The organism is Pseudomonas sp. LBUM1644 (assembly GCF_059716195.1).
The window spans coordinates 515920-631262 of record NZ_CP166812.1 but is presented as its reverse complement, the minus strand read 5'-3'; the positions used below and the strand labels follow the sequence as shown (position 1 = coordinate 631262).

Sequence of the window (115343 nt, the reverse complement as noted above, 5' to 3'; positions counted from 1 at the left end):
CACCAACAAGATCCTGCGTTCGTTCCTGCATTCCAAAGGCGTGGCCGACAAGGACATCGAAGAGGTCTACACCCCGTTCGGCCACAGCGACTATCAAACCATCGTGGCCAACATCAAAAAATTCTCGGCCGGTGGCAAGACGGCGGTCATTTCCACCGTCAACGGCGACTCCAACGTGCCGTTCTATAAAGAGCTGGCCAACCAGGGCCTGAAAGCCACTGACGTTCCGGTCGTGGCGTTCTCGGTGGGCGAAGAAGAGCTGCGCGGCATCGACACCAAGCCGCTGGTGGGCAACCTCGCGGCGTGGAACTACTTCGAATCGGTGGAGAACCCGGCGAACAAGAAATTCGTCGCCGACTGGAAAGCCTACGCGAAGAAACACAACCTGCCGGGCGCTGACAAAGCGGTGACCAACGATCCGATGGAAGCCACCTACGTCGGCATTCACATGTGGGCGCAAGCAGCGGAGAAAGCCAAGTCCACCGACGTCGACAAAGTCCGCGAAGCCCTCGCCGGCCAGACATTCGCCGCGCCGTCCGGTTACACCCTGACCATGGACAAGACCAACCACCACCTGCACAAGCCAGTAATGATCGGCGAGATCCAGGCGGACGGTCAGTTCAACGTGGTGTGGCAGACCGAAGGGCCGATCCGTGCCCAGCCGTGGAGCCCGTTCATCCCGGGCAACGACAAGAAGCCGGACTATGCGATGAAGAGCAACTAAGCCATTGGGTGTCGGACTCTGAACACTCTGCTCAGGTCCGACACAAATCCTGTGGGAGCTGGCTTTTGTGTGAGGGGACTTCTGTGGCGAGGGGATTTATCCCCGTTGGGCTGCGAAGCGGCCCCAGCACTTCAAAGTCCAACCGCCTGTAATGGGTTGACGACTGCTTCGCAGCCGAACGGGGATAAATCCCCTCGCCACAAAAGCCCGCTTCCACCATTAGTCCGCGCAAGGCCAATGACATGCCCACCGCCCTTTACCGCTTGATCCTCGCCATCGCATTTTTATTGCCGATGGCCGCGCATTCCGGCGACGCCGAAGACTTCGTCGCCGCCAATCCCGTGCAGCAAGCCAAGCTCCTGGAAGCCTGGGCCGCGCAGCCCGATCCGGCCCGCGTCGAATTGATCAACGCCCTGCAACAAGGTGAGTTGACGGTCGACGGCCAAGCCAAAACCCTGCGCCTGAACAACCGCCTGCGGGGTCTGATCGACACCGCGCTGGCCAGTCACCAATTGCTCGCCGTTGACGCCAAGATCCGTCTGGGCGCCGCGCAACAATTGCAGAAAAGCGCCAAGCCCGCGCAGCTGAAATTCCTCGACCGGCAGCTCGCCGGCGAAAAAGATGAAACCGTCCATGCAGCCCTGAGCCTGGCACTGGCCAACCTGCAATTGGTGGACACCGACCCGGCCGTGCGCCTCGCGGCTGTTCGCCTGCTGGGTGAGACCGGCGACCCACTCGCCCGCACGCGCCTCGAAAGCCTGCTGGAACCAGGAGTCGAAGCCGACGCCACGGTGCGCACCGCCGCTGAAACCAGCCTGGCCCAAGTCAAACGCAAACTGCTGATCGGCGAGGTCCTCGGCCAAGCCTTCAGCGGCATGTCCCTCGGTTCAATCCTGCTGCTCGCCGCCCTCGGCCTGGCGATCACGTTCGGCTTGCTCGGCGTCATCAACATGGCCCACGGCGAAATGCTGATGCTCGGTGCGTACTCGACGTACGTGGTGCAGTTGATGTTCCAGCGCTTCGCCCCGCAGGCCATCGAGTTCTACCCGCTGATCGCCTTGCCGGTGGCGTTTTTTGTCACCGCTGCCATCGGCATGGCCCTGGAACGCACGGTGATTCGTCATCTCTACGGCCGCCCGCTGGAAACCCTGCTCGCCACCTGGGGCATCAGCCTGATGCTGATTCAGCTGGTTCGGTTGCTGTTCGGCGCGCAGAACGTTGAAGTGGCCAACCCGGCGTGGTTGTCGGGCGGGATTCAAGTGCTGCCCAACCTCGTGTTGCCGTACAACCGCATCGTGATCATCGCCTTCGCCCTGTTTGTGGTGGTGCTGACCTGGCTGCTGCTGAACAAGACGCGCCTGGGCTTGAACGTGCGCGCCGTGACCCAGAACCGCAACATGGCCGCCTGCTGCGGCGTGCCGACCGGGCGCGTGGACATGCTCGCCTTCGGCCTCGGTTCGGGCATTGCCGGGCTCGGTGGCGTGGCGTTGAGCCAGATCGGCAACGTCGGCCCGGACCTCGGCCAGAGCTACATCATCGATTCGTTCCTGGTGGTGGTGCTCGGCGGTGTCGGCCAGTTGGCCGGCAGCGTACTGGCTGCCTTCGGCCTCGGCATTGCCAACAAAATCCTTGAACCGCAGATCGGCGCCGTGCTCGGCAAGATCCTGATCCTCGCGCTGATCATTCTGTTTATCCAGAAACGTCCGCAAGGCCTCTTCGCACTGAAAGGACGGGTGATCGACTGATGAACCAGCCCCTATTGCTCACGGCCACGCAAAAGGCCGGCCCCAAAGTCACGATCGCCGTCGGCGCTGTGATCCTCGTTTTGCTGCTGGCGTTGCCGTTGATGTCGCTGTTATCGCCCGTCAGCGTTTTCCACGTCTCGGCCTACACACTGACGCTGGTGGGCAAGATTCTTTGCTACGCCATCGTCGCCCTGGCGCTGGATCTGGTCTGGGGTTATGCCGGTTTACTGTCCTTGGGCCACGGCCTGTTCTTCGCCCTCGGCGGTTACGCAATGGGCATGTACCTCATGCGCCAGGCCTCGGGCGAGGGCTTGCCGGCGTTCATGACGTTCCTGTCGTGGACCGAACTGCCGTGGTACTGGACCGGCACCAGCAGCTTCCTCTGGTCGATGTGTCTGGTGGTGTTGGCGCCGGGGCTGCTGGCGTTGGTGTTTGGCTTCTTCGCGTTCCGTTCGCGGATCAAGGGCGTGTATTTCTCGATCATGACCCAGGCCCTGACCTTCGCCGGGATGCTCCTGTTTTTCCGCAACGAGACCGGGTTTGGCGGCAACAACGGTTTCACTAACTTCCGCACCATTCTCGGGTTTGGCATTACTGAACCGGGGACTCGCGCGGTGCTGTTTTTCGCGACGGTGCTGTTGCTGGTGGCGAGTCTGTTCATCGGCTGGCGATTGGCGCAAAGCAAGTTTGGTCGGGTGCTGACCGCATTGCGCGATGCGGAAAACCGTCTGATGTTCTGCGGTTACGATCCACGCGGTTTCAAATTGTTTGTCTGGGTGTTGAGCGCGGTGTTGTGCGGTCTGGCCGGTGCGTTGTATGTGCCGCAAGTCGGGATTATCAACCCGAGTGAAATGTCGCCGACCAACTCCATCGAGGCCGCCGTTTGGGTGGCTTTGGGTGGTCGCGGTACGTTGATCGGCCCGCTGCTCGGCGCTGGCGTGGTCAACGGCATGAAGAGCTGGTTCACCGTGGCGTTCCCGGAGTACTGGCTGTTCTTCCTCGGCGCGCTGTTCATCGTCGTGACCTTGTATCTGCCCAAAGGCGTGATCGGTTTGCTGAAAAAAAGAGGTGAACAATGAGAGTCACTGCAACGGCTGAATTCATGCTCGAACCGGCCTTTTTTCCAGTGGAGCCCAATAAAGACGCGGGCACCAGCCGCGATACGATCGGTCTTGGCCAACGCGCCGGTCCGGGTTTGAACACGCGCCACGGCACGATCCTGACCCTGGAAGACATCAGCGTCAGCTTCGATGGTTTCAAGGCACTGAACGCGCTGAACCTGTACATCGGCGTCGGTGAACTGCGCTGCATCATCGGCCCCAACGGTGCCGGCAAGACCACCCTGATGGACGTGATCACCGGCAAGACCCGGCCCAGTCACGGCAAGGCGTGGTTCGGCGAAACCCTCGATCTGACACAGATGAGTGAAGTGCAAATCGCCCAGGCCGGCATCGGCCGCAAGTTTCAGAAGCCGACGGTGTTCGAAGCCTTGAGTGTGTTCGAGAACCTGGAGCTGGCGCAGAAAACCGACAAGTCGGTGTGGGCCAGCCTGCGGGCTCGCTTGAGTGGCGAACAGAAAGATCGCATCACCGAAGTGCTGGAAACCATTCGCCTGACCACCTCGGTCAATCGCCCGGCGGGGTTGTTGTCTCACGGGCAGAAGCAGTTCCTGGAGATTGGCATGCTGTTGATGCAAGACCCGCAATTGCTGCTGCTCGACGAACCGGTGGCGGGCATGACCGACGCCGAAACCGAATTCACCGCCGAACTGTTCAAGAGCCTGGCGGGCAAGCATTCCTTGATGGTGGTGGAGCATGACATGGGATTCGTCGGCTCGATTGCCGATCACGTGACCGTGTTGCACCAGGGCAGCGTGCTGGCCGAAGGATCGCTGGAACAGGTGCAGGACAATGAGCGCGTAATCGAGGTTTATCTCGGCCGCTAGAACGTCGTTCACCTCCTGTAGGAGCTGCCGAAGGCTGCGATCTTTTGACGTTGTTTTTAAAATCAAAATCAAAAGATCGCAGCCTTCGGCAGCTCCTACGAAGAGCAGTCTGAAGGAATCTGAATATGCTGCAAGTCGACAAGCTGCATCAGTACTACGGCGGTAGCCACATCCTGCGCGGCCTGACATTTGAGGTGAAGGTCGGCGAGGTCACCTGCCTGCTCGGGCGTAACGGCGTGGGCAAGACCACCCTGCTCAAATGCCTGATGGGTTTGCTGCCGGCCAAGGAAGGCGCGGTGAACTGGGAAGGCAAGCCGATCACCACGTTCAAGCCGCACCAGCGTGTGCATGCCGGCATCGCGTATGTGCCGCAAGGCCGGGAAATCTTCGGACGCCTGACCGTGGAAGAAAACCTGCTGATGGGCCTGTCGCGGTTCCCCGGTTCCGAAGCCAAAGAAGTCCCGGCGTTCATCTACGAGCTGTTCCCGGTGCTGCTGCAAATGAAGCAACGGCGCGGTGGTGATTTGTCCGGCGGTCAGCAACAGCAGTTGGCCATCGGCCGAGCGCTGGCCAGCCGTCCGCGCTTGCTGATCCTCGATGAGCCGACCGAAGGCATCCAGCCGTCGGTGATCAAGGAAATCGGCGCTGTCATCAAGAAACTTGCGGCGCGCGGTGACATGGCGATTTTGCTGGTGGAGCAGTTCTACGATTTCGCCGCCGAACTGGCTGACCAGTACCTGGTGATGTCCCGGGGCGAGATCCTGCAGCAGGGTCGCGGCGAAAATATGGAAGCCGAGGGTGTGCGCGGGCTTGTTACGATCTGAGCCGTTGACTGTCTGCGTTCATTCGGTAGCCGCAGTCGTGCGGCTTGGCACCGCGTAGGGAATCCAATCCGCCGTGATCGGACCTCGATGTCCACCCCAGATTGTGCCTGGATCGAGGACACGCAACTGGCCGATGGTCACTATCCTCCTGATCCGACTCTCGGGCGTCGAGCCCATTCGGTATTTAGGATTGCCCGATGCGTTCTGCGGGTTGATGGAATAGGCCACCAGAGATCCATAGGGACTTGAAATAAAACAATGTTGAAAGAAATCCACATGCCTGAAGGTCAAAGCGAGATCGTTTATCGAAGGGAGCGCGATGTACAACTTGACCTGATCCTCGCTGTAGGAAGGGTATGTCCTGGCAATTTGCTCGGCATATTCCGGGTGGCTGTGATAATTGCCCACGCAACGGTACCCGGCTGGGTGACTGATCGTCTGCGTCTGTCGGTCGAAAGGCAGCAAACGCTCAAAATCAATTGAAGTCGTTTCACCCTGCAGAGGTGTTGTCGCGACAAACTTACCGTCAGGGCGCTGCAATATGAGCGCACCGTATTCTCTGTCGTTCTGGCGTTGATGCTGGTGCAGCCAATACGCCGCATCGTCCACGCAAAAGAAGGGCTGACTGACGGGGGGCAAGACCGGCGCAGTCGAAGGCGCTGGTGGTACAAGGTCAGAAGTGTTGGTCATCAAGAGACTCCAAAAAGTTTGGTCGCCCCACAGGAGAAGGGGGCGTACGTTGGCATTTTGGGTATGCCGCGACCACGCATGGCGGTATATATGTCTCGAATGGCACCAATTTGTCGCGCCGCGCCCCATGCAATGCCTCCTGTTGGTGCGCAGCAAACATGGGTAGCCGTTCTCTGCGCGCCATGCCGTCCGGCACAGCCTTTGCACAGTTCCAGATGACTTCACGATAAGCACAGACCTATGACGCTTCCCGCTTCTGGCGCCTTGTTTGCACCCCATTGGCACGCCGAGCTGGAGTTGGGCTACGCCCGCTTCGGTGACAGCACGCGCCCGGTTCAACGCCGGCACCTGGGCCCGTTGCGCGTGCAAAAGCACCTGTATGCCGAAGGGCCCCAGGTGTGCCAGCACATTATCGTGCATCCGCCGGGCGGGATTGCCGGCGGGGATCGGCTGGACATTTCGGCCAGTGTCGGCACTGACGCCTGGGCGCAAATCACCAGCCCGGGTGCCGCCAAGTGGTATCGCGCGGCAGGGCCTGCCTATCAGAAGCTCGAGTTGAGCGTGGCGACTGGCGCGACACTGGAATGGCTGCCGCAAGAAACGATTATCTTCAGCGCCGCCCAGGCTGAACTCAGCACCGCCATCGAGCTTGAAGGCGACGCCCGGCTGTTCTATTGGGACGTCGTGGCGCTGGGTCGCCCGGCCAGCGGTGAGCGCTTCGACCTCGGGCATTTTCAGGCGCAACTGGATATCCGCCGCGACGGCCAGTTGCTCTGGCATGAACGCCAGCGCATTGTCGGGAATGACGGTTTGCTTGATTCGCCGATCGGGATGGATGGGCAACCGGTGTTTGCCACCCTGTTGGTGACTGGGGAAATCGATAGCGATTTGTTGGAGCGTTGCCGTTCGCTGCCCAACGATGTGCGCGGGGATCTCACGCAATTGCCAGGGCTGTTGGTTGCTCGGTGCCTGGCCAGTGAAGCGCTGTTGGCACGCGGTTGGTTGATTGAATTGTGGCGGTTGCTCAGGCCTGCGTTGTTCGGCCGGGAAGCAGTTCCACCCAGAATATGGAACACCTGAACACCGATCCCCTGTAGGAGCTGCCGAAGGCTGCGATCTTTTGATCCTGGCCTCGTGAAGATCAAGATTAAAAGATCGCAGCCTTCGGCAGCTCCTACAGGGTGCAAGACGCAAGAATTTCAATCTGCCCACAATGGATTCCAAACGATGGACCTGACCCCACGCGAAAAAGACAAGCTGCTGATCTTCACCGCCGGCCTTGTGGCCGAGCGGCGTTTGGCGCGCGGCGTGAAACTCAATTACCCGGAAGCCATGGCCTACATCTCCGCGGCGCTGCTCGAAGGCGCCCGTGACGGCCAGACCGTGGCCAACCTGATGCATTACGGCACCACCCTGCTCAGCCGCGAACAAGTGATGGAAGGCATTCCGGAAATGATCCCGGAGATCCAGGTCGAAGCAACCTTCCCCGACGGCACCAAACTGGTCACCGTCCATCAACCTATCGCCTGAGGCTGCGCCATGACTTACGACATCCGCGATGCCGTGCACGCCGATCTGCCGGCGATCCGCGACATCTACAACGACGCCGTGCTCAACACCACGGCGATCTGGAACGAACAAGCCGTGGACCTCGGCAATCGCCAAGCCTGGTTCAGCGCCCGGCAATCCCAGGCTTATCCGGTTCTGGTCATCGTCGACGGCGATAACACGGTGCTGGGCTACGCTTCATTTGGTGACTGGCGGCCGTTCGACGGGTTCCGCCACACCGTCGAACACTCGGTTTACGTGCGCAGCGACCAGCGCGGCAACGGTCTCGGCCCACAACTGATGAATGTGCTGATCGAGCGCGCCAAAGGCTGTGACAAACATGTCATGGTCGCGGCCATCGAAAGCGGCAATGCCGCGTCCATTCGCCTGCATGAACGGATCGGGTTCATCACCACCGGCCAGATGCCTCAGGTGGGCACCAAGTTCGGTCGCTGGCTCGATTTGACCTTCATGCAACTGACCCTCAATCCTGGCGCCGAACCGCCGCCCGCCAGCAAGGAGTAACGCCAGATGAACGCAGCCCAATTGCGCCGCGTCAATGTTGAAAGCTTTGCGCACTATCGTCAGGGTTTGATTGATTTGCTGCTCGACGCCGTCGGCTATGGCGCCAGTGTCGGGTTCATGGCCAATCTGGATGCGACGCAGGCCCGAGCCTATTTCGATGACGTCCAGGACAACCTGATCAAGGGCAACGTGCTGCTGTGGGTGGTGGTCAAGGACGAGCAGGTACAAGCCAGCGTGCAAATGACCTTGTGCCAGAAAGCCAACGGGCTGAACCGTGCCGAAGTGCAGAAGCTGCTGGTGCGCGAACACGCGCGTCGCCGGGGGCTGGGCCAACAGTTGATGAATGCTCTGGAACAGGCCGCGCTCCAGCACAAACGCGGCATGCTTTATCTCGACACCGAAGCCGGCTCCCCCGCCGAGGATTTCTACCAGGCGTTGGGTTACACCCGCGCGGGCGAAATCCCCGACTACGCTTGCGACCCGAGGGGCCAGTACAAACCGACCGCCCTTTACTACAAGATTCTCCAAGGAGCCCATTGATGATTCCCGGTGAATATCAGATCCAGCCGGGCGACATCGAGCTCAACGTGGGCCGCCGCACGGTCAGTTTGAAGGTGGCCAACAGTGGCGACCGGCCGATCCAGGTCGGCTCGCACTATCATTTTTTCGAAACCAACGACGCCCTGGCCTTCGACCGCGCCGCCAGTCGCGGCATGCGCCTGAACATCCCGGCCGGGACTGCCGTGCGCTTCGAACCGGGGCAGAGCCGAGAGGTCGAGTTGGTGGACCTGGCCGGGCATCGCCGGGTGTTCGGGTTTGCCGGGCGGATCATGGGCGACCTCGACTGATATCCGCGGCGTCCCCAAAAGATCGCAGCCTGCGGCAGCTCCTACAGAGGAATGCGATCCCCTGTAGGAGCTGCCGAAGGCTGCGATAGCGAGCTATGCGAGCGGTCTCAAATTCAATTGAATCTCAAGGCGAACGAATGAAGATTTCCCGTCAGGCCTACGCCGACATGTTCGGCCCCACCGTCGGTGACAAGGTCCGCCTGGCCGATACCGAGCTGTGGATCGAGGTCGAAAAAGACTTCACCACCTACGGCGAAGAAGTGAAATTCGGTGGCGGCAAAGTCATCCGCGATGGCCAGGGCCAGAGCCAATTGCTCGCCGCCGAAGTGGTCGACACAGTCATCACCAACGCACTGATCATCGACCATTGGGGGGTGGTCAAAGCCGACGTCGGCCTCAAGGACGGACGCATTGCCGGCATCGGCAAGGCCGGCAACCCGGACGTGCAGCCGAACGTCACCATTGCCATCGGCGCCAGCACCGAAGTGATTGCCGGCGAAGGCATGATCCTCACCGCCGGCGGCATCGACACCCACATCCACTTCATCTGCCCGCAGCAGATCGAAGAGGCACTGATGAGCGGCGTCACCACCATGATCGGCGGCGGCACCGGCCCAGCCACCGGCACCAACGCCACCACCTGCACCTCCGGGCCGTGGCACCTGGCGCGCATGCTCCAGGCCGCCGACGCATTCCCGATGAACATCGGCCTCACCGGCAAGGGCAATGCCAGCCTGCCGGAACCGCTGATCGAGCAGGTCAAGGCCGGCGCCATCGGCCTCAAACTGCACGAAGACTGGGGCACCACGCCCGCCAGCATCGACAACTGCCTGAACGTCGCCGATCAATACGATGTGCAAGTGGCGATCCACACCGACACCCTCAACGAGTCCGGCTTCGTCGAAACCACCCTCGCCGCGTTCAAGGGCCGCACCATCCACACCTATCACACCGAAGGCGCGGGCGGCGGTCATGCCCCGGACATCATCAAGGCCTGCGGCTTTGCCAACGTGCTGCCGAGCTCGACCAACCCGACGCGGCCGTTCACCCGCAATACCATCGACGAACACCTCGACATGCTGATGGTCTGCCATCACCTGGACCCGAGCATTGCCGAAGATGTGGCCTTCGCCGAAAGCCGCATCCGCCGCGAGACCATTGCCGCCGAAGACATCCTGCATGACCTCGGCGCGTTCTCGATGATCAGCTCCGACAGCCAGGCCATGGGTCGCGTCGGCGAAGTCATCACACGCACCTGGCAGACCGCCGACAAGATGAAAAAGCAACGCGGCGCACTGCCCGGTGACGGCGCAGGCAACGACAACTTCCGCGCTAAACGCTACATCGCCAAGTACACGATCAACCCGGCGATCACCCATGGCATCAGCCATGAAGTGGGCTCGGTCGAAGTGGGTAAGTGGGCGGATCTGGTGCTCTGGCGCCCGGCGTTCTTTGGTGTGAAGCCGACGCTGATTCTCAAGGGCGGCGCCATCGCAGCCAGCCTGATGGGCGACGCCAACGCCTCGATCCCGACGCCACAACCGGTGCATTACCGCCCGATGTTCGCCAGTTACGGCGGCTCGCTGCACGCCACCAGCCTGACCTTTATCAGCCAGGCTGCGCAGGAAGCGGGACTTCCCCAGGCCTTGGGGTTGAAGAAGAAAATTGCTGTGGTCAAAGGCTGCCGGGAAGTGCAGAAAACCGACTTGATCCACAACGATTACCTGCCGAACATCGATGTCGATCCGCAGACTTATCAGGTCAAGGCTGACGGTGTGTTGCTCTGGTGTGAACCGGCGGATGTGTTGCCAATGGCGCAGCGTTATTTCCTGTTTTGATATTCAATCGAGCATAAAAACCCAGGCCGAAAATATGACTGTAACTGTAGGAGCGAGCTTGCTCGCGATGGACTAAAGATCTCCGCGTATAACCAGGAAAAAACGCGTTTTCGTTAACGACCATCGCGAGCAAGCTCGCTCCTACAGTGCACGGTGTTGGTCGTGCGGGGGTAGTGTTTTTCAGGTCAATCAGTTGCTCTGTTCAACGGTGAAAGGAGTCTCCACGCTTTGCAACTTTGCCCGATCCATTGCCTGCTGGGTGAGGGTCTTGAGTAGCGTCTTCGCCTCCTCGTCGATCATTGTCAGCTCAACGCCGTATTGCTCATCGGTCATGACATACCCTGGCGCAATCTCGCTTTCCGGCTTGCCCAACTCGGCGGCAAGCACCCTGATCTCCTCTTTTAACCGGGCTTTTTCCGCTACTGAAAAACTGGTCTCGGTGGCACGCTCATCCAGTGCGAAATAGAACTCCGTCGTCGCATCCATCCGCCGCCTGAAAGCCTTGAATGCCTGCTGATTGGAACCCTGGAGGTAGGACGCCCAGAACGGCTGTTCACTGATCGAATCGCGCAACAGATCACCCTCTTCGAGTTTCAGCACGAGCCTTCCGGCATCGTCGATCATTTCCTGCGTAACACCTGTCATGTTGCGAAATTGCAGATCGCGGGACTGCCAAGGCAGGTCCAGCCGCTCAGCCAAATCCGTCATATAGCCCAGATGAACCTCGACTTCGTCGATGGTGCCCGTGATGTCGCCATTGGCATCGACGCGTCTGAATTGTTCGCCTTTCGCCAGACGCTCAGCGATGCGTTGGTGGGCAATTCTGGTCAATTGATCCAGTCGGGATTTGCCTTTGGCCAACGTCACCAGTTCCGCTTCCGCCAGACTCGGACTGGCCAGTTCATAGGCCTCGTGGATCAACACCTCTACGCCCATCGAATTGAACAGCTGCGCCCCGCCATCGACGCAGTCGGTCGTGGCTCTGGCCATGGTGAAGAGTTTTTCGCGCAATTCGCTGTTTTTCGCCATGGCTTCGAGCATGCGCCAGAGCTTGGCGGTCATATCGGCCTTGAAGGCCTTGTTGATCCTGAAGTGATCCGACGTGGTGAGCTGCCTGATCTCGTTGAAAAATGGCGTGGAGCCGATCTCGCCTTCAACGGCGTTCCAGGTTTCCACCAGGCCTTGCCATTGCACCCCGTGTACTCCCTCGGACCAAAACGATCTGTCGAGCGTACTTCTCGGTGGGTACGGACGCTCAGGATCCAGCCCTACCGATTCGATGTACTGTTCGAGTCGGCTTTGCACCACTTCAGGCAAGCGCTCCCGACTCAACAACGTGCGCGCAAGCAACTCGGCGCGATAGGAACCCGGCGCGATGTCCGGAATCTGCCGGAGGGCATTGTTACGAAGATCCAGGACGAAATTGCGTGGGCGTGACTGGGTGAACAGTCCAGTAGGCCAACGGTCAATTTCCGTGTTGTCCAGCAACACAAGAACCAAACCTCGCATGCGGCTGATATCGGGTGCCAGGTGCAGCGGGTTGTTGCTCAAGCCCAACAACTCCAGCCTGCTCATGGTCCGCAAACGCGCGGCGCCCTCCGGTGTCAGCTCAATAGAGTTGTTGTGTAGCTCCAGGGACCGAAGAAACTTCATCTCACTGATCGCTTGGGGGAAACTCCTCAACTGGTTTCCCGACAGGTCGAGCGCTCGCAAGCGTGGAAAGTTTCTAAGAAAGTGCCCCTGGAAAGTGCCCAACCCGGCATTGCGCGCGGTCAACGAGGTGACGTGGTCGAAATTGGCCTTCAGTTGGGGCATGGTCCCCAAGTGCTGGCCTATCGGCAAATTATCCAGATCAAGCGCCTGCGCATGGGCAATATCCGCCACCGTGAGCCCCTCTGGGCCGGTGCGTTGCCAGCACTGTCTGATTGCCTTGTAAACCTGGTCCCGGGAGTTGACCTCCCTGACCCCTTCCGGGCTGAAACGAAATCGCTCCGTGGGAGAGTTCACCCAGCGTTGAAACGTGCGATTGAGCTCATCGAACTCGGCCTCAAGCTGACCCAGACGCTCACCGGCCTGATGGCCGAACCCGCCCAGAAGCTCGTCGACCTGCTCTTCGGACATGGCTCTATAGAGTGAGCTGGCGCGCCGATGCAGGGCGTCCCAGTCAGGCAATAGCTGCGGATAGCCCTGCATGCCGCCACGCAGGCGCATGGTGGCCGGATCATAGGCGGGCTTGCGCACCGGCTCCGCTGCCAGGAGCGGCCGCAGCCGGTCGCGCACTGCTGGCGCCCGCTGAAAGGCCCGCACCAGCGTTGCTCCCTGAGCGACGTTCGAAGTCAACGACGCTCGCTCAAGGTCTGGCAGGATTTGCAGCAGGCACGACAGCAGTTTCTCAGTGTCAGGATCGTCCAGTTCACCCCGAAACAGCTTCTCGAACGCCAGGTTCAAACGCACCTCCAGCTCGGCCGCCCGGGCGTATTCCTTGAGCGTCAAAGCGATGGTTTTTTTCTCGGTCAGTTTCAACAGGTCCGCGGGTGTCGCATGGGCGAGCAATTCCTCGACCACAGCGGTGGGGAGCAGCTTGAAAGCCTCCTGAAGCTTGAGCACTTGAGTGCTGCCGGGGCGTTGCCGTCCCTTGTAGAGCACATCGCACAATCGTTTCTGTTGTTTTTGCGCAAGCATGGCCAGCCGGCCCTGCAGTGCTTCGATCCGCGCGTGTTCATCATCGGCGATGCCTTGGCCCAGCAGTTCACGGATCTCGGTTTCGTCGAGGGACTTCAACACCATCCCCGGCAGTTTCCCGGCCTTGACCTCGGCGCGAGTCAACTTGATGGCGTCGCCCGCCGAGGGCTCCAGGGCGCCGTAGGTCATCGAACTGCCCCACGGTTCCGACCCTTGGAACACTTCGATGCCCTTGTGCTCCGGCCATCGTGGCAACTCCGTCAGCAACGGCGGCAGAAAATCCACCAGCTCATCCGGAACTTCGTTGGCCAGTATTTGCTCGGACAATTTCCCGGCATCGGCCCACGCCCTGAAGCGCTGGATCGTATCAAGCAACAGCGCCGGTGGCCGCTCGTGCTCGACCTGCAACCGACGCAACAGATCTTCATCGACGCCGCTGGTGATGCGGATCTGCTCCAGCGTGATCTCATCAAAACCGTCAACCGTGTGCCCCAGGCGTTTCATCAGAAGGGTCTTGTCCCACTCGATCGGACGATCAAGTTCGGTGAGCCAGGCACCCGCGCCGTTGTGCTCCAGTTTCGGCTGGTAAGCCCCCGCGCGACCGGGATGGCGGAGTCGCGGCTGGCCGGTCTGCGGATCGTTTTTCACCTCGAAATGTTTGCCGTCCAGTGGCAAGAAATCCTGCCCATTGCGCTGATGGAGCCCCCACTCGTTGGGTGTCGAACCCTTGGGTAGCTCAACCTTGTGCGCGTAAGGGCGCAGATCCGGATTCCACAGGCGGGTCTTGCCGTTGGGCAGTTCGACCTGTTTCATCTGGTCGATAAAGGCTGAAGGCTTGATTGACGCAGCCGCACCTGCGGGAATGACGTGCCCTGCGGCCATGATCGCCAGTTGGGCGAAATTGATCAGCACGCCGGTAAGATGGGCAGAGGCTTCTTCCTTGTCACCCTTGCTCCAGTCCTCCAGGCCCTCCATGGTTTCGAACAGCATTTGCCCGACCATGATCCCCAGCATGGCTTCGCCCAGGCCGGGCACCAGCATTGCGCCGAAATTGAAGACGTTCCAGCCGATGTCCAGATAGCTGGTGAGGCGGTTCCAGCGGGTGCTGGCATCTTCATCCCCGGTGGGCACGGCGATGTGTCGTGCATCGGCAATGGCCTTGGCTCGCCGCCAGCGACATTGCTGCCCCCAGAGATCGTCGGCAATCAGGTTGGTGATCGGTTGCGCATCCGGATTCTCGATGGCCGTTTCCCGCCACCACGGCCCCATGTCCAGCGGCTCTCGCTGCTGCCAGGTGAAGGTGGTGAAGCGCTCGTTGACCCGAGCAAAAAAGCGTCCCTGGTCCTTTTGCGCCACGAACCGGCTGAAGAATTTTTGATAATCCACAGAGCGCAACTGCCTCGTCAGCGCCTTCATGAAGTCAGTGAACGAGTCATATTCTTTCAGAGGATGATCGGGGTCGTCCGGGACGTAGGCAATCAATTTCCCTTCGAGACGACTTTGTTGCTGAATGTCTTCCCTACCGAGGATTTCTTCAGCCATAGCGGTGGGGCCATTGGCAAAAAAAGCCTTGAGCAACTTGAATTGTTCAAACTCCTTCCCAGGTACAACAGGCAGGCGCTGTGACCACTCCAACATCGCTCGCTGATGCTCCGGCACCAAACCGTCATATATTTTTTTGATTTGCGAGGGGTCCGCCACACCACTAAATAAAATGATGCCGGTCAACTTGAAGCCCATCAGCGACAAACGATGACTGTGCAGGGGACGATTATTAAACCGAATGTCTGCCTCGTTATCCCGCACCTGCTGCAACTTGCTGTATCCGTAAGACGTAATGTCTTTTTTCAGATACGCAATCATCGCGCTTTCACTGAATACCGCCCTTTCACTGTCCGTAGCCTGCTGCTCAAGTTGTTTCCTTTTAGCGGCATCCGCAGGATCCAGCAGGGTCTTGATGTGTTGTTGATAGTGCTTGCCGATATCCAGGGTCCGGCACAGCGACGCAAACTGCTCAACCGTCAGTGCATGGCGCTGCAGCTCTCCTTCGGCATCCTTGGTAAAGACGCCAGAACCCTCGCGGAACGTGCCTTGTAGGGTTTCAGGCTGTTCAAAGTTATGCGGCGCTGCTTCCAGCAGCGTGGATTGCCTGAGTCGACTGGCATTCGTATCGATGCCGAAACCCAGTTTGGCGGGAACGTACAACCGCACTGTCGTTTGGTTGACGTCCAGTTCCAGCTTCAAGGTTTCTTTCAGGGCCTTGACCAACAAGGGCTCGGCGAAGGCGTTGATGTCCTTTTGCAAATCGCCCAAGGTCTTGTCCAGGGTATCCTGCAATCGCAAGCGTTCACTGATAAGGTCGTTCAAATACTGGCGATCGATCGCCGAAGCATTGAGGTACCACTCAGGAAGAACTGGCTCTAAATCGATCATTGCCCCAAGTCTTGAAACGGGTGCAGTTTTAATCGGGGCGGGGACTTTATCCTGGAGATAGCTCAGGTAGATGTTTTGATGACTGTCTTCTGCCGGAGGGCTCTCCGACGCAATAATTGGCTGAATTCCATTCATTTTCGCAAGTATCCATACGTGCTGATCTGAACACCCAGCCTATGCAAATGCAGCAAAAACAAAAGATCAAAAAACTGCTAACCCCCACCCGAGAAAACGCAAAACAGGATCCAACTTTAGAACCTGAAAAATAACTAAATACCACCCTGATTCCGCCAACCGCTGATCCTGTCCGTCAATGGTAGTTTTTAGCCGGCCATGAAAGAGACTAAGCTGCCAAAACCCTCCAGCCAGGAAACCTGTCATGCGCCTACCCGAATTCATCAGGCAACACGTGGACGATATCGTCGATGAATGGGAACAGTTCGCACGAACCATTACCCCGGCCGCCGATAACATGGATGGCGCCGCACTGCGCGACCACGCCAAGGCGATTCTGTTAGCGGCCGCCAAAGACATGACCACCCCACAGACCGGCAGCGAACAACTCGCCAAGGCCAAGGGTGAAGGCCCGGAGAAGAGCTCGACGCTGGATGAGGCCGGCGCCAGTCATGGCGAGCTGCGGCACACCGTGGGTTTTGACCTGGTGCAGATGACCAGCGAATTCCGCCACCTGCGCGCGTGTGTGATTCGCCTGTGGGTCAACAGCCTGGCATCGCCAGACCTGGACTACTTCCAGGACATGATCCGCTTCAATGAAGCCATCGATGAAGCCCTCGCCGAATCCACGGCGGCCTACGCCGAGCAGGTCAATCATTCGCGGGACATCTTTTTGGCAATTCTCGGGCACGACCTGCGGGCACCGCTGCAGGCAGTGAGCATGTCCACCGAATTGCTGCTGCGAAAAATCACGCTGGAAGGCGATGCGCTGGCCTGTGCGAATAACATCAAGCGTGGCGCGCGGCACATGGCGGTGATGGTCAGTGACTTGTTGGAGTTGGTTCGCAGCCGGTTGGGCAAGAGTCTGCCGATCGAACCCGAACCGATGGACCTGGCCGAAGCGGCGCATGCGGCGATTGCCCAGGCCTGTGCGGGTAACCCGGAGTGCGATCCGACGGTTAAGGTGGAAGGCGATACGCGAGGTGTCTGGGATGCCGGTCGTCTGGGTCAACTGCTGCAAAATCTGATTGGCAATGCGTTGCAGCACGGTTTGAACAAACGGGATGTGACGGTCACCCTCACCGGCGAGCCGGACGCTGTTCGCCTGACGGTGCATAACTACGGGCCTCCGATACCCGAGGATGCCATCGGCACAATCTTCGACCCACTGGTGCGCAGGGCCGATGAAGATCTGGGCCAGCCATCGACCAGTCTTGGTCTGGGGTTGTTTATCGTCAAGGAAGTGGTCAATGCCCACGCAGGAACAATCGAAGTCAGTTCCAACGAAGCCGACGGCACATTGTTTACAGTGGTGCTACCACGCCGCTCCTTGTAGGAGCTGCCGCAGGCTGCGATCTTTTGATCTGGATCTTCATCAACTCGTCCGCCGCCAAACCTCAACGGCAAGATCCAAAGATCGCAGCCTGCGGCAGCTCCTACAGGTGACGATTCCCTATCAGATCTGCTAGTTCCCGGCGAGGAACATTGCGTGTAAAAAATGGAGACCTGCTTACAAGGAAGGACTCTTCATGACCCGCACAGGTGGCGATGCCCCCAGCAATTCACGCCAGCAACGCACCGTTCTGTTGGCCGCTGATCACAAAAACTCGGTATTCGCCGAAATCGTTGCCGGCAACAGCAATCGCCTGGCTTATTCAGCCTACGGCCATCAGACCGCTCAACAGGATGTGATGACGCGCATTGGATTCAATGGCGAATTACGTGAAGCGAAAGAGGGTTGGTATTTTTTGGGCAACGGATACCGCGTCTACAACCCGGTATTGATGCGTTTTCATAGCCCGGACAGTTGGAGTCCGTTTGGGGCGGGCGGGTTAAATGCGTATGTGTATTGTGGTGGGGAACCGGTGAATGCTTCAGATTCGACGGGCCATATTAAATTTCCGACTTTTTCTTTCTCCCGAAGGTCACCCTCTCCACCTCCACTCGAACTTCCTCGAACAGCCGCGACACCTAATATCTATGTAACAGCTCCTGTGGCTTCGTCATCTCAAACGCCATTAGCAAATATTCAGCAAAGACCCTTGCCAGCAATACCAAATGAACGGTCTCCTTCTCACCGACCTTCGAACAGCACCACAACAGGATCAGTGAACCTGCCGCCACCGCCACCCGGCCAATTTATGCCTCGGCCATCAGCGCTCTCGGGAAGGGGGGCAAACGTAAGCACGTTTAACCCGCTGCCCGTCCAACCCCAAACTTCAACACCTGAAATTGCACCCGTCCCGCATACAAGAACGCTACGAAATGGAACCACCCGTCACTACTTCGTGCGCTACGACAATGATGGCAACCCCACACAAAGCAGTGTTGAACGAATGACCATGTCTCAAATACGAAATGCTCTCACACCGCCAAACCCATAAGCACTAGAACATTGGCTCATTAAGGAAACGGCCCACAAAGCCATGCTCCTGCAAGAAGGTTGGTTACTCCACCACCAACCGCCCCAACCGCTGCTTCAACATCCGATTCTCCGCCCGCAGATGCTGGACCTCTTCCAACAGGTCCAGCGCCAGGGCGACGCCTTCCCATTCCAGCTCCAGGTCGCGCCGCAACTTGGCGGCGCGCTTGGCCAGCGCCAGCTCATAGTCGTTGAAGCGCCAATCCTTGGGCACGGAGCCCTGAGGTTCGAGGATGCCGTGTTCGACGATTTCGATCACGTAGACGTCCGACAGGTCGGTCGCCTCACAGAATTCTGCCAGGTCCAGTTGAACGATCAGGGGGTTGCTCATGGTGGGCTACTCCGTCTCTGGGATCAGAAATTTTCTCGCGGGTTGAACGCGGCTTTGTCGGCCAATTCCTGCCACAACGCCTTCACTTCATCGCTTGAGGCCTTGGGCATGACAGCCTTGAGCTGCACGAACAGGTAGCCACGCTCGCCAGCCTTGTTCAACAGGCCGTGGCCCTTGGCGCGCATGCGCTGGCCGTTCTGGCTGCCGGCCGGCACCTTGAGGTTGATCTTGCCTGTCAGTGTCGGCACGGCCACTTCGGTGCCCAGCGCCAATTCCCACGGAGCCAGTGGCAACGTGATGATCAGGTTCTCGCCTTCGACGTCGAACTTGGGGTGCGGCGCAAAGCGAATGATCAGGAACAAGTCGCCATTGGCCCCGCCACCGACACCCGGTGCGCCCTGGCCCTTGAGGCGGATGCGCTCGCCGTCAGCCACACCGGCCGGGATCTTCACGTTCAGGCTTTTGCTGGTGTTGCTGACATGCTGACCGGCCGCGTTGTACTGCGGCACCTGGAAGGTGACCTTCTTCGATTCGTTCGAGAGGGTTTCTTCCAGAAAAATCCCTAATTCCATTTCCACGTCTTGCCCTCGTCGTCCGGCACTGCGACGCGACTCTCCACCACCAAAACCAGGACCACGGTTGCCGAAGATCGAACTGAAGAAGTCCGAAAAATCGCCCGTGTCCTGACCACCGCCAAAACCACCGGCACCACGCCCCTGCCAACCCGGCGGGCCCTGGAACGGCTGGCCGTGCTGGCCGTATTTGCGCAAGTCGTCGTACTCGGCGCGCTTGTCGGCGCTTTTCAGCGCTTCATAGGCTTCCGAGGCGTCCTTGAATTTGGACTCGGCGTCCTTTTCCTTGCTGACGTCTGGGTGGTACTTACGCGCGAGTTTGCGATAAGCGGCCTTGATCGTCTTATCGTCTGCGGTCGGTTCCACACCGAGAATCTTGTAATAGTCTTTGAAGTCCATCTAAGGATCACCATCCGTTATCAAATCGCGCCACTACCGGCAGCATGCGCTCATTGGCAGCCGCGAGGTTGACCGATCTCAAGGTTGTGACCGGGTAGCGCATCAGAAGTTTATCGGCAGCGAGTGGCGGTTCTTGCGACCGTCCAATGGCTGCCAGGCCCAATGCAGACAAGTTTGGGGCATCAGGCTTGCTTATCAAGGCGCTATTGGCTGAGATTTAGCGGATAGTCGGCCTTCGAATCTGCGCCGCACTGACATACACTGCGCGGCCGTTTTTTAACCGGAACTTGAAAGACATGAAAAACGCATCTCCAGCCCGTGCCTGTGGTATCGACTTCGGCACGTCCAACTCCACCGTCGGCTGGCTGCGCCCCGGCATGGAAACGCTGATCGCGCTGGAGGACGACAAGATCACCCTGCCGTCGGTGGTCTTCTTCAATATGGAAGAACGCCGCCCGGTGTACGGCCGGCTGGCGCTGCACGAGTACCTGGAAGGCTACGAAGGCCGGCTGATGCGCTCGCTCAAGAGCCTGCTGGGCTCCAAGCTGATCAAGCACGACACCAGCGTTTTGGGCACCGCGATGCCGTTCAAGGACCTGCTCGGGCTGTTTATCGGCCAGCTGAAAAAGCGCGCCGAGACGGCCGCCGGTCGAGAGTTCGAGGAAGTGGTGCTGGGCCGTCCGGTGTTCTTCGTCGACGACGATGAAATGGCCGACCAGGAAGCCGAAAATACCCTGGTGGACGTGGCCCGCGCCATCGGCTTCAAGGATGTGTCGTTCCAGTACGAGCCGATTGCGGCGGCATTCGACTATGAGTCGACCATCGAAAAAGAAGAGCTGGTGCTGATCGTCGACATCGGCGGTGGTACGTCCGATTTCTCGCTGGTGCGCCTGTCGCCTGAGCGCCGCATGCACGACAACCGTCACGACGACATCCTCGCCACCGGCGGCGTGCATATCGGCGGGACCGATTTCGACAAACAGCTGAGCCTGCAAGGCGTGATGCCGCTGTTCGGCTACGGCAGCCGCATGAAGAGCGGGGCCTACATGCCCACCAGCCACCACATGAACCTGGCGACCTGGCACACCATCAACTCGGTGTACTCGCAGAAGTCGACCCTGGCGCTGGGCAGCATGCGCTACGACATCGAAGACACCGGCGGCATCGATCGCCTGTTCAAGCTGATCGACCAGCGCGCCGGGCACTGGCTGGCCATGGAAGTGGAAGAAACCAAGATCCAGCTGACCCACGCCGACAGCCGCCACGTGCCGCTGGACCGCATCGAGCCGGGCTTGAGCGTGGAACTGAGCCGTGCGCTGTTCGAATCGGCCATCGACAACCTGCTGGAGCGCGTGCGTAACAGCGTGACCCAGATGCTGAACGACGCCAATGTACGGGTCGATCAGGTGGATACGGTGTTCTTCACCGGTGGTTCGAGCGGCATTCCGGCGTTGCGCAACAGTGTGTCGGCGATGTTGCCGAATGCGCGGCATGTGGAGGGGAATATTTTTGGCAGCATCGGCAGCGGGTTGGCAATCGAAGCAATGAAGCGTTACGGCACGATGGATTGATCCGGAACATTGTGGTGAGGGGATTTATCCCCGTTGGGCTGCGAAGCAGCCCCTGCCGGCGAATACGGTGTTCCTGAAGTACTGTGATGGCAGGTTTCAGGGCTGCTGCGCAGCCCAACGGGGATAAATCCCCTCGCCACAATAAATCCCCTCACCACAATAAATCTTCACACCACAATGAAATGGGGTGGTGTTTAGACCATCCCCACCAGCTTCAACTCACTCTTCAGGTACGCGTAATAAATCGGCCCCGCCACCACCCCCGGCAGGCCGAACGCGGCCTCGAACACCAGCATCGCCAGCAGCAACTCCCACGACTTGGCACTGATCTGCCCGCCGACGATGCGCGCGTTGAGGAAGTATTCAAGCTTGTGGATAAAAATCAGATAACCCAGCGCCGCCACCGCGACCCAGATCGACAGCGACAAACCGACGATGGTGATCAGCGTGTTCGACATCAGGTTGCCGATCACCGGTAACAAGCCGAGCAGGAAGGTCAGCACGATCAGGGTTTTGGTCAGTGGCAGCTTGATGCCGAACATCGGCAGGATCAGCGCGAGGAAGATCGCGGTGAAGAAGGTGTTGAGCAGGGAAATCTTGATCTGCGCAAACACGATGTTGCGAAACGCCTGGACCAGCAGGTGCAGACGATCAAACAGCGCGGCAGCCAGAGGCTTGCGCTTGGTCACGTCCGGCACGCGCTGCAAGGCAATGATCGCTCCCAGCACCATGCCGATCAGCAGCGTCACGAACATATGCGCCGCATCCTTGCCGACGAGCTGCAAGTCGCTGAGGTGTTTGCTCATCCATTCGCCGATCGCTACACGGAATTCAGCGGCACTGGCCGGTAGATAGGCGTCGATGAACGGCGGCAGCTGTCCTCGGGCGCGGTCGACCACGTGCATGAATTTGTCGAGGGAAGCGCCGGGGTTTTCCGCTTCGTGCAGCAAAAAGCTGATCGCACCGGCAAAGATCAGCGTCAGCACGCTGACCACCAATGTGCCCAATAGCGCCACCGCCAGCCAACGCGCGCGGCGGCCTTCGATCAACCGCTGCAATTGCGGGGTGAGCATGTTGACCAGTTCGAACACCAACAACCCGGCCAGCAGGCTAGGCAGCAAACGCAGCGGGATCACCAGCAGCAAACCACCAAAAATGATGACCCAGCTGATCAGCAGCAAAACATGGCGTTGAGAAAACGTTGGCATACAGCCTCAAAACGAACGGCGTAAAAGGATTGGCAGTCTGCCAGCGTTCCGATGTCAGCACTAGGGATTGTGTGGGGCGACCTTAGTCTGGGCTCTGGCCAGTTTTTGCAGCGTCCTTGCGGGCCTCTTCGCGAGCAAGCCCGCTCCCACATTTGACTGCATTCCATCTGGAGAAACTCGATCTAATGTGGGAGCGGGCTAGCTTGCGAAGAGGCCCTGACAGCCCCCACATATTCGGGCCGATGTTTACTTAGTCTTCAGGCAATCACTCATGAACGTCTTGCGCGCATCGCCCTTGAGGGCTTTGGTGGCGGCGTCGGCATTGCAGGTTTTCATTTTTTCCTGCTGTGGAGTCAAGGCTTTACCAGCATCGTTAGCGGCCGGCGCCGCTTTGAGGCAGGTACTCATGAATGTCTTGCGCTCGTCGCCCTTGAGGCTTTTCGCGGTAGCGTCGGCATTGCAGGTGGTCATCTTGTTCTGTTGGGCAGTGGCGGCGAAGCCCTGGGCGCAGAGCAGCAAACCGATCATCAACAAAGGGACACGCAACATCTTCATGGAGTTTTCTCCTTGTTGCCGCACCGAGGGGCACGGCCTCGTTCTGCAGTGTAGACAAAGCCTGTTACACCTTCCTGCTCTCGAGATGGCTGCGTCGATACTGCTCCGGCGTACACCCGGCCTGGCGCTGGAACATGGCGATAAACGCCGAGCCCGTGCTGTAGCCCATATCGAAGGCGATGTCCTGAATGCTGCGGTGGCTGTCCAGCGCCTCGATTGCCGCCAGGAAGCGCAAGCGCTGGCGCCACTCGCCGAAACTCATGCCCAGTTCGCGCACGAACTGCCGCGCCAGGGTCCGTTCGCTGACATGGATCTGTTCGGCCCACTCCGCCAGAGGCCGGTTATCCCCGGGCTCGGCTTGCAAGGCTTCGAGAATCCCGAGCAGGCCGGGGCTGCTGGCGTAAGGCAGGTAGCATTCATGCACCGGCGCCTGTTGCAGCTGATCCACCAACACCTGGGCCAGGCGCCTGTCGGCCTCGTGCTCGGGAATCTTTACGTCGCGGGCGGCGAAGTCCTTGAGGATCGCCTTGAGAATGTCACTGATCGCCAGGGTGCAGGCCTGCGGCGGCAAGTCGCGACACAGTGACGGTGCGAGGCAGACCGCGCGGTAGTTGATGGGCTGATTGCTGTAGAAACTGTGCTCGATCTGCGGCGGTACCCACACGGCGTACTGGGGTGGCGACATGAATCGACTGTCGCCAATTTCCATGTGCAAGACGCCGTTGGCCGAGTACTCGAGGGTGCCCCATGGATGACGGTGGGCCGAGGCGTATTCGTGGGTGTCAAAGTCGGCATAGCGGAAATACACCGGCGCCGGCAGTTCGCTGAAATCCAGCAGGTCGATGTGTTTACTGGTCATGCTGTCCGTCATCAGAGGTAGATTGTCTGGATCGAAGTATAGGCTTTGAGACAGACAAGCGGATAATTGCCCCTCATTAACGTTCTGGTTTTTCCGATGCAATACGCTTATCCCTTGCTGGCCATTTTTATCTGGGCCGGCAATACCGTGATCACCAAAATGGCGGCCGGGGCGATTTTTCCCGCCGAGATCGGTTTTTACCGCTGGCTACTGGCCGGTTTGCTGTTCACGCCCTTCATGCTCAAACCGGTGATTGCCCACTGGGCGCTGATCCGTCCGAACCTGGGCAAGATCTTCGTGCTTGGCGTGCTCGGTATGGCGGTCTACCAAAGCCTGGCGTATTTCGCTGCGGCCCTGACCACGGCGACCAACATGGGGATCATCCTCTCGTTGATGCCGTTGATGTCACTGGCCATGGCGATTGTCAGTCTCGGCCAGCGCTTGACCGCGGGTGCGTTGGCCGGTGCGGTGCTGTCTTTTGCAGGCGTATTGGTGGTGGTTTCATCCGGCAGCTTGGGCGTTTTGCTGGAGCACGGGGTGAACCTGGGCGATGCGATGATGCTGATTGCCACGCTGGCTTACGCGATTTACAGCACGCTGCTGAAAAAGTGGCAGCTACGTTTGCCGCCGTTGGTGTTGCTGTATTTGCAGGTACTGGTGGCGGTGGTGGTGCTGTTTCCACTGTTTGTCCTGTCACCGAAAACCGGCCTGACGCTGCAGAACATTCCATTGGTGCTGTATGCCTGCCTGTTGGCCTCGATGCTTGCGCCGCTGGCGTGGATGCAGGCTGTGGTGCGCCTGGGGCCGAGCCGGACGGTATTGTTTTTTAACCTGCTACCGTTGATTACCGCGGTGATTGCGGCGGCGGTGCTGCATGAGCAGTTGGCGATGTATCACCTGGTCGGCGGAATGCTGACATTGGGTGGGGTGATTCTTTCAGAGCGTTGGACCACGGTGCTGGGCCGTAAGGTTAGCGTCGCCTGATTGAAAAAGATTGCAGCCTGCGGCAGCTCCTACATCTGGAACGCATTCCTCTGTAGGAGCTGCCGCAGGCTGCGATCTTTTGGTCTTATACACCCGCCGCTTTCAGCCGCGCCGCATGCTCGACAAACAATCGGATCGGCTCCGCCCCCTTCCCCACCAACCCCAGCGACTGGTTGACGATGTCGAAGTGATCCAGCGGATACTCATCGCCAATGACCGTTCCCAGGTGCGAACTGTAACGCCCGACCATCCCGTCGCAATGCCCCACTTCACGCACGAAGGTTTTGGCAAACAACCGGCAACTGCGATTCGTCCCGTCGAACAGGTTGCGCCCGCGATCCGTCTTGCCCGGCTGCAACGTCCCGGACCACGAGTAATAGCGCACGCCATTAACCTCTTCTGGCCCATGCCCGCCCCAGGTGTGCGGCAGGCCCTGTGGATAACGCTGGTTGAACAACGCGACACCCGCCGTCGTCAGCGATTCATGGGAGGCGTGGATATCCACTGGCAGTTTCGGTCCGCGATAGCCGGTTTCCAGCAGGCTCATCAACGCGCCAATCACCCGCAGTAAAAACGCCAGCAACCGGCCTTTCGCGCTGTGCGCCGGATAATGCTTGTGCAGGTAATCCGCCAGTTCAGAACCGTGATTGGGCCCGGCCACCGACGTCACCGAGGCCACTCGGTCCGGGCGCTTGGCGGCGGCATAGCGCGCCGTCAGCGCGCCCTGGCTGTGGCCGATCAGATTGACCTTTTCGGCGCCGGTTTCCCGCAGGATTTCCTCGATCCGCGCCAGCAGCTGCTCGCCGCGCACTTCACAGGAGTTGAGCGGCGAGACCTGCACCGCAATCACCGTCGCACCACCTCGGCGCAACGCCGCAACGATCCCGTACCAGTACGGATAGAGCACCAGACGAATAAACCCGAGCATTCCCGGGACCAGCACCAGGGGGTAACGCGTGGCGGAACCTTGCAACATGGGCGAACATCCTTGTGATCGATGAGGTGAAGCAAGGCGCAAGGCAAGACATCAGCCAAGCATCCCCAGCAAAGATGACAACTCCACGACCAGTCTATGACAACCGCCCTACTTCAACCCCACCACCCCCGCCACGATCAGCCCGACCGACACCAGTTTAATGGCCGTCAGGCTCTCCCCCAGCAGCGCAAACCCGAGAAACACCGTGCCCAGCGAGCCGATCGCCGTCCAGATCGGATAGGCGATGCTGACTGGCAATTCGCGCATGGCCAGGGTCAGGAAATAGATTCCGCCTACAGCCGCCACGATGGTGATCAGCGAGGGCCAGAGCCGTGTGAAGCCTTCGGCGTACTTCATGCCCATGGCGAACGTGACTTCGAACGCGGCGGCGATCAGCAAAAACAGCCAGGCCATCTAGAACTCCTTGGCCAGCGTCAACAAACGCTGCTCGGCCTCGGCGGCGGAGACCTCAAAGGTGCGGTCGGTAGACTCTTCGCCCTCGGCGGCCACCACAGTGACGTCGGTGATGCCGATGAAGCCCAACGCCGTTCGCAGCAACGGATCAGCATGGTTCAAGGCCTCCAGCTCACCACCCGGTCCGAAACCGAAACCGCCGCGACTGGTGACGATCAACGCCTTTTTGCCGCGCACCAGCGGCTCGTACTGGGCTACACCGTTATCCAGCGTGTGATTGAACGTCATCCCAACGCGCACAATCTGATCGATCCAGGCCTTGAGCCCGCTGGGCACGCTGAAGTTATGCATCGGCGTGGAAATCACCAGCAACTCGTGGCCGAGCAATTCGCCGACCAGTTCATCGCTGAAGGCCAGGTCGGCCTGCATCGACAGCGGCCGCGCTTCGGGCTCAGGGTAAAACGCTGCAGCAACGAACGCCTCGTTGACCGGCGGGATCAGCGCCCGCCCGACTTCACGGCGGGTCAGCTGCGACTGTGGATGACGGGCCTGCCAGGCCGATAAAAACACCTCTGCCAGACGCCGGGAGTGCGAACGCTCGCCCCGTGGACTGGCATGAACTGCAAGAATTCTACTCATCTGATTCTCCTCAAGGACTAAACTCAACCTGCTTGCAGATTGAAGCCCACATGTGCCTCCCTTCAAATGAGCAAAAATCAGTCAGGATGAATCCATTTCATCCATGGAGTTTCAATGTTTGCCTCGCTACCGCTGACGGCCTTGCGCGCATTCGAATCCGCCTCGCGCCTGCTGAGTTTCAAGGCTGCCGCCGAGGAACTGTCGGTGACGCCGACGGCGGTGTCCCATCAGATTCGCTCACTGGAAAGCTGGCTGGGTGTGCCGCTGTTCGAGCGGTTGCCACGGCGGGTGCGCCTTACCGAGTGTGGCGAACGGTTGTTCCACAGCCTGCATGGCGCCTTGCTCGACGTGGCGCAAAGCGTCGATACCTTGCGCCCGCAACGCAGTGGCTCAAGCCTGACGATTTCCACCACCGCGGCGTTCGCCGCCCTCTGGCTGGTCCCTCGGCTGGGGCGTTTCTACGCCCGGCACCCAAACATCAGCCTGCGACTGGATACCCACTGCGAAGTGATCGATTTGCTTCAGGACGCCAGTGTTGACCTGGTGGTGCGCTACAGCCTCGATGACTATCCACACCTTTATGGACGGTGCCTGTTTGATGAATCGTTTGGCGTTTATGGCTCGCCCGCGCAAGTTGCCCAGGCGACCCGTCATCCGCCGACGCTGATTAGCGTGAACTGGCACAACTCCAAGTTGTACGCCCACGGCTGGGAATCTTGGTGTGCGCAGTCCGGTGAGCCCTGGCTGGCGGGACAACCTTTGGTTCGTGAATACGACGAAGAGCATTACGCCCTGCAAGCGGCCATCGCCGGACAAGGGCTGGTGCTGGCGAGCAATATCCTGGTGTCCGAGAGCGTGGCCAGTGGTTTGCTCGTGGCTTACCGGAGCGATGTCCAGGTCGATGGGGCCGGGTACGCAGCCCTTTGCGTGCCAGGACGCGAGCGACATCCACCCGTGCGGGCGTTTTTTGCGTGGTTGCAGGAGGAAGCGGCGTTGTCGGGGCTATTGCCAAGATCGCAGCCTGCGGCAGCTCCTACAGGGGAACGGCAAATTACTTAAACTTTTCGTCGTACTCATCACTCACAACTTACGTAGCGATCACTTCTACAGAGGGTGACGCCAACCGGATTAGCCTCCAGGAGAACGAGATGAGCGACATGCATTTGTCTGATGTAACGACCCTTCGCGCACGTGCCCGCCAGAACGTCGAGAATGGCGCGGTGACCGAAAGCTACAGCGCCGACCTCGACGAAGTGCTGCGTCTGCTCAACGAATCGCTGGCCACCGAACTGGTCTGCGTGTTGCGCTATAAACGCCACTACTTCATGGCCAACGGCCTGAAAGCCCACGTCGCCGCCGACGAATTCCTCGAACATGCTAACCAGGAGGCCGAGCATGCCGACCGACTGGCCGAGCGCATCGTGCAGTTGGGCGGTGAGCCGGAATTCAACCCTGACCTGCTGTCGAAAAACTCCCACGCCCAATACGTGGCCGGCAAAGACCTCAAGGAAATGGTCTATGAGGACCTGGTCGCTGAGCGCATCGCCATCGACAGTTACCGCGAGATCATTCAGTACATCGGCGAGAAAGACCCGACCACCCGCCGCATCTTCGAAGACATCCTGGCCCAGGAAGAAGAGCATGCGGATGACATGGCCGATATTCTGAAAGACCTTTAAAAGATCGCAGCCTGCGGCAGCTCCTACAGGGAACGCATATCCCTGTAGGAGCTGCCGCAGGCTGCGATCTTTTGATCTACCGGGTGGGCTTGACGGTCACCGGTGCCTTCCCCGCCTTCATCTGCTCCAGCAACGGCGCACACTGATTCGGCTCGCCCCCACTCGGCGCCACCAGCGCCAGCAACCCGGCCGCCGGCGCCGCAATCACGCCCAATGCGACCATCCCCGCTCCACGCAAGATCAATGGCACAGTTTTCACCCCGGCATCGGGCTTGATGAATTTGCCCCGCACATACAACGGCGAACGCAACGAGATCAGCCGCCAGCCTTTGGACTCCGGCGTAACCGTCAGGTCCAGCTGCTCGGTGGCCATGTTCGCGGTGCCATCGATATAGATGATTGCGTTCTCGGTATCGAAGACGAACAGGCGTGTGGTCGCCAGCCCCGACTTGATGTCGAAGTCGGCGGCCGCACAATTGATCTTCACTTCCTTGTCGCCAAAGATCCTGCCGACCACATAGTTACCGACGTTAAGCCCGGCCAGCTCCATCAACTCGCGGCTGATGGCACCGTCGTTGATCAGCATCTTCAGATTGCCATTGGCACTGCCCAGCAACTTGGCCACCGAATTGCCGCGACCGCTGATGTCAGCATCGCCATTGAGCTCACCGAAACTGGTTTTCATCGGCTCAAAGGTCGGGAACAACTGCTTGAGCTTGAAGCCGCGTGCGGTGAGCCTGGCTTTGCCTTCCAACGGATCGGTGTGACCGTTCAGGCGAATCTGCGCATCCAGCTTGCCCCCGGCCACGCCAAAACGCAGGGGTTCGAGGCTGAGTACGCCATCGGTAAGCACCACATGGGTATAAAGGTCGGTAAAGGGCAGTTTTTCGCTGTGGACGATGCGCTTGCCGGTGAACTCGATGTCGGCGTCCATATCGCGCCAGCGCTCGGTTTTAAATTCCTCGACCGGCAACACCTTGTCTGCCGGCTGTTTGCTTTCGCCGCCACGGGCCTTTTGCTTGGCGTTCGAGTCGGCACCGATCAGCGGCGCCAGGTCGGCAAACAGCAATTGATTGGAAACCAGCGCACCGCTGAGTTTCGGCCGAGGCTGGCTGGCGACGTAGGCCAGGCTGCCATGGATGTCACTCTGGCCGATCTTGCCGTTGAACTCTTCATAACGGAACACCGCGCCATCCGCCTCGTGCAGCTTGGCCACCAAGTGACCGTCCGTGGCGTAAGGCGGGGAATCCGGCAGGGTTACGCCGGTCAGCGGGTAGAGATTGCCGAGGCTGGTACCGGCCAGTTTCAACCGCAAGTCCAAAGCGCCGAGGTTCAGGGGATCGGTCAGGGTGCCGGCCAGTTCGACGCTGGTGTCGGCGATCTTCACCTGAGCCTGAAGCGGAAACGGCTTGGCCGAGTCCTGCAGGGCCAACAAACCGCCAATCTTGCCCTCGCCCGCGAGTTTCTGCGCGTGGTACTGGCCTTTGACCTTCAGCGCAAACGCATAGTCCTGAGGCGCAGCACCCTTTTCCAGTGCGGTTTTCGCCAATTTGTCGCCCACGATCTCACTGAATGGAATCGGCTTGCCCAGCGGGTCGATGAGCACATCGAGCTGAGTCTTCAAAGTCTGATCATCGAGGGTGACGTGGCCCTTATCAAAGCCGATCGCACCGATATCCACCACCCAGCTCGAAGGTTCGGCGTTCGGGTCCTTGGGGTCGAACTTGAAGGTCCAGTTGGCGCGGCCATCCGCCAGACGTTGCAGGTCGGCGTTGGGTTCGGTGAGGTCGATACGCGGGATCACCACGCGCTGCGCCAGCAAGGCCAGGGGCGAGATGCGCAGCTCCACGCGTTTGAGAGTGACCATCTGCGGTTGTTTGGACCAATCCGGGTTGCCCAGGCGCAAATCTTCAGCCACGACATGCGGCCACGGCACCCAGGCACGCCAGCCGCCCTCGTCGGGTTCACGCTGCCAGACCACCGCGAGGTTGCCGTTGATGGCGAACGGGCGGTGCAACTCTTCGGACACTTTGGCATTGAGGGGTGGTTTGATCCGGTTCCAATCGAAGAACACGATGATCAGAACCAATACCGCCAGCAGGACAACAAGGCTGGCGAGGGTCCAGGCAACAATTTTACGAGTGCGCGTCATTGCACAGGGCTCCTGATACGACTTGGCGCCCTGACTGCGACGCACGTGTGAAACGTTAGGCCAGAACCGGCCGGCAATGGAGTCTAGGACTGAAAAACCGGGCGCAGGTTTAACCCAAATACCGCTTAACGTTCAAATAATCGGTCGGGGACACCCTGCTCTCGAAATCCGGCGTTACCGCCCCCGCACTTTTGCGCGGCACGAGTGAGTCGAAAATACCCACTTCAGTGCGAAAGCGTTCGCCGCAAAGCCCCGTTCTAGAGCCTTCGCACGGAACAATCAATTCCGTTGATTATTACCATTGTGTTTATGAACTTTTATATCGACTTATCGAGAGTAGCATTGCCCTCGTACCCACTTTATCGCCCTCCTACGGAGCACCCAATCATGAAACGCCAATTACTGCTTAGTCTTACCCTCTCCCTGCTAGCCAGCACCGCTTTTGCTTTGCCAGCTGCAGATCAGGCAACCCCACAAGTGAAATCGACCCACTCGGTGTTCAGCCAAACCGTCGCCGCTGATGGCTCGGAACGTACTCCACAAGGTCAAACCCTGGCTGAAGGTGGTAACGATCGCCTGAAAGAAAAAGGCCTGATCACCCAAGACGGCTCCGACCGTACCCCACAAGGTCAAACCCTGGCTGCTGACGGTTCCGACCGCACCCCACAAGGTCAAACCCTGGCCGCTGACGGTTCCGATCGCACCCCACAAGGTCAAACCCTGGCTGCTGACGGTTCCGATCGCACTCCACAAGGTCAAACCCTCGCCGCTGACGGTTCCGATCGCACTCCACAAGGTCAAACCCTGGCTGCTGACGGTTCCGATCGCACTCCACAAGGTCAAACCCTGGCTGCTGACGGTTCCGACCGCACTCCACAAGGTCAAACCCTGGCGGAAAGTGGTGGTGACCGTGTAATCGAACGTAACAGCGCTTTGAGCTAAGGCCATGACGGCCCTGAAAAAAAGCCCAATCCCCGGATTGGGCTTTTGACTGTCTGGAAGCTGCACTCCCTCGCCTCATCCCCCCTATAGTCGTTCGACGCCAGCAAAGCCTATTTGCTAGAGTGCGCCGCTGTCCTGTCCAGAAATTACCCTGCGATGCTGCCCCGCGCCGAACAGAAACAACAAACCCGCAACGCCTTGATGGACGCTGCCCGCCACCTGATGGAATGCGGCCGTGGATTTGGCAGCCTCAGCCTGCGCGAAGTGGCGAAAACCGCCGGGATCGTACCGACCGGTTTCTACCGGCATTTCGCCGACATGGATGAACTGGGCCTGGTGCTGGTGAGCGAAGTCGGGCAAACCTTCCGCGAAACCATTCGCCTGGTGCGCCACAATGAATTCGTCATGGGCGGCATCATTGATGCCTCGGTGCGGATCTTTCTCGACGTGGTCTCGGCCAAACGATCGCAGTTCCTGTTTCTGGCTCGCGAGCAGTACGGCGGCTCGCAGCCGGTGCGCCAGGCCATTGGGCGCTTGCGCGAGGACATCAGCTCGGACCTTGCCGCCGACTTGTCGTTGATGCCGAAGTTGCAACACCTGGACATAGCTGGCTTGAGCGTCATGGCTGACCTGATTGTTAAAAGTGTGTTTGCAACCTTGCCGGACATTATTGATCCGCCAGCCGAGGCATTGCCTGAGCATTTGACGCCGCAGGCAAAGATTACCCAGCAGTTGCGGTTTATCTTTATTGGCCTCAAACATTGGCAGGGTCTGGGCAGTACTGAGTGACGCCTGAAAAGATCGCAGCCTGCGGCAGCTCCTACAGGGAAACGCGATCCATGTAGGAGCTGCCGCAGGCTGCGATCTTTTTAGTGCGCCGCAATTTGGTGCATGCAAAATAAAGCCGCACCAACATCACCCAAAAAAACCCCTCGCCCTACGCATCCGACAGCCATTTCCTACGCTTCACCCGATTGGCAAGCCCCTTGCTCTAGCCTGACTATTGTCCATTCCTGGAAGCTTTCCGATGCTGGTGATTCATCGCAGAATCGACCCTCAACCCGTCTGGGCCGCCGAGCTGCACCTGACCTTCGAAGCGCGGAGCAAAAGCCGTTTGCGCTGTTTCAGTGCCGAGGGTGAAGACGTCGGATTGTTTTTGGAGCGCGGTCAGCCGCCGCTGCATGACGGCGAATACCTGCAAGCCGAGGACGGGCGCGTGGTCCGCGTCTGCGCCCGCCCTGAACAATTGCTGCATGTAACTTGCGCCAACGCGTTCGAACTGACCCGCGCGGCGTATCACTTGGGCAATCGCCACGTCGCCTTGCAAGTCGGCGATGGCTGGTTGCGCCTGCTCGACGATTACGTGCTCAAGGCCATGCTCGAACAGCTGGATGCCAAGGTCGAGAACATCGAAGCCCCGTTCCAGCCGGAGCATGGCGCCTACGGCGGCGGGCATCACCATTCACGCCACGGCGACGAAGATTTCAACTACCCACCGAAACTGCACCAGTTCGGCGTTCGCTTATGAACCCGGCCTGGGCGCTGCTGCGTCTGGCCAGTCCGCAATTGCCGATTGGCGGCTACAGCTATTCCCAGGGTTTGGAAATGGCGGTGGATAACGGCCGCGTGAATGATGCCGGCAGTGCGCGACGCTGGATCAGCGATCAGTTGCTGCTGAATCTCGCACGTTTCGAAGCACCGCTGCTTCTGGCCCATTGCGTGGCCGCCGTCGATGAAAACTGGGGCGAGTTGCTGCAACGCTGCGAAGAACACCGCGCCAGTCGGGAAACCCGCGAGCTGCATCAGGAGAGCCGGCAGATGGGGTACTCCTTGCAGCAGCTGCTTAACGGTTTACCGGAACTCGATGCGTCGGCCCGCGGCTTTCTTGAGCAACGCTGCGAACCACACCTGGCCCTCGGTTGGGCGTTAGCCGCTCGTGCCTGGAATATCTGCCCGCAAGACGCCTTGGCGGCGTGGCTATGGAGCTGGCTGGAGAACCAATTGGCGGTGCTGATGAAAACCTTGCCACTGGGCCAGCAAGCCGCGCAACGACTCACCAGTCAATTGCTGCCGTTGCTGCAGGAAGCCCAGCAGAACGCCACCCGAATCAACCCCGAACACTACGGCAGCGCCGCGTTCGGCCTGTCCCTGGCGTGCATGGCCCATGAGCGCCAATACAGCCGCCTGTTCCGTTCCTAGGGCCTGTTATTTTGGGCCTGTTATTTTGGAGAAACACATGAACACACAACCTCTGCGCGTCGGCATCGGCGGCCCGGTCGGTTCCGGTAAAACCGCGTTGACGCTGGCCCTGTGCCTGGCACTGCGTGACCGGTACAACCTGGCCGTCGTGACCAACGACATCTACACCCGCGAAGACGCCGATTTTCTGGTGCGCAACGAAGCGCTGGCGCCGGAGCGGATCATCGGCGTCGAAACCGGCGGCTGCCCGCACACCGCGATCCGTGAAGACGCCTCGATCAACCTCGAAGCCGTGGACCAACTGAACCGGCGCTTTCCGGGACTGGACCTGATTCTGGTGGAGTCCGGCGGCGACAACCTGTCCGCGACCTTCAGCCCGGAACTGTCCGACCTGACCATCTACGTGATTGACGTGTCGGCCGGCGACAAGCTGCCGCGCAAGGGTGGCCCCGGCATCTGCAAATCCGACTTGCTGGTGATCAACAAAGTCGACCTGGCGCCGCTGGTGGGTGCATCGCTTTCGCTGATGGACAGCGACACCCAACGCATGCGCAACGGCAAACCGTTTGTCTTCAGCAACCAGAAGACCGGGCTGGGACTGGAAGCAATAATCGCCTTCATCGAGCGCCAGGGTCTGCTGACGGCGGCCTGATATCGATCAATTTTTATCAACAAGGAAGCTTGTCCATGACACTTAAACGCATTCTGGGCGCCATGGCCCTGCTGCTGACCCCGGCCATCGCCTTTGCCCACCCGGGCCATGGCGACAACGGCTTGATCGCCGGCATCAGCCACCCGCTTGGCGGCCTCGACCACTTGCTGGCGATGGTTGCCGTAGGCCTGTGGGCCGCGCAGCAGAAAGGCGCGGCGCGCTGGGCCCTGCCCTGCACGTTCGTCGGCACGATGCTGATTGGTGGGTTGTTGGGTTTTGAAGGGTTGAACCTGCCGGCACTGGAAGGCGGGATTGCGGCGTCTGTATTGGCTTTGGGTTTGGCCGTCGCGTTAGCGGTGCGTCCGCCGTTGAGTCTGGCGATGGGTGCCACGGCGGTGTTTGCGCTGTTTCATGGTGTGGCACATGGTTTGGAACTGCCGGATATGTCGAGCCCTTGGGCGTATGCGGCCGGTTTTGTGGCGGCGACGGCGGTGTTGCATGCAGCGGGTTATGCGCTGGTGCGCGTGCTGCCTCAGGCCGCGGCGCCACTGGTTCGACTGGCGGGGGCTGCTTCGGCGGCGACTGGGGTGTGGTTGTTGGCGGGTTGATTGTTTATTGCCAGTGATGGCCTCTTCGCGAGCAAGCCCGCTCCCACATTTGATCGCGGTCTAATGTGGGAGCGGGCTTGCTCGCGAAGGCGGCCTGAAAGACACCACATCTCTCAGGCCTGATAACATGTCGCGCAATCGCCCCTGCCGTGACGACGCCAGCCAATGCCGCCTGTTTCCCGTTCCATCTCCCAGCCAGAATTGACCGCGCTGTTTGCCTCGGTACAACAGCATTTCCTGAACGTGATCGTGCCGCTCTGGCAAGGTCCCGGCTGGAATGCCGAGATGGCGCTGCCCTATGAAGCGCTGGACGCCGGACATCAGCCGTTGCCCCCGCAACGCTATCGGGCCATGGCCTGTGCGCGGCAGTTGTATCTGTTTTCCAGCCTGATTGGCGAAGTACCGGCGGCCGAAGTACGCGCGGCGGCGCTGTTCCATTCCCTGCAGCAACATTTCCATGACGCCGAACAGGGTGGCTGGTTCTACAGCATCGACCCGCAGGGCGCGCCGCAGGATCAGCGCAAAGACCTCTACACCCACGCGTTCATCCTGTTCGCCTGCGCCCATTACTGGGACAAAGTCCGCGAACCACGGGTGGAATCGGTACTCAACGCCGCGCTGGAAGTGATAGCTCAGCGTTTCGCCACAGGCGACGGCCTGTACGAAGCCAACCTCGACCGTGACTGGTCATCGTTGAACACCGGACCGCTGCAAAATCCCCTGATGCACCTGGCCGAGGCATTTCTCGCGACCCTTGCGGTGCGTGAAGACATTGCCGTGCAGCGTTCGCTCATTGAGTTATGCAGCGCCATGCACAAGCATTTCGTCGACCCGCAACAAGGCGTGCTGATGGAGAAACCGCTGGGGGCTGTGGATAACTGGTTTGAACCGGGCCATCAGTTCGAATGGTATTTCCTGCTGGAATCTTCGCCGTTGCTGCGCGGGTCGCCATTGCATGCGTCGCTGGAGCGCGCGTTTTCGTACACCGAGCAGTTGGGCGTCGATCAACAGACCGGCGCCGTGCGTGCGATGCTCTCTTTGGACGGGCATTCGAAAGACGGCACCCAACGCATCTGGGCTCAGGCGGAATACCTTCGCGCATTGACCCTGCGCCCGGGCAGCGATGCTGAGGTGCTGCGCCAGTTGCAGGCCTTGCAACAGCGTTCTCTGCATGCACGCGGCTGGTATGAGTGTCGCGATGATGAGGGGCAAGTGAGCCGCCAGGACATGCCTTCGACTACGCCTTATCACTTGGCGACCTGCTATCGCGGTTTGGCCGACTATTTCCGCTGACTGATCGACCGCCTTCGCGAGCAAGCCCGCTCCCACAATGGATCACGCTGAACCTGTGGGAGCGGGCTTGCTCGCGAATGGCCGTTACCCGGTTTTAAGCCTTGCCACCATTACGCTCAATCGCAAACCCACTCCACGTCTGGCTCACCGGCATCAACTCCAAACTGTTGATGTTGATGTGCGCCGGCGCGTTGAGGACCCAGAAAATGGTGTCGGCAATGTCTTGCGGCTGGATCGGCTCGGCACCGGCGTAGGTCGCGTTGTAACGCTCCTGGTCACCGGCGAAACGCACCAGCGAGAACTCGCTTTCACATAGGCCGGGCTCGATGTTGCTGACGCGCACGCCGGTGCCTTGCAGGTCGCAGCGCAGGTTCAGCGAGAACTGTTTGACGAATGCTTTGCTCGCGCCATACACATGGCTGCCCGGGTACGGGTAATTGCCGGCGATAGAGCCCAGATTGACGATGCCGGCACCACGACCGTGGGCGATCAGGCGCGGCAACAGCAGGCGAGTGCTGTACATCAGGCCTTTGATGTTGGTATCGACCATCGTGTCCCAATCGTCCAGATTGCACTTGGGTGCAGGATCAACGCCCAGCGCCAGGCCGGCGTTGTTGATCAACCCGCGAAGCTTGGCGAACGACGGTGGCAGGTTGGCAATCGCCTCCTCCATCGCCTTGCGGTCACGCACATCGAGCACCAGGCCATGGACCTCGGTCTGCTTGGACAACTCGGCGCACAGGGCATTGAGGCGCTCTTCACGACGGCCAGTCAGCACCAGTTTCCAGCCGGCCTCGGCAAAACGGCGGGCACAGGCTTCACCAAAACCGGAGGTTGCACCGGTAATAAACAGGGTGTCGGACATCGTGTTCTCCTTGCTTCGGCTGATCGGCAGCCATTGGAATAGAAAATCAGCTGGCAGCATGCCCGGCCCGGCTGATACCGGCAACTGGCGCACCGCATCTTGAGCAAACAATACTCACCTGTAGCAGCTGCCGAAGGCTGCGTCCGGCTGCGAAGCAGTCGTAAAATCGGAGCATGCGGTTTTGAATTTGAAATGGAGTCGACTGGATGACGACTGCTTCGCAGCCGGACGCAGCCTTCGGCAGCTGCTACAAGTCCGTCGCTGTACAAAAAACGACCACACTGCGGCACACCTTATTCCCCGTGGCTTGCAGCCATGTGCACGCACCTTATCCACAGGCCCATCCACACATTTCGGGGGCAAGTGCAAAAGCTCAAACCCGCTGTGTATAAGGCTTTGCGGGGCGTTTCGAAATTTTTTCGCTTGACCCTCGTTTATCGACTGTGTAGCCCAAGGCAGTTTGCACGATTCAGCAGTCAAACAGGCGATGGCGCCAAGCCAGTAACTACGGCCTTCAGCCGAGTCTTTCCAGAGTTTAACCACAGACTTATCCACAGGCTGGCGGCGTTCTTTTGATTGCGTTTTTACCGCCAACAAACAAGTTGACAAAACCACCTCACGGCCGCTCAAAAACGCCTGATCAAAAAACAACCATATCTCTACAGGCCACGGAATCAACGGCGTCCAGCCAGCTACTCCCACGTTATTCACAGCCAGCTCCACAGCAAACGGGGACAAGTCAAAACCGTGATAAAACAACTATTTGCAGCGGCTTTATGTCGCGCTTTGGCAGCTTGCGAATATTGTTTTCCACAATTTCAGGAATGCGTCGTGGAAAGCGAACCTGCTCACGATCTCGGGTTGTCAGTCGCCTGCTTTTCAATGACCCACAGCAAACCCAACCAAGGCTCTCTCTCACTTGAGAGGGTGGTGAATGTCTCTATATCCGCTGTCCGCTCACTCCCGGAATGTGGACGGCGAGCACACCTTGCGGTGGTCTATTCGCCCGCCAGCAATCGTTGCCTAAGAATCGGCAAATACTGCTCAACCCGAGGAATAGGTAGTTTGACTCTCTATGTTCTAAATCGAATATTAATAAACTCGATATAACGCTCGCCGGCATTAGAAATGCCGACAAGCGTTAAAGTTTGTAATTACATTTTTTTAAAAAAACCTACAATTTCCTGTTTAAAACTAGACACTTTTTTCTGGGGATTTTTCTTGCACAACTCTACAACTTTAGGGACAACCATTGCATCAACTGTTGTTTTATCGAAAGAATCACCTTCCGCATTTACTTTATCGTCGGTCGCAACCCAAAGTACGACAGGGGAAGTAGCTTCCGGGGTCATATCGAGGAATTGCTGACACGTCATATCGTCGGGCTTGGTTGCCGCATAAACACCGGTGACGGACGAGAGCATCAAGCTAGCCAGGGCCATTTTGCAAAAGACTTTATGAGTCATTTTAGCTATCTCCACAGACTTGGATAATACCTCTTCAACTAAGGAGGTAAAATTGTGCATTGATTTGCGCTAAAAATATTTAGCCGTACCACAAGCAAATTCCGCTTGAGTATAGACGCTTTGGCTGAGTGTCAATATTTATTATTACCAGTTGCACTCTTAATCAGAACAACCCAACAGCCCTAATACACTCGTTAATCAACTCTGGATTTTGGTGACACACACAACACTCCTTAACTTTCGTCATTAATATATCGCCAAACTTGAAGTTGGTTATTGCTCAACAAACCGAATAGGCTCTGCTTGATTTCGTTAAATTGGGTTTGGCATGTTTATCGTTACATTTGCTTCTTTCATCCTAAAAAAAAGCCCCGGCGATTGCGCGCCGGGGCTTTTGCTTAACAGCGCAGAACTCAATGACCGCCGAGATAAGCGTTACGCACCTCTTCGTTGACCAGCAGCTCCTTGCCGGTGCCTGTGAGGCGGATCTCGCCGTTGACCATCACGTACGCCCTATCGGACAGCTTCAGCGCATGGTTGGCGTTCTGCTCGACCAGGAAGATGGTCATGCCGGTTTTCGCCAGTTCCCGCAGAGTAGAGAAGATCTGTTTCACCACAATCGGTGCCAGGCCCAGGCTCGGCTCATCGAGCAGCAGCAGTTTCGGCCGGCTCATCAAGGCACGGGCGATGGCGAGCATTTGCTGCTCGCCGCCGGACATGGTCATGGCCCGCTGTGTACGCCGCTCCTCGAGCCGCGGGAACAGCTCGAACATGCGCTGCATGTCTTCCTTGGCGTACTTGTCACCGATGGGAATGGTGCCCATCAGCAGGTTTTCCTCGACGGTCATGTCGGGGAACACCCGCCGGCCTTCCGGCGATTGCGCGATGCCGTGGGACGCAATGTAGTGGGACGACTTGTGGGTAATGTCCACACCCTGATAGATGATCTGCCCGTCCGCCGCGCGCGGTTGACCGAAGATCGACATCAGCAGCGTCGACTTGCCGGCACCGTTGGAGCCGATGAGGCTGACGGTTTCACCTTCATTGATGTGCAGCGAGACTTTCTTCAGGGCCTGGATCGGCCCGTAAAACACATCCAGTTCCTTGAGTTCGAGGATGGGTTGACTCATAGCACCACTTCCTCTTCATCGGCGCCCAGGTAGGCCGCAATCACTTTCGGATCGTTACGGATTGCATCGGGGCCGCCCTCGGCGATGACGATGCCGTGGTCCAGCACCACGATGTGGTCGGAGATGCTCATTACCATGCCCATGTCGTGCTCGATCAGCACCACGGTCAGATCGTGCTCGTCGCGCAGCAGCCGGATCATCGCGCTCAGTGCTTCGGTTTCCTGAGGGTTGAGGCCGGCGGCCGGTTCGTCGAGGCAGATGATCTGCGGTCGGGTGCACATGGCCCGGGCGATTTCCAGGCGGCGTTGCTGCCCGTAGGACAGTTCACCCGCCAGACGGTTGGCGCAGTCCACCAGGTCCACCACTTCCAGCCAGTAGAACGCGTGGTCCAGCGCATCGCTTTCGGCCTTGCGGTAACCCTTGGTATTGAGGATGCCGGCCAGCATGTTGCGGTTGACCCACATGTGCTGGGCCACCAGCAGGTTTTCCAGTACCGACATTTCCTTGAACAGGCGAATGTTCTGGAATGTCCGCGCCAGACCTGCACGGTTCACCAGATGGGTGCCACCGAACGCCTTGTAGAACAGGCGACTGGCGAACGACTTGGGCGAGACAAAATCGGTCGGTTTGAACGATTCGCCCAGCAGCTTGATGACGTTGGTCTTTTCGCCGCGCACATTGAGTTCGATCTTGCCGCCGGAAGCCTTGTAGAACCCGGTCAGGCAGTTGAACACCGTGGTCTTGCCGGCACCGTTGGGGCCGATCAGGGCGAAGATCGAGTTGCGGTGGACTTTCAGGCTGACATCGCTCAACGCCTTGATGCCGCCGAAGTGCATCATCAGCTTTTCGACCGAGAGTACGACTTCACTCATGGCGCTACTCCTTTACGCGGTGCCACACCGGTACGGCTGATCCGAATCAGGCCGCGCGGGCGCCAGATCATCATCAACACCATCAGGATGCCGAACAGCAGCACGCGATACTCCGCGAAACCACGCAGCAGTTCCGGGGCGACGGTCAGCACGAAGGCTGCAATCACCACGCCGATGGTCGAGCCCATGCCGCCAAGTACCACGATGGCCAGGATCAGGGCCGATTCAAAAAAGGTAAACGAGGTCGGGTTGACGAAACCCTGATAAGTGGCGAAGAACACACCGGCCAGGCCAGCAGTCGATGCACCGATGGTGAACGCCGAGAGCTTGACCAATACGTGGTTCAGGCCCATGGAGCGGCAGGCGATTTCATCTTCGCGCAAGGCTTCCCAGGCGCGGCCGACCGGCATACGGGTCAAGCGATGCTTGATGTACAGCACGGCCAATACCACCAGGAACAACACCGCATAGATGAAGTAGTACTTCACATCCGGGTTGTAGGCGATGCCGAAAAACTCGTGGAACGGTATACCGCCATCCTTCGCCCTTTTGCCGAACTCGAGGCCGAAGAAAGTTGGCAACGGTGCGGCCATGCCATTCGGGCCACCAGTCAGGGACAGCCAGTTGTTGAGGATCAACCGGATGATTTCACCGAAGCCCAGGGTCACGATTGCCAGGTAGTCACCGTGCAGGCGCAGTACCGGAAAACCGAGGATGCAACCGGCAAGGCCTGCCGTGATTGCCGCCAGCGGCAGCACCGTCCAGAAACCCAGCCCCAGGTATTGATAACCGAGCGCCAGGCCGTAGGCACCGATGGCGTAGAACGCCACGTAACCCAGGTCGAGCAGGCCGGCCAAACCGACCACGATGTTCAACCCCAAGCCCAGCAGCACATAGATCAGCCCGAGGATGACCACGCCCAGCAGGTAGGAGTTGGAGAAAAACGGGAACACCACGGCAATGACGATCATCAGCGGGATGATCCAGCGCAACCGGGATTTGTAATCTGGTGGCAGTACATGAACCCCGGAGCCGGTGCTTTCAAAGCCTTCCAGGATTTTCAGGCCCTTGGGGGTTTGCAGGAACAGGCTCAGGGCAAAGCGGCCAGCCATGACGATGGCGACAATCCACGCCACACGGGTCGGCTGCAAGTTGAAGCCATAGCCGTCAAGGACGATGCCGACAATCGGGCCGAACACAATCAGGGCGACAAGGCCGGCGAGAATCGCGTCAACCAGGCTTCTTTTGATATCAATGGTTTTTTTAGTGGTTGAAGACATCGCTTACACCTTCGACACAAGAGGACGGCCGAGCAGGCCTTGGGGCCGAAAGACCAGAACGAGAACGAGCAGCGAGAAGCTGAAAACGTCTTTGTAGTCCGAGTTGACCAGGCCTGAGAACAACGACTCGGAGATCCCGAGAATGATCCCGCCGAGCATCGCGCCAGGCAGCGAGCCGATCCCGCCGAGTACCGCAGCGGTGAACGCCTTGATACCAATGACGAAGCCAGCGTAGAAGTCGAACGTGCCGTAGTTCATGGTGATCAGCACGCCGGCCAGGGCCGCCATCGCTGCACCGATGATGAACACGTAGGAAATCACGCGGTCGGTGTTGATCCCCAGAATCGAGGCCATCTTGCGGTCTTGCTGGGTCGCGCGGCACATACGGCCGAGCTTGGTGTACTTGATGACGTAGGTCAGCAGGGCCATCCCGGCAAACGCTGCGACCAGAATGAAGATCTTGGTGTAGGTAAGCTGGACGAAGCCAGTGCCTACTTCAACGCGCCATGCACCGGTCAGCAGGGTTGGAACACCTTGTTGACGAGCGCCCTGGGCGATCTGTGCATAGTTTTGCAGGATCAGGGAAATACCGATGGCGCTGATCAGCGGTGCCAGTCGGGTGGAGTTGCGCAGCGGTTTGTAGGCGACACGCTCGATGACCCAGCCATACACCGCCGTGACGACGATGGTGAAGACCAGTGTGCCAAGCATCAGCAAAGGGAAGGATTCGATACCGAAGTATGCCAGCAGAGCCAGACTGATCGCCGCGAGGTACGCAGAGATCATATAAACCTCGCCATGGGCGAAGTTGATCATGCCGATGATGCCATAAACCATTGTGTAGCCGATGGCGATCAGGCCATAGACCGACCCGAGGGTCAGGCCGTTGACCAGTTGCTGCAGGAAAATACCATCCATAACGCAATCTCACGCATTTGAGAGACTGCACAGAAGCCGGGTGCGACGGACCGGGGTTCAGCCACCCGCGCAACACGCTTGTGTGCAGCTCTACGAGAAAAGACAGGTACTGCACGGACATGTTTCAGGATTGCCCGGCGCGCAATGCACCGGGCAAATCAACTGCTCATATCACTTCTGTTTTTCCAGTTGGTGGTATTTGCCGTCCTTGTCCCATTGGTAAACCACGTAGTCGGAGACTTTCAGGTCGCCCTTGGCGTCCCAGGTCTTCTCGCCCATTACGGTTTTGACAGGGTGCGATTTCAGCCATTTGGCAGCGTCTTCACCCTTGTTGGACTTGGCACCGTTGAACGCAGCCGCCAGGGTCTGAACCGACGCGTAAGCGTACAGGGTGTAGCCTTCCGGTTCGGTACCGGCCTTGCGGAAAGCGTCTACCACGGTCTTGCTGTCTGGCAGCAGGCGTGGGTCGGCGCCGAAGGTCATCAGCACGCCGTCGACGTATTGCGGGCCGCCAGCGGTGGTCACCAGTTCGTCGGTCACGATGCCGTCATCGGACATGAATTTCACGTCTTTGAGGCCTTCGGTACGCAGTTGTTTAACCAGTGGACCGGCCTCTGGGTGCAGACCGCCGAAGTAGACCACGTCGGCACCGGCCGCACGGATCTTGGTCACGACGGCACTGAAGTCTTTCTCGCCGCGGGTCAGGCCTTCATACAGCACTGGCGTTACGCCGCGCTTGACCAGTTGAGCCTTGGTGGCATCAGCCAGGCCTTGGCCGTAGGTGTCCTTGTCGTGCAGCACGGCAACTTTCTTGCCCTTGAGCACATCGACGATGTAGTCGCCAGCCACGATGCCCTGCTGGTCGTCACGCCCGCACATGCGGAACATGGCGCTCAGGCCGCGCTCGGTAACTTGTGGGTTGGTGGAACCTGGAGTGATTGCAATGATGCCCGCTTCGTCGTAGATCTCGGAAGCCGGGATGGTCGACGACGAGCAGAAGTGACCGACTACGCCGGCGACTTTCTGGTTGGTCAGGTCCTTGGCGACCGTCACAGCCTGCTTCGGTTCGCAGGCGTCATCGCCCTTGACCAGTACGATTTTTTCCCCATTGACGCCGCCCGCCGCGTTCACCGCGTCGGCTGCAGCCTGTGCACCCTTCATGTACTGCTCGCCAAATGCCGCGTTGGCGCCTGTCATCGGGCCCGCCACACCGATTTTCACATCAGCCTGTGCAAACGCAGAAACACCCAAAGCAGTTGCCACTGCGAGGGCCAGAAAGCCTTTCTTGTAAAACGTCTGGGACATGAGGTGGTGCTCCAAGGTTTTTTTTTAGTTGGCACTGCTACTTCACTGAATGCTCAGAGCAAGGGCCGTGCCATCGGTTTTTTATTCTGAAAAAAGTCGCTGCTTTATTGTTATTTCGACTGTTTTGTTCCCATTTTCATTGGGCGTGCAACCGTCTAAACCGCGGAAGGTGAAACCATTTATTTTAAAAGGCGCAACCCTCGCGCGCCATCATTGCAACCGCGGCGCCAAACGGCGTGCAACCAGCCTGTAACAACGTGCGTCACCGAAGTGCACACTGCTGGTGCGCAACTGCTACAACCCGCACCTTTTACAGGCTAGTCGCTGCGCGAAAAAGCGCCGCTTCCAACAACAAATTTCAACAATCAGATCACGATCCGCAAGCACTGGCCTGCGTGATACAGCGAGAACCCGGCTTCATACAGGCAGCTGCGCAATCCTACGCCAGCCAGGGGCTGCATGGGTGCGAACGGTATCGGTAGCGCCTGAGGATTTCCGTTACACAAGTAATCGGCAAACGCTTTGCCGACTACAGTCCCCGTGGTCACGCCTCGACCGTTGTAACCGGTGACTGCCACTAAACCGGGCGCCGGTTCGAACAGGCGCATCAAGTGATCGGGGGTGAACGCAATGCAACCGGTCCAGGTGCATTCCCACTCCACCGGTTTCAGGTACGGGAAATAGTGCTGCTGAACCCGATCGGCCCAGGCTTTGAGGAACCAGGTCGGTTTCTGATTGCCATTACCAAGACTGCCGAGCAGCAGACGCCCGTCCTGATCGCGACGAATGCTGCTGAGGACCTGGCGGGTGTCCCAGGAACCCTGGCCGCCGGGCAGGATGTGCTGCGCGGCTTCGTCAGTCAGCGGAACCGACGCGACCTGGTAGTAATAACCCGGGAAGAAATTACGCCGCAGTTCGGTCCAGTCGCCTTCGGTATAAGCGTTGGAGGCGATGACCACCTGCTCGGCCAGCACCGAACCCTGCGCGGTCTGCACTGACCACTTCTGGCCCTGCCGTTCGAGCCGGGTCACTGGAGAATGATCGAACAACTGACCGCCAAGGCCGATGGCTGCTTTGGCCAGCCCTGTGGTGTAAGCCATTGGGTTGATAGTGCCAGCACGCTTGTCGAGCAGCGCTGCAGCGATTTTTTTAGTGCCCGTCGCTTGTTCGCAGGCTTGCCCGGTCAACAGTTCGACCGGTGCCCCACGACGTTTCCATTGCTCTTCACGACTGCGCAGATCGGCCTCGCCACGGGCGTTGTGCGCCATGTGCAGCGTGCCTTCGCGGCGCAACTGGCAATCGATGTTGTACTTGTCCACAAGGCTGAACACCAGCGACGGTGCCGCGCCCAGCATGCGATTGAGCTGACTGCCGACCGCCTCGCCAAACCCGGCTTCGATGTCGTCCGGTGGAATCCACATCCCGGCGTTGACCAGCCCGACGTTGCGCCCCGAACCACCATGACCGGCGCGATGGGCTTCCAGCACACAAACGGTTTTGCCTTGCTCCAGCAGATGCACTGCCGCCGACAACCCGGTAAACCCGGCGCCGATGACGCAGACATCGACCGTTACTTCGCCCTTGAGCGCCGCATTATCAGGCCTTTGCGGCGTCAGTTTTTCCCACAGACACTCTTCGCGTAACGGCATTGCCAGACTCCAACAGAACCCTAACCAACCCTCGTTGTGGACTGCTAAAAGATCGCAGCCTGCGGCAGCTCCTACAAAACCGCAGCCAGGCACAACCCTGTAGGAGCTGCCGAAGGCTGCGATCTTTTAAGGAACAACACCCGTCCATCAGTCGAAGGTAATACCCTGAGCCAACGGCAACTCCAGCGAGTAGTTCACGGTGTTGGTCTGGCGGCGCATGTAGCCGCGCCATGCATCGGAGCCCGATTCACGGCCACCACCGGTTTCTTTCTCGCCGCCGAACGCGCCGCCAATTTCCGCGCCGCTCGGGCCGATGTTGACGTTGGCGATGCCGCAGTCGCTGCCGACCGCCGACATGAACTGCTCGGCTTCACGCACGTCGGTGGTGAAGATGCACGAGGACAGGCCTTGTGGCACAGCATTATTCAAGCGCAGCGCTTCGGCGAAATCGCTGTAACCGACCACGTACAGGATCGGCGCGAACGTTTCGTGGCACACCACGTCGCTTTGCTCCGGCATTTCGACGATGGCCGGCGACACGTAGTAAGCATTGGGGAATGTGTCTTCCAGCTGACGCTTGCCGCAGAACACCCGGCCGCCTTCGCTCAAGGCTTGCTCCAGCGCGTCCTGCATGTTGTCGAAGCTGTGTTTGTCGATCAGCGGCCCAATCAGGTTGCCCTCAAGCGGGTTACCGATGCGAACCTTGGAATACGCAGCCTTGAGGCGAGTGACGATCTCTTCCTTCACCGACTCATGGGCAATCAGGCGACGCAGCGTGGTGCAACGCTGGCCGGCGGTGCCGACGGCGCTGAACAGGATGGCGCGTACGGCCATGTCCAGATCGGCGCTTGGGCCGAGGATCATCGCGTTGTTGCCGCCCAGTTCCAGAATGCTGCGGGCAAAGCGCGCAGCGATTTTCGGCGCCACTTCACGGCCCATGCGGGTGCTGCCGGTGGCGCTGATCAGCGCGACACGCGGGTCATCGACCAGCGCTTCGCCGGCATCGCGACCGCCAATGATCACTTGACTGAGGTGTGGCGGAGCGTCGCTGAAGTTCTTCAGCACACGGTCAAACAACGCTTGGCAGGCCAGCGCGGTCAACGGGGTTTTCTCGGACGGTTTCCAGATCACCGGGTTACCGCAGACCAGTGCCAGCGCCGTGTTCCAGGCCCAGACCGCGACCGGGAAGTTGAATGCGCTGATCACGCCCACGACGCCCAGCGGGTGCCAGGTTTCGCGCATGTGGTGGCCAGGACGCTCGGAAGCGATGGTCAAGCCGTACAGTTGACGAGACAGACCGACGGCGAAATCGCAGATGTCGATCATTTCCTGAACTTCGCCCAAACCTTCTTGGGTGATCTTGCCGGCCTCCCAGGACACCAGCTCGCCAAGATCGGCCTTGTACTCGCGCAGGATGTCGCCCAGTTGACGCACCAACTCGCCACGACGGGGTGCCGGGACTTTGCGCCACAGTTCGAACGCATGATCGGCACGACTGATGTGCTGCTCGACCTCAGCAGCACCTTCCCAGTTCACGGCGGCGATCTGGCTGCCATCGATCGGCGAATGCACCGGCACTTTGCCGTTCTGGTACAGGGCCGGGTTCACACCAAGACGATCAAGCAATGCGGCAACCATGGGTTACTCCTCAAGCAAAAAACAGAAAACGTGCAGCCGGAATATCACGGCTGATCAGACCTGTAGTTTTAGCGCTCTGGAGGTTACCCAACAAACGACCTTTAAGAGAGATATCATTCCGTTTATTCATGCTGCGAATTGCTGGTAAGAAAGAAACAAGAAAAAGGACCTCCCATGCTGAATAAACGCTACCTGCCGTCGATCACTGCCCTGCAGTGTTTCGAGGCCGTGACCCGGCATTTGAGTTTCACACGGGCCGCCGAAGAGCTGAACCTGACCCAGAGCGCGGTCAGCAAACAGGTCGCGCAACTGGAAGAGTTGTTGCAGCACCTGCTGTTTCGCCGGGTCCGCCGACGCCTGCAGATGACCCCGGCCGGTGATCTATACCTGGTAGAAGTACGAAAAATCCTCACACAGGTCGAGATGTCGACCCATTACCTGCGTTCCTACGGCGGTGATACCGAAGTGCTGCGCGTGTCCACGCCGCCGACGTTCGGTGCGCGCTGGCTGGTGCCACGCTTGAAAGGCTGGCGCCTGCGCCATCCGTCGATCCATCTGGACCTGTGCAGCGAGCAGGAAGCCGACGATCTGCTGCAAGGTCGCAGCGACCTGGCGTTCTACTTCGGCCAAGGCTCACGGCCTGGCACTGAATCCTTGAAGTTGTTCGGCGAAGAACTGGTGCCGGTCTGCGCGCCAGGCAGTCTGCCGGATACTCCTTTTACCGATCCTACACAGCTCAGCGATCTGGTCCTGCTGCAAAACGCGTCGCGCCCCCAAGCCTGGCACGACTGGTTCGACAGCCAGGGCTACCACACCGAACACAGCTATCACGGCCCGCGTTTCGAAACCTTTTACATGTGCATCCGCGCGGCCCAGGTCGGCTGTGGCGTAGCGCTTTTGCCGCGGTTTCTGGTGGAAGAGGAATTGGCCGACGGCAAACTGGTCATTCCCTGGAAGCACGCGATGCCCAGCAGCGATGCCTATTACCTGGCGTATCCGGAACATTCGGCGGAAGTGCCCAAGGTCCGGGATTTTGTGAAGTGGATGCTGGAGCAGGTAGATAATCCAACACCCGATTAACCCTTGTAGGAGCTGCCGAGAGAAACGAGGCTGCGATCTTTTGATCTGGTTGTTTAAGAGCAAAACCAAAAGATCGCAGCCTTCGGCAGCTCCTACAGGTTTAGCGCAAAAATCGCTGGCAATTCCCACCACCGATATGCGCCACTATCGTTATTCCATGTGGAGAACCCGTTATGAGCGAGAGTGTGTTTGCCGATCGCATCGTGCAGAACCTGCTCGACACCGACTTCTACAAACTGACAATGATGCAGGCGGTGCTGCACAACTACCCGAACGTAGAAGTTGAATGGGAGTTTCGTTGCCGTAACAGTGAGGACTTGCGCCCGTATCTGGCGGAGATCCGTTTCCAGATCGAGCGCCTGGCCGAGTTGAGCCTGACGGCCGACCAGCTGAACTTCATGGAGCGCATCAGCTTCATGAAGCCGGATTTCCTGCGTTTTCTCGGGTTATTCCGCTTCAACCTGCGCTACGTCCACACCGGGATCGAGAACGGCGAATTGTTCATCCGTCTGCGCGGGCCGTGGCTGCATGTGATCCTGTTCGAAGTGCCGCTGCTGTCTATCGTCAGCGAAGTGCGCAACCGCTATCGCTACCGGGAAATCGTCCTGGAACAGGCGCGCGAACAGCTCTATCGCAAGTTCGACTGGCTGACCGCCAACGCCAGCAGCGAGGAATTGTCTGAATTGCAGGTAGCCGATTTCGGTACCCGCCGTCGCTTTTCGTATCGCGTGCAAGAAGAAGTGGTGAGTGTGCTCAAGCACGATTTCCCCGGGCGTTTCGTCGGCACCAGCAACGTTCATCTGTCGCGGGAACTGGACATGAAGCCGCTGGGCACCATGGCCCACGAGTGGATCATGGCCCACCAGCAACTCGGCCCACGGTTGATCGACAGCCAGATTGCCGCCCTCGATTGCTGGGTTCGCGAGTATCGCGGCCTCCTGGGGATCGCGCTCACCGATTGCATCACCACCGACGCCTTCCTCAGCGATTTCGATCTGTACTTCGCCAAGCTGTTCGACGGCTTGCGCCATGATTCCGGTGACCCGGTGCTCTGGGCGGAAAAGGCCATCGCGCATTACCACAAGCTGGGCATTGACCCGATGAGCAAGACGCTGGTGTTCTCCGACAGCCTCACACTGCCCAAATCCCTGGAGATATTCCGGGCATTACGCGGCCGGATCAATGTCAGTTTCGGCATCGGCACTAACCTGACCTGCGATATCCCGGGTGTCGAACCGATGAGCATCGTGCTTAAAATGGCGGCCTGCAACGGTCAACCCGTGGCAAAGATTTCCGATGAGCCTGGCAAGACTCACTGCAAAGACCCGAATTTCGTCGCTTATTTGCGACACGTTTTCAAAGTACCTGCCGCCCCTTCCAGCACATCTGGCATTTCAAGCAAGGAGTGAATTCATGCAAGCCGTACAGCGCGAGATTGCTGAGCAGCTCAAGGTTCAACCGCCGTTCGCCGACCACGCCGCTCTCGCGGCGGAAGTGGCCCGGCGCATCAGCTTCATTCAGGATTGCCTGGTCAACTCCGGGCTCAAGACGCTGGTACTGGGCATCAGCGGCGGTGTCGATTCGCTGACCGCCGGCCTGCTCGCCCAGCGCGCCATGCGCGAACTGCGCACTCGCACCGGTGATGACAACTACAAGTTCATCGCCGTGCGCCTGCCGTACGAAACCCAGTTTGATGAACACGATGCGCAGGCCTCGGTGGACTTCATTGACCCGGATGAACGCCACACCGTCAACATCGGCCCGGCGGTCAAATCCCTGGCCAATGAAGTCGCGGCGTTCGAAGGCAAGCACGCAGTCTCGGTGGATTTCGTACTCGGCAACACCAAGGCGCGGATGCGCATGGTCGCCCAGTACACCATCGCCGGTGCAGCCCACGGCCTGGTGATCGGCACTGACCACGCGGCGGAAGCGGTGATGGGGTTTTTCACCAAGTTCGGTGATGGTGCCTGTGACCTGGCACCGTTGAGCGGCCTGGTGAAAAATCAGGTTCGGGATATCGCCCGCAGCTTCGGTGCCCCTGAGTCGTTGGTGGAAAAAATCCCTACGGCCGACCTTGAAGACCTGTCGCCGGGTAAACCGGACGAAGCGTCTCACGGCGTGACCTACGCCGAGATCGATGCCTTCCTCCACGGCGAACCGGTGCGCGAGGAAGCGTTCAAGATCATCTGCGACACGTATCGCAAGACCCATCACAAGCGGGTGATGCCGTTTGCGCCCTGAACTGTGAATAAAAAAAGCCCGCTGAAGGAGTTGATCCTCAGCGGGCTTTTCTTTGGTTCAGGCATTTTCGATGCTGAGGCCGCTTTCGCGAGCAAGCCCGCTCCCACATTGGATCTGCGTTGAACACAAATGCCGTGTTCGCAGAAGATCCCCTGTGGGAGCGGGCTTGCTCGCGAAGAACGATTACGCGGTGAATCTGCTTACTTCAGCGTAACCGTGCCTTTCATCATCGAGATGTGGCCCGGGAACGAGCAGAAGAAGCCATAGGCTTCGCCAGCAGCCAGTTTCGACACATCGAAGGTCACTGAATCAGTCTCGCCCGCACCGATGATTTTGGTGTGGGCGATGATGCGCGCATCACTTTCCGGCAGGTAGTTTTTGTCGATGCCAGCGCTCAGGCCTGCGCTGGCGATCGGCTGCATGTCAGCCTCTTTGCTCAGCACCCAGTTATGGCCCATCACGTTTTTTGGCAGGCTACCGGAGTGGGTCAGCTCAACGGTGAACGTCTTGCAGCTCTTGTCGATTTCAATGGCCTTGGTGTTGAAGGACATCTGATCGGTGGAGTCAATGGTGGTTTTGCACTCGGCAGCCATCAGTTGGCTGCTGGCCAGTGTCAGCAGGGATACCGCAACAAGTTTGGCAAACATGGTGAATCTCCAAGGCAGGGTTAACAAAGGTGCGAATGGACAGAAGACTGCCTGAAAACTTCGCAAGTTCCTATGACCCGAATCAAAAATTGTATACAACTTTCGAGCTATGACACCGATCGAGACAATCTACCAGCCAGACGTCTAGGGCGGCCCTATCATCAGGTCGTCATCACTTGTGCGGAGCGTCTGTCATGTCCATCAATAGTCTTTTGTGCAGTCTGCTTGCCGCTTACGCCTGTGGCGCCAGCGGCACTTATGAAACGACCCAGCGCGAAGTTTAGACCTTGGAGCGCCGCTTCTCTGCCTTTACTCTGTGGTCATCCTGACTATGGAGTAAGGCATGTCTTTAGCGTCCGTTTGTGTATTTTGCGGTGCCAGCACCGGCACCAACCCGGTTTATCGTGAAGCGGCTGTCGCCCTGGGGCGAGCATTGGCCGAGCGCAAATTGACACTGGTCTACGGCGGTGGCGCCGTCGGGCTGATGGGGATCGTGGCCGATGCCGCGCTGGCGGCGGGCGGTGAAGTCATCGGGATCATCCCGCAAAGCCTGAAAGACAAGGAAATTGGCCACAGCGGCTTGACCCGCCTGGAAGTGGTCGATGGCATGCACGCACGCAAGGCGCGGATGGCAGAGCTCAGCGACGCATTCATCGCGCTGCCCGGCGGCTTGGGCACACTGGAGGAACTGTTCGAAGTCTGGACCTGGGGCCAGCTCGGCTACCACGGTAAACCGCTGGGGCTGCTGGAAGTGAACGGTTTCTACAGCAAGTTGACCGCTTTTCTTGATCATATCGTCGGCGAAGGCTTCGTTCGCGAACCACACCGTGACATGCTGCAAGTGAGCGAATCGCCGCAAACCCTGCTCGATGCACTGGACGCCTGGCAGCCCTCGGTACTGCCAAAATGGGCCGAGCAAAAACCCAGCTAACGGCTCGGCATCGATACAGGGCAGAATATGCGCCGCTCAACCTCACCTTCGACCCCAGAGGATCGCCCATGGCTAAACCTAATTATTCCTTCGCCAAACGTCAGAGAGACTTGGCCAAGGAGCAGAAGAAAGAGGAAAAGCTTCAGCGCAAGAAAGCTACAGCTGAAGAAGAAGCAGCCGCACTGAACCCCGATGCAGAAGGTGAAGTGGCCGCAGAAAGTGATGTTGAAACACCGAAAGATCAGGCGCCTGACGCCTGAGACCCTCAGGGCCCGATGATCTGATCAGGCCCATCGGATCTGTGTCCAGTGTAGGAGCGAGCTTGCTCGCGATGGTCGTGAACGATGACGCGTACTGTCTGTAAAAATTCGCGACCATTGCATTTTTCGCGAGCAAGCTCGCTCCTACAAGGGTCTGCGTCAGTCCAGTGGCATCACGGTGACGCGCACCTCTGGGTCATGATTACCACCTCCCAGAATGACCCCACGCAACGGTGAGACATCAGAGAAGTCCCGGCCCCAGGCCAGGGTGATGTGTTCCAGTGCCGGTTGCACATTGTTGGTCGGATCAAAATCGACCCAGCCCAGTACCGGGCAAAACACCGAAACCCAGGCATGCGATGCATCAGCGCCAATCAATCGTGGCTGGCCCGGCGGCGGCTGAGTCAGCAGGTAGCCGCTGATATAACGAGCAGCCAACCCGCGGGAGCGCACACAGGCCAGCATCAGGTGAGCAAAGTCCTGACACACACCCCGTCGACGCTCCAACACTTCCACCAACGGCGTTGCTACCTGAGTCGCTTCGGCGTCGAAGGTGAATTCGCTGAAGATCTTCTGCATTAATGCCTGAACCCCCAGCAACAAAGGCCGACCCGCCGGAAAACAGCTTTCCGAGAACTCGACGAAATTGCGCTTCAAATGCACATAGGGCGATTCGAACCGATAACGGCAGGCTTCAAGCAACTCGGGGGACAACGGCTGACTGCTGTAGGTCAGCGCGTTGCGCGTTTCTTCCCAGGCGGGTGATTGATTGAAATCCAGTGTTGGCCGGGCCAGTACTTCGACGGTGAGGCTGGCATTAACCAGCAATTCATCGTGCGGTCGTTCGAACGCCAGCCGGGTCAGCGGATTGCCGAACACATCCTGCTCGTCCCGGCGCGAGGTCGGGTCCGGACTGATCTGCAATTGCGCATCAGTGCAGCGCTGCCAGGCACAGGGCCGAGGCCACAGGTGCGCCAGTTGCTGGGCCAGGGAAACCGGGCTGTCGTAGTGATAATGGGTGTCGTGGAAAATCTGATAATGGGCGTTCATCAGACGGACACCGTACGCTGGCTGACATCATCCACATGCGCGAAATGGCGCAGCGCCAGGCGATCGGATACCTGGCCGCTGGCGTCGGCAATCTCTCGCAGCAGATCGGCCAAACCCTCGATGGCCGCGCGAACGCTGGCTTCACCGAACAGCGAGTTTTCCAGGCAGCCCAGATCGAAGCGCGCCAGGCGCTCCACCAATTGCGGCAAGCCCGCTTCGCGAGGCACGCCAAAGTCGTCGTTCAACCGTTTAAGGGTGCGGGTCACCAGTTTCAACTGGAACAACACGGCATGCGGGTTCTGTTCATCGAGCAGCAACAAGTCGAGCACCGGAAGCAACTGCGCCACTGCCAGATACCGCGAACGGTAGGTGATGCTGCTGTTCCCCAGCTCCAGCAGCCATTCCAGCCCGGCCTGATCGAACGCTCCGGGGCCACGCAAAAACGCCGCCAGGCTGCCGCTGAGAAACTGCAGTCGCTCGATCCGTCGGCCGATCATCAGGAAGCGCCAGCCTTCATCGCGGGTCATATCGTCCAGGGCAAAACCGGACAGCGCCGCCAGCGACATGACCAGGCGGTTGAGAAAGTCCAGCAACTCGCCGAAATCCGGCTCTTCAGTTTCCAGCTCCATGGCTTCGCGTTGCAACTCCACCAGCGCCTGCCAGTTTTCCCGCGAAAGTTTGCCGCGCACCTGCGAGGCAGCCCATTGCAAGCGCTGCAGATTCGAACGCAGGCTGAACGGCCAGTCATCACCGAGCAGTGCGGCCAACAATCGCTCCGGCAACGCCCCTTCATCAGGCAGCAACATCAGCCGCTCGCCGAGATCGAGCGCCGCCTGCAAGGCCTGCGGATCGTCGCCATCGACATAGCGCGCGAGCATGATTCGCAGCAAGCGCGCGCTGTCATCACAGCGCTCGCAGTACCGGCCAAACCAGAACAGGTTTTCCACCACCCGCGAGGGCAGATACGGATCGCGCCGCACCAGATCGTGGACGCCGATGTTGCGCTGGGCTTTCCACTGTTCGCCGCTGGGCGCGCGTTCACCGAGGACCCACGTGTCCTTGCTCGCGCCACCGCGCTGCATCGACACCACTTCGGCATCCGCTTGCGCGGCGACCCGGGTCAGGCCACCGGGCAGAACCCGGTAACCGTCACGACTGGCCACCGCATACACGCGCATGCCGATAGCCCGGGGTTGCAACTGGCCGTCCTCAGCCTGCCAGATCGGGGCCTGTGACAGCTGCGCGAGTTCTTGCGCGACATAGGCGTAAGGCCGTGCTTGCATGCGCTCCGCCAGGGTTTGACGCTGTTTTTCACTCAGGTCACGGCCAAATACCGGCGCAAAGCTTTGCGAGGGAAACGCAGGTTTGATCAGCAACTCCGGCAGTTTTTCCAAGGCCTGGGCCAGCACCGGCGCCTCGCCACACCACCAGGTGGCGATAGACGGCAAGATCAGTTCCTCACCGAAAAGGAACTGATTGATCCTTGGCAGAAAGCCCAGCAGACCTGGCGACTCCAAAACACCGCTGCCCAATGCGTTGGCCACCAGCACCCGCCCCTGGCGCACGGCTTCGAGCAGGCCCGGCACGCCAAGGGCCGAGTCGGTACGCAGCTCCAAGGGATCGCAGAAGTCATCATCGAGTCGCCGCATGATCGCGTGGACGCGACGTAAGCCACTGAGGGTCTTCAGGTAGACCGTGGCATCGCGCACGGTCAGGTCACCGCCCTCCACCAACGGATAACCGAGTTGCCGCGCCAGATAAAGATGTTCGAAATAGCTTTCGTTAAAACGGCCCGGCGTCAGCAACACCACCAACGGCGCCTCATCGTCGCTCGGCGCCTGGCGGGCCAGGGTTTCCTGCAAGGTGCGGAAGAACCCGGCCAGGTGCTGCACTTTCAAATCGCGGTACAACTCGGGAAAGGCCCGGGACACGATCGTGCGGTTCTCCAGCGCGTAACCGGCACCGGACGGCGCTTGAGTACGGTCCGCCGTGACCCACCAGCGACCGTCGGGTGTGCGCGCCAGATCCACGGCATACAGATGCAGAAACGCGCCGTCGGGCGGCGTAATGCCCTGACAGGGCCAAAGGAAGTTGTTGTGGCCGAAAACCAGCTCGGCAGGTAGCAGACCTTCGGCGATCAACCGTTGCGGGCCATACAGATCCGCCAGCACCGCGTTCAACAGACGGGCCCGTTGAGCAATTCCGGCCGACAGCTGCGCCCACTCATCAGCGGCAATCACGTGCGGAAGCAGATCGAGTTCCCACGGCCGATCAGCACCCTTGGGGTCGGCGTAGACGTTGTAGGTCACGCCGTTTTCCTGGATCTGCCGGCTCAGCAGTGCCTGACGCTGCACCAATTGCGCTGGCGTGCTGCGTTGCAATTGGTCGAACAGCCGCCGCCAATGCGGGCGCACGGCTCCGCTGGCGTCGAGCAGTTCGTGATAAGTGCCCGCTGTCAGCGGGTAGCGGTCAAGCAGATCAGGCATGGAAAGCTCGGCACACAACAAAGAACGGTCAGACTAACGCAGGCTCATGACGCCCGGATATACGAAAAATCCGAGCGTCGTGTACGGTTTAGAAACGTCGTAAATCGAGCGTCATCGGCAGCTCGTCGTTAATTTCCAGAATCGGTACAGCAAGTTTCCCTGGACTGTGTCCGATGCGGAAAAACCGCGCCATTCGCCGACTCTCGGCCTCATTGGCGTTCACTGGCAAGCTGTCGTAATTGCGCCCGCCTGGATGGGCAACGTGGTACTGACAGCCACCCAGCGAGCGTTGCATCCAGGTGTCGAGCAGGTCGAACACCAGTGGCGCATGCACTGGAATCGTTGGTTGCAGGCAGTTGGCCGGTTGCCAGGCGCGGAATCGCACGCCGGCAACGAATTCACCGACGCGCCCGGTGGGCTGCAACGGCACCGGGACGCCGTTGCACGTCAGCACATAACGCTGCGGCGGGAGGCCGTTGAGCTTGACCTGCAACCGCTCAAGGGATGAATCGACGTAACGCACCGTGCCGCCGACCGCGCCTTCCTCGCCCAGCACATGCCAGGGCTCCAGCGCCTGACGCAACTCCAGCTCGATGCCGCTGACGGCGTAGTCGCCGACCTTGGGAAAACGAAACTCCAGATGCGCCGCGAACCACTCGGCGCGCACGGGATAACCGGCGGCATTGAGGTCGACGATGACATCCGCGAAGTCCTGTTCAATGAAGTGCGGCAACAGGAACCGGTCGTGCAGCTCTGTGCCCCAGCGGGCCAGTTTCGGCGGCGCGTAAGGCTCACGCCAGAATCGCGCCACCAGCGCCCGCAGCAACAACTGCTGGGCCAGGCTCATGCGTGCATGGGGCGGCATTTCAAAGGCGCGCAATTCGAGCAACCCCAGGCGCCCGGTCGCGCCGTCCGGAGAATAGAGCTTATCGATGCAGAATTCGGCGCGGTGCGTGTTGCCGGTGACGTCGATCAGCAGATTGCGCAACAGCCGGTCCACCAGCCACGGTGCGCACTCCTCGCCCGGTTCAGGCATCTGGGCGAAAGCGATTTCCAGCTCATACAGCGCATCGTTGCGCGCTTCATCGACGCGGGGTGCCTGGGAGGTCGGGCCGATGAACAATCCGGAAAACAGGTAGGACAAGGACGGATGGTTATGCCAGTAGCTGATCAGGCTGCGTAGCAAATCCGGGCGGCGCAGAAACGGTGAGTCCGCCGGTGTCGCGCCCCCCAGTACGAAATGGTTACCGCCGCCGGTGCCAGTGTGGCGGCCATCAATCATGAATTTCTCGGTGGTCAATCGGGTCTGGCGTGCTTGTTCGTACAGATATTCGGTGCGCTCGACCAACTCGTCCCACGTCGCGGAGGGTTGCACGTTGACTTCGATCACGCCCGGGTCCGGGGTGACGCGGAAGTTGCTCAGGCGCGGATCGCTCGGCGGTTCATAGCCTTCCAGCAACACTGGGCAATGCAGTTCCTGAGCCGTGGCCTCGATGGCGGTGACCAGCTCCAGATAATCCTCAACCCGTTCCAGCGGCGGCATGAACAGGTACAACCGCCCTTCCCGCGCCTCAGCGCAAAACGCCGTGCGCGTCAGCCAGTCAGCGGACTCGTCGATCTTCGGTTCACGCTCAACCGCTTCGGCTGGCGCACCTGGGCTGTTCAACGCCATGGTGTCCGGAAGTGGCGCAAAGTCCTGGTTCGGATCGTTGGGATGGATGAACGGATACTCTGCCGCTTTCACCCACGGCTGTGAGCCGAGCGGCAAGCGATAACCCAGCGGCGAATCCCCTGGCACCAGCCGGCAATGCTCGTCGCGCAGGTACCAGCGACCGCTTTGCCACTGATCACCTTTGGCGGTACGCGCCAATGGCAGCACCTGGCCGATGACTTTATCCAGGCCCTGGCTGAACACTTTGCGCAAGCGCGCACGCTCCAGCGGTTCTTCCAGGCGTGAGTCTTCGGCGCTGACGTTTTGCGGCAAAGTCCCCTCGCGCCAGAGGTAATAGAAATTGTCTTCGTAGGCTGGAAACACGAACCGTGTCGGAATTTTCAGGCGCTCGGCCACGCTCGACAGAAAACGCGCGGCCAGTTCGCCATCGGCGCCGTAGTCTTCCTGTTCGTCGGCGATCAACGCGCTGTTGTGCCAGATCGGCACACCGTCACGGCGCCAGTAACAGTTCAGCGACCAGCGCGGCAGCTGTTCACCGGGGTACCACTTGCCCTGACCGAAATGCACCAGCCCTTTCGGCGCGTAATGCTTGCGCATGCGCTGGAACAGTTCGGCGGACAATCGGCGCTTGTCCGGGCCGAGCGCAGCAGTGTTCCATTCGGCGCCGTCCGGGTCATCGATGGAGACAAACGTCGGCTCGCCGCCCATGGTCAGGCGCACGTCGCCTTCCAGCAGGTCAGCGTCGATCTGCCGCCCCAATGCCTGAATCGCCAGCCATTGATCTTCGGTGTAGGGCTTGGTGACGCGCGGCGCCTCCCAAATCCGCTCCACGGACATTTCATGGGTGAACTCACACTCGCAGGGTTCAACCAAGCCGCTGATCGGTGCCGCAGAGCCCGGATCAGGGCTACATGCCAAAGGAATGTGTCCTTCACCGGCAAACAGCCCTGAGGTCGCGTCCAGGCCGATCCAGCCGGCGCCGGGCAAATAGACCTCGCACCAGGCGTGCAGGTCGGTGAAGTCCACGTCCGTGCCCGATGGGCCATCGAGACTCTTGACGTCGGCGGTGAGCTGGATCAGATAGCCGGAGACGAAACGCGCCGCCAGCCCGAGGTTACGCAACAGCTGCACCAGCAACCATGCCGAGTCGCGGCAAGAGCCGGACGCTTGTTCGAGGGTGTGCTCGGGTGTTTGCACACCCGGTTCCATGCGGATCAGGTAGCCAATGTCTTCGCTCAAACGCTGGTTGAGCGCGACGAGGAAATCCACGCTAGGCAGCGGCGTACGGTCTATGCCCTCCAGATAGGCCTTGAACTTCGGCGTCAGCGGCAAGGTTTCCAGATACGGCGCCAGTTCCTTGCGCTCATCCGCAGCGTAGGTGAACGGTATTTTTTCGGCATAGGGTTCGAGGAAGAAATCGAACGGATTGAAGACGGCCATTTCCGCCAGCAGATCGACTTCAATCCGCAGCTCGGAGGTTTTCTCCGGGAACACCAACCGCGCCAGGTAATTGCCTTGGGGATCCTGCTGCCAGTTGATGAAATGCTGCTCGGGCGAGACTTTCAGCGCGTAGGACAGTATCCGCGTGCGGCTGTGGGCAGCCGGGCGCAGGCGAACGATCTGCGGACCGAGCTCGACGGCGCGGTCGTAGCGGTAATGCGTGACGTGGTGCAATGCGACATGAATCGACACGGCGTGCCTCCTGCGAGCCCTAAGCGTAATGGAAAGCGCGCAAGACTTATGCCATCCAGCGGCGCTGGCGCTTTCTCCGGTTGCTTGAGGCAGTACAGCACCAAAATCGGGCGATGAGGGAAATTGGTTGGGCGCAGTTGCACGCAAATGTTGCGCAGATCAAAAGATCGCAGCCTTTGGCAGCGCCTACATGGGAACGCATTCCAATTGTAGGAGCTGCCGAAGGCTGCGATCTTTTGATCTTCCACCCCAACGTAAAACGCCAACCCGAAGGTTGGCGTTCTATTCAGCACAAACGAGGTTTAGCGCGGTACGACTGGCTTGCGTGCCGGTTTCGGCCCCTTGCCCTTGGCCGCGTCCTTGCGATCCTTGGCCGCTTGCTGATTGCGGGCAAACGCCGCAGCCTTGGCCTGTTCGCGCTTGTCCCAAGGATTACCGCCGTCACTGGCACGCGGTGGCAGGCCGGTGTGCTGGGTCAGGATCTTGGTGGTCTTCTCAGCGGCCACTTTGTGGCTACCGGCTGGCGTCGAGTTCTTGCGACGGGCGCTCTGGTAGCTGTCGGTCGCCGGCTGATGCAGCGGGATCAACTGGGTCTTGCCCGGCCCGATCAAGTCGGCGCGGCCCATGCGGGTCAACGCTTCACGCAGCATCGGCCAGCCTTTAGGGTCGTGATAACGCAAGAACGCCTTGTGCAGGCGACGCTGCTCCTCGCTCTTGACGATGGTCACGGCGTCACTCTTGTAAGTCACCTTGCGCAGCGGGTTCTTGCCCGAGTGATACATCGCGGTGGCGGTGGCCATCGGCGACGGATAGAACGCCTGCACCTGGTCGGCGCGGAAGCCGTTGCCCTTGAGCCACAGCGCCAGGTTCATCATGTCTTCGTCGGTGGTGCCCGGGTGGGCGGCGATGAAGTACGGAATCAGGTACTGCTCTTTCCCGGCTTCCTTGGAGTACTTCTCGAACATGCGCTTGAACTTGTCATAGCTGCCGATGCCCGGTTTCATCATCTGGTTAAGCGGACCTTCCTCGGTGTGTTCCGGGGCGATCTTCAGGTAACCACCCACGTGGTGGGTCACCAGCTCCTTGACGTATTCCGGCGACTCGACCGCGAGATCGTAGCGCAGGCCGGAAGCGATCAGGATTTTCTTCACACCCGGCAACGCACGGGCGCTGCGATACAGCTGGATCAGCGACGAGTGGTCGGTATTCAAGTTCGGGCAGATGCCGGGGAACACGCACGACGGCTTGCGGCATGCTGATTCGATTTCCGGGCTCTTGCAGGCGATGCGGTACATGTTCGCGGTCGGGCCGCCGAGGTCGGAAATGACGCCGGTGAAGCCTGGCACCTTGTCGCGGATCTCTTCGATTTCGCGAATGATCGACTCTTCGGAACGGTTCTGGATAATCCGGCCTTCGTGCTCGGTGATCGAGCAGAAGGTGCAGCCGCCGAAGCAGCCACGCATGATGTTCACCGAGAAGCGGATCATGTCGTAGGCAGGAATTTTTTCCTTGCCGTACGCCGGGTGCGGAATACGTGCGTAAGGCATGCCGAACACGTAGTCCATTTCTTCGGTGGTCATCGGAATCGGCGGCGGGTTGAACCAGACATCGACTTCGCCGTGCTTCTGCACCAATGCACGGGCGTTGCCCGGGTTGGTTTCCAGGTGCAGCACGCGGTTGGCGTGGGCGTAGAGAACGGCGTCGGCACGGACTTTTTCAACCGACGGCAGACGAATCACAGTCTTGTCGCGCGTCATCTTCGGGCTGGCCAGGATCTGCACGACCTTGGCTTCGCTCGGGTCTTCAGCCGGCCCCTTTTCCTGCTCGATAGCGCAGGCCTGGGTGTCCTGGGTGTTCACGTACGGGTTAATGATCTTGTCGATCTTGCCCGGACGGTCGATGCGCGTGGAATCGACTTCGTACCAGTCTTTGGGCGTATCACGACGGATGAACGCGGTACCGCGCACGTCGGTGATGTCTTCGATCTTGTGACCGTAGGACAGACGCTGGGCAACTTCGACGATCGCACGCTCGGCGTTGCCGTAGAGCAGGATGTCGGCGCAGGCGTCGATCAGGATCGAGTTGCGAACCCGGTCCTGCCAGTAATCGTAATGGGCGATGCGGCGCAGGGAAGCTTCGATGCCACCGAGGACGATCGGCACGTTCTTGTAGGCTTCCTTGCAGCGCTGGCTGTAAACCAGGCTCGCGCGATCCGGACGTTTGCCCGCCAGGCCCCCGGGGGTGTAGGCGTCGTCGGAACGGATTTTCTTGTCGGCGGTGTAGCGGTTGATCATCGAGTCCATGTTGCCGGCCGCGACGCCGAAGAACAGGTTCGGCTCGCCGAGCTTCATGAAGTCGTCTTTGGACTGCCAGTTTGGCTGGGCGATGATCCCGACGCGGAAGCCCTGGGACTCCAGCAGCCGGCCGATGATCGCCATGCCGAACGACGGATGGTCAACGTACGCATCGCCGGTGACGATGATGATGTCGCAGGAATCCCAGCCAAGCTGATCCATCTCCTCCCTGCACATCGGCAGGAATGGCGCTGGACCGAAACATTCGGCCCAGTACTTGGGATAGTCAAATAACGGCTTGGCTGTTTGCATGACGATGACCGGTGTTGAGATGAAAAATCGCGGGCGCGGAATATAGCACAAAAAATAACCAATTCCGACGGCTATGGTCGGAAATTACGCACAACCCCTGTAGGAGCGAGCTTGCTCGCGAAGGACGCCAACGATGACGAGCCCTTCCTGGACGAACGCGGTGCGCTCGAGTTTTTCGTCGGAACGCCGCCCGGAGCAAGTTCGCTCCTACAACACAGGTTATTCGTCGTCGAAGTTGTAGCTGCCCGGCGCGAGGTTCTCGAAGCGGGTGTACTTACCAATGAACGCCAGTCGTGACGTACCGATCGGGCCGTTCCGCTGCTTGCCGATGATGATCTCGGCAATGCCTTTATGCTCGGTTTCCGGGTGGTAAACCTCGTCCCGGTACACGAACATGATCACGTCGGCATCCTGCTCGATCGCTCCGGATTCCCGGAGGTCGGAGTTGATCGGGCGCTTGTTCGGTCGCTGCTCCAGGGAACGGTTGAGCTGCGACAACGCCACTACCGGGCAGTTGAATTCCTTGGCCAGGGCCTTCAAGGAACGGGAGATTTCGGAAATCTCGTTGGTCCGGTTGTCGCCGCCAGAACCCGGGATCTGCATCAATTGCAGGTAGTCGATCATGATTAGCCCAACATCGCCGTGCTCACGCACCAGACGCCGGGTCCGCGCACGCATTTCCGACGGGCTGATACCGGCCGTATCGTCGATGAAGAGCTTGCGATCGTTGAGCAAATTGACCGCCGAGGTCAGGCGCGGCCAATCGTCGTCTTCCAGGCGACCGGCCCGGACCTTGGTCTGATCAATCCGGCCCAAGGACGACAACATACGCATGATCAGCGATTCGCCTGGCATCTCCAGCGAGTAGACCAGGACGCACTTGTCGCTGCGCAACACGGCGTTTTCCACCAGGTTCATCGCAAAGGTGGTTTTACCCATGGACGGACGGCCGGCGACGATGATCAGGTCGGAAGGTTGCAAGCCACTGGTCATGCCGTCCAGGTCGGTGTAACCCGTGGACAGGCCGGTGATGGCGTTGTCGGTGTTGAACAAGGTGTCGATGCGGTCGATGGCTTTGGTCAGCAGGTCGTTGACGCTGACCGGCCCGCCAGTTTTCGGACGGGCCTCGGCGATCTGGAAGATCTGCCGTTCAGCTTCGTCGAGGATTTCCTCAGCGGAGCGGCCTTCCGGGTTGAAGGCGCTGTCGGCAATCTCGGTGGCGATGCCGATCAACTGCCGCAGGGTTGCCCGCGCACGGACGATCTGCGCATAGGCCTTGATGTTGGCGACGGACGGCGTGTTTTTCGCCAGTTCGCCCAGGTAACCGAGGCCACCGACTTGCGACGTCTGACCTTCCTTGTCCAATTGCTCGGCAAGGGTCACAACGTCGATCGGGGAGTTCTGGTCGGCGAGCTTGGCGATCGCACGGAAGATCAAACGGTGGTCATGTCGATAGAAGTCACCGTCCGACACTTGATCCAGCACGCGTTCCCAGGCGTTGTTGTCCAGCATCAAACCACCGAGCACGGCCTGTTCGGCCTCGATGGAATGCGGCGGCACCTTCAGGGATGCGGTTTGCAGGTCATATTGCTCGGGTGCGGAGATATCGTTCATGGCCACTTGGTTATATTAGAAAAGCAGGGTGTGAAAAACAGGAACTGCAGAAAGACAAAGGGCACGACCTGTAAACAGGATCGTGCCCGATGTTACCGACAAGCACCCGAGGGTGCCAGCCGACAAGTGCTGCTTAAGCTGCTACCACGACAACGCGTACGGTGGCTTCAACTTCGGCGTGCAGGTGCACGGCTACGTCGAATTCGCCTACGTTGCGGATGGTGCCGTTCGGCAGACGAACTTCGCTTTTTGCAACTTCAACGCCAGAGGCGGTCAGTGCATCAGCGATGTCGTGAGTACCGATCGAACCAAACAGCTTGCCTTCGTCACCAGCGGTGGCAGTGATAGTCACTTCCAGCTCAGCCAGTTGGGCGGCGCGGCTTTCAGCCGAAGTTTTACGGTCTGCTGCGGCTTTTTCCAGCTCAGCGCGACGCTCTTCGAACGCAGCCAGGTTGGCAGCGGTCGCAGCGGTAGCTTTGCCGTAAGGCAGCAGGTAGTTACGACCGTAACCAGCCTTAACGTTCACTTTGTCACCCAGGTTGCCCAGGTTGGTGACTTTTTCCAGAAGGATCAGTTGCATGTGAAAATCCTCTTAACTTTTAACCTTCACCGTTCGCGCTATCGACGTCTTTCGGCGCCGAACGACCGCGAAAATCAATCAGGCTGTCGACGATGGCCAAGACCACCAGCAACGGATAGATCAGCTGCATGAACAGCAACAGCGTGACGTACAACCCCACCAGCCAGAACCTGGCCAGTCGCTTTTGCGCCACCAGCCCGTGAATCAGGGCCAGCCCGGCGAACACCAGCGGGACACTGCACAACGGCGTCAACATGGCCATCTGCGGACCGATATTCGGCCCCAGAAGCATGAACGCCAGCAGTAACATCGCCAGCCCCAGCGGGAATCGGATGGCGCGAAACTCGCGACCAAAACCACCCGGGTTGTACAACAACGCCTGCCAGTAGCGCCCGACAAGCAGGCTCAGCACACTGACGATTTGTAACAAGGCCGCAATCAGGCCGGTCAGGACCGGTGCAATCAGAGACGCAAAATGCGCTTGCTCGTCTACCGACAACTTCTCGTAGACATCACCGAGGAGCGACGGCATGACTTTTATCAAAGCCTGCGCCAGCATCTCGATTTGGGGACCAAAAGCCATCCCCAGCACCACTGAAAACACCACTCCCATCGCTATGCTGACCAGCAGCACGCGGTTCCAGGACTCGCTTGCGCGCAAAACCAACGCAAGGCTCCAAGACCCCAGCAGCACCAGAAGTGCGCGTGGGTCATCGGCGTAAAGCCACCAGATCAATGCCGGCAGCAGTCCCAGGGCAAGAACGCCCAGGGCGTCCTTCAATCCGCGCCGCAGAAGCACAAGGCATCCTGCGGCAGCACCCAACCAATACAACAACGGCAACGTTACGCATCCAGCCACTACGAGAGTGGCCTGCATACGGCCTCGCATGATGAACTCAGCTATGGCGCGCATGCATTCAATCCTTTGCTACGTGTCGACTGCCCGGTCTCAGCGGCCGTGGCTGTCGGTGTAGGCCAGCAGGGCCAGGAAGCGGGCGCGCTTGATAGCGGTGGCCAGCTGACGCTGATAACGTGCTTTGGTACCGGTGATACGGCTTGGAACGATTTTGCCGGTCTCGGATACGTAGGCTTTCAGAGTGTTGAGATCTTTGTAATCGATCTCTTTCACGTCTTCAGCGGTGAAGCGGCAGAATTTACGACGACGGAAGAAACGTGCCATGTAATAGGCTCCTCAAAAGGTCCGTGGATTACTCGTCAGCGTTATCGCTGTTGTCGCTGTCATCACTATCAGCGCTTTCAGCGCCTTCGTGCTCAGGACGGTCGCGACGCTCACGGCGCTCACTGCGGTTTTCTTCAGCCTTGAGCATCTCGGATTGGCCGGTAACGGCTTCTTCGCGACGGATGACCAGGTTACGGATCACTGCATCGTTGTAGCGGAAGTTGTCTTCCAGCTCGGCCAGGGCCTTGCCAGTGCACTCAACGTTCAGCATCACGTAGTGAGCCTTGTGAACATTGTTGATTGCGTAGGCCAGTTGACGACGGCCCCAATCTTCCAGACGGTGGATTTTGCCGCCGTCTTCTTCGATCAGCTTGGTGTAACGCTCTACCATGCCGCCGACTTGCTCGCTTTGATCCGGGTGGACCAAAAAGATGATTTCGTAATGACGCATGAATGCTCCTTACGGGTTGTAGCCTGCCGCTCAAAAGCGGTCAGACAAGGAGTGAATGACACTTATGGACTTGCCTGCGATAGACACATGCGTGCCTGCCGTCACAGCAAGGGGCGCAATTGTAGAGAAGGGACAGGAGAGGTGCAAGGCAATTGGTGATTATTTGAACAATCACGCCAAACACCTGTAGGAGCTGCCGAAGGCTGCGATCTTTTGATCTTGAAAAATCAAAAGATCGCAGCCTCGTTTCACTCGGCAGCTCCTACAGGGGTTGTGTCAGGACTTTTTGCCGGCTGTGGCGGCTTTGACGCTGCGCTGGCGCTGAGCCTCGAACAGGCACACACCCGTCGCCACGGAAACGTTGAGACTACTGACGCTACCGGTCATCGGCAGGTGCACCAGGTAGTCGCACAGATCGCGCGTCAGGCGACGCATGCCGCTGCCTTCGGCGCCCATGATCAGGATGGTCGGGCCGGTCATGTCTTGCTGATACAGGCTTTGCTCAGCCTCGCCCGCCGTACCGACGACCCACAAGCCGCGCTGCTTGAGCTTTTCAAGGGTGCGCGCCAGGTTGGTCACCGCGACCAACGGAATCACTTCCGCTGCGCCACAAGCCACTTTTCGCACCGTCGGGGTCAGGGTGGCTGACTTGTCCTTTGGCACGATCACCGCCAGCGCACCGGCCGCATCGGCCGAACGCAGGCAAGCGCCAAGGTTGTGCGGATCAGTCACGCCGTCGAGCACCAACAGCAACGGTGCGCCTTCGGTGCGATCGAGCAACTCGTCGAGCATGGCTTCGCCCCAGACCTGGCTCGGACTGACGTCCGCCACCACGCCCTGGTGCACGCCTTCCACCCAGGCATCCAGCTCACGACGCTCGGCATTGCCGACGGCCACACGATTTTCGGCAGCAAGCGCGATCAACGTTTGAACGCGCGGATCACTGCGACCTTCCGCCAGCCAGATCTGCTTGACGCGCTTCGGGTGGTGCCGCAGCAACGCCTCTACCGCGTGTACGCCGTAGATTTTTTCCAAATTGCTCATGACTTGGCCTTAGGTTTACGCGCCCCGCCGCTTTTGGCAGCTGGAGCGGAACCCGCTTTTGGCGGGCCTTTACGGTGTTTGCTCGGTTTCGCTGGCTTGCCGCCGGGGGCCTTGTCAGGCGCCGACCGTCCGGTCTTTCCCCCAGACGCCGCTTTACCGCCGCTTTTCGCTTCAGACAGCAACGCCTGCTTCATTTCACGGCTTTTGCGCAGCTCGGCGTTTTTTGCCGCGGCATCGCTTGGGCGATAGGCTTCGACAGCCTTTTCCTTGGCAGGACGACGACCGGTTTTAGCCGGCGCCGGTTCTGCTGCAGCTGCGGTTTTAGCAGCAGGCGCAGTGGCTTCAGTCCCGCGCTTTTTGCGACCAATCGGCGCGCTGATGGTTTTTTCGGCCATCTCGAAATCAATCTTGCGCTCGTCGAGGTCAACGCGCATGACGCGAACTTCAACAGTATCGCCAAGACGGAAGCTGCGACCGGTACGTTCACCGGCCAAGCGGTGATGCACTGGATCGAAGTGGTAGTAATCGCCCGGCAACGCGGTGACATGCACCAAGCCTTCGACATAAATGTCTGTCAGCTCGACGAACAGGCCAAAACCGGTCACGGCGGTAATCACACCCGGGAACGATTCGCCCACGCGGTCTTTCATGAACTCGCACTTGAGCCAGTTCACGACGTCGCGGGTCGCCTCGTCGGCACGACGCTCGCTCATCGAGCACTGCTCGCCGAGCTGCTCCAGCGCCGCTTCGTCGTACGGATAGATACGCGCTTTCGGGATGGTCATCGCGCCGGCACGGCGAACGTGCGGCGTGTCCTGCTTGGAATGGATGACGCTACGGATCGCCCGGTGCGTGAGCAAGTCCGGGTAGCGACGAATCGGCGAGGTGAAGTGGGTATAGGCTTCGTAATTCAGGCCGAAGTGGCCCTGGTTATCAGCGCTATACACCGCCTGGCTCAGCGAGCGCAGCATGACGGTCTGGATCAGGTGGAAGTCCGGACGGTCCTTGATGCTCGCCAGCAATGCCTGGTAATCCTTCGGCGACGGGCCGTCCTTGCCTTTGTGCAGGGACAGGCCGAGCTCTCCGAGGAAGGCGCGCAGTTTTTCCAGGCGCTCCGGTGGCGGGCCATCGTGGACGCGATACAGCGCAGGAATTTCGTGCTTTTTCAGGAATTCGGCAGTGGCCACGTTGGCCGCCAGCATGCATTCCTCGATCAGCTTGTGCGCGTCGTTGCGAACGGTTGGACGGATTTCGGCAATCTTGCGCTCGGTCCCGAAGATGATGCGGGTTTCCTGCGTTTCGAAATCGATCGCGCCACGCACGTGACGAGCAGCCAGCAGCACCTTGTACAGCGCGTAAAGTTGCTTGAGGTGCGGCAGAACGTCGGTGTACTCGCCGCGAAGCTGACGCGCCTCGGTGAGTTTCGGCGTTTCCAGCATCGCGCTGACTTTGTTGTAGGTCAGGCGAGCATGGGAGTGAATCACCGCTTCATAGAAGCAGTAGTCGGTCATCTCGCCGGATTTGGAGATGGTCATCTCGCAAACCATGGCCAAGCGATCGACGTGTGGATTCAGCGAGCACAGGCCGTTGGACAGCTGCTCAGGCAGCATCGGCACGACGCGCTCGGGGAAATACACGGAGTTACCACGGACCTGGGACTCATTGTCCAGAGCCGAGCCGATCTTCACATAGCTGGAAACGTCGGCAATCGCCACGTACAACTTCCAGCCGCCAGAGAACAGGCGAAGTTTGCCCGGCTTGGCTTCGCAGTAGACCGCGTCATCGAAGTCGCGCGCATCTTCGCCATCGATGGTCACGAACGGCAGATGGCGAAGGTCGATGCGCTTCTCTTTGTCTTTCTCTTCGACTTCAGGCTTGAGCTTGGCGGCTTCTTTCAAGACCGCTTCAGGCCAGACGTGCGGAATGTCGTAGGTGCGCAGGGCAACATCGATTTCCATGCCCGGCGCCATGTAGTTACCCACGACTTCGACCACGTCGCCTTGCGGCTGGAAGCGTGGCGTCGGCCAGTGAGTGATCTTCACTTCGACGAATTGGCCGACCTGCGCGTTGGCGTTGCGACCCGGGGTGACCAGTACTTCTTGCTGGATCTTCGGATTATCCGCGACAACGAAACCGATACCGCCTTCTTCGAAGTAGCGACCGACGATGGTCTCGTGGGCACGAGAGACCACTTCGACGATCATGCCTTCGCGGCGACCACGACGGTCCAGGCCGGAAACACGAGCCAGGGCACGGTCGCCATCGAACACCAGACGCATTTGCGCCGGGCTCATGAACAGATCGTCACTGCCGTCATCCGGGACCAGGAAGCCGAAGCCGTCACGGTGACCGCTGATGCGGCCCAGGATCAGGTCGAGCTTGTCCACCGGCGCATACGTGCCGCGACGGGTATAGATGAGTTGAGCGTCGCGCTCCATGGCGCGCAGGCGGCGACGCAGGGCTTCGATCTGGTCTTCTGTGGTCAGACCAAACTCTTCCACCAGCTGTTCGCGGTTAGCAGGCGAACCCCGATCAGCAAGGTGCTGAAGGATCAGTTCGCGGCTAGGAATAGGGTTTTCATATTTTTCCGCTTCACGAGCGGCCTCGGGATCGAGGGACTGCCAATCGGCCATTAGAGAGTTTTCACCTTGTCTATATGCGGGTTAGTTTGGCATAGGCGTAATGAAACGGGAAATTTCAAGCTATGACAGCCCTTCTAAAGCCCTTTATCGACACCCAACAGCTGAATTAAATGCCACTGGTAAAATTTTCCAGGTTTTTTCGATGTCAGGGGTTTACAGTTAAAAAGACGCTCCGTATAGTGCGCGCCATCGACGACGCACTAGCGCTGCCGATACTGCCCAGATGGTGAAATTGGTAGACACGCCAGCTTCAGGTGCTGGTGACCGCAAGGTCGTGGAAGTTCGAGTCTTCTTCTGGGCACCAATTTCGAACTTGAGATTAGATCAATTTCAAGGCTCGCACAAAAACCCGCGAAAGCGGGTTTTTTGCATTCTAAGCATCTGATTTATTAAAACTAAATCAGGGGTTTACAGATCAAATAGCTCTCCGTATAGTGCGCCACATCAACAGCGGCAACGCTGAAGATGCTGCCCAGATGGTGAAATTGGTAGACACGCCAGCTTCAGGTGCTGGTGACCGCAAGGTCGTGGAAGTTCGAGTCTTCTTCTGGGCACCAATTCAAATTTCAGAGTTTACTCTGGGATTTCACAAAAACCCGCGAAAGCGGGTTTTTGCGTTTCTGGCATTTGAAAAACATGAACCCCTGTAATAGCTGCCGAAGGCTGCGATCTTTTGATCTTAAAAATCAAAGTCAAAAGATCGCAGCCTTCGGCAGCTCCTACAAGGGCCAGGCGCTCTGCAAGGCGCACTTGAGAAACAATATCGTTTATCATTGTTGCAAGTTTTTGCAATGCGACAGTGAGGAACCCTGCGAATGATGTTTCGAAATACCCTGCGCCGAGGCTTGACCTTTACCCTGCTCGGCCTGGCTCTCGCCACTCCCCTCACCCAAGCCGCCGACCCGGTTTCCCTGACACTCTACAACGGCCAACACAAGGAAGTCGGCGACGCCATCGCCAAAGCCTTCGAGGCCAAGACCGGCATTCACGTCAATGTGCGCAAAGGCAGCAGCAACCAGCTCGCCAGCCAGGTCGTCGAAGAGGGTGACCGCTCCCCGGCCGACGTGATCTACACCGAAGAATCGCCACCCCTGAACAAACTCGGCGAACAAGGCCTGCTGGCCCAGACCGATGCCGCCACCCTCGCCGTCCTGCCCAAAGACTATGTCGCGGGTAATAGCACCTGGATCGGCATCACCGCCCGGGTCCGCGTTGTTGCTTACAACCCGAAACTGATCGACGAAAAAGACCTGCCCAAGTCGGTGATGGGGTTCTCCGATCCGAAATGGCAAGGCAAGGTCGGCTTCGTGCCTACCAGCGGCGCGTTCCAGGAACAGGCCGTGGCGATCATCAAAGTGCATGGCATGGACGCCGCGGAAGAATGGCTCACCGGCCTGCGCGCGTTCGGCAAGACCTACAGCAACAACATGGTGGCGCTGAAGGCTGTGGAAAACGGCGAAGTCGCCACGGTACTGGTGAACAATTACTACTGGTTTGCCTTGCAGCGCGAGAAAGGCCAACTCGATTCGAAACTGCATTACTTCACCGGCGGCGACGTCGGCGGCTTGATCACGGTTTCCAGCGCTGCCGTACTGAAGTCCAGCAAACACCCAAAAGAAGCCCAGCAATTACTCGCCTACATGGCCAGCGAAGAAGGTCAGCGCGTGATCACCCAGACCACTGCCGAATACCCGCTGCACAAAGGCATGGAGTCGGATCGCGGCCTCAAGCCATTCGGCGAGCTGCAAGCGCCTAAAGTCACGCCAGCCGACCTCGGCAATGCCGAAGAAGCCCTGGACCTGGAACGTGACGTTGGCTTGAACTAATGAGCGCAACGTTATCCACCCCGGCCGCCCGCAGGGGGTACGTGCCAAGGCGCAAGCGGCCTTCGATCTGGCTGTTACTGCCGGTATTGCTGTTGGTGGTTCTCAGCCTGTTGCCGCTGGCGTATGTCGGACTCAAGGCCTGGCAGGCCGGCTGGGCCGAGGCGATACATCTGCTGTGGCGGCCTTATGTGTTTGGCCTGCTGCGCAACACTCTGGCGCTGATGGTCGGTGTGACGCTCGCCTGCGGTGTGATCGGTTTGTCGCTGGCCTGGCTGCTGGAGCGCAGTAATTTGCCGGGACGCCGGTTGTGGGGCGTGATCCTGTGCCTGCCGTTCGCGGTACCGGCCTTCATCAGCAGTTTTACCTGGGTGTCGCTGAGCGCACATTTCGAAGGGCTCGGTGGGGCAATCCTGGTGATGACCCTGTCCAAATACCCGCTGATCTTTCTGCCCGTCGCGGCTACCCTGCGCAATCTCGATCCATCCCTGGAAGAGTCCGCCCGCACGCTTGGACAGAATCGCTGGGGCGTGTTTTTCAGAGTCACGTTGCCGCTGCTCTGGCCGTCATTGCTGGCCGGCTCAGTGCTGATCGCGCTGCACATGCTGGTGGAGTTCGGCGCGCTGTCGATCATCGGCTTGCAAACCTTTACCACGGCGATCTATCAGCAGTTCGAACTGGAATTCAGCAACGCCAACGCGGCGATGCTTTCTGCGGTATTGCTGGTGATGTGCCTGGTATTGCTGTGGCTTGAGCTGCGCGTACGCGGCAAGGGCCGACACGTGCGCACCGGGCAGGGCGCGGCGCGCCAAGCGGCACAGGTTCGATTGGGACCTTGGGCGGCTGCCGGACACCTGTATTGCCTGGCGCTGACGATCATCGGGAGCGGCATTCCGCTGGGGATGCTGGCGTACTGGTTGGCGGTGGGTTCGTCGGCTGCATTCCCGGTAGCCGCGATCAGTGAGGCTTTGCTGTCGTCGCTGGCGCTGTCATTGGGCGGCGCGGCGTTGTGCCTGGTCCTGGCGGTGCCGGTGGGATTGCTGGTGGTGCGCTACAAAGGACCACTGGCGATCTGGGCCGAGCGCTTGCCGTATCTGCTGCATGCGCTGCCAGGGCTGGTGATTGCGCTGACCCTGGTGTACTTCGCCCTGCATTATGTGCCGGCGCTGTATCAGACTTCGGCGCTGCTGCTGATTGCTTATGCGTTGCTGTTTCTGCCACTGGCGCAGGCACCGATTCGCACGGCGCTGAACAAGGCGGCGCCGCAGCTGGAAGAAGCTGCACGCACACTCGGGGCATCGTCGTTCAGTGCGTTTTGCCGAGTGACGTTGCCGATCATTTTCCCGGCATTGGGCGCGGCGTTTGCGCTGGTGTTTCTGGATGCGATGAAGGAGCTGACAGCGACGCTGTTGCTGAGTCCGACAGGGCTCAATACGCTGGCGACGGAGGTGTGGGCGCATACCGCGAATGTGGAATTTGCGGCGGCGGCGCCTTATGCGGCGTTATTGATTTTGGTGTCGGGGTTGCCGGTTTATCTGCTGACGACGCGGATGTATTTGAGCCGCGGATAAAGCAAAAGATCGCAGCCTGCGGCAGCTCCTACACGGGATATGCGTTTCCCTGCAGGAGCTGCCGCAGGCTGCGATCTTTTGATCTTAGGCCCTGAACTGCCCCAGGCTCGCCTTCAACTGCGCCGCCAACCCATCCAGCACCTTACCGCTGGCCGTGGTTTCCACCACCGCCTGAGCCGCTTTTTCAGCCTGCGCATGAATGGTCTCGACCCGACCACGTACCGCTTGCGCGCCTTGCGCCTGATGCGCCGCCGCCTGGGTTGCCAGACCTATCGCCGCATGCACTTGCTCGACCGACGCCTGCACCGACTGCTGCAACCGCGCGCTGTCACGCAACACCAACAAACCTTCGTTGGCCTGGCGCCCGGCCTGCCCAATCGCCGCCACAGCCTCACGCGCGCCCTGCTGCAAGGCCACGATGTGGGCCTGGATGTCACCGGTGGAGCTCTGAGTCTTGCTCGCCAGGGCCCGAACCTCGTCAGCCACCACGGCAAAACCGCGACCGGTTTCACCCGCACGCGCCGCCTCGATGGCCGCGTTCAGCGCCAGCAGGTTGGTTTGCTCGGCGATCCCGTGAATCACCGTCAGCACCACTTCAATCTGCTCACTCTGCTGCGCCAGTCGCTCGATGACTTTCGCCCCGGTATCGACCTGCCCTGCCAACGCTTCGATCAAGCTGCCGACCTTCGCAGAAGTGCGGGTGTTTTCATCAGTGGCTGAGCGGATGTCCACCACTTGCTGCAACGCGGCCTGCATGGCATGGCTTTCCGACTGAGCTTCATCAGCCATCTGCGACAACGCGCGCAGACTCTCGGCCACTTCATCACGCTGCATGCCCGCCGCCGCATCAGCCCCGGCATTGCGCAGGGTCATGGCGCCGATTTCCACGCCAGTCCGCTGGGCCACATCACCCGCCTCCCGCACGATCGGCTGCAACTTATCCACAAAGCGATTGACCGCCGACGCCATGTCGCCGATTTCATCCTTGCTGTTGATCTGCACACGCTTGGTCAGGTCGCCTTCACCCGCCGCCAGGTCATCCATGGCGCAGATGAGCATTTTCAAGCGATTGACCACTCGGCGCCCCAGCACCACCGCGATCAGCAACAGGACACCCAGACCGACCAGCGCCAGGCCCATACCGATGCGCCAACGCAAGGTGGCGGCCGCTTCCTGCACGGTATTGGTCGTGTTGGCCTTCATGTCCGAGGCGGTGGATTGTGCTGACTGCAAACGCGCACGCATCGCCGTAGCGCTGTCGGCCGCCGCACCTTTCAAGCTGTCGCCCACCAGTTGATCACTGCTGGCAATCAACGCGGAGAAGCGCTTGTCCAGGGCCGCCAGATCAGTTTCCACCGAGGCGGTCGAGACACCCATCAAGACCTTGCCGATCTCCACGCCATTGGGGTTGATCGAGGCTTCAATATAGAAAACCGAAGGGTCGTTCTTCGCCGCATCCAATACCTTGTCCAGCGCTCGCTCGCCCTGACCTTTTTCCAAAAGCGCCTTGTTGATCGGGTTTTCCCGATTGAGGTAGCGCGTCAGGTGTTGGCCAGTGGCATCGTCATAGACCACGAACAGCACGTTGGGATTGCGCTGTGCCCGGCGGGCGAATTCGGACAGGGTTGGAACATCACTGTCCCACATGGCGCGGGGTGCGACCGAGGCCAGAAGCTGCGCCATATCATTGGCGGAGTCCCTCAAGTCTTTTTCCAAAGTCGTGCGCAACTGCGCCTGCTCTTCCTCCAAACGCGAGGACAAACCGGCCGTGAGTCGCTGACGCGTGCTCGTGGATAGGCTATCGAGGCTCGACGTGACTTCACGCCCCGCCTGCTCCAGCTCGCCTGAGAGTTTTTGACTGTCCGCACCCAGGCGCACGCCGAGATCTGCCTCCAGCGCAGTCACTGTGCTCCGGGTCAGGGCAACAGCCACCAGCACCTGCACCAAAAGGGCGATACCAAGGGTAACGAACACAGGCCGCAACAAACGGCTTTGTAACAATGAGAGAACGGCCGACACTTGATATCCCTCTGCTTTGACGCCATTAAATTGATGGCACGCCAGAAGTCATGCACTTAATGAAGATCACAGCAAAGGTCATGCCGTCCAACCGGCAGAAACGACAAAGGGCCCAATTAAGGACCCTTTGTTTTTTACATCAACGACTTATTAAGCGAACGGGTGACGCAGAACGATGGTTTCGTTGCGGTCCGGGCCCGTCGAAATAATGTCGATCGGTGCGCCGATCAGCTCTTCGACACGCTTGATGTAGGCACGCGCGTTGGCTGGCAGCTCTTCCAGGGCTTTGGCACCCACGGTCGACTCGGTCCAGCCTGGCACTTCTTCGTACACCGGCTGCAGACCGACGTAGCTATCAGCGTCAGTCGGGGCAACATCGTTACCGTCTGCATCTTTGTAGCCGACGCAGATGTTGATGGTTTCCAGACCGTCGAGTACGTCCAGCTTGGTCAGGCAGATGCCCGAGATGCTGTTCACATCGATAGCGCGACGCAGGATAACAGCGTCGAACCAGCCACAACGACGGGCACGGCCGGTAGTCGCGCCAAACTCGTGACCTTGTTTGGCCAAGTGCGCACCGACTTCGTCGAAGAGTTCAGTCGGGAATGGACCCGAGCCTACACGCGTGGTGTACGCCTTGGTGATGCCCAGGATGTAGTCGAGGAACATCGGGCCAACACCCGAACCGGTAGCAACACCGCCAGCGGTGGTGTTAGAGCTGGTCACGTACGGGTAGGTACCGTGGTCGATGTCCAGCAACGAACCTTGGGCGCCTTCAAACATGATGTCTTTGCCCGCGCGACGCAGGTCGTGCAACTCGGCCGTCACGTCCAGCATCAGCGGCTTGAGCAGCTCAGCGTATTCTTTGCACTCAGCCAGGGTCTTTTCGAACTCGATGGCCGGCTCTTTGTAGTAACCCACCAGCATAAAGTTGTGGTAATCCACCAGCTCACGCAGCTTGTCTTCAAAGCGCGGCATGTTGAGCAGGTCGCCAACACGCAGGCCACGACGCGCAACCTTGTCTTCGTAGGCCGGGCCGATGCCGCGACCGGTGGTACCGATCTTCAGCTCGCCACGGGCCTTTTCACGGGCCTGGTCCAGCGCAACGTGGAAGGACAGGATCAGCGGGCAGGATGGGCTGATACGCAGGCGCTCACGCACCGGTACGCCTTTCTCTTCCAGCTTGATGATTTCCCGCAGCAGAGCATCGGGGGCAACCACCACACCGTTGCCGATCAGGCACTGTACGCCTTCGCGCAGAACGCCCGACGGAATCAGGTGCAAGACGGTTTTTTCGCCATCGATCACCAGAGTGTGACCTGCGTTGTGGCCACCTTGGTAGCGCACTACGGCGGCAGCATGTTCGGTCAGCAGATCAACGATCTTGCCTTTGCCCTCATCACCCCATTGGGTGCCCAGGACTACGACATTCTTACCCATAACACTTGTCCTCATTCGCGCAAACTTGGTGCCGGCGGCAGCCGGCAGGAAAACTCAAGAAGCCAGTGGCGATACTTGCCAAAGCCCGTTCTGCTGAATCAATTGCCGGTCGCAGTCCGCTTCACGGGCGGCGGCCAAAGGTTGCCCAGGCAAAGCCTGGACGACACGCTGACCCTCACTGCGCAACTGACAAACCTGCTGCCAGAGTGCCGCATCCGTACTGTCAGGCATCCAGATACCGCCAGACGGTAGCTCGATTTCAGCACGCCCCAGGGTCACCAGGGTTTTCAAATCGGTAGAGAAGCCGGTTGCCGGACGGGCACGACCGAAATCGGCGCCGATGTCGTCATAACGACCGCCTTGGGCAATGGACTGACCAACACCCGGCACGAACACCGCGAACACCACACCCGTGTGGTAGTGGTAGCCGCGCAACTCGCCCAGGTCGAAGTAAAGCGGTAATTCCGGGAAACGCGTGGACAGACGCTCGGCAATTGCCAGCAAGTCATCCAGAGCCGCCAATACAGGCGCCGGCGCATTCGCCAGACGCTCGCGGGCAGCGCTCAACACTTCACGGCCGCCACACAGGTCGACCAACGCTCGCAGCATGCCCGACAAGTCGGCAGGCAAGCCTTCGGTCAGGGTAATAACCTCGTCGATCGCCTTGCGTTGCAATGCATCGAACAACTGTTGCTCGACTTCACCCGACAAACCCGCTGCGCGAGCCAGGCCACGGTAGATACCAACGTGACCGAGGTCCATGTGCACGTCCGGCACATCGGCCAGCTGCAGCATGGCCAGCATCAGGCTGATGACTTCAACGTCGCTGCTCGGGCTGGCATCACCGTACAACTCGGCACCCAATTGAATCGGGCTGCGCGAGGACGACAAGGCGCGTGGCTGAGCATGCAGCACGCTACCGGCATAACACAGGCGACTCGGGCCTTCGCGACGCAGGGTATGCGCATCGATGCGCGCCACTTGCGGCGTGATGTCGGCACGGAAACCCATCTGCCGACCCGATTGCGGGTCGATGACCTTGAAGGTACGCAGATCGAGATCCGAGCCCGCACCGGTCAGCAGGGATTCCAGGTACTCGATATGGGGAGTCACGACAAACTCGTAACCCCAGCTCTGGAACAGATCCAACACCTGACGACGCGCTACTTCAATGCGCGCCGCTTCTGGTGGCAGTACTTCTTCGATGCCATCTGGCAGCAGCCAGCGGTCTACCGTTGCCATTACGCCATTCCCCTATGATCCGGGCGGCAAGCCTGTGGGCGAGCCTTGAGTGAAGCAGAAAATGATCGGTTCGATGCACAAACCACGCGCAAGAACGACGTGGCGAAAAGCCTGAAACCGGCTTCGCCAACCACTTTCCTCGAAAAATCTGTCGAGTCATTCGACTCGGGCGACTGCATAAAACAGCAATCAAACGTGCAGACGCAAAAAAGCCGGGAATTTCCCGGCTGCCGCATCATACACACGTTTTCCCAAAGGATCACCCCGCCAGAGGCTTTAGCCGCCAGGCGGGGGATGATTCAGGTCAACGCCGTATCAAGGCTTGGCTTTTTCCAGGTAGCGGAAGAAATCGCTGCTTGGGTCCAGGACCATGACGTCGGATTTGTTCGCGAAGCTTTCACGGTAGGCACGCAGGCTACGGTAGAAACCGTAGAACTCCTGATCCTGGCCGTAGGCCTTGGAGTAGATAGCAGCGGCTTGGGCATCACCGTCACCGCGAACCTCTTCAGATTCACGATAGGCTTCAGCCAGCAGCACGCGGCGCTGACGATCGGCGTCGGCACGGATGCCTTCTGCCAGCTCATTACCCTTGGCGCGATGCTCGCGAGCTTCACGCTCACGCTCGGAGCTCATGCGCTCGAACACACTGCGGTTCACTTCTTTCGGCAGATCGATAGCCTTGACCCGAACATCGACGACTTCGATGCCCAGCTCTTTTTCCGCCATCTTGTTCAGCGAAGCCGTGATATCGGTCATCAGCGCATCGCGCTCACCTGACACCACTTCGTGCAGGGTGCGCTTGCCGAACTGGTCACGCAGGCCCGATTCCAGGCGACGGGAAAGACGCTCGTCGGCAATCTGCTTGAGGCCGGAAGTCGCGGTGTAGAAGCGCTCGGCATCTTTCACGCGCCACTTGGCGTAGGCATCGACCATGACAGCTTTCTTTTCCAGCGTCAGGAAGCGCTGTGTCGGTGCATCCAGCGTCATCAGGCGTGCGTCGAATTTACGCACCTGGTTCACGTAAGGCACTTTCACATGCAGGCCCGGCTGAACATCAGCCTGGACCACGCGACCGAACTGCAGCAATACCGCGCGCTCGGTCTGAGCCACGATGTAGAAGCAGTTCCAGGCAGCGATCGCCACGACGACGCCAACAATTAGGGCGATCAGCGATTTATTGCTCATCAGCGACTCTCCCTGGTACGTGCTTGCTGTTGCTGCAGATCAGCTGCCGCACGCGTATTCGCTTCATTGCTGGTGGCTGCCGCACCGGTCACCGGAGTGCTGGTGTTGCGACCACTTTCGACCATCTTGTCCAGCGGCAAGTACAGCAGATTGCTCTGGCCATTCTTGTTGCCGGTCACGAGAACCTTGCTGGTATTGGTGAAGACTTCCTGCATGGTGTCCAGGTACAGACGCTCGCGGGTGACTTCCGGTGCCTTGCGGTACTCGCTGACCAGTTTGGTGAAGCGATCGGCCTCACCCTTGGCGCGCGAGACGGTTTCGTCACGGTAGCCATTGGCGTCTTCGATGATGCGCTGGGCCTGACCACGAGCTTCCGGCACGACGCCGTTGGCATAGGTTTCAGCCTGGTTACGCGAACGCTGCTCGTCTTCACGGGCGCGGATCACGTCATCGAAGGCTTCCTGCACTTCGCGCGGTGCGGCTGCGCTCTGCACGTTGACCTGTGTAATGGTGATGCCGGTGCGATAGGTATCCATGAAGCGTTGCAGACGCTCTTTGATCTCGCTGGCCATCAACTCACGACCTTCAGTCAGCACCTGATCCATGGCGGTGGAACCCACCACGTGGCGCAAGGCACTTTCGGTCGCGTGCTGCAGGCTGATTTCCGGCTGATCAACGTTCAGCACGAAATCCTGCAGGTTGCTGATCTTGTACTGCACGGTCAGCGGCACTTCGACGATGTTCTCGTCTTCAGTGAGCATTTGACCCTGCTTGGTATACGCACGCTCACGCGTGACGTTTTCCAGGTACTTGCGATCGATCGGCGGGAAATAGATGTTCAGGCCCGGGCCGACGGTTTCGTAGTACTTGCCGAAGCGCAGCACCACGGCTTGCTCCTGCTCGTCCACTACATAGACCGCGCTGTACAGCCACACGGCCGCCAGCACGACCAGACCGATGCCGAGCAGGCCGCCAAAGCCGCCACTCCTGCCCGGACCACCGCCGTCATCACCACGTTTCTTACCACCACCGAACAACCCGTTCAGGCTTTCCTGCAGCTTTCGGAAGGCCTCGTCGAGATCCGGTGGCCCCTTGCGGTCGCCGTTATTGCGGCGCTTGCCACCCCAAGGATCCTGATTATTCGAGTTGCCACCCGGCTCATTCCAAGCCATAGCGCTCTCCATCTGATAAAGCAAAGACGCACCCACGGCGCGCCGACCAATGCTACAGAATGCCTGTCACCACGGCACAACCGCTTTCTCAGGCTTTTATTGCAAAGTGTGTTGCTCGATGAAGTCCATCGGTTGCAGACCTTCGCGGCTCACCAGTCGATTCAACTCGACCCGAGGCAAGCGGACGGCCAGCAGGCAGATGCCTTCTTCGTCGTGTTCTTCTTTCTGTACCGCACCAAGTTCGAAAAACTGCGCACGCAGTCGAGCAAAGCGTTGCGGCAAGCGCAAGGTACCCACAAACAAATCACCGCCCAGTAACTCGGCAATGGCTTGCTCAAGCAATTCCAGACCACTGCCATCACGCGCCGACAGCCAGACCCGCTGGGGCTTGCCGTTTTCGTCGCGCTGGATTTGTGGCTCAACGCCTTCAAGCAAATCGAGTTTGTTATAGACCTCGAGGATCGGCAAGTCCTGGGCTCCGATCTCGCCCAGCACCACCATCACCTGCTCGATCTGCAACATGCGATCCGGTTCGGCCGCATCGATCACGTGCAAAAGCAGGTCAGAGTTGCTTGACTCTTCGAGCGTAGACCGAAATGCCTCGACCAGTTTGTGCGGCAAGTGGCGTATGAAACCCACAGTGTCAGCCAGGACAATCGGCCCCAGGTCATCGAGCTCCAGACGGCGCAAGGTCGGGTCCAGCGTGGCGAACAACTGGTCAGCCGCGTACACGTCGGATTTCGTCACGTTATTGAAGAGCGTGGATTTGCCGGCGTTGGTATACCCCACCAGGGACACGGTAGGAATATCCGCACGCGAACGGCCGCGGCGCGACTGCTCGCGCTGACTGCGCACTTTTTCCAGCCGGCCCTTGATCTGTCGCAGGCGAACCCGCAGCAAACGGCGGTCGGTTTCCAACTGGGTTTCACCCGGGCCACGCATACCGATACCGCCACCCTGACGCTCAAGGTGGGTCCAGCCACGAACCAGCCGGGTGCTCATGTGGTCAAGCTGGGCCAGTTCTACCTGGAGCTTGCCTTCATGGGTACGGGCACGCTGGGCGAAAATATCGAGAATCAGACCGGTACGGTCGATCACGCGACACTCGAAAACACGTTCGAGGTTACGTTCCTGACTGGGCGTGAGGATGTGATTGAAGATGACCAGATCGGCCTTTTCGGCATGGACCAGGTCGCGCAGCTCCTCGACCTTGCCGCTGCCAATCAGGAATTTGGCGGTTGGCCGATGACGCGGCACGTTAAAAAACGCAACGGTCTCGGCGCCGGCCGAATTAGCCAACTCCTGAAACTCCTGCGGATCTTCGCGCGCCTCAGGGTCCTGTCCATCCAAGTGAACGAGGATCACTCGTTCACCACCACCGTGGCGCTCAAAGAACAAAGGAAACTCCTATCAGGCGTTACCTGGCTCAGCGTCACCTGCTTCGGATTCGGTTGCGCTAGGCAGACGAATTGGACGAACCGGCACCACTGTAGAGATAGCGTGTTTGTAAACCATCTGGCTGACGGTGTTCTTCAGCAGGATAACGAACTGGTCGAAAGACTCGATCGTGCCTTGCAGCTTGATACCGTTGACCAGGTAGATGGACACCCCAACTTTCTCTTTACGTAAAGTATTCAAGTAAGGGTCTTGTAGCGAATGCCCTTTTGACATGTGCCGCACTCCTTTAAGGATTCAATATAAAAAAATAGGTAAACAGATGGCTTGTGGCCGTCACACCCCCAAGGATAGACGGCAATTGCAAGGACTCAGCTCAATATGGAGATGGTCCCCAAGTATTTCAAGGCGCGCGGCAGATTGTCGCAATCGAGACTGTCCAACCAGTGCAAGTCAGCCCAACTGCGCAACCAGGTGAACTGGCGCTTTGCCAATTGGCGCGTGGCAATGATTCCACGCTCCTGCATCTCGGCTTGCGTCAGCTTGCCATCCAGGTAATCCCAGACTTGTCGATAACCTACCGCACGTATCGACGGCAACCCTGAATGCAGGTCGCTTCGTTTACGCAGGGCTACGACCTCGTCAATGAATCCCTGTTCCAACATTAAAGTGAATCTTTGTTTAATTCGCTCGTGCAGTACCTGACGATTTGCCGGAGCAATGGCCAAGTTCGCGACAGTATAGGGCAATTGTTGCAGTCCCGAAGCGGCTGCTTCAGTACTTTGCGCAGATTGTTGCAACCGAAGTGCGGTCATGCTCTGACCGCTGACGCGATAAACTTCCAGCGCTCGACTGAGCCGCTGGGGATCGTTCGGATGAATACGCGCAGCGGATTGCGGGTCGATCACCGCCAGTTGCTCATGCAGGGCTTGCCAGCCAAGGCGTGCAGCCTCTTCTTCGATCTGCGCGCGGACGTCGGGATCGGCGGCGGGCATGTCTGCCAGACCTTCGACCAAAGCCTTGTAATAGAGCATTGTGCCGCCGACCAACAGCGGAATTTTTCCCCGCGCCGTGATCTCGGCCATTGCTTCCAGCGCATCACGACGAAAATCCGCGGCCGAATAGCTCTCTGCCGGGTCAAGAATGTCGATCAAGCGGTGCGGGAATTCGCCAAGGATCTCTTTCGACGGCTTCGCAGTGCCGATGTCCATGCCGCGGTAGACCAGGGCCGAATCGACGCTGATCAGCTCGCACGGCAGGACCTTGGTCAGCTCGATGGCCAGGTCGGTCTTGCCCGCTGCGGTCGGGCCCATCAGGAAAATCGCAGGTGGGAGCTGGCTCATCAACGACCGCGCAGGAACAGTTTGTCCAGATCGTCCAGGCCCAGTTGGGTCCAGGTCGGTCGGCCATGGTTGCATTGACCGCTGCGCTCGGTGTTTTCCATATCCCGCAGCAGACCGTTCATTTCCGGCAGGGCCAGGCGTCGATTCGCACGAATCGCGCCGTGACAGGCCATCGTGCCGAGCAGTTCGTTCAGGTGCGCCTGAATCCGGTCACTGGTGCCGTATTCCATCAGGTCCGCCAGCACGTCACCCACCAGACGATTGGCTTCGGCCTGCTTGAGCAGTGCCGGAATCTGCCGGATGGCCAGGGTTTCCGGCCCCAGGCGCTGCAATTCAAAGCCCAGGCGCTGGAACCAGGCGACGTGTTCCTCGGCGCAATCGGCTTCACGCTGGCTGACCGCCAGGGATTCCGGCACCAGCAGCGGTTGGCCGCTAAGGCCTTCGCTGGCCATGGCGATCTTCAGGCGCTCGTACATGATCCGCTCGTGAGCGGCGTGCATGTCCACCAGCACCAGACCCTGGGCGTTTTCCGACAGAATGTAGATACCCTTGAGCTGCGCCAATGCATACCCCAGCGGCGGAATATCATCCTGTCCGGCTGGCAGTGCTACCGCATTGGCTTCGGGCAACGGCGCGAAAAACTCGCGATAGGCGGCCTGGGCTTCAGCTGCGGGCACGCCTGACTGAGGTCGCGGCGTGTATTGATACTGATAACCGGCGCCCGAGCCCGAGCCCGCTGTCGTATTAAACGACGATTGCGCCTGAGGCTGTTCCAGCAACGCATTGGCCGCCAGGCGCATCTCACCCTGGGGGCCGAACTCGCCGGCATCGATTCCGCTCGGCCGAACAATGGCAGTTGCCACAGGCGCAGCCAAATGGTCTTCCGGCCGCACATCGCCCAAGGCGCGGTGCAAAGTGCCGTAGAGGAAATCGTGAACCATGCGGCCGTCACGAAAGCGTACTTCGTGCTTGGTCGGGTGCACGTTGACGTCGACCCCGGCTGGATCGACTTCAAAAAACAGCACGAACGTCGGGTGCCGACCGTTGAACAGCACGTCGCGATAAGCCTGGCGAACCGCGTGGGCCACCAGTTTGTCGCGTACCGCGCGCCCGTTCACAAAGAAATATTGTAAGTCCGCCTGGCTGCGATTGAACGTCGGCAGACCGACCCAACCCCACAAATGCAGGCCATTGCGCTCGATTTCGATCGGTAGCGCCTGCTCTAGAAAGCCCGAACCGCAGATCGCCGCCACACGCCGGGCGCGCGCCGCGTCGTCATGGGCTTCGTGCAGGCTGAGGATGGTCTTGCCGTTGTGGCGCAGATGGAACGCCACGTCGAAACGCGCCAATGCCAGGCGCTTGATCACTTCTTGCAGATGATCGAATTCGGTTTTTTCGGTTTTGAGGAATTTGCGCCGCGCCGGGGTGTTGAAGAACAAGTCGCGCACTTCCACCGAGGTACCCACCGGGTGAGCCGCCGGTTGCACCCGCGGCGCCATGTCCCGGCCTTCGGTCTCGACCTGCCAGGCCTGATCGGCATCACGGGTGCGAGACGTCAGGGTCAGGCGCGCCACGGAGCTGATCGACGCCAGCGCTTCACCGCGAAACCCCAGGCTCATGACCTGCTCGAGGTCTTCCAGGTTACGAATCTTGCTGGTGGCGTGACGCGCCAGGGCCAGCGGCAAGTCATCGGCAGAAATGCCGCTGCCATCGTCGCGAACACGCAGCAACTTGACGCCACCCTGCTCGACGTCGACATCGATGCGCCTGGCACCGGAGTCAAGACTGTTTTCCAGCAACTCCTTGATCACTGATGCCGGGCGCTCGACCACTTCACCGGCGGCAATCTGGTTCGCCAGTCGCGGGCTGAGCAGTTCGATACGCGCCGTGTTGGTCAGTACCTGGTTCATTCTTTGGCCGCCAGCTCAGTGCCGGGAATGGTCAGGGTCTGACCGATTTTCAACTCATCGCTTTTCAGGTTGTTGGCGCTGCGCAAGGTGGCCGGGGACACCTGATAACGCACGGCAATCATTGCCAGGGTCTCGCCCGGGCTGACGCGGTGGTCACGCGGGCCTTGGGCAATCTTGCCGGAATCACGCAGCCAGGCGATGTAAGTGCCCGGTGGCGGGTTCTGTTGGAAGAACTGACGGACGCCAGCGCTGATGGAACGCGCGAGCGCCTGCTGGTGGCTCGCCCCGGACAACTTGGAGGCTTCATTGGCATTGGAGATAAAGCCGGTTTCCACCAGGATCGACGGAATGTCGGGCGACTTCAGCACCATGAACCCGGCCTGCTCCACCCGTTGTTTGTGCAACGGCGTGACGCGGCTGATGTTGCTCAAGACCTTTTGGCCAACGTCCAGGCTGGAGGTCAGCGAAGCGGTCATCGACAGGTCGAGCAACACGCCGGCCAGCATGCGGTCCTTGTCATCGAGGCTGACGCTGCCAGCACCGCCGATCAAGTCAGAACGGTTTTCGCTGTCGGCCAGCCAACGGGCTGTCTCCGAGGTAGCACCACGGTCAGACAACGCGAACACCGAGGCACCGAAAGCGGCGGCCGAAGGCGCAGCGTCGGCGTGGATCGAGACGAACAGGTCGGCGCCCTTCTTGCGGGCAATTTCAGTACGACCGCGCAGCGGGATGAAGTAATCGCCGGTGCGGGTCAGTTCGGCGCGGAAGCCTTTCATGCCGCTGACCTGGCGCTGCAGTTCGCGGGCGATGGCTAATACCACGTCTTTTTCATGCTGGCCGCGAGAACCAGAAGCGCCCGGGTCTTCGCCACCGTGACCGGCATCGATCACCACAACGATGTCGCGTTTACCGGCCGGCGCAGGCGGCAGCTTGACGGCTGGCTCGACCGGGGTGACCGGCACCGGGGCCACCGTGGCAACGTTGGTTGGCGTCGGGATGGGCGCGGCATCGGCGGGATTGTCGAACAAGTCGACCACCAAGCGATTGCCGTACTGGGCGTTTGGTGCCAGCGTGAAACTTTTAGGCGTGACGGCTTTTTTCAGGTCGATGACCACCCGCAAATCGGTCGGCGTGCGTTGGGCCGAGCGCATGGCGGTGATCGGAGTGTTCGAGCTGTTGACGTTCAGTGGCGCACCGAGGGTCGCGCCATTGATGTCGATAACCAGCCGGTCCGGGGAGGTGAGGGTGAAGACGCTGTGCTGGACAGGCCCGGTCAGGTCAAACACCAGCCGCGTGTTGTCCGGCGCCCGCCACAGGCGAACGCTGTTGACCTTTGTCTCGGCCACAGCGTCGACGGTCACCGCCAGAAACAATACCCCTACGGCAGCAACCAACGCGCGAAAGCGCATACCTAACCCCATCATTTATTTGGATTCCAATGCCAAAGCGGCACACCACGACTCGCCACGCGAACCCTGGGGCAAAATTTTCAGCGAACGCCCGCTGTCTTGCGGGCTAATGGTAATGGTCAGGTCGGGCTTTGGCAAAAAGCCTGCACCCTTGCCGGGCCACTCGATCAGGCACAACGCATCGTCTTCGAAGTAGTCGCGGATGCCGAGGTACTCAAGCTCCTCAGGGTCGACCAGCCGATAAAGGTCAAAATGGAAGGCGCGCACGTCACCGATTTCATAAGGTTCAACCAGGGTAAAGGTCGGGCTTTTTACCGCGCCCACATGCCCCAGGCCACGGATGATGCCCCGCGATAGCGTGGTTTTACCCGCCCCGAGATCCCCCTCGAGAAAAATCAGACCATGCCCTTCGGTGGTTTGTGCGATGCGTGCGCCAAATGCCGTCATCGCCTCTTCATCAGCCAGGTACAGGGTTACTTCAGACACGGTGCTTGCTCCTCCAACAACTGACGAATGGCTGGAATCAGATCACTGGCCGCCAGCCCACGGCCCGATTTACCTTGTTGCGCGCCCGCATTGGCATGCAGCCAGACGGCCAGGCAGGCCGCGTCGAACGCTTCCATGCCCTGGGCCAGCAAAGCGCCGACCAGACCGGCCAGTACATCGCCCAACCCAGCGGTGGCCATCGCCGGATGGCCTTGATGACACAACGCCAAGCGCCCGTCAGGACTGGCGATCAGGCTGCCGGCGCCTTTCAAGATCACTATCGCTGTATATTTTTTGCTCAATGCGCGAGCAGCCGCAGGACGATCGGCCTGAACATCGGCGGTACTCATCCCGAGCAACCGCGCCGCTTCGCCGGGATGCGGCGTGATCACGCAGCCCTTGGGCAAGCTCACCTGTTCTTCTGCCAGCATATTCAGCGCATCAGCGTCCCAGACTTGCGCAAGCGCCGCGTTGGCGGCCGCCGACAACAGGCTGCGGCCCCAGGAAGCCTGACCCAGGCCTGGACCGATCACCAGCACGGAAACCTTTTGAAGCAGTCCCATCAACTGATTGGCCGACGAAGTGCCCAGTACCATCGCCTCGGGAATTCTGGCCAGTGCAGCAGCAACATGTTCGCTACGAGTGGCCACCGACACCATGCCGGCACCGCTGCGCAACGCACTTTGCGCGCTCAGCAGAATCGCGCCGCCAAAGCCGCGATCACCGCCAATCAGCAGCACATGACCGAACGCGCCTTTGTGTGAAGCAGGCGCGCGGGAAGCAAGACGCGGAAGATTGCCGGCCGACAGACGGCGAGCACTGCTGGCCGCAGCGTCAAGCAATTGCGGATCAGCGTGCAGATCGTTGAAAACCAGCTCACCGACCACGTTCGCGGCATCGCCGGTGAACAGCCCAAGCTTCAAGCCGATGAAAGTGACGGTCAGGTCGGCACGCACCGCAACGCCGAGGATCCGACCGGTATCGGCGCACAGCCCGGAAGGGATATCCACCGCCGCCACCGGTAGGTCGCAGGCATTGATCGCCGCGATTGCACTGGCGCAGGGCTCCCGCACCTCTCCCGTCAAACCGGTGCCGAGCAGCGCGTCCAGCACGATGCCACGCAATTGAACGGTGGCACTCCAGGGTTCGATCGACACTTTTTCGGACACGGCCTCGGCCTGCGCCGACGCGGCATCGCCCTGTAGACGCTGGGGATCACCGACCGTCAGCACCCGAACCGACCAACCAGCCCGCTGTGCCAGCACCGCCACCAGATAACCGTCCCCGGCATTGTTGCCTTGACCGGCCAGCACACTCAATTCACTGGCCGCCGGCCACTGGCGAACCAACGCCCGCCAGGTCGCCCGCGCTGCGCGCTGCATCAGTTCGAAGCCCGGTGTGCCGGCCGCGATCAGGCTCGCATCGAGGGCTCGCACTTGCGCGGCGCTGTACAGCGCGTCGGGTAAATCATCTTTAGTCTGCGGCATGCGTCTTCGGGCTCCGATGTCTGGCAGAATTATACGCACCTCAGCTCCGGTTTCTCTCGCCTCATGCCCGCTATTACCACAAACCTCCCCGCCCTCGCCCAATCCATCAAGGACTGGGGCCGTGAGCTGGGCTTCCAGCAAGTCGGCATCAGCGGCCTGGACCTCGCCGAGCATGAGCAGCACCTGCAGCGCTGGCTCGAAGCCGGCTACCACGGTGAAATGGACTACATGGGCGCCCATGGCAGCAAACGCTCGCATCCGGAAGAGCTCGTTCCCGGCACCTTGCGCGTGGTTTCGTTACGCATGGACTACCTGCCCGGCGATACCCAAATGGCCCAATTACTGGCTCAACCAGAAAAAGCCTACGTCTCGCGTTACGCCTTGGGCCGCGATTACCACAAGTTGATCCGTAAACGCGTGCAGCAACTGGCCGATAAAATTCAAGCAGAGATCGGCCCGTTCGGCTTCCGCGCCTTCGTCGACAGCGCCCCCGTGCTGGAAAAAGCCATCGCCGAAAAGGCGGGGCTAGGCTGGATCGGCAAAAACACCCTGGTCTTGAATCGCAAGGCCGGCAGTTACTTCTTTCTCAGCGAACTGTTTGTCGATCTGCCACTTCCCGTCGACCCGCCACACAGCACCGAACATTGCGGCCGCTGCACCGCGTGCCTTGATATCTGCCCGACCAATGCCTTCGTTGGCCCTTACGTGCTGGACGCCCGGCGCTGCATTTCTTACCTGACCATCGAACTGAAAAGCGCGATCCCCGAGGAATTGCGGCCGCTGATCGGCAATCGGGTGTTCGGTTGCGATGACTGCCAGATCGTCTGCCCGTGGAACCGCTTCGCCCGGCCGTCCGGCGAAAGCGATTTCAAGCCTCGGCATAACCTCGACAACGCCGAACTGGCCGAACTGTTCATGTGGGACGAGGACAAATTCCTCAGTAGCACCGAAGGTTCGCCGTTACGACGGGCAGGCTACGAGCGCTGGCTGCGCAACCTGGCAGTTGGCCTGGGCAATGCGCCGTCGAGCATTCCGGTGCTCGAAGCGCTAAAGGCGCGCCGCGATTACCCGTCTGAATTGGTCCGCGAACACGTCGAGTGGGCCCTGAAACAACACGGACTCCTGTAGGAGCTGCCGAAGGCTGCGATCTTTTGATCTTAAAAATTCAAGATCAAAAGATCGCAGCCTCGTTTCACTCGGCAGCTCCTACAAGGACCGGGTCAGGCTTCGTCGTTGTAGACGAACTTCGGCATTTCCCAGTGGAAACGAATCGCCAGCAATCGCAGCAGGAAGCCGCCGAACAGCGTGATCAAAATCGCCTGTTCGCCGGGTAATTGCAGGTAGATGCAGAGCATGTAGCACCACGCCGCGGCGAACGAAACGCTGGCGTAGAGCTCGCGGCGGAAGATCAGCGGAATGTCGTTGCAGAAAATGTCGCGCAGGATACCGCCGAAAACCCCGGTGATCACACCGCTGACCGAGGCCACCAGCATGCCGTGGCCCATTTCCAGGGCGGTCATGCAGCCGATCAGGGTGAACGCCACCAGCCCCACGGCGTCGAGCACCAGAAACAGCGAGCGCAAGTGGCGCATCCAGCGGGCGGTAAAGACCGTGAACATCGCCGCGACGGAGGTCAATACCAGGTATTCAGGGTGTTTGACCCAAGTCAGCGGGTAATGACCGAGCAGCACGTCACGTACCGAACCGCCACCGAGCGCCGTAACGCAGGCAATCAGCACCACGCCAAACCAGTCCATGCCGCGACGACCGGCAGACAGCGCACCAGTCATGGCTTCGGCGGTGATGGCGATCAGGTAAAGCATCAGCAACATGGTGGCGGTCCTTGCAGGAAGGCGCGCAGTCTAGCCATTTAAGGTCGGCACCAAAAGAGGGCGTGCGCGACGAAATCCCCTGTAGGAGCCGCCGCAGGCTGCGATCTTTTGATCTTGATTTTTAAGATCAAAAGATCGCAGCCTGCGGCAGCTTCTACACAGGGACCAAGGTGTGCAATCAGAACTTGATGAAATGCTTGCGGTAGTGTTGCAGCTCGGCGATGGATTCGCGGATGTCGTCCAGGGCCAGGTGGGTGCTGCCCTTCTTGAAGCTGTCGCGCACGTCCGGTGCCCAGCGCGCAGCCAACTCTTTAAGGGTCGATACGTCGAGGTTGCGGTAGTGGAAGAAGCTTTCCAGGGACTTCATGTGGGTATAAAGGAAGCGGCGGTCCTGGCAAATGCTGTTGCCGCAGATCGGCGACTTGCCTTTGGGCACCCATTGTTCCAGGAAGGCGATGGTCTGGGCTTCGGCTTCGGCCATGCTGATGCGGCTGTCGCGAACCCGTTGGGTCAGGCCCGAACCGCCATGCTGGCGGGTGTTCCACTCGTCCATGCCGGCGAGGATCTCGTCGCTGTGGTGGATGGCGATGACCGGACCTTCGGCCAAGGTGTTCAAGTCACTGTCGGTGACGATGGTCGCCATCTCGATGATGACGTCGGTATCAGGGTTCAGCCCGGTCATTTCCAGGTCGATCCAGATCAGATTCTGCGGGTTTTGCATTGTGTCGGCTCCTAGGCAATGGTGCGCAGTTTAGCCTAGGGAAGTAGCTGGGCGTGCTAAACTCGCGGCCGTTTTACCTAATCGCTGCATTCTTGATACGGAACACCCATGGCCAAACGCCAACTCAATCGTCGTCAAAACTGGCGCATCGAAAAGATTCAGGGCGAACGCGCTGCGCGCGCCGCCAAACGCGAGTCCTCGGCCGTCGAGGCACTCGAAGGTGGCGACCTCGGTCCGGAGCAGACCGGCCTGGTGATCGCGCACTTCGGCGTGCAAGTCGAAGTCGAAGCCCTCGATGGCGATTTGGCTGGCCAGGTGTTTCGCTGTCACTTGCGTGCCAACCTGCCGGCGCTGGTAACCGGCGATCAGGTAGTCTGGCGTGCCGGCAACCAGGGCATCGGGGTGATCGTGGCGCAACTGCCGCGTAAAACCGAACTCTGCCGCCCGGACAGCCGTGGCCAGCTCAAGCCGGTAGCGGCCAACGTCGACATGATTGTGATTGTCTTCGCGCCGTTGCCCGAGCCCCACGCGAACCTGATTGACCGTTATCTGGTCGCCGCCGAGCACGCAGGGATTCGTCCACTGCTGCTGCTCAACAAGTTCGACCTGATCGATGAGCAGAACGCTCCGGCGTTGAACGCCTTGCTGGCGGTGTACCGCACGCTGGGCTACCCGGTGCTGGAAGTCTCGGCGCACCACGGCAATGGCATGGAGCAACTGCAACAGCAGCTGGACGGGCGCATCAGCGTATTCGTCGGCCAGTCCGGCGTCGGCAAGTCCTCGTTGGTCAACAGCCTGTTGCCGGAAGTCGAGACCCGTGTCGGCCCGCTGTCCGAGCTGTCCGGCCAGGGCACTCACACCACCACCACCGCGCGGTTGTTCCACTTCCCCGGTGGCGGTGAGCTGATTGACTCCCCGGGCATCCGCGAATTCGGCCTGGGTCACGTCAGCCGTGCCGACGTCGAGGCCGGCTTCATCGAGTTCAACGACCTGATCGGCACCTGCCGCTTCCGCGACTGCAAGCACGACCGCGAACCCGGTTGCGCCCTGCTCAAGGCGCTGGAAGATGGTCGTGTGCAGCAGCAACGGATGAACAGCTACCGCTCGATCATCGCCAGCCTGCCAGAAACCAGCTACTAAACAGATGCGCCCACCGCCCTGACATAGTCGGGGCAGTGGCGCACTGCTTCAGTTCTACAAAACTCCCCATCCGTTAAACGTCAGACATTTCTGTCAGGCCTGCGCACGCCCGCTCGTAGGACATGTCTCTTTAACCGCCGTAGCCTTGTTACAGCCATCCAACCCTCTACATTCCAGCCCTCTCGCACTTTGGCGATACCGAGGGACAACCATGCAAACCTTTCATCTGTTCATCAGTCATTCGTGGAATTATTCCGATGCCCACGACAAATTGGTGAAGCTGCTCACCGCGCATCCGACGTTCACCTTCAAAAACTTTTCCGTCCCACCACATAACCCAATCGTCGGCGCCCTGACCGACAAGCAACTGGAAGAGGCCATCGAAAACAAAATCCGCCCGTGCTCCGCGGTGCTGATCATGGCCGGCATGTATTCCACGTACAGCAAATGGATCAACAAGGAAATCGAGATCGCCAAGCGCATGGGCAAGGTGATCATCGCGATCAAGCCGTTTGGTGCCGAACGGATATCCACGGTCGTCCGCGATGCGGCACACGCCGAATGTGCGTGGAACACCAACAGCATCGTCAGCGCGATTCGCGCGCAGACGGCGGTGTAACCATGCGCAAGGGATTATTTATCGGCATAAACAATTACGCGCATATCACCCCGCTCAGCGGTTGCAACAACGACGCCATCGCCATGGCGTCGATTCTGGAGCGACACGCAACGGGCAAGCCCAACTTCAAGAATCTGGTGCTGACGTCCGCGGAGGAAAACCTGACGCGCCAGATGCTGGAACTGAACATCAAGGAGTTGTTCTCCGGCGATTGCAATGTAGCGCTGCTGTACTTCGCCGGGCACGGTCATTTCGAAGCGAGCATCGATGAAGGCATGCTGATCCCGCAGGACTATCGCTGCAGCAACGATGGCATACGCATCAGCGACATCCTTGAGTGGGCGAACGCGGCCGACAAGATCAAGAACAAAGTCATCATTCTCGATTGTTGCGAAGCCGGCGCGGCCGGGGAATTGCGTGGCCTCAGGGGTGGCACCAGCGTGATCGGCGAAGGCATGACCATCCTGACTGCCTGCAAGAAAACTCAATCCGCCCTGGAGCAATCCGGTCATGGCGTATTCACCGGGCTGTTGCTGCAAGCCTTGCACGGCGGCGCAGCCAATGTCCTGGGCGAGATCACCCCCGGCAGCCTGTACTCGTTTGTCGACAATGCACTGGGCGCCTGGGAACAACGACCGGTGTTCAAGACCAACGTCTCGCAATTCATCGCCTTGCGCGAAGTACCACCGCTCATTCCCGAAGAGATCCTGCGGCGACTGCCCGAGTGGTTTCCCGAAGCCCAGTCGGTCTTTGCCCTTGATCCCAGCTACGAGCCCACCGAAGCCACGTTCGACCCCGACAACGGCGACGTCTTCAAGCAACTGCAAAAGTGCAACCGCCACAGCCTCATCGAACCGGTGGATGCCGAACACATGTACTACGCCGCCCTCAACTCCACTGGCTGCCGCCTCACCGCGCTCGGCGCCTACTACCGCGAACTCGCGATCAAGGGACATTTCTGATGCCAGTGTTTATCAGCTACCGCCATACCGATCGCGCGCAGGCAATGATCATCAACGATCGCCTGGTGCGCGCCAACATCAAGACCTACCTGGATGTGCTGGACACCGAATCCCAGCAAACCGACGACATCACGGCGGTCATCACGCGCAACATCACCGACTGCACGCACTTGCTGGCGGTGATCTCGCAGGAGACTGCGCAGTCGTGGTGGGTGCCGTTCGAAATCGGTGAAGCGACCATCAGCAATCGCAGGATTTGCTCGTACAAAATCGGCCCCAGCGCGCTGCCGCTGTACCTCGATAAATGGCCGAAACTGAGTGGCGAGGCCGACATCAATTTCTTTATCGATGCTTACCGGGAAGAAACCCTGTCCAGTCGTTCGATGGGGCTGGAGTCGTTCAGTGAGGCGATTCGCAGTGTGTATAAGCGCGATGCCGATCTGTTCCACGACAAGCTCAAGACCCGTATTCGACGGGGGTTCTGACAGCCTCAAGGTCAAAAGATCGCAGCCTTCGGCAGCTCCTACAGGGTGTACGCGATTCCATGTAGGAGCTGCCGTAGGCTGCGATCTTTTGATCTTGCCTTAACGTTGAAACCAAACAGACACAAAAAAGCCGACATCGCTGTCGGCTTTTTTGTGGGTCACTGCTTCGGCGGCTCGCCCGGTTTTGGCGCGGCATCCTCGAACAGGTTCAAGCGTTCGCGCAGCTCATGCGCCGGCACCGGTTGCTGCGCCGGTGGCAACGCATTCGGATCAGCCTGGGTGGCCGGCACTTCGCCCGGAGCGCCGTGCCCCGGCGTTGCAGCCGGTGCCGGTTCGGCACCTTGCGCACCTTCGATGGCTTGCTGGGCCTTCTTGGTCAGCACGACGATATCGATACGGCGGTTGACCGGGTTGAACGGGTTCTTGCGATCAAACAGCGCTGACGAGGCATAACCGACGACGCGTGCAACCTGCGAATCCGGATAACTACCTGCCACCAGCGCACGGCGAGCGGCGTTGGCACGGTTGGCCGACAGCTCCCAGTTACCGTAGTCGCCGGTGCCGCTATACGGTTTGGCGTCGGTGTGGCCACTGATGCTGATCTTGTTCGGCACCGCTTTGATGGTGTCGGCCATGGCCAGCAGGATGTCTTCGAAATACGGTTTCAGACGCGCGCTACCGGAGTCGAACATCGGCCGGTTTTCCGCGTCCATGATCTGGATGCGCAAGCCGTTCGGTGTGATCTCGAACAGGATCTGGTCCTTGAATTTCTGCAACTGCGGGTTTTCATCAACCTTGTTCTGCAGTTCTTGCAGCAACAGTTCCAGGCGTTCCTTCTCGACCTGTTCAGCCATGCCTTCGACCTGCTCGGTGTCGACTGTCACTCTGTCTGGCTGGGGCTGGGATTTGACCTCGGGATTGAGGGTGTTCTCCGGCGCCAGGGTCGGTGTGCCGCCCAAATCAATGATGTACGGCGTGCCGCTTTCGGAAAAACCGACCGGGTCTTTGAAGTAACCGGCGATGGCGATCTTCTGTTCCGGCGTGGCGGTGGACAGCAGCCACAGCACCAGGAAGAACGCCATCATCGCCGTCGCGAAATCCGCGAAGGCGATTTTCCAGGAGCCCCCGTGGTGTCCGGCCGCGTACTTCTTGACGCGCTTGATGATTATCGGCTGGTTATTTTCCATGACTTAGCGACCGCGAACCGCTTGTTCCAGCTCAGCGAAGCTAGGACGGTGCGCCGGGTACAGAACCTTGCGGCCGAATTCCACCGCCAGCGAGGGCGGCATGCCGGAGGCCGAAGCGACCAGCGAGGCCTTGATGGCTTCGTAGGTGTTCAATTCTTCCTTGGCGTCGTGGGCCAGGGCGTGCGCCAAGGGGCCAAAGAAACCGTAGGCGGCAAGAATACCGAAGAAGGTACCGACCAGTGCCGCACCGACGTGCACACCAATCATTTTCTGGTCGCTGTCACCAAGGGAGGCCATGGTCACCACGATGCCCAATACCGCCGCGACGATACCGAAGCCAGGCATGGCGTCGGCGATGCCGTTCACCGCGTGGGAAGGGTGATCCAGGTCTTCCTTGAGGCTCGCCAGTTCCATGTCGAACAGGCCTTCGAGTTCATGGGGCGCCATATTGCCGGAAGACATGATGCGCAGGTAATCGCAGATGTACGCCGTCATGCGTTCATCTTTCAGGACCGCCGGGTACTTGGCGAAAATCGGGCTCGCGGCTGCATCTTCGATGTCGCCTTCGATCGCCATCATGCCTTCGCGGCGGCTCTTGTTGAGGATCTCGTAAATCAGGCCCAGCACTTCCAGGTAGAAAGTGTGATTGAAACGCGAGCTGAACATTCCCAAGGCTTTCTTGAGAACGTGCTTCACCATATGGCCGGGGTTGGCCTGAAGGAATGCGCCAAGGGCCGCACCGCCGATAATCATCACCTCGAAAGGTTGAATCAGGGCGGCAATCTTGCCGTGGGAGAGCACGTATCCGCCGAGCACGCTCGCGAATACGACGATGATGCCGATAATTTTAGCCATAGGTAGGGAGCACTTACTGAGTCGGGTTCAAGGTCATATTCGGAAGTTGAAAAATCTCTTCTTCTCCTTATCGGCAAAACTGCGCCAGACTATAGCCAGTTCAGGCGAAAAGCCAATCTAGCCCGCGCCGGGCGTGTTTACAGCCTTTGATGATCCTGTCCAGCCATGGCTAACGAATCGAATATTCCACCGCAAAAACCGACCACACTTGAAGGCTGGGTCAAGCTTCTGGATGGCGTGCGCCTGCCCGTTCCGCAAGACAGTCACGACCGTGTCTGCAAGGCGATTGCCGATAACCGCAGCTCACTGCGCGACATCGCCGAACTGCTGCAGGACAGCCCGGCCCTGGCCTTGAGCGTGATTCGCGAAGCCAACCGCCACACCCATGGCAGCATGACCGAGCCTGCCGAGAACCTTGAAGTGGCGATCAATCGGCTGGGGCTGAAACGCACCGAAGAACTGCTCGCCCGGTTGCCCGCCGAACCCGCAGCGCAAATTCCCCTCGCCTTGCGCCAGCTTCAGTTGATCAGCCAGCACGCGACCCAACAAGCCAACGGTTTTTTCTCCAGTCGCCTCGCGCGGCTGTGGCAGGACATCCATTGGGGCAGCCTGTTGTTTCTCTCGCCGCTGTGGCCCATGGCGCTGACGCATCCACAGCTGCTTGAAGAGTGGGAGCTGCGGGTCATGCATAAAGGCGAATCGGCGCGCGCAGTCGAAAAGCAATTGTTTGGCGTGCGCCTGCTGGACATCTGCCAGGCGCTGGTGGACATCTGGCGCCTGCCGATCTGGGTGCAGCAGGGTTATCGGCTGTTGCTCACCGAACAACGTGAGCTGGTGAAAGTCCTGCGTATCGCACGCGACAGCGATCATCCGCTGCGCCAGCAAAACCGCCTCGATGACGATCCGACCCTGCGCCGCTGGCTCAATCAACCGGCCAACACGGTGCTGTTGGCCAATGGCCTGGCGCTGTCGGCGCACCAGGCCTGGGACAGCCCGCACAGTCTACGCTGGCAGTACCTGACCAGCCTTTACCTGCAGATGCCGATGGACGACGTGCAACAGCAGCTGCATCAACAAGCGGCGAACAGCGCCCGTCACCACGGCATGCCGGACCTCTGGCACCCGGCTGAATCATTGATCTGGCCGTGGGGCATGAACCGCGTCCACGCCAGTTTGCTGCCGGCCCCGGCACCGACCGCCGAAGACCTGGCGAAGTGGCGCAAGCAATGTGCAGAGCTGCTGGTCGAGCCAAGCCGCTTCACCAACGCCATGCACTTGACCCTTTCGGCCCGGGACGCGCTGGTCGCCTGTGGTATGCGCCGAGTCATGATCCTGATGGCCGACCGCACTCACGCCAATCTGCGAGCACATCAAACCTACGGGTTGCCCAAAGAAGTGGCGGGTCTGAATTTCCTGGTCAGTCAAAGCGCCGTCTTGCAACGCCTGCTCGCGCAACAGGCCCAGGTGCGCCTGACGCCGGCGAACACTGCGCAGTTTTCAGCCCTGTTGCCCGCCAGCCTGCGCTCACAGTTCAGCGGCGAACACGTGTTGCTGCGCTCACTGGTCAACAATGGCCGCGTAATCATGATCGTCGTGGCGGACCAGGGCGGCGGGCCGTTCTCTGAAATCACGGTGCAAGCCTTCGGCAAAACCGCGCAGTGCATTGAAAAGGCCCTTCACAGCTTTAGCCAGCGCGGCCAATGAGGCTGCGTTACAATCCTCCCCTTTGTGCTCTGGAGACCTCACATGTCTGACTTCTCTGGCTTGGCGCTGGTGATCGAGCCGAGCGACTTGCTCGACCGTCTCGACGCCCGCGATCTGATTCTGGTGGACCTGACCAGCAGCGCCCGTTATACCGAAGGGCATATCCCCGGTGCGCATTTTGTCGATCCGAAGCGCACGCAACTCGGGCAGCCACCTGCGCCGGGCCTGATGCCTGCGCACGCTGCACTCGAAGCATTATTCGGCGAACTGGGGCATAACCCGCAAGCGATCTACGTGGTCTATGACGACGAAGGCGGCGGTTGGGCCGGGCGCTTTATCTGGCTGCTGGACGTGATCGGCCATAAAAACTACCACTACATCGACGGCGGCCTGAAGGCGTGGCTGGCAGAAGGCTTGCCCATGTCGATCCAGATCCCTGCTCCGGTCGGCGGTCCGGTCGCCTTGACCTTGCACGACGGACCCACCGCCACCCGTGAGTACTTGCAAAGCCGTCTCGGTGCTGCCGACCTGGCAATCTGGGACGCACGCGGTCCCCTGGAATACTCCGGTGAGAAAGTCCTGGCAGCCAAGGCCGGCCACATTCCGGGCGCGGTCAATTTCGAATGGACCGCCGGCATGGATCAGGCGCGCAATTTGCGCATCCGCACGGACATGCCGCAGATCCTCGAACAACTCGGGATCAGCAAGGACAAAGAAGTGATTACCCACTGCCAGACTCACCATCGCTCTGGCTTCACCTATCTAGTGGCCAAGTCTCTCGGTTATCCGCGAGTCAAAGGCTACGCCGGCTCGTGGGGCGAATGGGGCAATCACCCCGACACCCCCGTAGAGATTTAAGGTTTTTAAGGACAGTTAATGAATAAGCGTTTGTTTATCCTCAGCCAATACCTGCTGCCTCACCACTTGCTCTCGCGACTGGCCGGCTGCATCGCCGAATGCCGCGTGCGTTGGTTCAAGAATGCCTTTACGGCCTGGTTCGCCAAGCGCTATCAGGTGGACATGTCGCAAGCACTGGTCGAAGACCTGACCGCCTACGAGCACTTCAACGCATTCTTTACCCGTGCGTTGAAAGACGGCGCTCGCCCGCTGGACCAAACGCCGGGCGCGATTCTCAGCCCGGCGGATGGTGCCGTGAGCCAACTCGGCCCGATCGAACACGGTCGCGTGTTCCAGGCCAAAGGCCACAGCTTCAGCGTGCTGGAACTGCTGGGCGGCGACGCGGCCAATGCAGCGCCGTTCATGGGCGGTGACTTCGCGACCATTTATCTGTCGCCGAAGGATTACCACCGCGTGCACATGCCACTGGCCGGCACCCTGCGCGAGATGGTCTACATCCCGGGCCGGATCTTTTCGGTCAACCAGACCACCGCGGAAAACGTTCCGGAGCTGTTCGCCCGCAACGAGCGTGTAGCGTGCATTTTCGACACCGAGCGCGGCCCGATGGCCGTGGTATTGGTCGGCGCGATGATCGTGGCCTCGATCGAAACCGTGTGGGCCGGGCTGGTCACGCCGCCTAAACGCGAACTGAAAACCTTCCGTTACGACGAAGCCGCCCGCGCGCCGATCCATCTGGAGAAAGGCGCGGAACTGGGTCGCTTCAAGCTGGGTTCGACCGCTGTCGTGTTGTTTGGGCCGGATCAAGTGAAGTGGGCTGAAGAACTGGCGGCCGGTTCCCCAGTCCAGATGGGCCAGGGTCTGGGCCTGCCAAAAGCCTGATTCCCCGTAGCCCCCCTGTAGGAGCTGCCGCAGGCTGCGATCTTTTGATCTTGAACTTTTAAAAACAAGATCAAAAGATCGCAGCCTGCGGAAGCTCCTACAGGTGACGATTCCTGCTATGGTTTTGGCATGAATGAGAACAGTCCACACCTATTGTTACGCGCTCCGATCCCGACGCAGTTGCGCCTGTCATTCTGCGAAGCCACCCCGCGCGACCTGAAGCGCTGGATCGCCAACCTACCCAAAGCCAACCTCGGCGAAACCGCTCGCCAGCTCTATCAAGGCTTGAGCGAACTCAACCAACTGCTCACACCCAGCGAAAATCGTCTGCAACTGCTCGAACTGCTGCGGCCCGAGGTGTATTACGTCTGCAAACACCTGGAACGGCATTTCCTGCATCAGGCGATTGTCCTCGACGAACGCTCACGCAAAATCGCCAACCTCTGCCAGGCCCTGCAAAGTCACCTGGCGATCGGCTACAAGCAGATTGTCGTGCGCATCACCCCGCGTTTCAGCAAGGACCGCGCGCCGCTGCTGAGCCAGGCGTTGCAACGGGCGATCCACTGCCTTAACGGCCCGCTGATTCGCTCAACCGAACTCTATTGTCCGGTGCCCGAAGGTCTATGGCTGGAACTGCATCAGCTGTATCGAATTGCCTGCGCGCATCGCCTCCAGCACTTGAGCCTGCGCGATGAGCTCGCCAGTCAGACGCAGACCATGAGCATCGAACAGACCTACGTCGTCGCCCTGCTCCTGGGTGCCTCACGCAGCAATCAACTGCGCCAGAACCAGATCGCACGGGTGGCCGAGGTACTGGAGCCCTGGAGCCAATGGATCAAGTTGCAACCCGGCAAACCCGCCGATGGACTGTTTGCCGTCGCGCCGGACCTCGACACCGGGCCGCGATACCGCACCAAGTTCCGCGCAGAGCAGCAGGAAAGCCTGCTGGGCATCGATCCGCAGGCACTGGTCGAGGCCATCGAAGCGCATCTACAGAAAGCGGACAGCGCATCGCCGTTGCCCGTGCCGACGGGCTTGAACCTGGACACGCTGCAACACCTGCACGCCGCTTGGGGCCAGACGGCCGAACGCAGCTTCCAGCGCACCGTCGGGCAAGGCTCGTTGACATTGTGTGTGGGGATGAGCGCGCTGCATTTTTATCTGGGCGGGCAGCGCTCGTTCAGCGACATTCTGAAAAACCCGGCCACCCGGACGGCACAATTCTCGGCGACAGCACCGACAGGCCGGGAACAGGACCAATGGCGCCATGCCTTTGATGCAGCGCCCCACGGCAACGCGGACGCCTTGCTGCCTTACGAAGAAATCGAATACCCGCAGCTGCAGAGCGATGACAGCCATGAGGCGTCCGACCGCAACCGGCAATTTGCGAAGTACGTCCTGCCGGTGATCAATCACAGCCCCGGCGGCTATTGCCTGGCGTGGCTATCGGATGTGCCCGCCGAGCTGCAAGCCGGCGAAATGGTCGGCATCGAGGACTCCGGCGGCCTTGGGTGGAGCATCGCGGTGGTGCGCTGGATTCGTCAGGTACGCGGCGGTGGCACGCAAATGGGTATCGAACAGGTCGCGCCTTATGCCGAGCCCTGCGGCCTGCAACTCGTGCGCACCCGGGATGACCACAGCCAGTATCTGCGCGGCCTCTTACTGCCGGCCATCAGCGCAATAGACCTGCCGGCCACCCTGCTCGCGCCGCGCCTGCCCTTCCAGGAAGGCAACAAGGTGATGATCAACACCAATGGCGAGGAACGTCGGGCCGGGCTGGATCGACGGGTGGCGAGCACCAACAGCTTTAACCAGTTTGCCTATCGCCCGCTGGGGAACGTGAGCAGTGGGGCTGGGGCTGGGGCTGAAGATGACTTTGATTCGTTGTGGAAGTCGCTTTGACCTCTAAAGCAAAAGATCGCAGCCTTCGGCAGCTCCTACAGGGGAACGCATTCCAACTGTAGGAGCTGCCGCAGGCTGCGATCTTTTGATCTTAATCAGAGCTGCCCGTCGCGATCCCGGAAGCCCAACAGATACAGCACGCCATCCAGCCCAAGGGTCGAAATCGCCTGCTTCGCCGATTGCTTCACCAACGGCTTGGCACGGAACGCCACGCCCAACCCGGCAATCGCCAGCATCGGCAGATCGTTGGCACCGTCGCCGACTGCGATGGTCTGCTCCAGGCGCAAGCCTTCCTTGTGGGCCAGTTCACGCAGCAGATCCGCCTTGCGTTGCGCATCGACAATCGGCTCGACCGCGACCCCGGTGACCTTGCCGTCGACCACTTCCAGTTCGTTGGCGAACACATAGTCGATGCCCAACTTGGCCTGCAATTGCTTGGCGAAGTAGGTAAACCCGCCGGACAGGATCGCGGTCTTGTAGCCCAGACGCTTGAGTTCGGCAAACAGCGTTTCAGCGCCTTCGGTCAGACGCAACGAGGCGCCAATCGAATCCAGCACGCTGACGTCCAGCCCTTTCAACAAGGCCAGGCGCTCCTTGAAGCTGGCGCGGAAATCCAGCTCCCCGGCCATGGCGCGCTCGGTGATTTCGGACACCTGCTCACCCACGCCGGCAGCCTTGGCCAGTTCGTCGATGACTTCGGCTTCGATCAGCGTCGAATCCATGTCGAATACCGCCAGGCGCCGGTTGCGACGGAACAGCGAATCTTCCTGGAAGGCGATGTCGACATTCAATTCCTGGGCAACGCTGAGGAACTCGGCCCGCAACGCTTGCGGATCCGCCGCTTCGCCACGCACGGAAAACTCGATGCAGCCTTTGCCCTGATCGGCCGGCGTGTCGAGCGGCATGCGCCCGGACAGGCGATCGATGTGATCGATGTTCAAGCCGTATTTGGCAGTGATCGAGCTCACGGCCTGCAATTGGCCCGCCGTCACTTTGCGGGTCAACAGGGTGACGATGTGGCGTTTTTTGCCCTGGTTGCCGACCCATTGCTGGTAGTCCTCTTCGGACACCGGCGTGAAACGCACCTGCTGATCGAGCTTGTAAGCCGTGAACAGGATGTCCTTGAGCACCGACTTGCCTTGCTCGGTATCAGGAATTTCAACCAGGATGCCGAACGACAGGGTGTCGTGGATCACCGCCTGGCCGATGTCGAGAATGTTCACACCACCCTGGGCCAGAACGCCGGTAATGGCCGCAGTCAGACCCGGACGGTCGACTCCCGTGATGTTTATCAGGACGATTTCGCGCAAGGCGCACCCCCGCAGGTGGAAAAAAACCGCATTCTACCCACTTTCAGTGACCATCGGGCACCGTGAGCGCTTTGCCGGCCTAGGGCCTATCGCTATACTGCGCGTCAACTTCACGGACAAAAGAGCCGAGCTCAAGTGAACCGGCCCACGCCAGTAAAAACCGACAACTTCTTTCTGCTGATCTTCCGGGCACTGCGCCATCGCCGTGTACCGATTGCATTGCGCATCGCCAGCCATAACGTGATCCTGGTCGCACTGGCCCTGGTGATCTACGCCTGTGTGATGGGTTTGCAGTTCAAGCAGGCCATGCACGAGCAGGCAGATGCGCTGGGCGAAAGCCTGACCACGCAGACGGCCACCTCGGCCACCGAGCTATTGGTGTCCAACGACATCCTTAGCCTGAACGTGCTGCTCAATAACCTGACCAAAAACAAGCTGGTGGCCCACGCGGCTATCTATAGCGTGGATAACCGCATCCTCGCCGAAGCGGGTCAGCGTCCCAAGCACAGCCTGCTGGGCGAAGCCGAGGGCATGTACCAGAGCAAGATCACGTTCCAGGACGTGACCGCCGGGCAACTGCGCATCAGCCTCGACATGGATCAATTCCAGCAGCCGATGACCATCAGCCTGCAAAGCATGGGCATTTTGAGCGCAATCCTGCTGGCCTTGTCCCTGGCCTTGAGCCTGCGCCTGGGTCGGCACATCTCCACGCCGCTCATGCAATTGCGCGTATGGCTGCGCAATATCGACGAGTTCACCCCGGCCACCGAGCGTCAGGATGAAATCGGCGACCTGGCTCGCCAGCTGCACGCCAATTTCGCGCCGGAACCGGCCGAGCCGGAGCCCGTGCCGGAACCTGAGTTCGACGACGTCGATTACGACGATGCGGAACCGGGCTTCGAAGTGCGCAACCTGCGGGACCCAAGCTTCGACGAAAGCCGTCCGATGGCCGCAATGAAGCCTGCGCCACGGCACGTTGTCAGCACTGTCGAAGACGACGATGACGAAGATCCATTTGCCGACCTGCGCGATGACTCGGGCGACAGCGCGCCAAAACCGGCCGCGCGACCGATTGCCTCGAACGTGCCGCAGCACAGTGCGGTCCTGGCCGTGCAGCTGGGTTCCCAGGAGCAACTGCGGCGCCTGCCCCGCACGCGCCTGGAAGAACTGCTTAAACGTTATCGCGATTGCCTCGACCAGGCGGCTTCGCTGTACGAGAGCGAGCTGCACACCTTGAACGATGGCAGCACGTTGATGCTGTTCCACTCCGAAGACAGCGGCGACGACTACCTGACCAATGCCATTTGCTGCGGTGAGTTGCTGCGAGCGCTGGGCCATCAGTTGCAGATCGAAGTCGCGGACAGCGGGATTACCCTGCAATTGCAACTGGGCCTGACCCTCGGTGACGATCTGTTCGGCCTGAGCCAGATCGACTTGTTGCTGACCGACACAGCCCAAGATGCCCTGGCCTTGTCACAACACAGCCGCAACCTGCTGCTGGTGGAGCGCAAGATCAACGACGACCCGCTGATTCGCCAGCGTGCGCGGATCCGTCCGATTGCCAGCCCTGAAGGTGCTTGCTGCGTGGAGCGGTTGATGGAGCCTTATCCGTCGATGCTGGAGCGGCAACTGGCGCGGATGCATGAGCGTCGGGCGTAGGAGCCGCCGAAGGCTGCGATCTTTTGGCTTCTGAATAAAAAAGCCCGCAGATGATCACTCGTCTGCGGGCTTTTTTGTTGCCTGTCCCGGCCCTTTCGCGAGCAGGCTCGCTCCCACAAGGGATCTCGGCTACCCACACGTCCACTGTGGGAGCGAGCCTGCTCGCGAAAGGGCCGGGACATTCAGTGGAGATCCAGCCTGCAGAAACAACAAAGCCCGCATCAATGCGGGCTTTGTGTTGGATCAATCCAGATTCAGAACCTGAACACTTCCATATCCGTACGGATTGGCGAAGCCATCGGAATCTTCGGTTGTTTGTCCTGTTCCGCCGCAGGCGCCACCGGCTTGGCCGCCGGTTTGCGCGGTGCTTCGGCAATCGGCGGCTGATTGGCCAGCGGCTTGAGCGCCACCGACAATTGCTCCGCCAGACGCTGTAACAATATGCCCTGCGCCTGAACCTGAGCCGCCGTACCGCCAGCGTGCTGTTCCTGCAAATGAATGATGCGGTTATCGCGAACCTGACCACGACGGTCGATCAGACGCCACTGCGCATCAAGGATCGCCGGTTGCAGTTCACCCGAGTCCAGGCGCGTGATGGTCAGCAAAACCTGAACATCCGGCGCAAAGCCCAACGTCGCCGGCGCCAGCACCACACGCTGGCTGTCCAGGTGACCGGCTACCTGACGCAACAACAGCTGATCGATATCGGAAGACAGGCTACCCGCCCAACGACCATCGGTAGCCGCTTGCAGGCTGCCATCCGGCTGACGCTGCAACAGCGTTTCGCGTTGCAGGTAATCGGCGACCGTTACCGGGCCCAGCAATACGGCCATGCCAGCGCTCTGCGCAGGCTGAACCGGACTTCCGCTGTCCAGCTGATACAGCGACACCGGCTGGTGAACGCTGCAACCCGCCAGGCCAAGAACGCCAGCGAGCATCAAAATAAAAGGAAGGCGCAGAGCAGTCATCGTCCCATCCAGGTGGTTGCCACAAGGCTAACCACAGTGAAAATACTCAATAAATATGAAGAACGCTCGGCCACGCCGGCGCTTGAAAGGCCATATCATCCGTGAATATGCGTTCCGACTCCAGCGCCAATGCGTCGATCTACGCGTTAAATCGTAGATCGAGCGCTCTAGGACGCTTAATTGAGGTTTTCGACGAGCAGCGCATCCACCCGCTGAAAGCCACGTGGCAGTTTGTTGCCACGACGCCCACGCTCACCTTTGTAGTGTTCGAGGTCGTCCGCTTTCAGTGACAAGGTACGTTTTCCGGCCTGAAGCACCAACGTGGCGCCTTCCGGCAGTACCGCGATGTCCGTGACGTATTCTTCGCGACTGGCCACACGCTCACCGGAGATCCCGATGATCTTGTTGCCTTTGCCCTTACCTAATTGTGGCAGGTCGCTGATCTTGAAGATCAACAGGCGACCTTCGGTCGTTACCGAAGCCAGCCAGTTGTTCTCGCGATCGGCCACCGGACGCGGCAGGATGACTTTGGAGTTGTTCGGCAGGCTCAGCAGGGCTTTACCGGCCTTGTTCTTGGCCTGGAAGTCTTCACCCTTGACCACAAAACCGTAACCGGCGTCGGAGGCGATCACATACAGCGAATCGTCTTCCGGCATCAACACGCACTCGAAAGTTGCGCCTGGTGGCGGCGTCAGCCGACCGGTCAACGGTTCGCCCTGGCCACGGGCCGATGGCAGCGTGTGCGCGGCCACGGAATAGCTGCGTCCGGTGGAATCGATAAACACCGCAAACTGGTTGGAGCGACCCGCCGCCAAGGCTTTGAAACCATCCCCGGCCTTGTAGGAAAGCCCGGTGGCGTCGATTTCGTGACCTTTGGCTGAGCGCACCCAGCCTTTTTCCGACAGCACGACACTCACCTTCTCGTTCGGCAGCAGATCGTGCTCGGTCAAGGCCTTGGCCTCGGTACGCTCGACGATCGGTGAACGACGATCGTCGCCGTACGTTTCGGCGTCCTTGATCAGCTCGGTGCGCACCAGTTTTTTCAGCTTGGCTTCGCTGCCCAGCAGGGCTTGCAGCTTGGCTTGTTCCTTGAGCAGTTCATCCTGCTCGGCACGCAGCTTCATTTCTTCCAGCCGCGCCAACTGACGCAAACGGGTGTCGAGGATGTAGTCGGCCTGGATTTCGCTCAGGGCGAAACGGGCAATGAGCGCGGCTTTAGGGTGTTCCTCAGTGCGGATGATGTGGATCACTTCATCCAGATTGAGGTAGGCAATCAACAAACCGTCCAACAAGTGCAGGCGACGCTCAACCTTGTCGAGACGGAACTGCAGGCGACGCCGCACGGTGTTGACGCGGAATTCCAGCCATTCGACCAGCAATGCCCGCAGGTTTTTCAACTGCGGTTTGCCGTCCAGACCGATGATGTTGATGTTGACCCGGTAGCTCGACTCCAGCTCCGTACTGGCGAACAGGTGTTGCATCAGCGCATCGTGGTCAAAGTTCTTGCGCGCGCCCGGAATGATCACGATCCGGCACGGGTTTTCATGGTCGGACTCGTCGCGCAGATCAGCAATCTGCGGGGCTTTGGACGGTTTGGCCTGCATCATCGCGGCGATCTGTTCCAGCACCTTGGCACCGGAAACCTGATGTGGCAGCGCGGTGACGATGATGTCGCCGTCTTCGATGTGGTACACGGCGCGCATTCGCACCGAGCCCTTGCCGGTTTCGTAGATTTTCAGCAGGTCGGCGCGCGGGGTGATGATTTCCGCTTCGGTCGGGTAATCCGGGCCCTGGATGTGTTCACAGAGCTGTTCGACCGTGGCTTTTGGCTCATCGAGCAAACGCACGCAAGCGGTGGCGACTTCGCGCAGGTTGTGCGGCGGTACGTCGGTGGCCATGCCCACGGCGATGCCGGTGGTGCCGTTGAGCAGGATGTTCGGCAAACGCGCCGGCAACACCAGCGGCTCGTCGAGGGTGCCGTCGAAGTTCGGACCCCAGTCCGCGGTGCCCTGGCCCAGTTCGCTGAGCAGCACTTCGGAATAACGCGACAGCCGTGCTTCGGTGTAACGCATGGCGGCGAAGGACTTGGGATCATCCGGCGCACCCCAGTTACCCTGGCCGTCGACCAGCGTGTAGCGGTAGCTGAACGGCTGGGCCATCAGGACCATGGCTTCGTAGCAGGCCGAGTCGCCGTGCGGGTGGAACTTACCGAGCACGTCGCCGACGGTACGCGCCGACTTCTTGTGCTTGGAATCGGCGTCCAGCCCCAACTCGCTCATCGCATAGATGATGCGTCGCTGTACCGGTTTCAGGCCGTCGCCGATATGCGGCAAGGCACGGTCCATGATCACGTACATGGAGTAGTTGAGGTAGGCATTTTCGGTGAAGTCAGCCAGTGACCGGCGTTCTACACCGTCCAGGCTGAGATCAAGGGAGTCGCTCATGCGGGCCTCATCGGTTCGTTGTCTGGCGCAGCAGCATGGTGCCACCGCGCTGGGTAAATTCAAGTTTGTTCAGCGCGCTCATACCGAGCAGCACTTGATTGCCATCCAGGCCGAGCGCGACCAGTGCGCGAACATCACGCAGCACAATGTCGCCCACCTGCAGCCGGTCGATGCGGGTTCGATAACCCTGGCTAAGTCCGTTGGCGGTACTCAAGGTCACCCCGAAGCCCTCCTCCAACTTTAGCCGTTCGGCCAGACTGGCCGGGATAGACACATCCGTCGCCCCGGTATCGAGCATGAAATCCACCGGCTGGCCATTGATATGACCGCTGGCGACAAAGTGTCCCTGATGGTTGCTGACCAGTTTCACTTCGATAAAACCTTCGCCCTGTTCCGAGCTGACGACAACGTTGGGATTCTGCTGACGCGCTTCCCAGTCGGCAAAAAACCGCGTCGCCAGAAACAACGCGGCGCACCAGGCCAACACCATGAATACCCGACCGGCGCGCTGGCCCGGCGTTTGCGGCGTCATGGCCTGGCGCTCCAGCCACCTTCAGGCGCGGCGAAACGCCAGACGATCGGGCGGATCTCGCCATCGGCGCGGGCACCGTCGTTGTTGTCGATGCCGACCCAGGCGCCGTCGGCGTCCACGATCAGCGCTTCTGCCAGGCCATACGCCTGTGCATAACGACGATTTTCCTGCAACGCCTCGTCGGCAAACGACCAGCAACGCTCGACCTTGGCCGTTACCGCGTCACGGCGACATATCTGAAACGCATTGCGTTCAAGGGTGAACAGCTTGCCATTGAACAACGACAGATCGGCAAAATCCCGAGAGACCGCCCTGGCCTTGGGAAACTGCGCCGGCTGCATTTCCAACCCGGCCTCGCTCAGCAGCACACAGCCGCCGTCGCAATCCCAGACGGTTTGCTTGCGCTTGATCAGCAATAGACCCCGGCGTTCACGCTCGGCCGCCAACCAAAGCTGGTCACCGGCCGGATTGATCGCCAGCCCTTCGAACAATGCATTGAAGTGCAACAGCATGCCACTGGCCCGCGCTTCGCGAACCAGCATCGGCGAGATTTTCAGCCAGGACGCAGGCCCGACCAGCGGCACCTGCAACACGGCGGCATGGGACTCGCTGACAATGTAGCGATTACCGGCGCCGTCGCAGGTGATGCCTTCGAAATCCAGATCGCCGCCCCGCACGAACGACGCCGCCCAGGTGCGCGAGCGCAAGCCCCACGGCAACCCGCTGTCAGGCACCAACGGCACACCGATGCGCACGGTTTCGGCCTGCCAGGTGTTTTCGCGGGTGTCGAGGCGGTAGATCTGATCATCATCGCGATCAGAAACCGTCCACAAGTCCTTGCCGCACTGGGCCAGCCCGGACAGGTTGCCGCCGCGCATGCCGTCAACCGGATGCTCGGACAACAGGCGCAACTCCGGGGCAGGTTCGGCAAATGCCGAAACCGAGGTCAGGAGTACCGCACACGCCAGGGCAAAGCCAACCCGCATCAGCCAAGAACCTCGGCCAGGTTGCCTTTGGATTCCAGCCAGGATTTACGATCACCGGCGCGTTTCTTCGCCAGCAACATGTCCATCATTTCCGAAGTCGCTTCAAAATCGTCCAGGGTCAGCTGCACCAGGCGCCGCGTGTTCGGGTCCATGGTGGTTTCGCGCAATTGCGGCGGGTTCATTTCACCCAGGCCTTTGAATCGGGTGACCTGCGGTTTGCCGCGTTTCTTCTCGGCCACCAGACGATCAAGGATGCCATCGCGCTCGGCTTCGTCCAGCGCATAATAAATCTCTTTGCCGAGGTCGATGCGGTACAGCGGCGGCATCGCGACGTAGACGTGACCGGCATCCACCAACGGGCGGAAATGCTGGACGAACAGCGCGCACAGCAGCGTGGCGATGTGCAGGCCGTCGGAGTCGGCGTCGGCGAGGATGCAGATTTTGCCGTAGCGCAGCTGGGCGATGTCCGCCGAGCCTGGATCGACCCCGATGGCCACGGCGATGTTGTGCACTTCCTGGCTGGCCAGTACTTCGCTGCCGTCGACTTCCCAGGTGTTCAGAATCTTGCCGCGCAACGGCAGGATCGCTTGAAATTCCTTGTCCCGCGCTTGCTTGGCAGAACCGCCGGCGGAGTCACCTTCCACCAGGAACAGCTCGGAACGCATCGGGTCCTGCCCGGCACAGTCGGCGAGTTTGCCTGGCAGTGCCGGCCCTGCCGTGATGCGTTTGCGCTCGACCTTTTTGCTGGCCTTCAAACGGCGGCCGGCGTTGTTGATCGCCAGTTCCGCCAGCAGCATGCCGGTTTCCGGGTGGGCGTTGAGCCACAGGCTGAACGCGTCCTTGACCACGCCGGAAACAAACGCAGCCGCTTCACGGGACGACAGACGCTCTTTGGTCTGGCCGGAGAATTGCGGCTCCTGCATCTTCATCGACAGCACGAAGGCGATGCGTTCCCAGACGTCTTCCGGCGCCAGTTTCACGCCGCGCGGCAGCAGGCTGCGGAATTCACAAAACTCGCGCATCGCATCGAGCAAACCCTGACGCAGACCGTTGACGTGGGTACCACCCTGCGCCGTCGGGATCAGGTTGACGTAGCTTTCCTGCACGCTGTCGCCACCTTCCGGCAGCCACAGCAGCGCCCAGTCGACCGCTTCTTTATTACCGGCCAGGCTGCCGCAGAACGGCTCGTCCGGCAGGCGTTCGAATTCGCTGACCGCGTCCACCAGGTAGGAGCGCAGGCCGTCTTCGTAATGCCATTCGACTTTCTCGCCGGTGGCCTTGTCTTCAAAACTGACCAGCAGCCCCGGGCACAGAACGGCTTTGGCCTTGAGCACGTGCTTGAGGCGGCTGATGGAGAATTTGGGTGAATCGAAGTATTTCGGGTCCGGCGCGAAGAACACGCTGGTGCCGGTGTTGCGCTTGCCGACCGTGCCGATGACTTCCAGCTCGGTTTTCTTGTAACCGTCGGCGAAGGTCATCTGGTATTCGTTGCCGTCGCGCTTCACGCGCACCCGGACTTCGGTCGACAAGGCGTTGACCACCGAAATACCCACCCCGTGCAGACCGCCGGAGAACTGGTAGTTCTTGTTGGAAAACTTGCCGCCGGCGTGGAGTTTGGTGAGGATCAGCTCGACGCCCGACACACCTTCTTCCGGGTGAATGTCCACCGGCATGCCACGGCCATCATCGCTGACTTCCAGCGAGTGATCGGCGTGCAGGATGACTTGCACCGACGTCGCGTGCCCCGCCAAGGCTTCGTCGACGCTGTTGTCGATGACTTCCTGGGCGAGGTGGTTCGGCCGACTGGTGTCGGTGTACATGCCGGGGCGTTTACGCACCGGGTCGAGGCCCGAGAGGACTTCGATGGCGTCTGCGTTATAAGAGCTAGCGCTGGGAGTGGCCATGGGGTCTCGTCGTCCGCCTTTATAAAAAGTGTTCTGTAAAAAAGAGGCGACGACTCACAGTGCAGTGAAATCGATCGCCTGATACAAATCTGCGCCGATGCCGGCAAAACTCAGCATTGCCGGAAGTTGTACGGCAAAACCCTGGAAACTATGGTCGCCGCCGGCCTGGATACGCAAGGCACAGGCCCGGTAATACTGCTGGGCGAGGCGATAGTCCAGCGTTTCGTCGCCGGTCTGCAACCATACCTGATAGCGCTGCGGATCCTGGGGCGCCGGCACTTCCAGCTCGGCCAGGGCCGTCACATGGTCGTGGGTCAACTCCCAGGCTTCATCGGTATACAGGTTTTTCTGCGTCCCCAGAAACCCGTCGAACATCCGGTGCGGACTGACGGCAGGGTTGATCAACAGGGCCTTGAGGCCATGGCGTTCGGCCAAGTGAGTCGCATAGTAGCCGCCGAGTGAGCTGCCGACCAGCAGTGGCCGGTCCAGCGCTGAAATTGCCTGTTCCAGCTGACCGATGGCCTCGCGTGGATGGTGATGCAAGGCCGGAACGCGCAATTGATCGCTCAAGCCCAGACGCTCCATCACCTGCATCAACTGAGTGGCCTTTTTCGAGGCCGGCGCGCTGTTGAAACCGTGGATGTAGAGGATCGAACCGGACATATGAACTCCCTGCGCGTCGGGTAAAGAGGCGCAGTTTACAGGGTGACGGGGAATCGGGGATATCAGCAAGAATTGGGTCGTCTGTGCGGACGCTATCGCGAGCAGGTTCGCTCCCACAGGAACTTGGGTACAGCTGGGGGGACTGGTCGGCTGGCAGGCCGCCAAGATCAAAAGATCGCAGCCTTCGGCAGCTCCTACAGAGTCAAAGGCGAACGCCCGCTTTTCACCACTCATCAGGCCGAGCGTTAGCTCGCCTGCAGCTCTTGATCTTGATCCACCCGCCCCTTCGGGAGGCTGAGTGGAGGTGTTCATCCGGGGAGTGGCGCGCAGCGCCGTTCGACGCAGTCGAACACGCTGCATGTAGGTCGTCGCGAAGCAGACCGGAGGGCAGTGTCCCCGGATGGATACCGGAGCGAAGGAACGCCGAGCCTTAGCGAGGGGCCGGACGCTCGGGGCGAGCCTTTTTTTGCTTACTTTTTTTTGGCGTTTGAAAAAAAAGTGAGTCGCCGTCAGGGCGAAACCGTCAGCGGCCGTTACCGCAGAAATGGATATGTACCCGGTCAACCACAACATGGTCGGCTCGCAGGCCGCCAAGTTCACAACCGTCAGTAACCGTTAGAGCCGTAATCGACCTGGAAGTCGAAGCCGGTAACGCGTTCCACGCCGGTGTCGAGCTGGCCATCCGGCAACAGCCGCAACCAGCGATAGCCCGGCGCCTGCTCACTCACCCTGAAATCCTCACTCCCCGGCTCGAACTGAATGCAGGTCGACGGCGACGCGATCAGGCGCACGCCATTGCGATCCTCGTCGATCTCCTGATGCACATGCCCCCACAACACAGCACGCACCTGCGGAAAGCGATCCAGCACCGCAAACAAGGCTTCTGGATTACGCAACCCAATCGGCTCCATCCACGCACAGCCAATCGACACCGGATGATGGTGAAAACACACCAGGTGATGCCGTTCCGGCGCTTCGCTCAGCGAACGGGCCAGTAACTGCAGCTGCTCATCCTGCAAATACCCCGGCACCGAACCCGGCACCGCCGAGTCGAGCAACGTCACCCGCCAGTTGCCGACATCCACCACCGGCTCCAGCAACGCACTCTGCACAGCGGCTTCGGCCATGACTTGCGGCTCATCGTGATTACCCGGAATCCACCGCGCCGGCGCATCGAGCTGTCGCGTCAGGTCGCGAAACTGCTGGTACGACTCCAGCGTCCCGTCTTGAGACAGATCACCGCTGGCAATGATCAGGTCAATCTTCGGCTGCTGCACCCGCACCAACTCGATGACCTTTTGCAGGCTGTCGCGGGTATTCATGCCCAGCAGCGTACCGTCCGCCTCGGCAAACAGATGACTGTCGGACAGTTGCACCAGCAACGCCGAATCGGCGGTAGTCAATGTGGATACGCTCGGCAAGGCGTTCTCCCAAGGCTGAATCTAGGGATGGATGAGTGCCGCAATTATGCTGGGGGACGATCAAAAGGGGAAACCTGTGAACCTGACGCAGTTCACATCTATCGAACGACGGCGTACTCATGCCCACACGCCAGGCAATGGCTCAGCCATTCGCCCAGGAACATGTTCAGCTGGGCCTTTTCGTCCGGCTGGTGCATCGAGGCGTTCGGGTAAGGGTAGATGCCGCGAAAGCGTCGTGCATGCTCAGCGCTGACCACTTCGGCCATGCACGCGTCGTGATAGACCTGAACTTCCAGTTGCGGCACTGGCAGCCACGGCAGGCTGTGTTCCTGGCGCACTAGCAGGGTCGTGGTGTACGGACAGACCTGCAGCACTTCCAGCGCCAGCACGCCAAGCATCTGGTCGCCGTGGGTGACGGCGATGCGCCGCGCCTCTGGCTCGTTACGCATGTCTGGCAGCAGCCGCATCAGGCGCGCGTAGTTCGCCTCGCAGGACGCTTGCAGCCCTACGAGGTCGACCCGATAGCGATCGCGCAGCTTGTTTACGACCATAACCCCCTCACTTCAGCGCGGTTCAAAGCTAACCATTGCAAGGCAATGATGCTGGCCGCGTTGGCAATTCGTCCGTCGCGTACGGCCTGCAAGGCATCTTCGAACGCCCAGACCGTGACGCGGATATCTTCTGCTTCTTCCTCCAGCCCATGCAGGCCGCCGACCCCGGTTGTCTTGCAACGCCCCAGGTACAAATGCACGAATTCACTGCTGCCGCCTGGCGATGGAAAATATTTGATCATCGGCCAGAGCGCCCCGAATACAAGCCCAGCTTCCTCCTGCGCCTCGCGGTGAGCAACTTCTTCCGGTACTTCATCCTTGTCGATCAGACCAGCGACCAGTTCAATCAGCCACGGGTTCTCGGTCTTGCCCATGGCACCGACGCGAAACTGCTCGATCAACACCACTTCGTCGCGCTGCGGATCGTAAGGCAATACGCACACCGCATCATGGCGTACGAACACTTCACGATGAATCTCGCGGCTCATGCCGCCGGCGAACAATTCGTGGCGCAAATGCACGCGATCGAGCTTGTAAAAGCCCTCGTAGCATTTTTCGCGCCGGACGATATCAACGGCGGTCGGAATGGCGCTGGCAAAATCAGTCATGACAATCCTCGTATCTACACCGAGGCTCCAACCTCGACTTCGCGCCATCCTAACGCGCTCTCGGCGTTTGATGCAGCCCCTTTCCCGTCAGCGGGATAGACGGTGAGGGCGAAACCAACTCTAATTAGCTTAGTGGCGAACTGACTGCTTCGTTGAGAGTCGAAGCGGATAACTTTTCGCCTTTCCCTGTTTTATGAAGGACGCCCATGTCGCTTTTTAAAATCGCCTCCATGGCCGCAATCGCCCTGACCCTGGGCGCTTGCCAGAGCCTGTTCCAGCCCAACTACCGGGCGCCGCTGGAAACTGTCCGCGACGCTTCCGAACAGCTGAAGCCGGGCTGCACCACACCCGACTGCCCGTTGGTGAACATCGATACGCTGCGTTTCCCCGCCGAACCCGCACTGGACGGCATCATCGAAAAACGCCTGCTGCAAATGACCCGTACCTCGCCCGACGCCCCGGTGGCGCCAACGCTGGCCGCTTATCGCGAAGAATTTTTGCGCACCGCCGGCCCGCGCTACAGCAGCTACCTGCAAGCCAAAGTACGCGAGCAGCATGACGGCTTGGTGATCGTTGAGTTTTCCAGCTACCTGGACACCGGCGGTGCGCATGGCACACCGGGCCGCAGCTTCATCAACTATTCGCGCCAGCAGCATAAGGTGTTGACGTTGTCGGACATGTTGCTGCCAGGACAGGAAGAGGCGTTCTGGAAAGCCGCGCAGGTCGCGCACAACAGTTGGCTGATCAGCACCAAGCTCGATCAGGAACCGGAGTTCGTAAAGAGCTGGCCGTTCCAGAAAACCCAGAACGTGGCGCTGACCTATGGCGGGGTGATCCTCAAGTACGAAGTGAGCACCATCGCGCCTTACGCGCTGGGTCACGTCGAGCTGAAGATCCCCTACCCTCGCCTGAACGGCATTCTCAAGCCCGAGCTGTTTCCT

At 59.7% G+C, this 115343-nt stretch carries 102 protein-coding genes and 2 tRNA genes (3 of these 104 cut by a window edge); 44 read left to right on the top strand and 60 right to left on the bottom strand.

Annotated features, from left to right (window positions below; translation table 11 throughout):
- The 5 genes from urtA to urtE form a co-directional block, all read left to right on the top strand.
- A protein-coding gene (gene urtA, locus ACA052_RS02850; protein ID WP_034149690.1) for an urea ABC transporter substrate-binding protein crosses the window boundary here: on the top strand, nt 1-724 show its 3' portion. It extends 542 nt beyond the left edge of the window; the window shows 724 of its 1266 coding nt (coding positions 543-1266); its start codon lies off the left edge, out of view; its stop codon occupies nt 722-724.
- Between the two features lie 242 nt (nt 725-966).
- Nucleotides 967-2469, top strand: a complete 1503-nt coding sequence (gene urtB / locus ACA052_RS02845) for an urea ABC transporter permease subunit UrtB (RefSeq protein WP_497648313.1) — start codon at nt 967-969, stop codon at nt 2467-2469.
- A complete protein-coding gene (gene urtC, locus ACA052_RS02840; RefSeq protein ID WP_497648312.1) occupies nt 2469-3548 on the top strand; it encodes an urea ABC transporter permease subunit UrtC in 1080 nt (359 codons plus the stop codon). The genes urtB and urtC overlap by 1 nt, the downstream gene beginning before the upstream one ends.
- Nucleotides 3545-4414 (top strand): urea ABC transporter ATP-binding protein UrtD, encoded by an 870-nt coding sequence (gene urtD, locus ACA052_RS02835; protein WP_497648311.1) that lies wholly within the window; start codon nt 3545-3547, stop codon nt 4412-4414. Before urtC ends, urtD begins: the two co-directional genes overlap by 4 nt.
- A gap of 125 nt (nt 4415-4539) precedes the next feature.
- Entirely contained in the window at nt 4540-5238 is a 699-nt protein-coding gene (gene urtE / locus ACA052_RS02830) for an urea ABC transporter ATP-binding subunit UrtE (protein ID WP_497648310.1), read from the top strand.
- An 18-nt stretch (nt 5239-5256) separates the two neighbouring features.
- Here urtE and ACA052_RS02825 read toward each other — a convergent pair whose 3' ends face one another.
- A complete protein-coding gene (locus ACA052_RS02825; protein WP_497648309.1) occupies nt 5257-5928 on the bottom strand; it encodes a DUF4329 domain-containing protein in 672 nt (223 codons plus the stop codon).
- Between the two features lie 240 nt (nt 5929-6168).
- Between ACA052_RS02825 and ACA052_RS02820 the strand changes: the two genes are divergently transcribed.
- The 6 genes from ACA052_RS02820 (at nt 6169) to ureC (ending at nt 10687) form a co-directional block, all read left to right on the top strand.
- Complete coding sequence (locus ACA052_RS02820; protein ID WP_497648308.1) at nt 6169-7008, top strand: urease accessory protein UreD; 840 nt, start codon at nt 6169-6171, stop codon at nt 7006-7008.
- A gap of 147 nt (nt 7009-7155) precedes the next feature.
- The gene (ureA, locus tag ACA052_RS02815; protein ID WP_497648307.1) at nt 7156-7458 is read left to right on the top strand and encodes an urease subunit gamma; all 303 of its coding nucleotides are present in this window, start codon (nt 7156-7158) and stop codon (nt 7456-7458) included.
- A gap of 9 nt (nt 7459-7467) precedes the next feature.
- Nucleotides 7468-8001 carry a GNAT family N-acetyltransferase gene (locus ACA052_RS02810; protein ID WP_497648306.1) on the top strand — a complete coding sequence of 178 codons (534 nt, stop codon included), beginning with the start codon at nt 7468-7470 and terminating at the stop codon, nt 7999-8001.
- A gap of 6 nt (nt 8002-8007) precedes the next feature.
- Nucleotides 8008-8541, top strand: coding sequence for a GNAT family N-acetyltransferase (locus ACA052_RS02805; protein WP_497648305.1), 534 nt, complete (start codon nt 8008-8010; stop codon nt 8539-8541).
- Nucleotides 8541-8849, top strand: coding sequence for an urease subunit beta (locus ACA052_RS02800; protein ID WP_046044787.1), 309 nt, complete (start codon nt 8541-8543; stop codon nt 8847-8849). The genes ACA052_RS02805 and ACA052_RS02800 overlap by 1 nt, the downstream gene beginning before the upstream one ends.
- A 137-nt stretch (nt 8850-8986) precedes the next feature.
- On the top strand, nt 8987-10687 hold the full coding sequence (gene ureC / locus ACA052_RS02795) for an urease subunit alpha (RefSeq protein ID WP_497648304.1): 1701 nt from the start codon (nt 8987-8989) through the stop codon (nt 10685-10687).
- A 189-nt stretch (nt 10688-10876) separates the two neighbouring features.
- Here ureC and ACA052_RS02790 read toward each other — a convergent pair whose 3' ends face one another.
- Entirely contained in the window at nt 10877-15802 is a 4926-nt protein-coding gene (locus ACA052_RS02790) for an NEL-type E3 ubiquitin ligase domain-containing protein (protein ID WP_497648303.1), read from the bottom strand.
- A 379-nt stretch (nt 15803-16181) separates the two neighbouring features.
- Here ACA052_RS02790 and ACA052_RS02785 point away from each other — a divergent pair, with 379 nt between their 5' ends.
- Both ACA052_RS02785 and ACA052_RS02780 read left to right on the top strand, forming a co-directional pair.
- A complete protein-coding gene (locus tag ACA052_RS02785) occupies nt 16182-17312 on the top strand; it encodes a sensor histidine kinase (RefSeq protein WP_497648302.1) in 1131 nt (376 codons plus the stop codon).
- A gap of 193 nt (nt 17313-17505) precedes the next feature.
- Nucleotides 17506-18360, top strand: a complete 855-nt coding sequence (locus ACA052_RS02780; RefSeq protein ID WP_497648301.1) for an RHS repeat-associated core domain-containing protein — start codon at nt 17506-17508, stop codon at nt 18358-18360.
- A gap of 63 nt (nt 18361-18423) precedes the next feature.
- On the opposite strand, the gene ACA052_RS02775 is transcribed toward ACA052_RS02780, so the two are convergent.
- Both ACA052_RS02775 and ACA052_RS02770 read right to left on the bottom strand, forming a co-directional pair.
- Nucleotides 18424-18729 carry a chaperone modulator CbpM gene (locus tag ACA052_RS02775; protein ID WP_497648300.1) on the bottom strand — a complete coding sequence of 102 codons (306 nt, stop codon included), beginning with the start codon at nt 18727-18729 and terminating at the stop codon, nt 18424-18426.
- Nucleotides 18730-18752: 23 nt separating this feature from the next.
- Entirely contained in the window at nt 18753-19700 is a 948-nt protein-coding gene (locus ACA052_RS02770) for a DnaJ C-terminal domain-containing protein (protein ID WP_497648299.1), read from the bottom strand.
- Nucleotides 19701-19996: 296 nt separating this feature from the next.
- Here ACA052_RS02770 and ACA052_RS02765 point away from each other — a divergent pair, with 296 nt between their 5' ends.
- Complete coding sequence (locus tag ACA052_RS02765) at nt 19997-21271, top strand: Hsp70 family protein (protein ID WP_497648298.1); 1275 nt, start codon at nt 19997-19999, stop codon at nt 21269-21271.
- Nucleotides 21272-21465: 194 nt separating this feature from the next.
- Here ACA052_RS02765 and ACA052_RS02760 read toward each other — a convergent pair whose 3' ends face one another.
- The 3 genes from ACA052_RS02760 to ACA052_RS02750 form a co-directional block, all read right to left on the bottom strand.
- A complete protein-coding gene (locus tag ACA052_RS02760) occupies nt 21466-22479 on the bottom strand; it encodes an AI-2E family transporter (RefSeq protein WP_497648297.1) in 1014 nt (337 codons plus the stop codon).
- A 246-nt stretch (nt 22480-22725) separates the two neighbouring features.
- A complete protein-coding gene (locus ACA052_RS02755) occupies nt 22726-23034 on the bottom strand; it encodes a PsiF family protein (protein WP_497648296.1) in 309 nt (102 codons plus the stop codon).
- 64 nt (nt 23035-23098) lie between these two features.
- A complete protein-coding gene (locus ACA052_RS02750; protein ID WP_497648295.1) occupies nt 23099-23893 on the bottom strand; it encodes an AraC family transcriptional regulator in 795 nt (264 codons plus the stop codon).
- Nucleotides 23894-23989: 96 nt separating this feature from the next.
- Here ACA052_RS02750 and ACA052_RS02745 point away from each other — a divergent pair, with 96 nt between their 5' ends.
- Nucleotides 23990-24877, top strand: coding sequence for a DMT family transporter (locus ACA052_RS02745; protein WP_497648294.1), 888 nt, complete (start codon nt 23990-23992; stop codon nt 24875-24877).
- 85 nt (nt 24878-24962) lie between these two features.
- Here the strand turns inward: ACA052_RS02745 and ACA052_RS02740 are convergent, their stop codons facing one another.
- From ACA052_RS02740 to ACA052_RS02730, 3 genes are all read right to left on the bottom strand, one after another.
- Nucleotides 24963-25853 (bottom strand): alpha/beta fold hydrolase, encoded by an 891-nt coding sequence (locus ACA052_RS02740; RefSeq protein ID WP_497648293.1) that lies wholly within the window; start codon nt 25851-25853, stop codon nt 24963-24965.
- Between the two features lie 108 nt (nt 25854-25961).
- A complete protein-coding gene (locus ACA052_RS02735; protein ID WP_497648292.1) occupies nt 25962-26267 on the bottom strand; it encodes a DMT family transporter in 306 nt (101 codons plus the stop codon).
- A complete protein-coding gene (locus ACA052_RS02730) occupies nt 26268-26906 on the bottom strand; it encodes an FMN-dependent NADH-azoreductase (RefSeq protein WP_497648291.1) in 639 nt (212 codons plus the stop codon). It lies immediately after the preceding gene.
- A gap of 114 nt (nt 26907-27020) precedes the next feature.
- Here ACA052_RS02730 and ACA052_RS02725 point away from each other — a divergent pair, with 114 nt between their 5' ends.
- Entirely contained in the window at nt 27021-27965 is a 945-nt protein-coding gene (locus ACA052_RS02725; protein ID WP_497648290.1) for a LysR substrate-binding domain-containing protein, read from the top strand.
- Between the two features lie 89 nt (nt 27966-28054).
- A complete protein-coding gene (locus ACA052_RS02720; protein WP_497648289.1) occupies nt 28055-28585 on the top strand; it encodes a ferritin-like domain-containing protein in 531 nt (176 codons plus the stop codon).
- Nucleotides 28586-28661: 76 nt separating this feature from the next.
- Here ACA052_RS02720 and ACA052_RS02715 read toward each other — a convergent pair whose 3' ends face one another.
- Complete coding sequence (locus ACA052_RS02715; RefSeq protein ID WP_497648288.1) at nt 28662-30737, bottom strand: AsmA family protein; 2076 nt, start codon at nt 30735-30737, stop codon at nt 28662-28664.
- Between the two features lie 387 nt (nt 30738-31124).
- Here ACA052_RS02715 and ACA052_RS02710 point away from each other — a divergent pair, with 387 nt between their 5' ends.
- The 7 genes from ACA052_RS02710 (at nt 31125) to ACA052_RS02680 (ending at nt 36431) form a co-directional block, all read left to right on the top strand.
- The gene (locus ACA052_RS02710; RefSeq protein WP_497648287.1) at nt 31125-31679 is read left to right on the top strand and encodes a hypothetical protein; all 555 of its coding nucleotides are present in this window, start codon (nt 31125-31127) and stop codon (nt 31677-31679) included.
- Nucleotides 31680-31835: 156 nt separating this feature from the next.
- A complete protein-coding gene (locus ACA052_RS02705) occupies nt 31836-32468 on the top strand; it encodes a TetR family transcriptional regulator (protein ID WP_497648286.1) in 633 nt (210 codons plus the stop codon).
- 238 nt (nt 32469-32706) lie between these two features.
- On the top strand, nt 32707-33207 hold the full coding sequence (gene ureE / locus ACA052_RS02700; protein ID WP_497648285.1) for an urease accessory protein UreE: 501 nt from the start codon (nt 32707-32709) through the stop codon (nt 33205-33207).
- A complete protein-coding gene (locus ACA052_RS02695; RefSeq protein ID WP_497648284.1) occupies nt 33204-33878 on the top strand; it encodes an urease accessory protein UreF in 675 nt (224 codons plus the stop codon). The genes ureE and ACA052_RS02695 overlap by 4 nt, the downstream gene beginning before the upstream one ends.
- Nucleotides 33879-33915: 37 nt before the next feature.
- Entirely contained in the window at nt 33916-34530 is a 615-nt protein-coding gene (gene ureG, locus ACA052_RS02690; protein ID WP_497648283.1) for an urease accessory protein UreG, read from the top strand.
- 35 nt (nt 34531-34565) lie between these two features.
- Nucleotides 34566-35138 carry a HupE/UreJ family protein gene (locus ACA052_RS02685; protein WP_497648282.1) on the top strand — a complete coding sequence of 191 codons (573 nt, stop codon included), beginning with the start codon at nt 34566-34568 and terminating at the stop codon, nt 35136-35138.
- A 165-nt stretch (nt 35139-35303) separates the two neighbouring features.
- Nucleotides 35304-36431 carry an AGE family epimerase/isomerase gene (locus tag ACA052_RS02680; protein ID WP_497648281.1) on the top strand — a complete coding sequence of 376 codons (1128 nt, stop codon included), beginning with the start codon at nt 35304-35306 and terminating at the stop codon, nt 36429-36431.
- A gap of 94 nt (nt 36432-36525) precedes the next feature.
- Here ACA052_RS02680 and ACA052_RS02675 read toward each other — a convergent pair whose 3' ends face one another.
- The 9 genes from ACA052_RS02675 to amaB all read right to left on the bottom strand — a co-directional run bounded on the left by ACA052_RS02675 (nt 36526) and on the right by amaB (nt 47554).
- The gene (locus ACA052_RS02675; RefSeq protein WP_497648280.1) at nt 36526-37296 is read right to left on the bottom strand and encodes an SDR family oxidoreductase; all 771 of its coding nucleotides are present in this window, start codon (nt 37294-37296) and stop codon (nt 36526-36528) included.
- Nucleotides 37297-38450: 1154 nt separating this feature from the next.
- Complete coding sequence (locus tag ACA052_RS02670) at nt 38451-38762, bottom strand: HdeA/HdeB family chaperone (RefSeq protein ID WP_497648279.1); 312 nt, start codon at nt 38760-38762, stop codon at nt 38451-38453.
- Between the two features lie 413 nt (nt 38763-39175).
- The gene (locus tag ACA052_RS02665) at nt 39176-39892 is read right to left on the bottom strand and encodes an ABC transporter ATP-binding protein (protein WP_497648278.1); all 717 of its coding nucleotides are present in this window, start codon (nt 39890-39892) and stop codon (nt 39176-39178) included.
- A complete protein-coding gene (locus tag ACA052_RS02660; RefSeq protein WP_497648277.1) occupies nt 39889-40764 on the bottom strand; it encodes an ABC transporter ATP-binding protein in 876 nt (291 codons plus the stop codon). Before ACA052_RS02660 ends, ACA052_RS02665 begins: the two co-directional genes overlap by 4 nt.
- Nucleotides 40761-42044, bottom strand: coding sequence for a high-affinity branched-chain amino acid ABC transporter permease LivM (gene livM, locus ACA052_RS02655; protein ID WP_497648276.1), 1284 nt, complete (start codon nt 42042-42044; stop codon nt 40761-40763). The genes ACA052_RS02660 and livM overlap by 4 nt, the downstream gene beginning before the upstream one ends.
- A gap of 3 nt (nt 42045-42047) precedes the next feature.
- Nucleotides 42048-42962 (bottom strand): ABC transporter permease subunit, encoded by a 915-nt coding sequence (locus tag ACA052_RS02650; RefSeq protein WP_059405789.1) that lies wholly within the window; start codon nt 42960-42962, stop codon nt 42048-42050.
- A gap of 171 nt (nt 42963-43133) precedes the next feature.
- Nucleotides 43134-44267, bottom strand: a complete 1134-nt coding sequence (locus ACA052_RS02645) for an ABC transporter substrate-binding protein (RefSeq protein WP_497648275.1) — start codon at nt 44265-44267, stop codon at nt 43134-43136.
- A 365-nt stretch (nt 44268-44632) separates the two neighbouring features.
- On the bottom strand, nt 44633-45916 hold the full coding sequence (amaA, locus tag ACA052_RS02640) for an L-pipecolate oxidase (RefSeq protein ID WP_497648274.1): 1284 nt from the start codon (nt 45914-45916) through the stop codon (nt 44633-44635).
- 147 nt (nt 45917-46063) lie between these two features.
- Nucleotides 46064-47554, bottom strand: a complete 1491-nt coding sequence (gene amaB / locus ACA052_RS02635) for an L-piperidine-6-carboxylate dehydrogenase (RefSeq protein ID WP_497648273.1) — start codon at nt 47552-47554, stop codon at nt 46064-46066.
- Nucleotides 47555-47728: 174 nt separating this feature from the next.
- On the opposite strand from amaB, the gene ACA052_RS02630 reads away from it, so the two are divergent.
- From ACA052_RS02630 to nadE, 3 genes are all read left to right on the top strand, one after another.
- Complete coding sequence (locus ACA052_RS02630; protein ID WP_497648272.1) at nt 47729-48634, top strand: LysR family transcriptional regulator; 906 nt, start codon at nt 47729-47731, stop codon at nt 48632-48634.
- A gap of 173 nt (nt 48635-48807) precedes the next feature.
- The gene (gene pncB, locus ACA052_RS02625; RefSeq protein ID WP_497648271.1) at nt 48808-50043 is read left to right on the top strand and encodes a nicotinate phosphoribosyltransferase; all 1236 of its coding nucleotides are present in this window, start codon (nt 48808-48810) and stop codon (nt 50041-50043) included.
- A gap of 4 nt (nt 50044-50047) precedes the next feature.
- The gene (gene nadE / locus ACA052_RS02620) at nt 50048-50875 is read left to right on the top strand and encodes an NAD(+) synthase (RefSeq protein ID WP_497648270.1); all 828 of its coding nucleotides are present in this window, start codon (nt 50048-50050) and stop codon (nt 50873-50875) included.
- A 200-nt stretch (nt 50876-51075) separates the two neighbouring features.
- On the opposite strand, the gene azu is transcribed toward nadE, so the two are convergent.
- Nucleotides 51076-51522: an azurin gene (gene azu / locus ACA052_RS02615; RefSeq protein ID WP_497648269.1), complete on the bottom strand. Its 447-nt coding sequence runs from the start codon at nt 51520-51522 to the stop codon at nt 51076-51078.
- A 343-nt stretch (nt 51523-51865) separates the two neighbouring features.
- Between azu and ACA052_RS02610 the strand changes: the two genes are divergently transcribed.
- Nucleotides 51866-52453 (top strand): cytokinin riboside 5'-monophosphate phosphoribohydrolase, encoded by a 588-nt coding sequence (locus ACA052_RS02610; RefSeq protein WP_497648268.1) that lies wholly within the window; start codon nt 51866-51868, stop codon nt 52451-52453.
- A 68-nt stretch (nt 52454-52521) separates the two neighbouring features.
- The gene (locus tag ACA052_RS02605) at nt 52522-52713 is read left to right on the top strand and encodes a hypothetical protein (RefSeq protein ID WP_497648267.1); all 192 of its coding nucleotides are present in this window, start codon (nt 52522-52524) and stop codon (nt 52711-52713) included.
- Between the two features lie 159 nt (nt 52714-52872).
- Here ACA052_RS02605 and ACA052_RS02600 read toward each other — a convergent pair whose 3' ends face one another.
- The 11 genes from ACA052_RS02600 to rnr form a co-directional block, all read right to left on the bottom strand.
- A complete protein-coding gene (locus ACA052_RS02600) occupies nt 52873-53763 on the bottom strand; it encodes a transglutaminase family protein (protein WP_497648266.1) in 891 nt (296 codons plus the stop codon).
- On the bottom strand, nt 53763-56249 hold the full coding sequence (locus ACA052_RS02595) for a circularly permuted type 2 ATP-grasp protein (RefSeq protein ID WP_497648265.1): 2487 nt from the start codon (nt 56247-56249) through the stop codon (nt 53763-53765). The genes ACA052_RS02600 and ACA052_RS02595 overlap by 1 nt, the downstream gene beginning before the upstream one ends.
- Before the next feature lie 88 nt (nt 56250-56337).
- A complete protein-coding gene (locus ACA052_RS02590) occupies nt 56338-59613 on the bottom strand; it encodes a transglutaminase family protein (RefSeq protein ID WP_497648264.1) in 3276 nt (1091 codons plus the stop codon).
- Between the two features lie 302 nt (nt 59614-59915).
- Nucleotides 59916-62219: a YgiQ family radical SAM protein gene (locus ACA052_RS02585; protein WP_497648263.1), complete on the bottom strand. Its 2304-nt coding sequence runs from the start codon at nt 62217-62219 to the stop codon at nt 59916-59918.
- 219 nt (nt 62220-62438) lie between these two features.
- A complete protein-coding gene (gene dnaB / locus ACA052_RS02580) occupies nt 62439-63833 on the bottom strand; it encodes a replicative DNA helicase (RefSeq protein ID WP_497648262.1) in 1395 nt (464 codons plus the stop codon).
- A gap of 133 nt (nt 63834-63966) precedes the next feature.
- Nucleotides 63967-64413, bottom strand: coding sequence for a 50S ribosomal protein L9 (rplI, locus tag ACA052_RS02575; RefSeq protein ID WP_003197251.1), 447 nt, complete (start codon nt 64411-64413; stop codon nt 63967-63969).
- 19 nt (nt 64414-64432) lie between these two features.
- Entirely contained in the window at nt 64433-65326 is an 894-nt protein-coding gene (locus ACA052_RS02570; protein WP_497648261.1) for a hypothetical protein, read from the bottom strand.
- Nucleotides 65327-65362: 36 nt separating this feature from the next.
- Nucleotides 65363-65593, bottom strand: coding sequence for a 30S ribosomal protein S18 (gene rpsR, locus ACA052_RS02565; protein WP_002551829.1), 231 nt, complete (start codon nt 65591-65593; stop codon nt 65363-65365).
- Nucleotides 65594-65621: 28 nt separating this feature from the next.
- On the bottom strand, nt 65622-66044 hold the full coding sequence (gene rpsF, locus ACA052_RS02560; protein WP_003217491.1) for a 30S ribosomal protein S6: 423 nt from the start codon (nt 66042-66044) through the stop codon (nt 65622-65624).
- Between the two features lie 276 nt (nt 66045-66320).
- Nucleotides 66321-67088 (bottom strand): 23S rRNA (guanosine(2251)-2'-O)-methyltransferase RlmB, encoded by a 768-nt coding sequence (rlmB, locus tag ACA052_RS02555; RefSeq protein ID WP_497648260.1) that lies wholly within the window; start codon nt 67086-67088, stop codon nt 66321-66323.
- Entirely contained in the window at nt 67085-69721 is a 2637-nt protein-coding gene (rnr, locus tag ACA052_RS02550; RefSeq protein WP_497648259.1) for a ribonuclease R, read from the bottom strand. Before rnr ends, rlmB begins: the two co-directional genes overlap by 4 nt.
- A gap of 226 nt (nt 69722-69947) precedes the next feature.
- Between rnr and ACA052_RS02545 the strand changes: the two genes are divergently transcribed.
- Together ACA052_RS02545 and ACA052_RS02540 are read left to right on the top strand one after the other, a co-directional pair.
- Nucleotides 69948-70034 (top strand) — tRNA-Leu (locus ACA052_RS02545).
- Nucleotides 70035-70200: 166 nt separating this feature from the next.
- Nucleotides 70201-70287: transfer RNA gene (locus ACA052_RS02540), tRNA-Leu, on the top strand.
- A 16-nt stretch (nt 70288-70303) separates the two neighbouring features.
- On the opposite strand, the gene ACA052_RS02535 is transcribed toward ACA052_RS02540, so the two are convergent.
- On the bottom strand, nt 70304-70504 hold the full coding sequence (locus ACA052_RS02535; RefSeq protein WP_497648258.1) for a hypothetical protein: 201 nt from the start codon (nt 70502-70504) through the stop codon (nt 70304-70306).
- A gap of 41 nt (nt 70505-70545) precedes the next feature.
- On the opposite strand from ACA052_RS02535, the gene ACA052_RS02530 reads away from it, so the two are divergent.
- Together ACA052_RS02530 and ACA052_RS02525 are read left to right on the top strand one after the other, a co-directional pair.
- Nucleotides 70546-71556 (top strand): extracellular solute-binding protein, encoded by a 1011-nt coding sequence (locus ACA052_RS02530; RefSeq protein ID WP_497648257.1) that lies wholly within the window; start codon nt 70546-70548, stop codon nt 71554-71556.
- Entirely contained in the window at nt 71556-73124 is a 1569-nt protein-coding gene (locus ACA052_RS02525) for an ABC transporter permease (protein WP_497648256.1), read from the top strand. Before ACA052_RS02530 ends, ACA052_RS02525 begins: the two co-directional genes overlap by 1 nt.
- 84 nt (nt 73125-73208) lie before the next feature.
- On the opposite strand, the gene ACA052_RS02520 is transcribed toward ACA052_RS02525, so the two are convergent.
- From ACA052_RS02520 to ACA052_RS02465, 12 genes are all read right to left on the bottom strand, one after another.
- Nucleotides 73209-75143, bottom strand: a complete 1935-nt coding sequence (locus ACA052_RS02520; protein WP_497648255.1) for a methyl-accepting chemotaxis protein — start codon at nt 75141-75143, stop codon at nt 73209-73211.
- 150 nt (nt 75144-75293) lie between these two features.
- Nucleotides 75294-76583: an adenylosuccinate synthase gene (locus tag ACA052_RS02515; protein WP_497648254.1), complete on the bottom strand. Its 1290-nt coding sequence runs from the start codon at nt 76581-76583 to the stop codon at nt 75294-75296.
- Nucleotides 76584-76637: 54 nt separating this feature from the next.
- Nucleotides 76638-77825, bottom strand: coding sequence for an ATP phosphoribosyltransferase regulatory subunit (locus tag ACA052_RS02510; protein WP_109627704.1), 1188 nt, complete (start codon nt 77823-77825; stop codon nt 76638-76640).
- A gap of 315 nt (nt 77826-78140) precedes the next feature.
- On the bottom strand, nt 78141-79010 hold the full coding sequence (gene hflC / locus ACA052_RS02505) for a protease modulator HflC (protein WP_059405812.1): 870 nt from the start codon (nt 79008-79010) through the stop codon (nt 78141-78143).
- Nucleotides 79010-80182 carry an FtsH protease activity modulator HflK gene (hflK, locus tag ACA052_RS02500; protein WP_497648253.1) on the bottom strand — a complete coding sequence of 391 codons (1173 nt, stop codon included), beginning with the start codon at nt 80180-80182 and terminating at the stop codon, nt 79010-79012. Before hflK ends, hflC begins: the two co-directional genes overlap by 1 nt.
- Nucleotides 80183-80278: 96 nt before the next feature.
- Nucleotides 80279-81580: a ribosome rescue GTPase HflX gene (hflX, locus tag ACA052_RS02495; RefSeq protein WP_497648252.1), complete on the bottom strand. Its 1302-nt coding sequence runs from the start codon at nt 81578-81580 to the stop codon at nt 80279-80281.
- Between the two features lie 12 nt (nt 81581-81592).
- Nucleotides 81593-81853 (bottom strand): RNA chaperone Hfq, encoded by a 261-nt coding sequence (gene hfq / locus ACA052_RS02490; RefSeq protein ID WP_007902656.1) that lies wholly within the window; start codon nt 81851-81853, stop codon nt 81593-81595.
- A gap of 95 nt (nt 81854-81948) precedes the next feature.
- Nucleotides 81949-82920: a tRNA (adenosine(37)-N6)-dimethylallyltransferase MiaA gene (gene miaA / locus ACA052_RS02485; RefSeq protein ID WP_497648251.1), complete on the bottom strand. Its 972-nt coding sequence runs from the start codon at nt 82918-82920 to the stop codon at nt 81949-81951.
- Nucleotides 82920-84830 carry a DNA mismatch repair endonuclease MutL gene (gene mutL, locus ACA052_RS02480; protein WP_497648250.1) on the bottom strand — a complete coding sequence of 637 codons (1911 nt, stop codon included), beginning with the start codon at nt 84828-84830 and terminating at the stop codon, nt 82920-82922. The genes miaA and mutL overlap by 1 nt, the downstream gene beginning before the upstream one ends.
- On the bottom strand, nt 84827-86254 hold the full coding sequence (locus ACA052_RS02475) for an N-acetylmuramoyl-L-alanine amidase (RefSeq protein WP_497648249.1): 1428 nt from the start codon (nt 86252-86254) through the stop codon (nt 84827-84829). The genes mutL and ACA052_RS02475 overlap by 4 nt, the downstream gene beginning before the upstream one ends.
- The gene (gene tsaE / locus ACA052_RS02470; protein WP_497648248.1) at nt 86255-86725 is read right to left on the bottom strand and encodes a tRNA (adenosine(37)-N6)-threonylcarbamoyltransferase complex ATPase subunit type 1 TsaE; all 471 of its coding nucleotides are present in this window, start codon (nt 86723-86725) and stop codon (nt 86255-86257) included.
- On the bottom strand, nt 86713-88212 hold the full coding sequence (locus tag ACA052_RS02465) for an NAD(P)H-hydrate dehydratase (RefSeq protein WP_497648247.1): 1500 nt from the start codon (nt 88210-88212) through the stop codon (nt 86713-86715). Before ACA052_RS02465 ends, tsaE begins: the two co-directional genes overlap by 13 nt.
- Nucleotides 88213-88275: 63 nt before the next feature.
- On the opposite strand from ACA052_RS02465, the gene queG reads away from it, so the two are divergent.
- Complete coding sequence (queG, locus tag ACA052_RS02460; RefSeq protein ID WP_497648246.1) at nt 88276-89340, top strand: tRNA epoxyqueuosine(34) reductase QueG; 1065 nt, start codon at nt 88276-88278, stop codon at nt 89338-89340.
- A 92-nt stretch (nt 89341-89432) separates the two neighbouring features.
- Here the strand turns inward: queG and ACA052_RS02455 are convergent, their stop codons facing one another.
- Together ACA052_RS02455 and orn are read right to left on the bottom strand one after the other, a co-directional pair.
- Entirely contained in the window at nt 89433-90044 is a 612-nt protein-coding gene (locus ACA052_RS02455) for a trimeric intracellular cation channel family protein (RefSeq protein WP_054053347.1), read from the bottom strand.
- 178 nt (nt 90045-90222) lie between these two features.
- Entirely contained in the window at nt 90223-90765 is a 543-nt protein-coding gene (orn, locus tag ACA052_RS02450; RefSeq protein WP_046056848.1) for an oligoribonuclease, read from the bottom strand.
- 108 nt (nt 90766-90873) lie between these two features.
- On the opposite strand from orn, the gene rsgA reads away from it, so the two are divergent.
- The 4 genes from rsgA to ACA052_RS02430 all read left to right on the top strand — a co-directional run bounded on the left by rsgA (nt 90874) and on the right by ACA052_RS02430 (nt 93971).
- On the top strand, nt 90874-91905 hold the full coding sequence (rsgA, locus tag ACA052_RS02445; protein ID WP_497648245.1) for a small ribosomal subunit biogenesis GTPase RsgA: 1032 nt from the start codon (nt 90874-90876) through the stop codon (nt 91903-91905).
- A 211-nt stretch (nt 91906-92116) separates the two neighbouring features.
- On the top strand, nt 92117-92524 hold the full coding sequence (locus ACA052_RS02440; RefSeq protein WP_497648244.1) for a TIR domain-containing protein: 408 nt from the start codon (nt 92117-92119) through the stop codon (nt 92522-92524).
- A 2-nt stretch (nt 92525-92526) separates the two neighbouring features.
- On the top strand, nt 92527-93486 hold the full coding sequence (locus ACA052_RS02435) for a caspase family protein (protein ID WP_497648243.1): 960 nt from the start codon (nt 92527-92529) through the stop codon (nt 93484-93486).
- Nucleotides 93486-93971: a toll/interleukin-1 receptor domain-containing protein gene (locus ACA052_RS02430; RefSeq protein ID WP_497648242.1), complete on the top strand. Its 486-nt coding sequence runs from the start codon at nt 93486-93488 to the stop codon at nt 93969-93971. The genes ACA052_RS02435 and ACA052_RS02430 overlap by 1 nt, the downstream gene beginning before the upstream one ends.
- Before the next feature lie 158 nt (nt 93972-94129).
- Here ACA052_RS02430 and motB read toward each other — a convergent pair whose 3' ends face one another.
- Nucleotides 94130-95158: a flagellar motor protein MotB gene (motB, locus tag ACA052_RS02425; protein WP_497648241.1), complete on the bottom strand. Its 1029-nt coding sequence runs from the start codon at nt 95156-95158 to the stop codon at nt 94130-94132.
- Between the two features lie 3 nt (nt 95159-95161).
- On the bottom strand, nt 95162-96013 hold the full coding sequence (gene motA / locus ACA052_RS02420) for a flagellar motor stator protein MotA (RefSeq protein ID WP_480419317.1): 852 nt from the start codon (nt 96011-96013) through the stop codon (nt 95162-95164).
- A gap of 165 nt (nt 96014-96178) precedes the next feature.
- Here motA and ACA052_RS02415 point away from each other — a divergent pair, with 165 nt between their 5' ends.
- From ACA052_RS02415 to ACA052_RS02400, 4 genes are all read left to right on the top strand, one after another.
- Nucleotides 96179-97717, top strand: coding sequence for an HDOD domain-containing protein (locus ACA052_RS02415; protein WP_497648240.1), 1539 nt, complete (start codon nt 96179-96181; stop codon nt 97715-97717).
- A 42-nt stretch (nt 97718-97759) separates the two neighbouring features.
- Entirely contained in the window at nt 97760-98575 is an 816-nt protein-coding gene (locus ACA052_RS02410) for a rhodanese-like domain-containing protein (protein WP_497648239.1), read from the top strand.
- Nucleotides 98576-98593: 18 nt separating this feature from the next.
- On the top strand, nt 98594-99454 hold the full coding sequence (asd, locus tag ACA052_RS02405; protein WP_497648238.1) for an archaetidylserine decarboxylase: 861 nt from the start codon (nt 98594-98596) through the stop codon (nt 99452-99454).
- Nucleotides 99455-99583: 129 nt separating this feature from the next.
- A complete protein-coding gene (locus ACA052_RS02400) occupies nt 99584-101356 on the top strand; it encodes a cyclic-di-GMP receptor FimW-related protein (RefSeq protein ID WP_497648237.1) in 1773 nt (590 codons plus the stop codon).
- Between the two features lie 95 nt (nt 101357-101451).
- On the opposite strand, the gene serB is transcribed toward ACA052_RS02400, so the two are convergent.
- Nucleotides 101452-102666 carry a phosphoserine phosphatase SerB gene (gene serB / locus ACA052_RS02395; protein WP_497648236.1) on the bottom strand — a complete coding sequence of 405 codons (1215 nt, stop codon included), beginning with the start codon at nt 102664-102666 and terminating at the stop codon, nt 101452-101454.
- A 135-nt stretch (nt 102667-102801) separates the two neighbouring features.
- Here serB and ACA052_RS02390 point away from each other — a divergent pair, with 135 nt between their 5' ends.
- Nucleotides 102802-104325, top strand: a complete 1524-nt coding sequence (locus tag ACA052_RS02390) for an AhpA/YtjB family protein (protein WP_497648235.1) — start codon at nt 102802-102804, stop codon at nt 104323-104325.
- A gap of 254 nt (nt 104326-104579) precedes the next feature.
- Here the strand turns inward: ACA052_RS02390 and ACA052_RS02385 are convergent, their stop codons facing one another.
- The 9 genes from ACA052_RS02385 to ACA052_RS02345 form a co-directional block, all read right to left on the bottom strand.
- A complete protein-coding gene (locus ACA052_RS02385; RefSeq protein ID WP_497648234.1) occupies nt 104580-105293 on the bottom strand; it encodes a PqiC family protein in 714 nt (237 codons plus the stop codon).
- Nucleotides 105294-105469: 176 nt separating this feature from the next.
- Nucleotides 105470-107737 carry a DNA topoisomerase IV subunit A gene (parC, locus tag ACA052_RS02380; RefSeq protein WP_497648233.1) on the bottom strand — a complete coding sequence of 756 codons (2268 nt, stop codon included), beginning with the start codon at nt 107735-107737 and terminating at the stop codon, nt 105470-105472.
- A gap of 7 nt (nt 107738-107744) precedes the next feature.
- Nucleotides 107745-108269 carry a retropepsin-like aspartic protease family protein gene (locus tag ACA052_RS02375; protein WP_497648232.1) on the bottom strand — a complete coding sequence of 175 codons (525 nt, stop codon included), beginning with the start codon at nt 108267-108269 and terminating at the stop codon, nt 107745-107747.
- Nucleotides 108266-109255 (bottom strand): esterase-like activity of phytase family protein, encoded by a 990-nt coding sequence (locus ACA052_RS02370; RefSeq protein ID WP_497648231.1) that lies wholly within the window; start codon nt 109253-109255, stop codon nt 108266-108268. Before ACA052_RS02370 ends, ACA052_RS02375 begins: the two co-directional genes overlap by 4 nt.
- Nucleotides 109255-111159, bottom strand: coding sequence for a DNA topoisomerase IV subunit B (parE, locus tag ACA052_RS02365; RefSeq protein ID WP_497648230.1), 1905 nt, complete (start codon nt 111157-111159; stop codon nt 109255-109257). The genes ACA052_RS02370 and parE overlap by 1 nt, the downstream gene beginning before the upstream one ends.
- A 54-nt stretch (nt 111160-111213) precedes the next feature.
- Nucleotides 111214-111822, bottom strand: a complete 609-nt coding sequence (locus ACA052_RS02360; protein ID WP_497648229.1) for a YqiA/YcfP family alpha/beta fold hydrolase — start codon at nt 111820-111822, stop codon at nt 111214-111216.
- 605 nt (nt 111823-112427) lie between these two features.
- Nucleotides 112428-113243 (bottom strand): 3',5'-cyclic-AMP phosphodiesterase, encoded by an 816-nt coding sequence (cpdA, locus tag ACA052_RS02355; RefSeq protein ID WP_497648228.1) that lies wholly within the window; start codon nt 113241-113243, stop codon nt 112428-112430.
- Between the two features lie 98 nt (nt 113244-113341).
- Nucleotides 113342-113794, bottom strand: coding sequence for a DUF1249 domain-containing protein (locus tag ACA052_RS02350; protein ID WP_095127423.1), 453 nt, complete (start codon nt 113792-113794; stop codon nt 113342-113344).
- The gene (locus ACA052_RS02345; protein WP_497648227.1) at nt 113785-114402 is read right to left on the bottom strand and encodes an NUDIX domain-containing protein; all 618 of its coding nucleotides are present in this window, start codon (nt 114400-114402) and stop codon (nt 113785-113787) included. The genes ACA052_RS02350 and ACA052_RS02345 overlap by 10 nt, the downstream gene beginning before the upstream one ends.
- Nucleotides 114403-114608: 206 nt before the next feature.
- Here ACA052_RS02345 and ACA052_RS02340 point away from each other — a divergent pair, with 206 nt between their 5' ends.
- Nucleotides 114609-115343 carry the 5' portion of an RsiV family protein gene (locus ACA052_RS02340; RefSeq protein WP_497648226.1) on the top strand. It continues 12 nt past the right edge of the window, so only the first 735 of its 747 coding nucleotides appear in the window; its start codon is at nt 114609-114611; the stop codon falls past the right edge of the window.
- A protein-coding gene (cytX, locus tag ACA052_RS02335) for a putative hydroxymethylpyrimidine transporter CytX (RefSeq protein WP_497648225.1) crosses the window boundary here: on the bottom strand, nt 115324-115343 show its 3' end. The gene runs 1273 nt beyond the window's last position; only the last 20 of its 1293 coding nucleotides appear in the window; its start codon lies beyond the right edge, outside the window — the gene reads right to left on this strand; the stop codon is at nt 115324-115326. The two genes, ACA052_RS02340 and cytX, sit on opposite strands and share 32 nt — an antisense overlap.

What these genes read in the sequence shown, in the direction of transcription:
- ACA052_RS02525 (WP_497648256.1), top strand. Translation starts at nt 71,556, where the DNA reads ATGAGCGCAACGTTATCCACCCCGGCCGCCCGCAGGGGGTACGTGCCA.
- motB (WP_497648241.1), bottom strand. Translation starts at nt 95,158, where the DNA reads ATGGAAAATAACCAGCCGATAATCATCAAGCGCGTCAAGAAGTACGCG.
- orn (WP_046056848.1), bottom strand. Translation starts at nt 90,765, where the DNA reads ATGCAAAACCCGCAGAATCTGATCTGGATCGACCTGGAAATGACCGGG.
- ACA052_RS02775 (WP_497648300.1), bottom strand. Translation starts at nt 18,729, where the DNA reads ATGAGCAACCCCCTGATCGTTCAACTGGACCTGGCAGAATTCTGTGAG.
- hflK (WP_497648253.1), bottom strand. Translation starts at nt 80,182, where the DNA reads ATGGCTTGGAATGAGCCGGGTGGCAACTCGAATAATCAGGATCCTTGG.
- rlmB (WP_497648260.1), bottom strand. Translation starts at nt 67,088, where the DNA reads ATGAGCAATTTGGAAAAAATCTACGGCGTACACGCGGTAGAGGCGTTG.
- ACA052_RS02375 (WP_497648232.1), bottom strand. Translation starts at nt 108,269, where the DNA reads ATGACGCCGCAAACGCCGGGCCAGCGCGCCGGTCGGGTATTCATGGTG.
- ACA052_RS02660 (WP_497648277.1), bottom strand. Translation starts at nt 40,764, where the DNA reads ATGAGTGAAGTCGTACTCTCGGTCGAAAAGCTGATGATGCACTTCGGC.
- nadE (WP_497648270.1), top strand. Translation starts at nt 50,048, where the DNA reads ATGCAAGCCGTACAGCGCGAGATTGCTGAGCAGCTCAAGGTTCAACCG.
- ACA052_RS02740 (WP_497648293.1), bottom strand. Translation starts at nt 25,853, where the DNA reads ATGTTGCAAGGTTCCGCCACGCGTTACCCCCTGGTGCTGGTCCCGGGA.
- ACA052_RS02790 (WP_497648303.1), bottom strand. Translation starts at nt 15,802, where the DNA reads ATGATCGATTTAGAGCCAGTTCTTCCTGAGTGGTACCTCAATGCTTCG.
- ACA052_RS02530 (WP_497648257.1), top strand. Translation starts at nt 70,546, where the DNA reads ATGATGTTTCGAAATACCCTGCGCCGAGGCTTGACCTTTACCCTGCTC.
- mutL (WP_497648250.1), bottom strand. Translation starts at nt 84,830, where the DNA reads ATGAACCAGGTACTGACCAACACGGCGCGTATCGAACTGCTCAGCCCG.
- ACA052_RS02630 (WP_497648272.1), top strand. Translation starts at nt 47,729, where the DNA reads ATGCTGAATAAACGCTACCTGCCGTCGATCACTGCCCTGCAGTGTTTC.
- ACA052_RS02695 (WP_497648284.1), top strand. Translation starts at nt 33,204, where the DNA reads ATGAACCCGGCCTGGGCGCTGCTGCGTCTGGCCAGTCCGCAATTGCCG.
- ureE (WP_497648285.1), top strand. Translation starts at nt 32,707, where the DNA reads ATGCTGGTGATTCATCGCAGAATCGACCCTCAACCCGTCTGGGCCGCC.
- ACA052_RS02665 (WP_497648278.1), bottom strand. Translation starts at nt 39,892, where the DNA reads ATGAGTCAACCCATCCTCGAACTCAAGGAACTGGATGTGTTTTACGGG.
- pncB (WP_497648271.1), top strand. Translation starts at nt 48,808, where the DNA reads ATGAGCGAGAGTGTGTTTGCCGATCGCATCGTGCAGAACCTGCTCGAC.
- ACA052_RS02720 (WP_497648289.1), top strand. Translation starts at nt 28,055, where the DNA reads ATGAGCGACATGCATTTGTCTGATGTAACGACCCTTCGCGCACGTGCC.
- ACA052_RS02410 (WP_497648239.1), top strand. Translation starts at nt 97,760, where the DNA reads ATGTCTGACTTCTCTGGCTTGGCGCTGGTGATCGAGCCGAGCGACTTG.
- ACA052_RS02510 (WP_109627704.1), bottom strand. Translation starts at nt 77,825, where the DNA reads ATGGCAACGGTAGACCGCTGGCTGCTGCCAGATGGCATCGAAGAAGTA.
- rpsR (WP_002551829.1), bottom strand. Translation starts at nt 65,593, where the DNA reads ATGGCACGTTTCTTCCGTCGTCGTAAATTCTGCCGCTTCACCGCTGAA.
- rsgA (WP_497648245.1), top strand. Translation starts at nt 90,874, where the DNA reads ATGGCCAAACGCCAACTCAATCGTCGTCAAAACTGGCGCATCGAAAAG.
- ureA (WP_497648307.1), top strand. Translation starts at nt 7,156, where the DNA reads ATGGACCTGACCCCACGCGAAAAAGACAAGCTGCTGATCTTCACCGCC.
- ACA052_RS02385 (WP_497648234.1), bottom strand. Translation starts at nt 105,293, where the DNA reads ATGACTGCTCTGCGCCTTCCTTTTATTTTGATGCTCGCTGGCGTTCTT.
- azu (WP_497648269.1), bottom strand. Translation starts at nt 51,522, where the DNA reads ATGTTTGCCAAACTTGTTGCGGTATCCCTGCTGACACTGGCCAGCAGC.
- dnaB (WP_497648262.1), bottom strand. Translation starts at nt 63,833, where the DNA reads ATGAACGATATCTCCGCACCCGAGCAATATGACCTGCAAACCGCATCC.
- ACA052_RS02370 (WP_497648231.1), bottom strand. Translation starts at nt 109,255, where the DNA reads ATGCGGGTTGGCTTTGCCCTGGCGTGTGCGGTACTCCTGACCTCGGTT.
- ACA052_RS02750 (WP_497648295.1), bottom strand. Translation starts at nt 23,893, where the DNA reads ATGACCAGTAAACACATCGACCTGCTGGATTTCAGCGAACTGCCGGCG.
- ACA052_RS02670 (WP_497648279.1), bottom strand. Translation starts at nt 38,762, where the DNA reads ATGACTCATAAAGTCTTTTGCAAAATGGCCCTGGCTAGCTTGATGCTC.
- livM (WP_497648276.1), bottom strand. Translation starts at nt 42,044, where the DNA reads ATGTCTTCAACCACTAAAAAAACCATTGATATCAAAAGAAGCCTGGTT.
- urtB (WP_497648313.1), top strand. Translation starts at nt 967, where the DNA reads ATGCCCACCGCCCTTTACCGCTTGATCCTCGCCATCGCATTTTTATTG.
- rplI (WP_003197251.1), bottom strand. Translation starts at nt 64,413, where the DNA reads ATGCAACTGATCCTTCTGGAAAAAGTCACCAACCTGGGCAACCTGGGT.
- ACA052_RS02725 (WP_497648290.1), top strand. Translation starts at nt 27,021, where the DNA reads ATGTTTGCCTCGCTACCGCTGACGGCCTTGCGCGCATTCGAATCCGCC.
- ACA052_RS02760 (WP_497648297.1), bottom strand. Translation starts at nt 22,479, where the DNA reads ATGCCAACGTTTTCTCAACGCCATGTTTTGCTGCTGATCAGCTGGGTC.
- ACA052_RS02350 (WP_095127423.1), bottom strand. Translation starts at nt 113,794, where the DNA reads ATGGTCGTAAACAAGCTGCGCGATCGCTATCGGGTCGACCTCGTAGGG.
- ACA052_RS02610 (WP_497648268.1), top strand. Translation starts at nt 51,866, where the DNA reads ATGTCTTTAGCGTCCGTTTGTGTATTTTGCGGTGCCAGCACCGGCACC.
- ACA052_RS02435 (WP_497648243.1), top strand. Translation starts at nt 92,527, where the DNA reads ATGCGCAAGGGATTATTTATCGGCATAAACAATTACGCGCATATCACC.
- ACA052_RS02535 (WP_497648258.1), bottom strand. Translation starts at nt 70,504, where the DNA reads ATGATAAACGATATTGTTTCTCAAGTGCGCCTTGCAGAGCGCCTGGCC.
- ACA052_RS02770 (WP_497648299.1), bottom strand. Translation starts at nt 19,700, where the DNA reads ATGGACTTCAAAGACTATTACAAGATTCTCGGTGTGGAACCGACCGCA.
- ACA052_RS02780 (WP_497648301.1), top strand. Translation starts at nt 17,506, where the DNA reads ATGACCCGCACAGGTGGCGATGCCCCCAGCAATTCACGCCAGCAACGC.
- ACA052_RS02765 (WP_497648298.1), top strand. Translation starts at nt 19,997, where the DNA reads ATGAAAAACGCATCTCCAGCCCGTGCCTGTGGTATCGACTTCGGCACG.
- miaA (WP_497648251.1), bottom strand. Translation starts at nt 82,920, where the DNA reads ATGAGCCAGCTCCCACCTGCGATTTTCCTGATGGGCCCGACCGCAGCG.
- ACA052_RS02570 (WP_497648261.1), bottom strand. Translation starts at nt 65,326, where the DNA reads ATGCGCGCCATAGCTGAGTTCATCATGCGAGGCCGTATGCAGGCCACT.
- ACA052_RS02360 (WP_497648229.1), bottom strand. Translation starts at nt 111,822, where the DNA reads ATGTCCGGTTCGATCCTCTACATCCACGGTTTCAACAGCGCGCCGGCC.
- ACA052_RS02650 (WP_059405789.1), bottom strand. Translation starts at nt 42,962, where the DNA reads ATGGATGGTATTTTCCTGCAGCAACTGGTCAACGGCCTGACCCTCGGG.
- ACA052_RS02475 (WP_497648249.1), bottom strand. Translation starts at nt 86,254, where the DNA reads ATGATGGGGTTAGGTATGCGCTTTCGCGCGTTGGTTGCTGCCGTAGGG.
- urtC (WP_497648312.1), top strand. Translation starts at nt 2,469, where the DNA reads ATGAACCAGCCCCTATTGCTCACGGCCACGCAAAAGGCCGGCCCCAAA.
- ACA052_RS02825 (WP_497648309.1), bottom strand. Translation starts at nt 5,928, where the DNA reads ATGACCAACACTTCTGACCTTGTACCACCAGCGCCTTCGACTGCGCCG.
- urtD (WP_497648311.1), top strand. Translation starts at nt 3,545, where the DNA reads ATGAGAGTCACTGCAACGGCTGAATTCATGCTCGAACCGGCCTTTTTT.
- urtE (WP_497648310.1), top strand. Translation starts at nt 4,540, where the DNA reads ATGCTGCAAGTCGACAAGCTGCATCAGTACTACGGCGGTAGCCACATC.
- ACA052_RS02430 (WP_497648242.1), top strand. Translation starts at nt 93,486, where the DNA reads ATGCCAGTGTTTATCAGCTACCGCCATACCGATCGCGCGCAGGCAATG.
- ACA052_RS02595 (WP_497648265.1), bottom strand. Translation starts at nt 56,249, where the DNA reads ATGCCTGATCTGCTTGACCGCTACCCGCTGACAGCGGGCACTTATCAC.
- ureC (WP_497648304.1), top strand. Translation starts at nt 8,987, where the DNA reads ATGAAGATTTCCCGTCAGGCCTACGCCGACATGTTCGGCCCCACCGTC.
- ACA052_RS02800 (WP_046044787.1), top strand. Translation starts at nt 8,541, where the DNA reads ATGATTCCCGGTGAATATCAGATCCAGCCGGGCGACATCGAGCTCAAC.
- ACA052_RS02675 (WP_497648280.1), bottom strand. Translation starts at nt 37,296, where the DNA reads ATGTCCGACACCCTGTTTATTACCGGTGCAACCTCCGGTTTTGGTGAA.
- ACA052_RS02820 (WP_497648308.1), top strand. Translation starts at nt 6,169, where the DNA reads ATGACGCTTCCCGCTTCTGGCGCCTTGTTTGCACCCCATTGGCACGCC.
- ACA052_RS02685 (WP_497648282.1), top strand. Translation starts at nt 34,566, where the DNA reads ATGACACTTAAACGCATTCTGGGCGCCATGGCCCTGCTGCTGACCCCG.
- queG (WP_497648246.1), top strand. Translation starts at nt 88,276, where the DNA reads ATGCCCGCTATTACCACAAACCTCCCCGCCCTCGCCCAATCCATCAAG.
- ACA052_RS02345 (WP_497648227.1), bottom strand. Translation starts at nt 114,402, where the DNA reads ATGACTGATTTTGCCAGCGCCATTCCGACCGCCGTTGATATCGTCCGG.
- asd (WP_497648238.1), top strand. Translation starts at nt 98,594, where the DNA reads ATGAATAAGCGTTTGTTTATCCTCAGCCAATACCTGCTGCCTCACCAC.
- ACA052_RS02680 (WP_497648281.1), top strand. Translation starts at nt 35,304, where the DNA reads ATGCCGCCTGTTTCCCGTTCCATCTCCCAGCCAGAATTGACCGCGCTG.
- motA (WP_480419317.1), bottom strand. Translation starts at nt 96,013, where the DNA reads ATGGCTAAAATTATCGGCATCATCGTCGTATTCGCGAGCGTGCTCGGC.
- ACA052_RS02785 (WP_497648302.1), top strand. Translation starts at nt 16,182, where the DNA reads ATGCGCCTACCCGAATTCATCAGGCAACACGTGGACGATATCGTCGAT.
- hfq (WP_007902656.1), bottom strand. Translation starts at nt 81,853, where the DNA reads ATGTCAAAAGGGCATTCGCTACAAGACCCTTACTTGAATACTTTACGT.
- ACA052_RS02415 (WP_497648240.1), top strand. Translation starts at nt 96,179, where the DNA reads ATGGCTAACGAATCGAATATTCCACCGCAAAAACCGACCACACTTGAA.
- ACA052_RS02805 (WP_497648305.1), top strand. Translation starts at nt 8,008, where the DNA reads ATGAACGCAGCCCAATTGCGCCGCGTCAATGTTGAAAGCTTTGCGCAC.
- ACA052_RS02810 (WP_497648306.1), top strand. Translation starts at nt 7,468, where the DNA reads ATGACTTACGACATCCGCGATGCCGTGCACGCCGATCTGCCGGCGATC.
- rnr (WP_497648259.1), bottom strand. Translation starts at nt 69,721, where the DNA reads ATGGCCGATTGGCAGTCCCTCGATCCCGAGGCCGCTCGTGAAGCGGAA.
- ACA052_RS02755 (WP_497648296.1), bottom strand. Translation starts at nt 23,034, where the DNA reads ATGAAGATGTTGCGTGTCCCTTTGTTGATGATCGGTTTGCTGCTCTGC.
- ACA052_RS02705 (WP_497648286.1), top strand. Translation starts at nt 31,836, where the DNA reads ATGCTGCCCCGCGCCGAACAGAAACAACAAACCCGCAACGCCTTGATG.
- hflC (WP_059405812.1), bottom strand. Translation starts at nt 79,010, where the DNA reads ATGAGCAATAAATCGCTGATCGCCCTAATTGTTGGCGTCGTCGTGGCG.
- rpsF (WP_003217491.1), bottom strand. Translation starts at nt 66,044, where the DNA reads ATGCGTCATTACGAAATCATCTTTTTGGTCCACCCGGATCAAAGCGAG.
- ACA052_RS02645 (WP_497648275.1), bottom strand. Translation starts at nt 44,267, where the DNA reads ATGTCCCAGACGTTTTACAAGAAAGGCTTTCTGGCCCTCGCAGTGGCA.
- ACA052_RS02455 (WP_054053347.1), bottom strand. Translation starts at nt 90,044, where the DNA reads ATGTTGCTGATGCTTTACCTGATCGCCATCACCGCCGAAGCCATGACT.
- ACA052_RS02515 (WP_497648254.1), bottom strand. Translation starts at nt 76,583, where the DNA reads ATGGGTAAGAATGTCGTAGTCCTGGGCACCCAATGGGGTGATGAGGGC.
- ACA052_RS02585 (WP_497648263.1), bottom strand. Translation starts at nt 62,219, where the DNA reads ATGCAAACAGCCAAGCCGTTATTTGACTATCCCAAGTACTGGGCCGAA.
- ACA052_RS02710 (WP_497648287.1), top strand. Translation starts at nt 31,125, where the DNA reads ATGAAACGCCAATTACTGCTTAGTCTTACCCTCTCCCTGCTAGCCAGC.
- ureG (WP_497648283.1), top strand. Translation starts at nt 33,916, where the DNA reads ATGAACACACAACCTCTGCGCGTCGGCATCGGCGGCCCGGTCGGTTCC.
- ACA052_RS02730 (WP_497648291.1), bottom strand. Translation starts at nt 26,906, where the DNA reads ATGAGTAGAATTCTTGCAGTTCATGCCAGTCCACGGGGCGAGCGTTCG.
- ACA052_RS02605 (WP_497648267.1), top strand. Translation starts at nt 52,522, where the DNA reads ATGGCTAAACCTAATTATTCCTTCGCCAAACGTCAGAGAGACTTGGCC.
- ACA052_RS02715 (WP_497648288.1), bottom strand. Translation starts at nt 30,737, where the DNA reads ATGACGCGCACTCGTAAAATTGTTGCCTGGACCCTCGCCAGCCTTGTT.
- amaA (WP_497648274.1), bottom strand. Translation starts at nt 45,916, where the DNA reads ATGCCGTTACGCGAAGAGTGTCTGTGGGAAAAACTGACGCCGCAAAGG.
- ACA052_RS02440 (WP_497648244.1), top strand. Translation starts at nt 92,117, where the DNA reads ATGCAAACCTTTCATCTGTTCATCAGTCATTCGTGGAATTATTCCGAT.
- ACA052_RS02735 (WP_497648292.1), bottom strand. Translation starts at nt 26,267, where the DNA reads ATGGCCTGGCTGTTTTTGCTGATCGCCGCCGCGTTCGAAGTCACGTTC.
- parC (WP_497648233.1), bottom strand. Translation starts at nt 107,737, where the DNA reads ATGAGCGACTCCCTTGATCTCAGCCTGGACGGTGTAGAACGCCGGTCA.
- ACA052_RS02600 (WP_497648266.1), bottom strand. Translation starts at nt 53,763, where the DNA reads ATGAACGCCCATTATCAGATTTTCCACGACACCCATTATCACTACGAC.
- parE (WP_497648230.1), bottom strand. Translation starts at nt 111,159, where the DNA reads ATGGCCACTCCCAGCGCTAGCTCTTATAACGCAGACGCCATCGAAGTC.
- ACA052_RS02400 (WP_497648237.1), top strand. Translation starts at nt 99,584, where the DNA reads ATGAATGAGAACAGTCCACACCTATTGTTACGCGCTCCGATCCCGACG.
- ACA052_RS02745 (WP_497648294.1), top strand. Translation starts at nt 23,990, where the DNA reads ATGCAATACGCTTATCCCTTGCTGGCCATTTTTATCTGGGCCGGCAAT.
- ACA052_RS02465 (WP_497648247.1), bottom strand. Translation starts at nt 88,212, where the DNA reads ATGCCGCAGACTAAAGATGATTTACCCGACGCGCTGTACAGCGCCGCG.
- amaB (WP_497648273.1), bottom strand. Translation starts at nt 47,554, where the DNA reads ATGGTTGCCGCATTGCTTGATCGTCTTGGTGTGAACCCGGCCCTGTAC.